This window comes from Heliobacterium chlorum (assembly GCF_014502795.1).
Lineage (GTDB): Bacteria > Bacillota > Desulfitobacteriia > Heliobacteriales > Heliobacteriaceae > Heliobacterium > Heliobacterium chlorum.
Window position 1 is genome coordinate 1 of sequence record NZ_JACVHF010000001.1, and the last position, 115,343, is coordinate 115,343.

Genomic DNA, 115,343 nt, shown 5'->3' on the forward strand with positions numbered 1-115,343 from the left:
TGGGTAGCTATGTCGGGAGCGGATAAGCGCTGAAAGCATCTAAGCGCGAAACCGACCCAAAGATGAGACTTCCCACTACGCAAGTAGGTAAGACCCCAGGAAGATGACCTGGTCGATCGGCCCGAGATGTACACGCCGTGAGGCGTTCAGTCGACGGGTACGAATCGGTCGAGGACTTGACCTTATATTGACGATTTACTATCTGGAAGATTTGATTTGATGCAGCGGGACTGGGCGACCTCAGGCGTCGGCGCTTTAGCGCCGATAACGCTGTAGGAGCCGTCCGTAGCGGAACCAAATCGAATTTTCCTCTCTGTGTAGTTTTGGCGGAATATAAAAAAGCCTACTGTATGAAAAACGTACGGTAGGCTTTTTCGTTTACTTTTAAGGACAATATGAGTTATATCGATGAATTGAATTATCCGTAATGAATAAAACATTGCTCTATTTGGCAAGATTAATACAGCGGACCAGTAAATATATTGAGAGGAATCTTAAAAGAAAAGTAAATTTATCATGGAAAAGAAACAATTCGAGCGGTATGACGTTTGTTATGTGAATTTTCCCCAAGATTCTAGCACAGCGGTTACAATCTTTGGCGTACATAGAGCTGTCATATTATCCGGTGGAAAATACTTATATAGCGTCGTACCTGTTACCTCGTTATTTGATAAGACAAATAACCGAAAGCAGTTATTGGATTTCGATATTGTATTGTTAAAAGAACAATACCAAGATATTACCGTCGTAAAGGACAGCATAATTCGCCTTAGCCAAATAAAGACCGTCGATAAGGAGTTTGTCATCGGTAAAGTTGGTCGGTTAAAAGAAGAAGACCAGATTGCAGTGGAATTAAACTTAGTCGAAATGTTTGGCCTAAGCGGTGTGTTGAACGCCTTAATGGATCTAAATTGGAAATTTGAGAGGGTATCGTAGAAAATGGTTTTTGTTTACCGAACCGAGTCGTAAAACATGAGGTTTAATTTACACGGGGAAAAGCGGAATATATTTGAATATATGAGGGAAGGGAGGTAGGTTGAATTAACATTGCAATTTAGGACTATATTAATGAATAAACTATGTTAAAATGATATTAATCACTAATGGGTTTGGGGGTCCGGTAAATGGACTATTCACTTTTGTCTAAGGATGAATTAGTTATACGACTCCAAAGAACCGAAGCGGAGTTATCCCGCTCCAAAGCTCTATTAGATATTTACTATCATATTATTGATAGAATAAACTGTGGCATTGTTGTCCATGATTTAGATTCAACGATAAGGTTTTGCAACCGTGCAGCCACTCATATCCTTGGTCTAAGAAAAGAAGAAATCCGTTCTAAAAGAGTATCCGAACTAGGCTGGAATTTTATCACAACAGATGGAGAAACAATGAATATAGCTGACTATCCGGTCAGCATTGTATTGGAACAGAAAAGAGCCACTGAAAATGTAGTTGCTGGATTCTATCGTAAAAGTAAGAATAATACAAAATGGCTATTGATAAATGCGTTCCCGATTTTACATAACCATGACCTGATTCATGTTATGGTGACCTTCGTAGATATAACCGAGCATCGGCGTTTATTGGAGGAAATACGTGAAAGTGAAAGCAAGCTTAGTAAAATAATCACTTCGACACCTGTTGGTATCTGCGTTACCAACGAACATGGGGTCTATGAAGAAGTAAACCCAGCGTACTGTTTGATTTACGGGTATAACAAAGAAGAATTGATTGGGAGAAGCGTTACTATTGTTTGCCCAGAGGATATTCGTGAAACAGTTATACTAGCTCATGATAAGATCATTTCGAGTAAAAGTGAACTAGCAAGTGAATGGGAAGTGGTAAGAAAAGACGGAAAGGTAATATCTATTTACTCCCACACCACTTCAATTTGTGGCACAGACGGAAGACCCAAAAACGTAACTTTTGTCATCGACATAACCGCTAGAAAGAAATTCGAGGAAGAGCTAAAACTAAAAAACCGTTTATTACAAAAACAAGCCATTACGGATAGTCTTACAGGATTTTTAAATCATGGTGCCATATTTAATGCTCTTGAAATAGAGATCATTCGAGCTCTCGACAGTCGAAAAAGTCTTTGCATATTGATGTTAAATATCGACAATCTGATGAAGATAAACGATGAATACGGTCATATTGCCGGGGATAGTATCTTAATGAGTGTTTCACAAGTTCTAAATTCAGTCATACGGAAAGATGACCTGATCGGTCGGTATGAAGGAAAACAGTTTTTAATCATTTTTCCGAACACCTGTTTAGAGGAAGCTGTAAGTTTTTCAGAAAGGATGCAGTTAAAAGTTCTAAAATTGGATATCGAATATGATACTAGCGTTTTAGTCAATGGGGGACTCGTTCAGTTGACTAACGAATCAGCCTTAGAACTGGTTAGAAAAGCAGAAGCTTTGTTACATAAAGCCAAAAAGGCAGGAAAAAGTCAAATCCTCTGTTCGACAGAAAAGGTTTTCAAATCGATTTCATAGCAAACAGCGTAAAGCAGCTCGGTCAAAAGGCCGGGCTGCCTTTGTTTAAACGAACCCTGCCTCGGAATACTCTCTGCTTCGTTGATTGTATTTTTCACCAGGAATCCATGGTATTTCAAAGGTTTACTTTCCATTTGCAACCTTTTGTAGATTTTTATAAAAGTATTCCAGAAAAAGAAGGGATTTCATTAATCCCAACGAAGTATTACGCGAGTTTCCTTCTCGATGCTTCTAGCCATCAAGTTAGGACGTCTATCATATTCAGTTAATCCATTTCTCATCTTTTTACGAGAATTATATCTCAATAAACCGAAGGAGTTGGTTAGGTGAAATTCCTGGGCACCCTGAAAATCGCATCCTTTGTGTTGGCCGCAAATCTTTGTTTTGTCCCGCTTTGTTTTGCCGATGAAAGTGTTAATACTCCACCGAAAAGTCAAGAAGCGGTGGAGCTTAAAAACTATAAAGTACCCCAAAATATTGAATCGAAAGCCGAAAAAGTAATTAATAGTGTACGAAAATTCATTCCAGAGATGAATCAGTTAAATCTGTCCTATAAAGGTGTCATCGCATTACCCGAGGATTATAAGACCCATCAAGAGAGTACTGTCCTCGCTTACGTGTTTACAAACAAAAAATCGGCAACTTTTTCTGAAATAAATGAGTTGGGAACGGAACTCGGTATCGGTTTGACATTCGATGTAAATACTGGTGATTTACTTAACATTCGGGTATTGAATCCTAGTTGGATTTCAAAAAAAGTTCCCTCTGAAACAGTAGCAAAGAGTAGGGGCTCCGATTTCTTAAAAGCGATAATGGGTGACTGGACAAAAGATTATCGCATGAATAATGACTGTAGCTACATTGATAATACCATTTCTGTTTCTTTTAACGCACTTTATAAAGGGGTTCCCGTTCAAATATATGGAATACAAATAAGTATGGACGCCGAAGGTCATGTATACGATTACACAAATTCAGCTATGCCAAACACTGTTGCTTTTCCCGAACCAACGAAAGCAATTTCACCAAAACAAGCCGAAGACATCTATAAAAAATCACAATCGATGAGACTTGTTTATAATACGATTATTACTTACCATCCTAATGAATCTCCAACGGAGTCCCAACCGAAATTACTCTACGTGCCTCAATATGATGGAACAATCGACGCCTTAACTGGATTGCCGTTTAATCTAGACGGCAATGAGCCTATCAAGAATCCAAACGTTACGATTACCGATAAAGGTGCTCCTGTAATTGTAAGAAATAAAGAAGATGCCGCACAACAGCTAGAAAAATGGGGTATAGACTTATTGGGCCTAGAAATAAGAAAGTCAGCTATTCCTCGTCAGCAAAATAATCAAGAAATAATAAGTTACACTGGGGTGCCTGTTACCGAAAATGAAGTCACTTCCGGGCGTTGGGTAAACCTTGAAGTCGTAGCAAGTTCAGGGCGTGTAATCGGATTCGGAATTCAGAATGACAAGCAACGGAATCATCCCTTTGTAATTCCTGAGGAAGAGGCAAGAAAAAAAGCGATACAATTTTTTACTGATTTAAAACCTGAAAAAGGGGAGTTTCAAGTAACGGGATATATCGATTCTCAACAACCCGACTGGGTAGATAGCAAAAAACTTGATACGATGATGGAACCGAAGTACCGTTACGATTTTACGCTATTAAAAGACGGGGTACCTGTTGTCTTCCATTCCTATTTCGTTGAAATCGATGGAATAACCGGTAAAGTTTGCGGTTTTTCTAATCCGGTTTCGTCCCCGGCGGCATTACCCAACCGAACAGGAATTATTACGCCGGAAAAAGCGAAGGCAGAGTTCATCAAACATACTTCACTAAAGTTAACGTATTTTTGGCCCCGATACTATAATTTATTTGCACCGAATCCCAAATTAGTATATATGCTGGAACGGAAAGAGGGCCTCGTTGGCATAGATGCCAAAACCGGAGAAACAGTAAAATAACAATAGTAAAGAACAGCCCCGCGACGTTATAGCCGGGGCTGTTCTTTACTATGAATCATCGAATTAAGTATTAATTTATTACTAACGGCAAGGTTAAATTATGTTATAATAAAAAATAAGAAAAATGTAAAATTATGCATAACAAAATCAACGGAGGTGTATATTTTAGTGGACATGAACCTAAAAAGTCGTGAGCAGTTAATCGAAGAATTAGGGCACTTACAAAAAGAACACAACGATTTATTGTTTAAATATCAGACTAACACACTAATCATAGAAAACAAGAGAAACGCTTTGAATACGCTTCTAGACATAATACCGGATCTCATTTTTCTTAAAGATACGAATGGAGTCTACGTAAACTGCAATCAATCATTTTGTGATTTTATAGGACTTGACAAATCAAATATAATCGGAAAAACAGATTATGATATTTTACCGAATAAGCTCGCTGAATTTTTTAGACAAAAAGATAATTTGGTATTAAGCACAAAAACTTCGAAGAAGAATGAAGAGTGTCTCATCTATCCAAATGGAAAAGAAATACTCGTCGAAACCATTAAGACACCTTATTTCGGCGATGACGGCAACATGATAGGACTTATTGGCGTTTCTCGAGATATTACAGAATATAGACGTAATTTGGATGCGTTAGAACAAGACATCAAAGAAAAGGAACGAATGACCGAAGAACTGCGAAAATCGGAAGAAAGATTCATGAAAGCATTTCAGCATAGCCCGACGATGATAACCATAAATTCGTTACAGGATGGGAGATTTATTGATGTCAATTTAAAATGGATTGAAGTTATGGGTTATTGTTCTCACGATGTCATCGGTCGTTTACCGATTGAGTTGGATTTTCATATAACCACAGAGAATTATGTAAGTATGGTAGATAAAGTTAAAAAAATCGGACGGTTTACCAATGAAAGACTTAACCTAAGAAGCAAAGACAGGAGAGACGTCATCTGTTTAGTTTCTGGGGAACCGATTGAGATAAAAGGTGAGCAATGCCTGTTGTTAAATTTAATAGACATGACGGAATATTATAACCTTGAAAGCGAGTTAATACGACTGGAACGACTGAACTTAATCGGTCAATTAGCGGCAGGTTTAGGCCACGAGATACGAAACCCATTGCAAACGGTAAGAGGTTTTTTACAACTTCTACAAAATAAATATAAAAACGAAAAAGAGTATTATGACTTAATGATATCTGAGTTGGATAGGACAAATTACATTATAACTGAATTTTTGTCGCTATCCAAAAATAGACCGGATAACCCCAAGCTACTCAACATAAACAACCTTTTAAACATGATATTCCCCTTGATACAATCTAAAGCATTTCTCGAGGATAAAGATGTTCGTTTGGAATTACAGGCAGCTAAAGATATTTATGGAGACGAAAAAGAACTAAAGCAACTGATTCTCAACTTGGCTCAAAATGGTATTGAAGCCATGAAGCCTACGAAAGTTCTGACAATAAATACTTTTGAAGATGAATCCAACCTAATCCTCGCCGTAAAGGATCAAGGTAGGGGGATTGAACCTGAGATATTTAGTAAACTGGGCACCCCTTTTGTCACTAGCAGGGCAAATGGAACAGGTTTAGGACTGGCTGTCTGCTACAGCATCGCAGAACGACATAATGCCAGAATCGAAGTTGAGACAAGCTCTGCAGGCACAACGTTCTATGTAAAATTTCCGATAAAATTCGATACGGGGAAAACACAGTGAATGATCGCGGTGAGAAAACTTTTTTATGAAACAACATGCTGTATAATCTTTGTTTAATAAGTAAATTTAATTAACGGTTGACACATTATTGCAATTGTAATTACAATAATTTACGTAGGATGATACCGGGGGGCTGGTCGATGAATATAACCGATATTCAAATTACGCAGATGCAGTTGGATCGAATTCGGGCTATCGTATCGATCACATTAGATGATGCGTTAGTGATAAACGGGATCAGGATTATCGAGGGTTCGCAGGGACTGGATGTAGAGATGCCCCGCCGAAAGCCTTCGGGAGATGGAATCCGTTATGTCGCCCATCCCATAACGAATAAAGCATGGGACGAATTGACAAAGAGTATTATCCATGAGTTTGAAAAGACTTCAAGAGGTGAGTTCTTTGAAGGTCACAGATGTAACGATTAGAAAGTCTTTTGAGGATAGCGATCTGGAAGCCTTAGTTTCTGTTACTTTTAACGATTACTTTGTTGTCCATGATATAAAAATTATAAAAGAAAAAAACAATTATTATATTGAGATGCCGAAGCACAAGCGATCCGATGGGCAGTTGGTGAATATTGCATCGCCGGCGAATCCAATGGTAATGCAAGAAATTACAAAAGGGATAATCCAGGCGTACAAAGAAAGTGCTCTAAACGAAGATAGCATGGCAAAACAAGATTAGCAGGAAAATGAAATATTGTGAGTCACTGTCACCGTGGTAAAATAAGGGCGTACAAACGATCGGAATTCAGAACCGTCTGAAGAGAGGAATACCTATGCGAAAAGGAGCCGCAACTTTTGAAGGCACCCGTCGCTACGCCCACTGCCATCCATCCCTGACCTACCGGATTCTGGGAGCGACGGGCCTATCGGTGAGTGAAGCTGGTTTCGGTGCTTATCGTATCGACGATTCGGATGAAGAACATCAGAAGGCTCTCTATAAAGCTTTGCTGTCAGGGATAAATCTGATCGATACGAGCAGCAACTACGGTGATGGACGTTCGGAAGAGATCATCGGGGAAGTGTTGAACCGTTTAGAGATGGAAAATCGCTTGCGCCGCGATGAAGTCCTCATTGTCACTAAGGCGGGCTACGTACAGGGGAAGAATTTACGCCATAGCCGCCTACGACAAGCGCAAGGCCGCCCTTTTGCCGAATTAGTTCCCTTTGATCCTGACTTAGCTCACTGTATCCATCCCGAATTTCTCGAGGAACAATTGACCGGCAGCTTGAACCGCCTTCAGGTCACAACAGTCGATCTGTTCTTGTTGCACAACCCTGAATACTATCTTAAATGGGTAAGACATGAGGGAATTCCGTTTGATGAGGCCCGCCAGGAATATCTACGGCGAATTGAAACCGCTTTTCGGTACCTAGAGGATGAAGTCAAGCGTGGCCGTATTGGTGCGTACGGAATTAGTTCCAATTCATTTCCGCTGCCAGCGTCCGACTATGAGCATACACCCTTAGAGGCCCTATGGCATAGGGCTTGCGCGATCGCCTCGGACCATCACTTTCGGGCCGTTCAATTCCCCCTCAACCTGATTGAGCAGCGTGGTGTAACCGAGAAAAACCAGCCCGGGAAGAGCAGCGTCCTTCGCTTCGCTCAAGATACGGGGATGGCTGTGCTGACGAACCGTCCGCTCAACGCTTTTATCGGCAACCAACTGCTACGTCTAGCCGAGGTGGATATTGAAGAGGAAAAAACTGCTGAAGCCGTGAAGCGCTGCCTGGTTGACCTGAGCCGGCTCGAGGAGCACCTGGCCCTTCAGATATTACCAGTACATAAAATGGCCATTGGGAAAGCCAACGATATTCAAGCCAAACTGTCTGCCAGCGAGATGCTCGATGAACAGTGGCTTCGATTTACGAATCCTATCCAATGGGAAGAGGCATTGGCACGCTACATCGTCCCGACGATCCAGGACGGTATGGATCTGCTTTTAACCCATAAATGGCACCGCCGCCCGCCGGAAATTGTGGAGTGGGCTAATGAATACGCCGAAGCGCTCAACAAGGCTTTTGAGACGATTACCGCCGTCCTCCAAGCTAGAGCCAAAGAAAAAACAACGATGATCAAAAAACACCTCGAGGCGGTCGAGCCTGATTGGACAGGAACAGATACCATCAGCCAGACAGCCTTGCGGGTTCTTCGGTCTACGGCAGGCGTCACAACGGTGCTCGTAGGTATGCGTCAACGGCAGTATGTTGACGACGTACTTGTAGAACTGAATCGTTCCGTAATTGTGAAGGACCGAGAGGCTACTTGGGAACAGCTTGCCTCGTTAGCCGAAGGGCTCTAATACGCTCTAAGGCAGAAAGAAAAGAAGAATTCATGGTGAATCATGTCTCCATGAATTCTTCTTTATTTTAAGGGACCCATTACCGAATAGAGCCATCGCTCGCTTCCCGAGTGATGGTTTCTTTGATCTGTTAGATAATCTCTACAGTATTTACAAAGACTTTGGGCAGACATTGGCTTTCTCTATGGAGAGGAGGCAGGGATTCAACTATGTATAGTAGTTTTTGACAGTCTGACCTTTTAAGATTCAATGCGCTACCGGTTTCATTGAAGTAATGACCTACGGCTGCTGCGGCCGGCCCAGGGAAGCGAGTCGAGAAGAAAAAGTGTTCATTGTATATCCAAGTTCCCAGTTCCATCGTAAAGGCATGATCGGAAGAGGATTCGATATGAAAGGTGACATGGGCCAAGTATCCGTTTGGGAAGCGAAGAAAGATAGCCTCATAGCAGGGATAGACGTGGTTTTGCTCGATATAGCCATAATACCTTTCCAGCAACATGTCCCGAAGAACAGAAGGTTTCTCGCGGCATAAGCGTTTCCAAAACTCGACCATGCATATCCCTCCTTGTGAGAATGTTCATATTTAGTGTACCTTTTGATGAGGGAAAATACAATAAGTGATAGTCCTCAAATACACATTTTTTTGAAAACTGTGCTGCTTCGGAGTCGGGGAATGTGATTGATGTTATTTACAGAGTTTTTGTTTGCGCTGGCAATGCTGAAATTCGATAGGGAGGATGCCGTGGTATAATAGGGGAAATGTCCTCGATAAAGATCAGACGATATGACAAGAAAGACCGATTCCGTAGTAGCAGAGGAACCAAAACTGGAAAAATTTGTTGATAAGTCTGTGGGTATTGTGGATAAGTAGCGGGGGGATGGCATGAAAGTCGGACTATTGCAGTTTAATGTCCTGGCCGGAAACCGAAAGTCGAACGAAGAGACCGTATCACGTTATATGGTAGATGCGATAGAGCAAAAACCGGATGTGTTGTTGTTGCCGGAGATGTGGACCGGTGGCTACGATCTGCCGAATCTAGCCGCTTTCGCTGATGACGGGCAAGGAGAACCAACAGGGGCTTTCTTGCGGCACTGGGCTCGGCAAACCGGCGCTGCCATCGTCGGCGGTTCGACACCTGTTGCCAATGGGGAGCGTTTTACCAACGCCATGTTCGCCTATAGCGCCGATGGTGAACGCTTGTTGACCTACGAAAAAGTACATCTCTTCGGGTTGATGGGGGAAGATCGCTACATGGCTGCCGGGCAGCAAGCTGGGAATTTTCAGCTTCACAACGTCCCTTGTGCTGCCATCATCTGCTATGATTTGCGTTTTCCCGAATGGATTCGCAAGACGGTCCTCCACGGATGTCACATGCTCTTTGTACCTGCCCAGTGGCCCATGTCCCGCCTCGATCATTGGAGAGTCCTCTTACAAGCCCGGGCCATCGAAAATCAGTGCTACGTCATCGCTTGCAACCGGACGGGCAGGGATGAAAAAGGTGTCCTTTTTGCGGGACACTCCATGGTTATCGATCCCTGGGGCAAGATCCTCGCCGATGCTGAAGAACCGGAAGGTTGGCTCTGGGTTGAGATCGATCTAGCTCAAGTGGAAAAAGTGCGGAACAAGATCCCCGTTTTTAGGGACAGAAGACCGAATTTATACTAAAATTTCCGTTGCCCGTCCTGTCCGCGCACCGTATAATCTAAAATGGATGGATCATGCGTAGAATTTGCGGGGGGGACCTCATTGAAGTTTGTGAAGATGCTTGCCCTCTTTATCGGAGTCAATCTGATGGTGGGTATTTTTTTTGGACCGTTGATGATTTTTTACGGTCCCATTCCTTCGTTGCGACAGATGGCGCTGGGCTCACTGATGGTATCGCGCCATGACTTTATCGCCCAGTGGTTTCTATCGCCTGAGAAAATCCAGGAAATACTAGGCCAACCCTTAGAGGATCTCCGTTCTAACCCCAATATGGGGGTCCAATTGGCTTTTGCCAATGGTAAGGGATCCGACCGGATTGAGGTTGAGGACATTCAAGGGAAACGATTCACGGGCAAGGTCATGATCATCCACGATCCGAAACGAGTGAAGGTAGCCCTCTCATCGAAGATGGGAGAAGCCGGGGAGACGGTCCCTGAAATCGCCACTCATGAAGGGGCAGTGGCCGCGATCAACGGCGGCGGCTTTATCGATCCGAACGGTCAAGGCAACGGTGCCTATCCGGACGGTGTGACTGTCAGCAAAGGACAGTTTATTTCCGTGATTCAAGAAGATCAAAAGGAAAACATCGTAGGCTTAACGAAGAAAGGCATCCTTATCGTGGGACGTTATTCGGCCCGGGAACTGCGCAACATGGACGTGTCTGACGTGGTAACCTTCGGACCGGCCTTAGTCATCAATGGTAAACCGACGATCACCCAGGGCGATGGAGGATATGGGATTGCACCTCGTACCGCTATCGGACAAAAGGCGGACGGGTCGATCATTTTCATGACAATCGACGGGCGGCAAGTCGGTTCTATTGGTGCTACGTTACGGGAAGTGCAGGATTTGATGATCCAGTATGGCGCTGTCACGTCAGGAAACTTAGACGGTGGGGCGTCGACGACAATGGTCTACAACGGCAAGGTCATCAACCAGCCATCGAGTGTCTTTGGGATTCGCTACATTCCCACGGCCTTTGTGGTCATGCCCAGTAAACGGATCTAGGGAGGAACGTGGGGATGAAAAAAACCGTCGGCATAATGGTTCTGTCAGCTCTCTTGCTTCAAGGCGGCATTCTTTTTGGTCTTGAATACTGGACTGCTTCCGCCTATAACACGGCCGATCATGTTTCGACGCCGGCGAAAAGCCAATGGCGTAAGCTTCACATCGATACGTCCTTGAATGATGCCAAGCAGTTTAGCCTGTCCTACCAAGGGGAATATCTCGCTTGGAATTCGGAAGACAGTTTTACCGTCTGGGATATTCATCAAGAGAGACCGATATACCAAGAAAAAATGCCTCCTGGGCAAAAAATTGACTATATTCAATGGCTGACCGATCGTAATCGCCTCTTGCTAGTGACAGAACAATCGGCGGCCCCCGTAAATCTTCCATCGGCAACACCGACAAAGGGAAAGTCAGCCAATCAAGTCCTGGCTGACGCGATGGATACGGTAGATAAGCGACCCCTTCCGAAGGCTCCCTCGGTGAAACAGTTGGAGATTTCCTTTCTAAACTGCGACGGTACCCAACGCATGATCTCGACACGCATCCGTGGACTGACCATGGGCGAAGAGGTCAAAGAAGCTACCGTCTCGAGTCAGTCCAATCTGCTTTACCTCACGCTAGGAAACGACCGCATGACGACGGGGCTTTATCGGGTCGATATTCAACATGACGCCATGAAGGTCAACCAGCGACAATATACAAACATCGAGCGGTTGACCGTAAACCCTGCGCTGGGCCATATTTTCGCTGAGTTTTGGAATGATACGACCAATAAACCTCTGGTTCAGGGGATCAAGGGGATGCAGTTGATCAACCCGGCCCAACAGCCCTTAAACTATCTGCTGGTCGGTGTCGACCGCAAGAATAACCTCTATCTCGGCGAAGGAATCGGTCATCAGGTAGAAAACATTTGGATTTGGAACGGCAAAAAACTGGAGAAAGAACGGCAATTGCCCGAAACAGTACACCGTGACAGGATTGTCATCGGGCCCGACGGGCAATTGGCAATCATTGATGAGCCGGCTTCGGTGCTAAAAGTTTACCCGAACGGTTCCGACTCACCTTCGACCTATTCCTTTGAAGCCGGTGCCAAGCTGATTCAGAGCGATAAACACTATGTGGGCTTACTCAAAACGGGCACCAATGGCGGGGACTTGTGGTTGCTTAGCTTTTAAGGAGTTCGGACGGTTTCGTTCGTACAAGATCCGCAAACCTTCTAAGGTGAGAGCGGGATGAATATGATCGACATGAGCGCAGCCGCGGCCGATTAATTCGCCGAAGCCGCCTGTGGCGACGACTTGAACTGGGGGATCTGTATCCCCCAGTTCTTCTTTAAATCGTTGAACCAATCCGTCCACCATCCCTACATACCCATAAAAGATACCCGACTGCATCCCTTCGACAGTGTTTTTCCCGATGGCTTGATTCGGTTGGGTGATTTCAACGCGAGGGAGCTTGGCTGCCTGAGCCACCAGCGCTTCCACTGATATACCGATGCCTGGACAGATGACACCACCGAGAAAATCGCCCTTTTCGTTGACGGCGCAGACTGTTGTCGCCGTCCCTAGGTCCACGATAATCACGGGCCCCCCGTAGATGTGATAGGCACCGACGGCGTTGACGATGCGGTCTGGTCCTAGGCTGCGAGGATCGTCGATCTTGATGTTTAGCCCAGTCTTAATACCTGGCTGAACAAGCAAAGGATGGATGCCCCAGTGCTTTCGGAACATATTGACGAGGATTGGATTGACTGGAGGCACAACAGAGGAGATGGCCACATGAGAAATGGAGTTAGGCGAGATTTCTCTCGCTTCCATCGCTTCGACCATGAGGATACGGTACTCATCGACCGTTTTACGGCGGTCGGTCGTCAGGCGCCATGTGTCTGTACGTTGCTCACCGTTATAGATGGCGGCCACAATGTTTGTATTTCCAATATCTAAAACAAGCAGCAAAGAAAATCCTCCTAGTGAAAATATCGATCATGGATTTGTCCAAGGACTAGTCTACAGGGATTTTTTTTTAATAGCAATGCTTCTCTAACCGGGGCAGGAGCCTGCAGAAGTTTTCGCGAAAATGGGAAGACTACCCTTACTGTGTGAAAGGAGTCTCAAAACATGTTTCGGATCACCTTTTTCGGTACGGGCAATGGGTTAAGTTATCCTAATCGGGAAAACACCTTTTTTCTGGTGCAACATTTACCTGGCGGGACGAGTTATCTGATCGACTGTGGCGGATCTCCTTGGGCTAAACTCGTCAAAACGGGGGTACGCCCGGAAGAATTAGGTGCCCTCTTGATCACCCATGCTCACCCCGACCATATCTACGGGTTACCCGCCTTGATTCAAAGTCTCTGGTTGGCCGGCAGAACGAAACCGCTGCCCATCTACTGTCCAGCTGGTGCGAAAAAAACAGTCCTTGGATTGCTCGATCTTTTTGATCTTCCGCAAAAGCCCAACATGTTTGACATTCAAATCACTGAACAGCCTCTCGAAGGAGAAGTGCAAGCCTTTTCCCAGGGTACGCTAACCGTAAAAACCTTTCCCGCCCTGCACGGTATCCCGACCATGGGGATCGCCTTTTATGAGGCTACAAACAAGGGACAAGTGAAGGTCATCTATTCGGCAGACACCGTCTACAACCCCCTATTGGAAAACCTTGCGAAAGACGCCACTTGCCTCATTCATGAATGTAACGGTGCTGACCAGGCCCAAGGGAAACATTCTTCCCTTCATGATGTGATCCGTTTGAAGGAAAAAGCTCAACCCCATCAGGTAGTGCTTGTCCACCTGACCGAGGGCGAGAACTATGAACAACTGATGCGGCAATATGAACTCAAGCAACCTTACTTTATGCTGGCCGAGGACGGCATGAGTATCCGCGTTTCTCTATAAATAAATCATTTTTGAGTATGGAGACGGCTCTGGAGATAGTTTGTTGGAATCAAGAAAAAGATACATGATAGGATACAGTTCATTGTATCGAACATGACCGGATTTTTAATAGTCCGGTTTTTTTTATCGGGCATTTGGAATTTAATGGAATAATATCCCTTGAAAATGTGTATTAATAAAATGAGAATAGATAGCATTGAGATTTTAAGATAGTACTTCTGGAGGCTTCACATGAGAAGAGCGATTGCACGATATACTTTGGGATTAGCTGCTATGGCGTTGTTATGTACATTAGCCCTTTCTGCAAGTGAGGCACGATATTCCACATTTCTCGATAAAAAGACCTCCATTTATGAGCCGACGATCGTCTTAAATGGACTGCCGATGATTTTTGAGCCGGCCGTACAGTTGGAACGGGGTTATATCCTCGCGCCGCTGCGACCTTTGGCTGAGGCATTAGGTGCAGAAGTGACTTATGATAAGGAAAAACGCCGAGCCATCGTTCGACGGGAGAACCTATGCCTAGAAGTTCAAGCGAACTCGCTCGAAGAAAAATGGCGGCCCTGGGAAAAAGGGTTGCGTGTCTCCGGGACTATCGTCGATGATCATATGCTTGTTCCGGTACAATGGTTAGCGAGCCACCTGGCCGATGGGTGGTTCTATGACGAGAAGAACCAAAGGGCTCTCTTGCGGGGCGGAACCCCTTGGCGTGACGACGATTACATCGCCTTTGCACGTTGGGCCGAGATTCTTCGCCTGAGGGTGAGAGCCGCCGATGAGCGAGCTTCCCTGTCCCAACGGGGTCTAGAACCATCGCCACCGATAAAAAAGGAGAAAGACCTGGAACGTTTTCTCGGTGCCTACTGGTCTTCTGAACAGATCAAAATAATGTGGGAGAATAGCCGCGAAACGCCTTCTATGGTGTCAGACGAGAAGATAAATCCCGACTTCGATCCCACAACCGTACTGCGTTGGCGCGTTCTCAGTCGTTCTCCCGAAGAAGTGCAAGTAGAGACGGTCTTCCCGGTGCAAGGAGGATTTATGTCGAGGGAGCAAAAAGTGCTCTACATCATACAGCCTGATGAAAAGGGCGCCTTAAAGATCAAAGAGCGTCGGTTGAGCGGAGCTGTCGATTCGCTCTAATGCTGTTCTCAAGCAGGGTTGATCAAAATTAATAGAGGGAAAGTAGCGTCCAACGAAAGTGTAGCTGGGACGCTTCTTTCTTTTAAAAAGCATTTTAATGAGCAATTAACTAGAGAACGACAGGTGATCAATAAATCCACAAGCGATCACTAAATTCCCAATGAAATAGGCAAGATACTTTTCGACAAAAGAAGAGTAGGGAGATATCGAGATTTTGGAACGAAACGTTTTTGCTTGGACCCCTTTTTGGGCAATCCTGCGCAAGGAATTTGTCCATCTTCGACGGGACCGTATGAGTTTAGCCATGGCTGTAGGTATTCCCTTGTTCATGCTGTTTCTCTTCGGCTACGGTATCAACACGGATATTCGCCATCTCCCGACGATTGTTTGGGATCAATCTTTCAGCGAAGAAAGCCAAAATGTGATACAATGTTTTATAAACTCCTCTTATTTCTCTATACAAGGCCATGCCCAGAGCTACGATGACGTGCGGAAAGCGTTGGCAACAGGTCGAAGTCGCTTAGCTATCGTCATCCCGCCCGATTATTCCCTTAGACTGCAAAATGGACAAAGAGCCTCAATCGAGGTTTTTATTGACGGATCAGAACCACAATCGACTCAGCAAGCTATGCATGTGGCCCGAGAGGTGGTTCATTCCCAGGGTGCTTCACTGCTGGGCCGGAAGTTGGGGAAAGAAGTCTCTCTCGATGAAGTGTTACCCTTGGAAGCTGAGGTAGGTGTTTGGTATAATCCGGAATTGAAAACTCATCTTTTTACCATCCCCGCACTGATTGGATTGATCATGCAAAATGTGACCATGACATTGACTGCCTTTGCCCTTGTCAGAGAAAAAGAGCGAGGCACGATGGAACAATTGATCTGCACCCCGGTACGCCCGGCCGAACTGATTTTGGGTAAGCTCATCCCATATGTAGTTGTCGGAATGATTACCTTCGCTCTCGTACTTGCCGCCGGCACCTTTTGTTTTGCCGTCCCGGTTAGGGGAAGCCTTTCCTTGCTTGTTTCCCTGGCCTTTTTATTTATTCTTACTTCCATGAGCATCGGAATGCTCATGTCTACCTTCAGTGAAAATCAATTACAAGCGATGCAACTCGCTTTTGCTTTTATCCTTCCTAGTATCTTGTTGTCCGGTTTCGTTTTTCCCCGGGAGACAATGCCTTTATTTATTCGAATTTTGGGAAACTTTATTCCCTTAACCGATTTTTTGGTTATCTTACGGGGGATTTTCTTAAAAGAAGTTGGCATCGATTATCTCTACGAAGAAGTGCTGACCTTGGCAGGGTTCACAGCACTCCTCTTTGCCTTAGCCCTTTTACGATTTCAGAAACGGGCGTGCTAGGATAGTTCCTTTCAAAAACAAGCAATCTTCATGTCGATAAACCATAGCAGAATTGGGAGGTGTACTCACTGATGGCAAGAGCAATATTTCAAGAGGACCGCTGCAAAGGCTGTGGACTATGTACGGCGGCCTGTCCGACGGGGATTGTCGTCCTCGATGCATCGCGGTTGAATTCAAAGGGATTCCAACCGGCTATCGTTACGGACAAGGAAAAATGCAATGGCTGTGCCTTATGCGCTCGCATGTGTCCCGATCTGGTCATCCAAGTCGAGAGATAACCGGCAACATTCGTAAAGAAAGGTGAACAAGATGACTCAAAAAGTGTTGATGAAGGGGAATGAGGCCATCGCCGAAGCGGCCATCCGCGCTGGTTGCCGATTCTTCTTCGGATATCCCATTACGCCGCAGAACGAACTGTTAGAATACATGGCTCGCAATTTGCCGAAAGTGGACGGCGTCTTCCTGCAATCGGAAAGTGAGATTGGTGCCATCAATATGGTCATGGGTGCCGCTTGCACCGGTGCTCGCGTGATGACATCCTCTTCCGGACCGGGCATCAGCCTTAAACAAGAAGGGATCTCTTACATAGCTGGTTCTGAACTTCCCGCCGTTATCGTCAATATCATGCGCACAGGCCCTGGACTCGGTGGAATTGCGCCGACACAAAGCGATTACTACCAAGCGGCCAAAGGAGGCGGCCACGGCGACTATCGGCTTATGGTACTCGCACCTTCTTCCGTACAGGAGATGGCCGACCTCATGTTCCTCGCCTTTGACAAGGCTGATGAATACAGGAACCCCGTCATGGTTCTCGGCGACGGCGTTCTCGGCCAAATGATGGAGCCTGTCATCTTGCCTGAGCCCAAAGAAGGCAAGGGAGTAGAAAAACCGTGGGCCACCACCGGAAAGGGAAACAACCCTAAGTCAAAACTAATTACTTCATTATATATTAAGCCGGAAGAGGCGGAAAAGTTCTGCGAACACCTGGCTGCGAAGTACCTCACCATGGCCGAAAGGGACACCCGTTGGGAGTCCTACCGGACAGAAGACGCGGAGATCATCGTCGTTGCTTACGGTACGGCAGCCCGCCTTTGCATGGCAGCAGTCGATATGGCCCGTGATAAAGGGATTCGTGCCGGTTTAATTCGACCGATCACCTTGTTCCCGTTCCCTTCAGCTCCGATTTATGCAGCAGCTGAAAAAGGAGCCCGTTTCTTAACGGTGGAACTAAGCACAGGCCAGATGGTGGACGATGTTCGACTGGCCGTCAGCGGTAAATCGACAGTGAGCTTTTACGGTCGTTCCGGTGGAATGGTTCCCGATCCCCGCGACATCCTTTCTCAGATTGAGCAAATCGAAAGCGAAAAGAACGGTTCCACGGCCGCGACTGAGGGAGGAGCAGCGTAAATGGCTAAAATCGTCTTTACCCGACCGAAGAGCATGAAAGATGTGGTCACTCACTATTGTCCCGGCTGCCATCATGGCATCATTCACCGGCTCGTCGGGGAAGCCCTCGATGAACTGGAATTAGCGCCGAAAACGATTGGAGTGGCACCGGTAGGATGCTCTGTCTTTATCTATGATTATATCGATACCGATTTCATTCAAGCATCCCATGGACGGGCTCCGGCCGTAGCGACCGGTGTCAAACGAGCTTTACCGGACAAATTCGTTTTTACCTACCAGGGAGACGGCGATCTGGCGGCTATTGGGACGGCTGAAATCATCCACGCGGCTGCACGGGGAGAGAACATTACCGTCATCTTCGTCAATAACGCCATTTATGGCATGACGGGAGGGCAGTCGGCACCGACGACCCTCGTCGGACAATCATCGACGACGACCCCCAAAGGACGGACTTCTCAAAATGATGGCTTTCCGATTCAAGTCTGCGAGATGTTAAACACCCTGCAAGGACCTTCCATGATTAGTCGTGTCGCCGTCCATACGCCGGCTCAGGTGATTCGGGCCAAAAAAGCGATTCGCCGAGCTTTCCAGTGCCAAGTGGAAGGGCGAGGATTCTCTTTTGTCGAGGTTCTCTCTGCTTGTCCCACTAACTGGGGGATGACACCGCTCGATGCGGGCAAATGGCTGGAAAACGAGATGATTCCCTATTATCCGGTAAAAGATTTCCGGATCCCTGAGGGGGTGCAGTGATATGGAACATCGCATGATATTCGCTGGTTTCGGCGGTCAAGGGGTCATGCTCATGGGTCAGTTGGTGGCCTATGCCGGGATGTTGGAAGGAAAGCATGTCGCCTGGATTCCCTCATACGGACCAGAAATGCGCGGCGGTACTGCCAACTGTGCTGTCACCGTATCGGACAAACCGATCGCTTCTCCTATCGTCTATGAACCGACGGCAGCTATTGTCCTGAATCAGCCGTCACTGGAAAAGTTCGCCCCTCAACTGACTCCCGGCGGGCAATTGTTGATTAACTCATCTCTGATCAGCGGTATCAGCTCCCGTGCCGATATCAACCAGGTTTGCCTGAAAGCGAACGATCTGGCCAACCAATTGGGTAACTTAAAAGTGGCTAATATGTTCCTGTTAGGGGCCCTTATCGGATTGACCGAGTTTATCCATATAGAATCTGTCATCGAAGCCCTGAAAAAAGTGTTGCCTCCTCACCGGCATAACCTCCTCGAGGTAAACCGTCAGGCCTTGCAAAAAGGTTTGGAATATGTAACTTCTAGTTCCCTAGGGGCGTAATTTTACCAGTAAAAGATCATAACTACGAGTAAAAGATTATACATCAGAGAAGAACACGCTACTCCCTGTTGGGTAGCGTGTTCTTTTTGTAGAATACTAATCAATTATTTCTAAATGAACCAACTAAGTTATCGCCTTTCTAAAAATATTGAAGTATAACAAAGGAGGATCTAAAGAAATCCCGTCGAAACTATATCCGTGGACAAGTGGTCTGACAACCAAGCCGATCACTGAGTAATCGTAAAAGGGGGGATTAGGAAAAAGGATTGACCATTTTTGTTACTTGGCGATTCCATGAACCGTTGGGCCTTTTCTCCTGAGATTTGAACCAATTGATTCTTCCGTTTCTAGATTTTTTGCGTCCCTAAAGAGAAAAAAGACAGATAAGTATCAAGAAATTAGAGAAAGATACCACTATATTTAATGTTTTGCACACTATTGATTTATGCACACTATTTGATTAGGACGCGGAGGTAAATAGAAAATGGCATGGACACAAAATTTTAACCCCATGGGAAACCTGGGGCTATCAGCTCTTGTTGCCCTGATCCCCATTATTTTCTACGCCTGGGCGTTGGCTGTAAAACGGATGAAAGGGCACATGGCAGGCCTTTTCACCGTAGCCATCGCTGTCGCCGTAGCGGTTCTAGGATTTGGCATGCCCCTACAGACGACCATCCTGACCACCCTTTTCGGCGCTCTCTACGGTCTTTTTCCTATCGGCTTTATTGTCGTCGCTGCAGTCTTTATGTACAACTTGATCGTTAAGTCCGGTCAGTTCGAAGTGATCAAGGCTTCCATCGCATCGATCACCGATGATCGCCGTCTGCAAGTTCTCTTGATTGCCTTTTGTTTTGGTGCCTTTTTAGAAGGCGCAGCCGGCTTTGGTACACCTGTGGCCATCGCCGGGGCTATGTTGGTCGGTCTTGGCTTTAGTCCCTTAATGGCTGCTGGCTTGTCGCTCGTAGCCAATACAGCTCCTGTTGCTTACGGCGGTATCGGCATCCCCGTAATCGCCGGCGCCGGTGTAGCTGGTCTCGATCCCCTGCCGGTCAGCCAAATGATCGCGCTGCAACTGCCCGTCCTTTCGATTTTCGTTCCTTTCCTTCTTGTCTGGATATTGTCCGGATGGAAGGGCATGATCGAGGTATGGCCTGCCATCACCGTCGTTAGTGTCACCTTTACCCTCGGGCAGTGGTCGGCGGCGACCTTTACCGGTCCCATGCTGGCCGATATCGTTGCTTCCATGCTTTCCCTCGTATCGCTCATCGTCTTTCTGCGCGTATGGAAACCGAAAAACGTCTGGCGTTTTCCTGGGGAAAAAGCAGCTGGCCGCGCTGTTCGTAAGCTTAGCGCCGGCTCTATCATCGCTGCTTGGTCGCCCTTTGTCATCCTTACCGCTCTCATCGGCGACTGGGGCGTAAACAGCGTCAAAGCAGTCCTGGAAACGGCTACGGTAAAATTTAATTTTCCTGGTCTAACTGGCGCAATCATCGACCCGACGACCCAGAAAGCCATGGATGTTTTGTTTAAATTCAACTGGCTTTCCTCCGCTGGTACGGCAATCATGATCGCCGCCTTTCTCACCCTAATCGTCTTACGAATGAAATTGAGCGACGGAGTGGCGGTCTTCAAAGATACGTTATACAGCCTTCGATTCTCCCTCTTATCGGTAGCCTCTGTCCTAGGATTCGCCTATATCGCTAACTACTCCGGACTTTCCACTACCTTAGGTTTAGCTCTCACGGTAACAGGTCAATACTTCCCGATCTTTTCACCCATGTTGGGCTGGATCGGCGTCTTTATCACTGGTTCAGATACCTCAGCTAATGCTCTCTTTTGCAAACTGCAAGAGGTCACAGCGATGGGCATCAACATCAACCCCATTTTGACCGTAGCGGCCAACACATCAGGTGGCGGTACGGCGAAAATGATCTCACCGCAGTCGATCGCGGTAGCCTGCGGCTCCGTCGGTATGATCGGCCGCGAATCGGAACTGTTCCGCTTCACCCTCAAGTATAGTCTCATCTTCGTAGCCGCTATGGGTGTACTGACCTATACGCAAGCGTACTTCGTTCCCGCTATGATCCCCGATGTTGTTCGTGCCGGTGCCGCCGTTACTGCGACGGCTTCTGCCGCTGTGCTTCAGCAAGGAATTATCGTACTCGCCGTAACGGCAGTTGTTCTCTTTGCTCTCGGCGCTTATGTATTAGGGCAAACAGCCAAAAAGACAGTCGTCGAAGAAGTAAATCCTACCCATCGGTAAAAAAGGCGGTGTAATTGAATATGGATGTCCGGTCGGTACAACCCCGAAGAATCCAGCATGAGGTCGTTGATCATATCAAAGACCTGATTGAAGAGCGTGCGCTTCAACCTGGCGACAAGTTACCTTCGGAACGAGAACTGGCCGAGATGTTCAAAGTAAGCCGAACGGCTGTTCGTGAGGCCTCCAGTGCGCTGCAGGTACTGGGAATTCTTGAAGTTCGACGCGGTGAAGGAACTTTTGTTTCCAAGCCTCGGGATTTTGGAAAAGCGGAAGCATTGGCCCGCATTTTAGCTGCTGACCATGGTACGGAAAGAGATCTGCAGGAAATGCGCATCATTGTCGAAGTAGCAGCAGCCGCTCTTGCTGCGAAGCGATGTGGAACGACCGAATTGGATTTAATTAACCATTCCATTCGCGAACTACGCCGGGCTGTCTGGCGCAATCAATCCGGTGTCGAAGCGGATTTTCAGTTCCATTTCACCGTCATCATGGCGGCACAGAACCCCTACTTGTTTCGCTTTATGGATTATTTCTCAGATATCATCCGTGCGAGCATTGAGAATCACTGGAAAAACAATATCACTACACGGGACGATTGCGAAGCTGTCCTGAATGCCCATCAGGCCATTTGCGATGCAATTCTACAGGGCGATTCCGTAAAAGCCCGTCAACTGATGCATGATCATCTCAAAAGCCCGCTAGAATAAGCATCTTTAAGCAATGACAAGGGGAAGACCGATTCCGGTCTTCCCCGGTTTACTTTTTAATGTGGTTTTCTTTTACAGAAATCAATTTTACGATTATTCCACGGAGACTCACGATGTTCTTTGTTTATACTTTTTTATCTACTGCGGCAGGTCTTTCACAGGGCTATTTGCGGGTACAGAGACCTTGGAGTTTGGTGTCAATTGAACAGTCTTCATGTTTTCCTTGGGTTGCACATTGCTATGACTTTCCGCTTGCACCGTCTTCGTTGCATGAGGATCTCCTTGAATTCCTTTCATCTTCAACACCTCCATCCTTAGTTTCTCCTTTGTCTTCGGAATCATGAGTTACTTCTTGACGTTGACGATCATCGGGACGAAAAGCCGGAGCGAGACGAGGTTGAACGATGTTGGCTTCATTAGCCTCTAACCTTCGGGGATCGGGAAGCCTCGATGCCATCAGCACTGCTAAAATTTCTATAGCGGCTATCGCCCAGAAAATCCAGGTCATCGGGATGAGCTTGAGAAAAGCACCCGCTGCGATCGGGAGCAATCCTACAGGAGCGGCAAAGAGGTTTGACAAACTGACATAGATCGGCCGCTTCGCCGCTGGCGTCGTCTCCATCAAGTAATTGACAAAACCGAGCCAACCGCCTAAAACCATGCCCACACCGAGAAAACCGAAACCCGTCCCGATAAAAGCAGCCATTCCAGCTAATCGCTGCGAAAAGAGAATCACCAGGGGGACGAGAAGATTGATGACGGTGGTCACGATGATCGTCTTACGGTTACCGACCCGATCACTGAGATACCCCAGCAGCAATCCGCCGCTGACTTGGCCGAGCACTTGGATCGTCAGCAAGATAGCAGCGGCCCCTCTAGGTAATACCCCTGCCTGCTGGACAAAAAGAATATAAAAAGGGAAGCCTAACACGTTAAATCCAGTCAATACCTGAACGATCAGCATGCGAGTGAAGAGCCGGTGCTCTTGTAGGTATTGCGGGATATGGCTGATCACATGGCCGACAGACAAATCCCGGTCCTTGCGGTTCTGTTTCACCGGATCCTTGGTGAAGCGGATGGCGAAAGCAGAAGCAACCAAAAAAGTGACGGCCAATGAGAAGAGCAATGAAAAATCGGTAGGGAATTCCCACCGCGGAGAACCCAAGATGCGTTGCACCAACAGGGTTCCGCCGAAAGCGCCGAGCCCTCCGAGGGACTGCATGATCCCCATCATCTTCCCGCGATGGGACTCGTCGATGGTTCGGCCGAATATATCCATCCAGGGCACTTGGCCGACCCCTTCGCCAAAGGCGAAGATAGTGAAAGAGACGAGAAATAGGGTAGCTGTCACCGATGCGGGCCAACCGAACCAGATGGACAGGACCGGTAGCAGTAACTGAGTCCGAGTGAAGAGGTGCGTTCGAAAAATAAACCGGTTTAGATGTTCCGCTCCGGTGACCCACCCGGCCAGGAGTATCTGGGGGAGAAAAAAGCCGATGGAGCGAACCGTTGCGGCTAATCCCACGAGCAGGGGAGAATGGGTAAGGTTGTTCAAAAACAGAGGCACGATGATGGTGGTATCAATAAAGGCCAGTGCTGTAAAATAAAGCGCCCCGTTGGCGGTCATAAAATAAAAGTTTCGCCGGTCAACTGCATCCCGCCATTCCAACGCGAATCGTACCCCTCTCTGATTAAAACTCCCTCTTATCATGAATCAATCACTGCCTCTTTCATTCTCCTAACGTTTAAGTAAAAAGGGGGATTCGAAGAGACATTTTCCTTTTGAGAAAAGCAGGATTCCTGATGGGCTCGTCGAATGTCTACCTATTAGAACGCTGGTCTGGCCATCTGAACTCTTATTTGTACTTTTTTTAACAAGTGTGGATACTTTGTAGCGGTCTGACCACCTGTCCACTATGAACATGGCAGTAAAAGGAGTTGGCAACATTGTCCACGGAAAAGCTTTTTTCCGTTTTCCAGGCTAAAGCGGAAAGCATGAGTGCACAAGTCCACCGTGTAGGCACTTACGCTGCAGCCGGGGAACTTATCGCCGCAAAAGTGAAAGAACTGAAGGCAGAAAAAGTGCATCTCTTTCCAAGCCCGCAGTTGGAGAAAACCAACTGCCGAGCAACCTTAGCAGGAACCGGAGTAAAAATCTCCGAGAAACTCGACCGGGCCGAACTGGACGTTACCGATGTCGGTATCAATTTCGTACCATATGCGGTTGCGGAAACAGGATCAATCTTTCATCCTGAAGAAAATCCCCTGGGTCGAATGGTGACCATGCTGCCCCCAACCCATATTGCCATCGTTCCAACCTCAAAAATTCTCCCGACGGTAGCCGATGCACTGGTGACCGTTGTTGCAGATTATGGGAAAGTTCCCGGATACATGTCTTTCATTTCCGGTCCTAGCCGTACTGCCGATATTGAACGGGTCTTGACGATAGGCGTTCATGGGCCCAGCCGACTGATTGTCATTCTGGTCGACGAAGGGATGGAAAAGTAAGATGTCCAACCAGGAAAAAAATCAAGACTTTAAAGCATCCATTCAGAAGGCTTTACAAGACCAGGTCATGCGGGGCGCCTTAAGCCGCTTTGCCGACGCCTATCCCACGGCCAGGAAGAACGCCTACCAAGGGGTGGACATCGAAGCACTGCGCGGCGAGATCGCCTGTTCGAAGGCAAAAAACGGCGATGACCTGGATCAATTGATTAAAATGTTCACCGAAAACGCTACCAAACGGGGAGCTAAGGTCTATTTTGCCAAAACAGCTGACGATGCCAATCGCTACATCGCCAACCTGGCTGTAGACCGAGGCGTCAAACGAATCGTAAAATCCAAGTCCATGGCCTCCGAAGAGATTCATTTGAACGATCACCTGAAAAAAGCCGGCATGATCGTCAATGAAACAGATTTAGGTGAATGGATCATCCAGTTGGCCGGCCAAAAGCCAAGCCACATGGTGATGCCCGCAATTCACCTTTCTAAAGAGCAGGTAGCCGGCTATTTCAGCAAAGAGATGAAATCGGATATTCCTCCCGATATTCCCTTGATGGTGCAAAAAGCCCGTGTCGAGTTGCGGACTAAATTCATCGAAGCCGATATGGGTATCTCCGGCGCAAACATGGCCGTTGCAGAGACAGGCTCTATCGCCACAGTGACGAATGAAGGGAACGCCCGTCTGACGACGACGCTGCCTCGAATTCACGTCGCACTTGTCGGTATTGAGAAAATCATCCGCAACATGCAAGAAGCGGCCAATATCATCAAAGCGCTGCCCAAAAGCGCTACCGGTCAGCTCATCACCAGTTACGTCACTTTCGTCACCGGTGTCACCCCTACGGAAGTAGACGGTCAGGTGCAAGATAAAGAACTGCACATCGTCCTCATGGACAATGGCCGCAGTGATATGCTCAAAGATCCCGAATTCAAACAAGCCTGGCAGTGTATCCGCTGCGCCTCTTGCTTAAACGTATGTCCGGCCTACCAGATGGTTGGCGGTCACGTCTACGGTCACATCTATGCCGGCGGCATCGGTGCCATCTTAACCTTCTTCTTCAATGATCCAGAAGACGCCGAGAAACCGCAAAACCTCTGCTTGGGCTGTGGTCGCTGTACGGAAGTCTGCCCCGGTAAAATCCCTATCCCCGATCTGATCCTGAAGATGCGCCGCCGCATGGCCGAAAAGAACGGCCTGAAGATGATCCCGAAAGCTATCTTCAGTGTCGTTGCCAACCGGAAACTAATGCACAGCCTACTTCGGGTCGCTTCCATCGGCCAGTTTCCCCTGACTGGCGGCAAGCCCTATATCCGCCACTTACCTTTCTTTTTTTCAGAATTGACGAAAGAGCGCAGCTTGCCGGCCGTGGCTCCGCAGCCATTCCGTGATTTCGCCAAAGAACATGAGAAAAAGAACACTGGCAAGAAAAAGCGGGTGAACTTCTACGGCGGATGTCTCATCGACTTCTGCTACCCCCATATCGGCAAAGCCGTTTATGAAGTGTTGGAACACGCCGGATGTGAAGTTTACTTCCCCTGGGAGCAAGCCTGCTGCGGCGCCCCGGCTAAATATATGGGCGATGGAGAGACCCAAATCCGCCTGGCGAAACAAAACGTCGCCGCCATGGAAGAAGGAAACCCCGATTATATCGTTTCTGCCTGCCCCACATGTACCGTCGCACTGCTCGAAGACATCGTCGATGTACTCAAAGAGGAACCTCAGTGGCATGAACGGGCAAAAAAGGTAGCTGCCAAGGTTCGCGACTTCTCCGACCTCGTCGCTGAGCTCGGTGTCAAGACAGGTAAGAAGTCCAAGCCCTTGGCCCGGAAAAAATTCACCTATCACGACTCCTGTCACTACCGCCGCCATCTCCATCTCTCCGACATCCCCCGTAAGCTGCTGACGGAAGTGGCCGGCATGGACCTCATCGAGATGAAAGACTGTGATCAATGCTGCGGCATGGCCGGCTCCTATCTGGTGAAATTCCCTGAGATCTCGGCGCCGATTCTCCAGAAAAAGCTGGATAACATCACGGCGACCGGCGCTGAAATGGTATGTGTCGACTGCCCCGGATGCGTCATGCAAATTGCCGGTGGTCTTGATAAAAAACGCAGCTCCGTCCAGGTAAAGCATACCGCCGAAATCTTGGCTGAGTCCCTGCGCAAAGGATAATTAAGGAGGCAGTATTATATGTCCGTTCAACAAGCGATCCGTGAGATGGAAACTCTTTTAGGCAAAGAACGGGTTCTGACCACGATTGAGGATTTGGCCTGCTACGCTTTTGATGCCACAGCAGATATGCCCTCTCATCGACCCGATGCGATCGTTCTCCCCCAAACGACGGAAGAAGTTCAAGCGATCATGCGCATCGCCAGCAAGCACAAAACGCCGATCTATCCTCGGGGAGCCGGCACCAACCTCTCCGGTGGTACGATCCCCCTCAAAGGCGGCGTCGTCGTCACCTTCCAACGGATGAACAAGATTCTCGAAATCGACGCGGAGAACCTAACGGCTACGGTCCAGCCGGGCGTGGTTATTCAATCGCTAAACACAGCCGTAGCCCCTTATGGCCTCATCTACCCTCCTGATCCGGGAACGGTTTCTACGGCAACGATGGCCGGCTCTACGGCGGAGTGCTCCGGCGGCTTGCGGGGCTTAAAATACGGCGTGACCAAGCACTATATCATGGGCCTGGAAGTTGTCCTGGCCAACGGTGAAAAATTCCGCTGCGGCGGTAAGACTGTCAAGAATGTCACCGCCTATGATCTGGTCAAGCTCTTCACCGGCTCCGAAGGTACCCTGGGCATCATCACCGAACTTATCGTCAAATTGATTCCTGCTCCGGAGTCCCGTAAGTCCATGTTGGCCATTTTTAGCGATCTTGATGACGCGGGCAAGGCCATCGCTGGGATCATTTCGGCTAAAGTCATCCCCGCCACATTGGAGATCATGGATAAAACGACGATTCAGACGGTAGAATCCTTCTCCCATGCCGGTTTGCCGACCGATGCAGAAGCCGTACTGCTCATCGAAGTGGACGGAATCCCGGAAGTCGTCGCCAAAGAAGCCGAGTCTGTGGAAGAAGTCTGCAAACAATTTAAGGGCAATGTTCGCGTCGCCGAGACTGATAAAGAGCGCGATCAGCTATGGGCCGCCCGCCGCGCCGCTCTGCCGGCGTTGGCTCAAAAATCGCCGACGACCGTTCTGGAAGATGCCACTGTGCCTCGATCCCGCATCCCTGAAATGCTGCGAGCCATCCGCCAAATCGCGAAGAAATATGACCTGCTCATTGGCACCTTCGGTCACGCCGGCGACGGTAACCTGCATCCCACCATCCTCTGTGACGAGCGCAATGAAGAACAGATGAAGCGGGTCCATAAAGCCGTCGACGAGATCTTCCGCGTTGCTGTCGACTTGGGTGGTACCCTTTCCGGTGAACACGGCATCGGTATGGCCAAAATGAAGTACCTCGAATGGGAACTGGGTGCAACTGGGGTGGACGTTCTGCGTCGCATCAAGGAAGCCCTCGATCCGGAATATCTCTTGAACCCCGGAAAAATGGTAGCGGGGAGGAACTAAGATGGCTGACTACAAAACCCTGAAAAAAGCAGGGGAATTGATGCAGCAGTGTATGAAGTGCGGCAACTGCCAAGCTGTCTGCCCACTGTATATGGAAACGATGCATGAAGGCGCTGTAGCTCGGGGGAAAATTCGCCTCGCTGTCGATGTGCTCGAAGGTAGATTGCAGCCGACCCATGGCCTCTTGGATAAGTTTGCTCTTTGTCTGACCTGTAAAGCTTGTGAGGCAAACTGTCCCTGTGGCGTACACTGCGTAGACATCATCCTTGCCGCCCGGGCTCAAATGGCCGAAACAGTCGGCTTGCCGATGATCAAACAATCCATTTTCAAAGGTCTCAAACTGCGCCGGATGTTAAACTTCGGCTTAAAAACGGGCGCTTTGTTCCAAGGTGTTGCCCTGAAGCGTCGCAGTGAAGGTAAAGGACGGACTATGCGTGTTTCCGTCATGGGTATGGATGTCCGCCGGGTTATCCCCGACTTGGCGACCACACCGGCTCGGGACATGTTTGAAGAATATAATCCGGCCCACAGCGGTAAAGGGAAAATGCGGGCAGCCTTTTTCACAGGTTGTGTAAACAACTTTATCTATACGGATACCTGCAAAGCGATTGTGGAAGTGCTCCGGGCGAATGACGTTGATGTCATCATCCCGAAGGCGCAGCACTGTTGCGGAGCTCCCGTCTTCATCAACGGTGACCGTAATATTGGCCGTGAAATGGCTCGTCACAACATCGATGTGTTCACTGCAGCCGATCAAAAGTATAATCTCGATCATATCTTCATGGCTTGCGGGACCTGTGTTTGCTCTTTTGCAGAGCACTACCCCCATCTGTTAGAGAATGATCCTGAATACCAGCGCAAGGCTGAAGTGCTTGCCAAGAAGACGATTGACGCTAACCCCTTAGTCATCAAAGCAGGCGGCCTTGAGAAGCCTATGGGCACTATCGAAAGATCCGTCACTTATCACGACTCCTGCCACTTGGCCAGGGGTATGAAGGTGACCGCGGAGCCGCGCCAGATTCTACGATCCATTCCTGGTGTCAAGTTCTATGAGATGACCAACCCGGCCCGCTGCTGCGGCGGAGCTGGTTCCTTCAGCCTGACCCATTACGACCTGTCTAAACAGGTCACCGCGAAAAAAGCTGCTGACATCAGCCAGACGGGAGCTCAAACGGCTACCACCGGATGTCCCGGTTGCCGTATGACCATCGAGGACGGTTTGGCCCAAGCCCACTTAGCCGTCGATACGGTGCACCCGATCAAGCTGTTATACGAATCCTATAAGCTCAGTGGCGTGATCCGGGATTAAATCAAAACCGGCAATATACCATAGGATGATCTAAAAAAGATGGACTGCCAAGTAAAAGCAGTCCATCTTTTTATTTTAAGCATTTTGAGGTTTCACGTAGACGTGAGCGATGTTGGTCGAAGGGTATTGAGAGTAAGCGTTTGGAGACAGAAGATGACCCAGAAAAATGCCTTTATTTTAAAAGAGCATTTAACTGTTGCGCGAAATTTTCCTTTTCCTTGGCGCCGATAAAGACCTCTCGGATAATCCCGTCTTTATCGATGAAAAATGTGGTTGGTTTAAAGTAAATTCGGTATGCTTTCGAAACGGATTGATTCGGGTCGCTATCGAGCAGCATGGGGAATTTAAGCTTTGCCTTCTCGAAGTATTTAACGCCGTCGTCAGCCTTTCGTTCCTCTTGGGTAAGGTTAACCCCTATGACGACAGCTTTGTCCTTGTATTCTGCCGCTAGAACGTCGATATCGGGCATTTCCTGACGACAGGGGGGGCACCAACTGGCCCAGAAATTAAGCATGACCGGTTTTCCCTTAAAGTCGGCTAAGGAGACTTCCTTGCCGTCGGCTGTCTTCAGCGTAAAGGCTGGAGCAGGCTTGCCGACCATGCCCATCGCAGCGTAGGGAGAGAGGGTAGAGGTGTCTTCCTCGGCGGTTTTCGAGGTAACTTCTGTCGGAGCACTCTTTTTTGAATTCTCTGAATCGGTCAGTGACGTAGCTACTGATCCTTCTTTAGAATTGCAGGCGCTCAGAAGCAGAGTGGAAGAGCTTAACGCGGCAAGTAGAATCCATGTCGATATTTTTTTATGCATATCGATTCAATACCTCCTGGGAAATTGGGATATTTACCGTTGTTTAACTAGCTATTCGATTGATTACCCCTACGGGTATGATATAAGGATATAGTACTGTCTTTTTGATAACCAAGCAAGACTAAAGAACCAACTTCACGTTCTCTGCCTAAACCTATACAGAAGCAAAAAAATGCCCGCACCGTTTCCGGTGCGGGCACACACTATATTGATTTAGACGCGGGCGATACGATGAGGCTTGTCCCGCGACGGGGACCGTTCGTTAGCGCTTCGAATAAGCGCGATTGTCTTCGGTGCGGCCCATGACGGAGAAGCCGAGAATCGCAACGATGACAGCAGTGATACCGAGGAGCATCCAACCATCGGACATATTAACCGCGGCTGCAGCAACGGCGGCAGCACCTTTTTGGTACACGGGAATCATCCAATAGAGGACGGTCGACTGTAAGAATGTAATCACACACACTACCGCAAGGAAGAAGAGAGAGTGCTTTACGGTGAAACGGAAGAGATCCGATTCCTTGCCGACGAGTCCCGTAGCAGCACAAGCGACGGCGATGGACTGAGGAGAAATCATCTTACCGGTAACCCCGCCAGAGGAGTTAGCTGCGACTGTCAAGACTGGGTCGACACCGATCTTATCAGCGGTGATGCCTTGCAGCTTGCCGAAGACAGCGTTAGCGGAAGTGTCAGAGCCGGTGATGAAGACACCCAACCAGCCGAGAATCGGTGAGAAGAAGGGGAAGAGAGCGCCGGTAGTGGCCAGAGCCATCCCCATGGTGTAAGTCATACCGGAAGAGTTACCGATGTAGGCATAACCGAGAACGGAAGCGATGGTGACCATGGGGAACTTGAGTGACTTGACCGTATCCCAGAAGATACCCATCGTTTGACCGAGAGGCATCCGGACAATGAGCATGGTGATGAAGCAGGAAATCAAGATGGCCGTACCGGCGGCAGATAGCCAGTTTAACTTGAATATGGCAGCGATAGGCTGGTTGTTCGCAGGATTGATAACAGCGTTATGGATAATCGGGAAAGCGAATTTAATAGAGACAGTTTCCAAAACAGCGTTGACCGATTTCATTCCCCAGTCACCGACCATGATGGTCAGAATGATGAAGGGGCTCCAAGCTTTCAGCACTTTTTTGAAGGTTAGGTTGCTGGTGGCTTTATAGGTGGCAGATGGTTCGTCAGCAAAACGCCAGATGTTTTTAGGCTTCCAGGATTTTAGGAAGATGACGAGAGCGATGATGGAACACAGAGAAGAGATGATGTCGGGAAGCATGGCGCCTAAGTAGTTTGAAGACCACCATTGTCCGATAGCAAAAGCACCACCGGCGACAAGGGCTGCCGGCCAAACTTCTTTGATGCCTTTCCATCCGGACATGATGTAGACAAGCCAGAAGGGAACGAAGACAGACAGGAAGGGAAGCTGGCGGCCGACCATCTGGGAAATGGTAAAGTCGTCAATACCAGAGACCTGTCCGGCGACGATGATGGGAATCCCGATACCGCCGAAGGCGACAGGAGCTGTGTTAGCGATCAAGCAGAGGCCGGCAGCATAGAGAGGGTTAAAGCCGAGGCCGACAAGCATACCGGCGGAGATAGCGACGGGAGTACCGAAACCAGCTGCACCTTCCAGGAAGGCTCCGAAGGAGAAGGCGATGAGCAGCGCTTGCAGGCGGCGGTCATCGGTGATGGAGGCGATGGAGTCTTTGATGACTTCAAACTGCCCCGACTTAACGGTTAGGTTATATAGAAATACGGCAGTGATGACGATCCAGCAAATGGGGAAGAGACCGTATAAAGCACCTTGAAGGGTGGAGGCAATAGCCACTTGGGCCGGCATGCCATAGACCAGGATAGCGATGAAAACTGCGATGGTGGTGGTAGTCAGACCGGCGATATAGCCTTTCATCTTTTGAATTGCCAACGCCCAGAAGAGATAGAGGATGGGGATTACAGCGATGGCAGCCGAGAGAAAGATGTTACCCATGGGATCATAAACTTGAGTCCACATGAGGAGGCCCCCTTTCAATTTTGCGAAAGTGATTGCAACAATTATCACAATCATGAGTGCACTGAAACCGGATGATAATTAATTGTGATGGCTAGATATCTTTCCGGGCCAGAGGGGTTAGGTTTGCTTATCACCTCCATCTTTCTTTCGGCTGCTGATTTTTCTACTAAGGTATTGATTTTCTAACCAGCAAACCGTAAGGTGGTCAGACCGCTTACGTTATTACTTATTCTCTGACACTTCCCAAAATCCTGCTGCACATAAGCGAAAAATTTAATTTTGTCGAAAAAAATCGAAAAAACAGCCTCTCCTCTCGTGGGATCAGCTGTTCCTCATGGTATGACCAGCAAGGATTACTCGAAAATTACGTAAATCCATTTTATATTATAATAGGAAGGGAAAAAGAGATGATTCACAAATATTCAGAGTTGACCTTTTTGTTTGACTAATAAGAGAATATAATCACAACCCTTTTGCTGGTGTGTGCTGCTGCTCATCGAGAAAACTGACGGCACTTAAGGCAGCGATCGCCCCTTGACCAACCGCCTTGGCCAACTGATAGGGTTTACCGGTGCAATCACCGCCAGCAAAGACGCCGGGCATGTTTGTTCTCATGTGGGCATCGACGATAATGGCCCCATCTCGCGTTTCTAGACCGGGCAGAAGATTTTCTGCTTTCATCGTTTCCCGTAAAATAAAGACGCCGTCGATAGGGATCTCCTGATCGTCGGTCTGCAGCGATGCAATACTTTCAGTCCCTTTGAGTGCCAGGACCTTTCCTTGGGGGAATTCCATGTTTTTAGGATTCGTCGAAGGGGTAAAGGCCTTTGCTCCGTTCTGACTGGTTGCAGAGAGATAATACACCTTTGCTGCCAGTTCACTGAGGAACAGGGCTTCATCCCAAGCCTCCCCCTGAGTATAGTCGATCAGTGCCACCTTTTTGCCTTTATATAAGGGGCCGTCACAAGTAGCACAATAGGATACACCACGACCAAGCAACTCGTTTTCGCCGGGCAAGAGACGTTCAACGTGCACCCCCGTTGCCACAATGACTGTCCTTGACTGATAAGAGTCCCGTCCAGCCATCAATGAAAAAGTACCTTCTCCCCCGTAGATAGCACTTACCCGCGCATCCATCTGTTCAATACCCTGCTGGTGGATATGATCGAAAAAGCGATCCCTCAGTTCGCTTCCGCTGATGGCCGGAAAGCCTAAATAATTATCGACCCGTTCCGCCTTAGCTAACCACTGGCTACAGTCTTTCGTCCCCAGTATGATAAAAGACTTGTTGCGGATCTTAAGATTTAAAGCGGCGGAGAGACCGGCAGGGCCACAACCGACGATGATGCAGTCATATACCTGTGCCACGAGAAGACCTCCTTGTCAAAAGACTTATCGTTATTCTCTCCGGCAGAAGGATTCTCTTTACCTGATTTTTTGGAAATAATTCAAGCAGGGCTGAATAGGATGACGTTAAGGAAAAAGAACATTTTCTACATTGTCCCCTGCCGTTGACCAGCACCCAATGCTTCGTTATAATATTCATAAAATTTAGTCTATTGCGAGGTGAGCCCTATTGCTTCCAAGGGAAGAGACGGTTCTCCAACAGGAACTGCTCATGATGCCCATAGAAGATCTCAAAGCTGAAGCTGCACGCTTGCGAGAGGAATATGCGGCCACCAAGGATATGGAGACTCAAGTTCGCCTTTCCGTAGCGATGGCAGCTCTTTATTACCGCGATCGCCAGAGTGAATACGAAAAAGAGCGAAAACTAGCAGAAACTTTTGCCAAGGTAAAGGGTACGTCAGGAAAGACATGGTTCGTTCCTCCGAAAAGTGAAACCCACCGAACTCGTGTCTACTATATCGGACGAAGCGGTAAAGTGAACTCTACGTCTATCGATGAAATGCGCAACGATTTAGGTGGAACCTGGATGTCCCCCTAAAAAGGAGGCCCTCATCGAAGTTATGATGGGGGTCTTTCCTGTGAGATTTACCCGAACGTATATATTTTTTGTACCGTGTGCAGAAGTGTTTACACTTTGAAGAAATAATGTTCAATCGTTTATACATTTAATGAGCTTAGAAAAAGGGAGATAAATGCACAGAGATTAAGAAAAATGGGGGTAATTCGGTATAAATGGGCTTGTACATACGGTTGACGCAAATTGTTTACAATGCTAAACTACGCAATGAGAACAGGGACAGCCCAATTCATAACTATTTACGGGTTGGAAGGAGGAAGATTGAGAAAAAAAGTGCAAACGGTTGGTGAGAGCCTGGATGCCTTTGTGTGACCCAAGCAGAGGCGGAACCGCGGGATTTTTTTTTGGGTAGAATTTAGAATTTTGTGAATTGGGCGAAAAGGTAGAAGAAAAGAGATAATTTGTTCTTAAATACCCACGGGGGCGGAAAGGAGCAGCGGAATGTCAAACAGTAATCATTTTTTGATCCGTAAAGTTCACTCCCTGCTTGGCATCATTCCGATCGGATTGTTTTTTGCCGAGCACACAGCGATGAACTCTATGGCTATCGTCGATGGCGGCATTTGGTCGGCATGGACGAGCTTTCTCCATCACATGCCGTTTAAGATCTTCTTGGAACTGGGCTTTATCTTCTTACCCATTGCGTTCCACGCGATCTACGGCGCCTATATTGTCTATGTTGCGAAGAACAACACCCTCCAGTACAACTACTTCCGTAACTGGATGTTCTACATTCAACGGATAACAGCCATTATTACCGTACTCTTCGTCGTATGGCACGTTTGGTCACTGAAGACGATGAACTTCTGGAGCACTGGGAGTTATATCAACTCTTTTGGCGCATACCTCTCAAGTCATCCGATCGCCTTTGTGGCTTACGTCATCGGTTTTCTCGCTGCTGCTTTTCACTTCTGCAACGGTATCTGGAGCTTCCTCGTTGCATGGGGTATCACGATTGGTCCGAAGGCTCAAAATGTGGCCTTTATCATCTGCATGGGTCTCATGGGTGTACTCTCCATCGGCGGTCTCGGAGCCCTTTACTCCTTGATGCTGCACTAATGACATTAGAGGTGGGATGAAATGGAAACGCGTATCATCGTAGTTGGTGGCGGTTTGGCGGGTCTGATGGCCGCTATCAAAATCTGCGAAGCTGGAGGGAAAGTTGACCTCTTTTCCCTTGTATCGGTGAAGCGGTCCCACTCGGTCTGCGCGCAAGGCGGGATCAACGGGGCTGTCAACACTAAAGGTGAAGGCGACTCTACCTGGGAACACACGGATGACACCATTTATGGCGGTGACTTCCTGGCGAACCAGCCTCCTGTAAAAGCCATGTGTGACGCAGCCCCCGGGATCATCTACATGATGGACCGCATGGGCGTTATGTTTAACCGTACTCCGGAAGGTCTGCTCGACTTCCGCCGCTTCGGTGGCACCAAGCACCACCGTACGGCCTTCGCAGGCGCTACCACCGGTCAGCAATTACTCTATGCGCTGGACGAACAAGTCCGGAAGTGGGAAGCTGCCGGCCGAGTGACCAAATATGAAAACTGGGACTACCTTTCCTCGGTTGTCGATGACGAAGGCATCTGCCGTGGTATCGTAGCTCAGAACATGGCTACCATGGAGATCAAAGCTTTCCGCGGTGAGGCTACCATCCTGGCCACCGGCGGTATCGGCATGATCTTCGGCCGCTCCACAAACTCGACAATTAACACCGGTTCCCCTCAAGCCTCGGCTTATCAGCAAGGCGCTTTCTATGCTAACGGTGAAATGATTCAGGTTCACCCCACTGCCATCCCTGGTGAAGATAAACTGCGCCTTATGTCTGAGTCGGCCCGCGGTGAAGGCGGACGGGTATGGACGTATAAAGACGGCAAACCTTGGTACTTCCTCGAAGAATGGTATCCGGCCTACGGTAACCTCGTTCCCCGGGACGTAGCGACCCGTGCCATTCACAAAGTAGTCTATGAACTGGGCCTCGGCGTTGACGGCAAAGCTCAGGTCTATCTGGACCTGTCCCACATCGACGCGAAAACGCTGGACCGCAAGCTCGGCGGCATTCTCGAAATCTACGAGAAGTTCGTCGGCGACGATCCGCGCAAAGTGCCCATGAAGATTTTCCCCGGTATGCACTACACCATGGGCGGTCTCTGGACCAACTATGACGGCATGACCAACATCCCTGGCCTCTTCGCATCCGGTGAAGCCGAGTATCAATATCACGGTGCCAACCGGTTAGGGGCTAACTCGCTGCTCTCGGCCATCTTCGGTGGTATGGTCTCTGGACCTGCAACGATAAAATATGCCAAAGGTCTGAAAAAGTCCTCTGCCGATATCGCCCAATCCATCTTCGACCGCGAGCTCAAAAAGCAACAGGCCAAGATGGACGAAATCTATCGTCTCAGCGGTACCGAAAATCCCTACGTCATCCAAGCCGAATTGGGCGATATGATGCTCCAACACGTGACCATTGTCCGGATCAACAAAGACCTCAAAGAAACGGACAACAAGATCCAAGAGCTCATGGCTCGCTGGAAGAAGATCGGTCTGCCCGATACCGGCAAGTACGCCAACCAATCGGCCATCTTCACCCGCCACGTCTGGAATATGCTTGAACTGGCCCGTGTCATCACCATCGGTGCGCTGAACCGGAACGAAAGCCGCGGTGCTCACTTCAAGCCTGAATTCCCCGATCGTGACGATGCCAACTGGCTGAAGACGACCAAGGCCAAATGGACGGCTCAAGGTCCCGCCTTCGAATACGAAGACGTAGATACCTCGATCATCAAACCGCGGCCTCGCCGCTATGATGTCGACAAGGGGGCGAATTAATCATGGCGGAAATGATTCGTCTGCGTGTAAAAAGACAAGACGGGCCGAACGCCGCTTCCCGTTGGGAAGAGTTTAACATTCCCTATACCAAAAACCTCAACGTCATCGCGATGTTGATGCATATTCAGAAAAACCCGGTCATGGCCAACGGTCAAAAGACTACTCCAGTCGTGTTCGAATGCAACTGCCTGGAAGAAGTCTGCGGCGCTTGCAGCATGGTCGTCAACGGCAAACCTCGCCAAGCCTGCTCGTCGCTCGTCGATCAACTGAGCCAGCCGATCACCTTGGAGCCCCTTTCCAAGTTCACCCTTATCCGCGACCTACAAGTGGATCGGACGAAAATGTTTGAAAACCTGAAAAAGGTAAAAGCATGGATCGACATCGACGGCACCTATGATCTAGGCGCTGGCCCCCGCATGGCAGCTCGGGATCAAGAGTGGGCTTATCCTCTCTCTCGGTGCATGACTTGTGGCTGTTGTGCCGAATCTTGCCCGAACTTTAACCAGAAGTCGGCCTTCATTGGTCCGGCAGCCATCTCCCAGGTTCGCCTGTTCAACGCCCATCCTACCGGAGAAATGCAGTCTCATGATCGCCTCGATGCCATCATGGGAGAGGGCGGCATCACTGACTGCGGCAACGCACAAAACTGCGTCCGCGTCTGCCCAAAAGAAATCCCCTTGACCACGTCGATCGCCGATATGGGCCGTCAGACCGTCAAGCGCTGGATTGATCGTGCGCTCCGTTCCTAATCAACTTCTCCAAATACTGGCCTAGTTGGGGCAATTGCCCCAGCTAGGTTTTCCCTACGCCTACGCCAAGTTTAATCTTACATATATTTCCACCATTTATTCGATTCATGCTTGCCTACAAAGTCCGTACATAAAGATACAGTCAGAAATGTTTTGTCATCGCATAGACGCAGCTCTGATCACATCCTAGACTTAGCACATAATGCGGCAAGCTCCAAATGTCCACTGTTGTCCTTAAGGGAATGCCCTACATGAAGGGTGTATCCTTTTGGTTAATATATCAACAGCGAACTAAGGAGGGCTTATTTAACCGTGAAGTGTTTTGAGTTCATGGGAAAAGAGATCTTTGCCCAATTCGGCATCCCGGTGCCGCAAGGCCGTATGGTCACGACAGCGGAAGAAGCCGAAGGAGTGGCTGCAGAGATCGGCAAACCGGTGGTCATCAAATCCCAAGTTCTTTCTGGAAAACGAGGGAAAGCGGGAGGCATCAAATTTGCCGATACACCGGCAGAAGCCAAAGCGGCTGCGGCTGACCTTTTGGCGATGACCGTTCAAGGACATCCAGTTCAACGGATTTTGTTGGAAGAGAAGCTGAAAATCGAATCGGAAATCTATGTGGCTATCACCATCGACGGCGCCGCGAAAGCCCCGGTCATCATTACCTCGGCGAAAGGCGGCATGGATATCGAAGAACAAGCAGAGGAAGACATCGTAAAAGTTTATTTGGATGTATTTCTTGGGCTGCAGCCTTTTCTTGCCAAAGATTTAGCTCGCCGAATCGGACTTACAGGTAATTTGGCAAAAAGCTATGCCGATATCCTAGAAAAAATGTATAATATTATGGTGAAAAAAGATGCCGAATTGGTCGAAATTAACCCGCTCGTCATCTCGGGAGATCAAGTGATCGCTGCTGACGCCAAAGTGACCATCGATGACAGCGCCTTGTACCGGCAAAAGGATGTACCTTTTGTGGATGAAGACATGACAGAAGTGGAGAAGATGGCCAAAGCCGCTGGGGTTGGATCTTTCGTGGAGTTGGGCGGAAATATCGCTATCATGGCCAACGGCGCTGGTATCACCATGGGTACCTTAGATATGGTTCAACTCTTCGGCGGTCAGCCGGCCAACTTTATGGACGCCGGCGGCGGCACCGGGGTAGAAGGGACCGCTAAGGCCATCCAAATCCTGCTGGCTCAAAATCCTAAAGTGATCTTTATCAACATATTCGGCGGCATCACCCGCTGTGACGATGTGGCCAATGCTCTCGCCTACGTAAAGAAAAACATCGGCATTCCTGTACCGGTCGTCGTCCGTATGGTCGGCACCAACCAGGAAGAAGGCGTTCGGATTCTCCGGGAAGTCGGCATCGAGGCGTACCGGGAAATGAAAGAGGCCGCACAAAAAGCCGTTGAACTTTCCAAAGCAGGGGAGGAGGTCTAATCATGGCGATACTGGTGGATGCAAGTTCCAAAGTGTTGATTCAAGGGATTACGGGCAAACAGGGGACCTTTCACTTAAAGCAAATGCTTCCCTTTGGCACGGATGTGGTCGCTGGAGTAGCTCCCGGCAAAGGCGGCGGTGTACACGAAGGTGTACCGCTCTACAACACGGTGTACGAAGCGTGTGAACACCATGCCATAGATGCGACGGTACTCTTTATTCCGGCCGCTTATTGCAAAGACGCAGCCTTGGAAGCCATTGAAGCAGGCATCAAAGTCATCGTCATCATCACCGAACATATTCCCGTTCAGGATGAGTTAATCATAGTCAACCGGGCCAAACTGAAGGATGCGGTGATTATAGGACCGAATACCTTTGGGATGGCGTCCTGGAAATGTAAATTGGGGATTCTCCCCAACATCGCCTTCTCTCCTGGGCCGGTTGGCGTTGTGGCCCGTTCGGGCACCTTGACCTACGAAATCGTCGGCTCGCTGACGAATATCGGTATCGGTCAAACGAGTGTCGTCGGCCTCGGCGGAGACCGTGTTCCGGGTTCAACATTTGTGGATATGCTCAAGCGTTTTGAAGCTGATGAAGCGACCCAAGTGGTCGTTCTCGTCGGGGAAATCGGCGGCAACGCAGAAGAAGAAGCAGCCGAGTACATCAAAACGATGAGCAAGCCTGTCGTCGCATACCTGGCCGGGAAGAGCGCACCTCCGGGTAAGCGCATGGGTCATGCAGGGGCGATCATTGAGCGGGGCAAGGGCACTTACGAAGGTAAAGTACAGGCTTTGACCGCCGCCGGAGCGCAAGTGGCCACCTTCCCCTACGAAGTCGTAGAAAAGGTTCAGCAGTTGATCCGACGGTCCTAGAAAAATCGCGCAGTCACAGCGGGTTATCCGTTGTGACTGCGCAGAAAAAAGAAGACTGGTCTCGGACAACAGGGGCGATCCACGGGCGAGAAGGAACCAAGTTGTTTCCTCACATCGAAAGGAGGGTTTTCGGTTCGTGTTTGATTCGGAAAAAATCGCACAAATCGGCGAAGCCAAAGCAAAATGGCAAGAAAACACCCTGGCGAAAGTGGTAAAGAAAAACCCGGAACGCCAGCCCGAGTTTAAGACTGACTCCGGCATTACGATGAACACATTATACACTCCGGAAGACGTAGCCGACCTCGACTACGCCAATGACTTAGGATTCCCTGGGGAATACCCCTTTACCCGTGGTGTACAGCCGAACATGTACCGTGGCCGTCACTGGACCATGCGCCAGTATGCTGGATTCGGCACTGCCGAGCAGACGAACGAGCGCTTCCGTTACCTCTTAGACCAAGGGCAAACCGGTCTGTCCTGCGCTTTTGACCTGCCGACTCAAATCGGCTACGACTCTGACGACGACCTTTCCCAAGGGGAAATCGGTAAAGTCGGCGTTGCCATCGATACCATGGCAGACATGGAAATCCTCTTCAACAGCATCCCTCTGGATAAAGTCTCTACGTCCATGACCATCAACGCACCTGCAGCTGTGTTGCTGGCCATGTACATCGCTGTTGCTGAAAAGCAGGGCGTTTCATCCGATAAAATCTCCGGTACCATCCAGAACGATATCTTGAAAGAGTATATCGCTCGTGGTACCTATATTTTCCCTCCCGCACCTTCCATGCGCCTGATTACGGACATCTTTGCGTACTGTGCCGAGAAAGTTCCTAACTGGAACACCATCTCCATCTCGGGCTATCACATTCGTGAAGCCGGTTCCAGCGCGGCCCAAGAAATCGCCTTCACCTTGGCTGACGGCGTCGCTTACGTCCAAGCAGCTATCAACGCTGGTTTGGATGTAGACAAGTTTGCCCCCCGTCTCTCCTTCTTCTTTAACTCCCACATGAACTTCTTCGAAGAAATCGCTAAATTCCGCGCCGCTCGCCGCATCTGGGCCAAGATCATGAAGGAGCGTTTTGGAGCTAAGAACCCTCGTTCCTGGGCGCTTCGCTTCCACACCCAGACCGCCGGCAGTACCTTGACGGCACAACAACCGAACGTAAACATCATGCGCGTCGCTTTCCAAGCCTTGGCGGCAGCACTTGGCGGTACCCAATCCCTGCACACCAACTCCAAAGACGAAGCCCTGGCTCTCCCCAACGAAGAGTCTGTGCTCATCGCCTTGCGGACGCAGCAGGTCGTTGGTTACGAGATCAACGCAGCCGATGTAGTTGATCCGCTCGGTGGTTCCTACTATGTAGAATCGCTGACGAATCAACTGGAAGCCAAAGCGATGGAATATATTCAAAAAATCGACGACCTGGGCGGGGCTCCCAACGCGATCGAATACATGCAGCGTGAGATCCAAGCCAGCGCGTACCGCTACCAGAAATCGGTTGAAAACGGCGAAACTATCGTCATCGGCGTCAACAAGTTCCAGATGAAAGAAGAGCCGCCCAAAGGCCTGCTGAAAGTTGATCCGGCTCTCGGCGAGTCTCAAAAGGCGAAGCTGAAAAAGGTCAAGGAATCTCGGGACAACGCCGCTGTCGAAGCTGCTTTGGCTCGCGTGAAAGCAGCCGCCGAAGGTAACGAAAACCTCATGCCGCCCATTATTGAAGCCGTGAAAGCGTATGCTTCCCTCGGCGAAATCTGTGGTGTGCTGCGGAACGTATTCGGCGAATATCGTCAACAAATCATTTTCTAGTAGAGGAGGGTCGCTGAAACATGGAAAAGAAACCGATTCGCGTAGTTGTGGCTAAACCGGGACTTGACGGTCATGACCGTGGCGCCAAAGTGGTCGCCCAAGCTCTGCGGGACGCAGGGATGGAAGTCATCTATACAGGACTTCGTCAGACACCAGCTCAAATCGTGGAAGTGGCCATCCAGGAAGACGCTCAAGTAGTCGCGCTCAGCTCACTTTCCGGCGCTCATATGGCCCTGTTCCCACAGGTGGTCAAGGGTCTGCAGGCCGAAGGGCTCAATGACGTCCTCGTCCTTGGCGGCGGCGTGATCCCTGACGATGACATCCCCGGCCTGAAAGAAGCCGGTGTAGCTGAGATCTTCACGCCTGGTACCGACACTCGGGATATCGTGAAGTACATCGAAGCTCACTTCAACGGGGGAAAATAAGATGGCTGAAATTCTGCACATTGATCATATCGGCATCGCTGTGAAGGATCTGAAGGCGGCTATCGCCTTTTACGAGAATGTGATCGGCATCAAGTGTACCTCCGTCGAAGAGGTGCCGGAACAAAAAGTGCGCGTCGCTTTCCTTCCTTCCGGTGATGCAGAAGTGGAACTGCTCGAATCGACCGATCCGGAAGGTCCTATCGCCAAATTCATCGAGAAAAACGGTGAAGGTATCCAACACGTGGCATATCGCGTCGACGACTTGGAAGCCAAGCTGGCTGAACTGAAAGCAGCCGGTGTGCGTCTCATCGACGAGAAACCCCGTCGTGGTGCCGGCGGTGCGGACATTGCTTTCCTCCATCCGAAAGGCACCTTCGGTCACTTGGTGGAACTTTGCCAGCGTCCCGGAAAATTAAAATAGGATCCTCATCGGACCACATAAATCAACCAAAACAGGCGTATTGAAGATTTGGGAGGGATCAATCCCTTGAGCATGCAAGAGCGTTTGGCGCAATTGGAAAAATATCGTGAGAAGATCAAACAGGGCGGCGGTAAAAAACGGATTGAAAAGCAACATGAATCCGGTAAGTTAACCGCCCGGGAACGGATCGAAGCATTTTTAGACCCCGGATCCTTTACCGAAATCGGTGTCTTTGTCGGCGAAAGTAACTTTGACAAGCTGGAAAACCCTGGTGAAGGCGTCGTCGTCGGTCACGGTACCGTAGATGGTCGCTTAGTATATGTATACGCCCAAGACTTCACCGTTTCTGGGGGCTCCTTGTCGAAAGCCCACGCTGACAAGATCTGCAAAGTGATGGACCTGGCCCTGAAAAACGGTGCTCCTTGCATCGGCATGAATGATTCCGGTGGCGCTCGGATTCAACAAGGTGTGGACGCTTTGGAAGGATACGGCAACATCTTCTACCGCAACACTATTTCCTCCGGCGTCGTGCCTCAACTTTCTGCCATCCTCGGCCCCTGTGCCGGCGGTGCCGTCTATTCGCCTGCCCTGACCGACTTCATCTTCATGGTCGATGGCATCTCCCGCATGTTTATTACCGGACCGCAAGTCATTAAGGCGGTTACCGGTGAAGACGTATCACCGGAAGAACTGGGCGGCGCTCTGACCCACAACCAAAAGTCCGGTGTGGCCCACTTCATGGCTGAAAGCGAACTGGAATGCTTTGAGCAAATGAGAACTCTCCTGTCTTACCTGCCCTCGAACAACATGGAAGAGCCGCCCATGGCAGATCCCGTCGGTCCGGAAGGCGAACCGGAAGAAATCATGACCATCGTCCCCGATAACCCGAACCAAGGGTATGACATTCGGGAAGTGCTGGTGCGCATCGTTGACGCCGGTTCCTTCTTTGAAGTTCAACCGCTCTTCGCACCGAACGGCATCACCGCTTTTGCTCGCCTGAACGGTCGTCCCGTCGGTATCCTGGCTAACCAGCCGAGAGTACTCGCCGGTTGCCTGGACATCGATGTCTCCGACAAACTGGCTCGTTTTGTCCGCTTCTGCAATGCCTTCAATATCCCTCTGCTGACCTTTGAAGACGTACCGGGCTTCCTGCCTGGCACCAATCAGGAATACGGCGGCATCATCCGCCACGGCGCTAAGATGCTCTATGCCTATTCGGAAGCTTCCGTTCCGAAGATTACCATCATCCTGCGCAAAGCCTATGGCGGCGCCTATTTGGCCATGTGTGCCAAACCCCTTGGCGCCGATATGGTCTTTGCCTGGCCGACAGCGGAAATCGCCGTTATGGGTCCTGATGGCGCTGCGAACATCATCTACCGCAAAGAGATCGAAGCGGCGGAAGATCCCATCGCCAAACGCAAAGAGATGGCTGATCGCTACCGTGATGAAGTCTCCAATCCTTTTATCGCCTGTGCTCGTGGCTATGTGGAAGACATCCTCGATCCGCGGGAAACTCGCAGTCGCTTGATCGCCGCCTTGGACGCCCTGGCAACCAAACGCGAGAGCCGGCCGCGTAAGAAAAACGGAAACATCCCGGTCTAAGCTCCTGGAGGTGGAATCACCTCCCTTTGGGAAAGGGGTTGGGTAACGAAAACATGCTGAATCGTGATCGTACACGTCGACGTCAAGCAGCTGTCGCCGCCGTCATGTCCGCCATCGGATACCAGATGTCCAGCATGCGCAGGCGCGGAAGAATTGTCGGCAGTCAAGGAACACCTCGCTCCGCTTGGACTGGCCGAACTGACTGGAAGATTACCGGTCTTGCAGAAGCCTTGGGGCAACGAGACAATGAAACTCCGGTAGAGGAGATTGCCAGGCAGATCGCAGCTCGAATGCCTGACAGCGGGAGGGAAATATTTGTGAAAAGATTCAAGGTTCGCGTTGACAACCAAATGTTCTATGTAGAAGTCGAAGAAATTCCCGGTGAAGGTGCCATGGCTGCTCCGGCTGTTGCAACTGCTCCGGTTGCCCGAGTCGCTGCTCCGGCTCCGAAAGCCGCTCCAGCGCCGAAGGCGGCTGCGGCTCCCAAAGCCCCGAAAGCGGCTCCGGCTGGCGGCGGCGGAATGACCGCTCCCATGCCCGGCACCATCTTAGATGTACGGAAGAACGTCGGCGATGTTGTTAAGGCCGGCGAAACCGTATTGATCCTCGAAGCCATGAAAATGGAAAACGAAATCCAGGCTGATCGTGCAGGTACTATTGCCGAGATCCGTGTGAAAAAAGGTCAGGCAGTAAGCGCCGGCGAGGTCCTGGTCGTCATTGAGTAACCGGAAAAGAGGAACATCGACCCAGCCGAAGGGCAGGAAGGAGTCGAACATGGATAAGAAACGGGTAATCAAATTCACCGATACAACACTGCGCGATAGCCACCAGTCTTTGCTCGCGACCCGGATGAAAATCGAAGATATGCTTCCAATCATCGACAAAATCGATGCCATCGGATACCACTCCCTCGAATGCTGGGGTGGCGCCACCTTCGATACGACCATGCGCTTCCTGAACGAGGATCCCTGGGAACGCCTCTGGACCATTAAGCAACGCTGCAAGACTCCCTTGCAGATGCTGCTGCGGGGTCAGAACATCTTAGGCTACAAACACTATGCCGACGATGTTCTCGAGGCCTTCTGCAAGTACGCCTGTGAAGGCGGTATGGATATCTTCCGGATTTTTGACGCCCTGAACGACGCCCGCAACATGGAAAAAGCCATGGAGTACGTGAAAAAGTACGGCGGTCATGTGCAAGGGGTGCTCTGCTACACCATCAGTGAATTCCATACCGTCAAGTACTACGTTGAACTCGCTAAGAAATTGGCGGAGCGGGGTGCCGACTCGATCTGTATCAAAGATATGGCCGGCATCCTCGCCCCCGGCCCCGCTTACGAGATCGTCAAAGAGGTCAAAGAAGCGGTCGGCCTGCCCATCCAGGTCCATACCCACTACACCTCCGGGATGGGCGCTATGATGTATGTCAAAGCGATTGAGGCTGGTGCCGACGTCGTCGATACAGCCATCTCCTCCATGTCTCTGTCCACTTCGCAACCGGCTTGCGAAACCATGGTGGCCGCTCTGGAAAGCCTTGGTTACGAAACCAACCTGGATCTGCTCAAATTGAAGGAGATCTCCGACTTCTATAAAGATGTTCGGAAGAAATACGCCAAATTCGACCTGACTGATTACACCCCAGACACGAACGTACTCGTCTATCAGGTTCCTGGCGGCATGATCTCCAACTTCCTCTCCCAGCTGGCCCAGCAAAACGCGCTGGATAAGCTGCCTGACGTGTTGGCCGAAGTGCCTCGTGTTCGGGAAGACTTTGGCTTCCCTCCGCTCGTCACTCCTTCCAGCCAGATCGTTGGCGCCCAAGCAGCCCTCAACGTATTGCTCGGAGAGCGCTACAAGATGGCGACCAACGAAGTCAAGCAGTACATGCGCGGCTTCTACGGTCAACCGCCTGCACCGGTGAAGGAAGAAGTACGGAAGAAAATCGTCGGTAACGACGAAGTCATCCATTGCCGTCCGGCCGATCTTATTCCTCCCGAAATGGAAGATGCGCGGAAGGCCGTTGCCGGTGTCATGCAAAAAGAGCAGGATGTTGTGTCCTATGCCATTTTCCCGAACGTGGCGATGCCCTTCTTGGAAGAGCGTCTGGCTAAACAGGCGAAAGTCGATTTTAAGATCGCCAAAGAAGGCACTGACGAAAACGGAAATGTCGTAACTTATCCTGCCTAAATATGTGGTAATAATTACGATTTCCAAGATTAAGCAAAGATTATAAATGTCCCTTGTGGTACACGATGTGGCTGCCGGATAAATTCCGGCAGTTTTTTTATCTTTCAGATCCCTGTCATCCTTCGCAGGTACACTGTAATGGACAGAAAATAAATTCAATGTAGTGAGATATGAATTTTAAGAAAAAAAGGTTACATACGAATTTTAAAGTAATAAGGTTACTACCTGTTATTTACTAATGAAAAAGCATGCTCCCTATGATAGACTTGTGCAATGGCACTGAAATAACACCGTATAAATGGTGCAAATCCAATCGGAAAGGGGAGCCATGAATTGAAGCGAAAACATCTTTATTCGTTTGTGCTTTCTGGACTATTACTGCTTGGCGGATTCACTTTTCTGTCGTCACGGGCCGATGCGGCGGCAGCAAACCCCAGTCTTTATACCGTTCAAAAAGGGGACAGCCTATACCGAGTGGCTATCCGTTTCGGTATTTCCGTGGATGTTCTCAAAGGTGCCAATGGCCTATACAGCGATATGATCTACACAGGACAAACACTTCACGTTCCTGCAGTGTCCGGTGGCCCCAATATTTATCTGGTTCAAAAGGGCGATTCCCTTTATTTTATCGCTCTCAAATATGGCATTTCTATTGACAGCCTGAAACAAAACAACAATCTATCTTCCAATCTAATCACTCCCGGTCAGGTGCTGGTCATTCCGCAGAAATCACTGGGAGAAATCGTACAAGCGAAAGCTGTTGCTCCCTCCACATTGACTATTTTTGTAGATAAATCTGACCATACCCTTACTGTATTATCGGATGGCATACCATTGAAAACGTACCATAACGAGTTGGGTGATGGGGGTCTTGACGATAAGGCTGTCGCCGGAGATCATAAGACACCAGAAGGCAACCTATACATTACAGAGAAACTGGTTCTCGATCCTGCTGACGAGTACTTGGGTACCCGCTGGATGCGACTCAGCTATCCGAACATTGAAGATGCCGATCGGGGATTGACACAGGGACTGATCGATCAACAGATACGTAACGAAATTATCAACGCTATCAATAATAAAACAACGCCGCCTCAGCGGACCGCTTTGGGCGGTGGAGTCGGTATTCATGGCGGAACGAGGTTAGATTTGGGTAAAGACTGGACCTATGGCTGTGTCGGTTTGACGAATCAAGATGTAGAAGAGATCTATCCCCTGGTTTCGGTGGGAACACCCGTGAAAATTCAAAAATAATTGGAACAGTAAAAGAGACTCTCTTTATTGGAGAGCCTCTTTTTTATATATAAATGAAAATGAGATCTAATCCGATTTACTACCGATCATGTGCTATACTAAGTTTTAGTTATCATTCTCAAATGATGCCCTTTACAAAATGAGTGTGGGAAGCATACAGATTAAATAAATCGCTACGTTAATCATTATCGAGGAGGTGAAAAAATTCATCAATTGTAGCGTTACTTAAATTTTAAAGGAATTATTATTCATTTCTTAAGGTTGGCAAAAGTGGAAAGGAATGAAATCGGTTGAATAAGCTCAGATATTATATATTTGGGATCTGTGGATTAGTGGCGCTTCTAACCGTCGTCCTTGTCGGTAAAACAATGCATAAGGAAGAAAGGGTTTCTACTACGGCCTTTCCAGACCATGACTATATGCAACGTTTTGAACCGCTGGGACCAATCCCAGTCCCTCCCGATAACCCGATGACAGAAGCGAAAATCCAGTTGGGGAAAACCTTATTTTATGATTCCCGCTTATCTGGGGATAACCAATTAAGCTGCCTTAGTTGTCACAGCCCCGAACTAGGCTTTTCTGATAACTTAACGACTTTTGTCGGATTTAACAAAGGAATCGGTCGTCGAAACAGCCAGACGATCATAAATGCAGGCTATTATCAAGAGAACTTTTGGGACGGCCGTGCCAAAAGCCTAGAAGAACAAGCATTAGGTCCGATTCAGTCGCCGGCAGAAATGAATCAGAACATAGATGAACTGGTACGGGAACTGAAGGCAGTGCCTTGGTATGTAGACCAATTCCAAAAGGTTTTTGGAGAAGAGGTTACCGCCTCAAATATTGCCAAAGCTATCGCAGCGTTTGAACGAACGATTGTCGTCAACAACTCCGACTTCGACCGCTACATAGCTGGTGATGATAACGCCCTTACTCCTCAGGCGAAAAAAGGTATGGAACTTTTCATCAATAAAGCAGGTTGTTATTCCTGTCATCATGGGCCCAACTTGACGGACAATAACTACTATAATGTAGGAACGAAATCAGAAGATCTCGGTAGATACAACGTCACCCATAATGAAGCCGACCGTGGAAAATTCCGTACGCCCGGTCTTCGAGGACTTAACTTCACGGGACCCTACTTACATAATGGTTCGGAAGTTACGCTGGAAGATGTAGTACACCTGTATAATGTGGGTGGAAATGCACACCCGAACAAAGATCCCCGGATCAAGCCTCTCGGATTAACAGAAGACGAGGAATTGGCTTTAGTGGCTTTTTTAAGCTCAATGAGCGGAACACCACCCAAGGTATCCCAACCGACAATTCCTTAATAACCGAAAGTAAGATGGAGGAACTGTCTTGATTCTCTTCAACTTCATTAAAAGCATGTATCGATGGTTTTGTAACCTGAGTATCCGCTATAAGATGATCGCCCAGATGTTGTGGGGTGTCTTCTTTTTACTCGTGGTGGGAGTAACCGGTTATGTGAACATGGAAAATATGGGCGATACGTCTGAAGAAATGTATAATGAACGACTATTGCCGATCCAGTGGTTTGACAAAGTGGCTGTAGACCTGCACCAAATGGAAGCGGATATGGTACGTTTGATTCTCACTGATGACCGCCAGGAGAAGGACCGGATCATGGTCGATGTCCGTGATAAAAAACTGGAAATTGACAAACTTTTGTACGATTACCGTACGAAAAATACTGATCCGGAAATTAAAGAGAAACTACAAACATTCCAATCTCAGCTTATCGCTTATCACCGGGAACGGCAGAAAATTATCGACAAGGCAGTAGGCAGACAAAAAGAAGATGCTTTTCAGTATTACAAAGCTACGGAAAATCAACTTGTTCAGATCAACAAAACCATTGACGAATTGTCTCTCTATAATCAAACGATCGCAGAGCGTCTCAATAAAGAGAACGAAGCAAAACGAAAAAATGCTCATATCTTGATCACCGTCGCTATCATTCTTGCCATCATAACGAACACGTCTATCGGGATCAGCATCAGCCAAATGATCATTAAACCGTTGCGGCTATTGCAAAAAGATATGGAACAAGTGGGCCAAGGAAATTTAAGTATACATATTGAGACGGTCCACGAAGATGAAGTCGGTGAATTGAGTAAAACTCTTGAAAATACGGTGGCGAAGTTACGCCAGTTAATCCGTCAAGTCGGGGAAACATCTCAGCATGTATACGGACTTTCGCAAAGGTTATCCCAAGAGGTGAAGCATACGGGAGCATCGGCAGAACAAATCAGTATCACCGTCAGTGAAGTGGCATCAGGAACGATGACCCAAGCGGAACAGGCCAATGTCATCTTATCGATGATGAAAGAGTCGGTAGAACAGGTACAAGAGGGAAATCGGCAAGCAGAGAATACGCTGGCTAAAGCAGCTCAATCGACCCGAGTCGCTCACAAAGGTCAGGAAGCGATAAATGAGGCCGTTGAACATTTAAGGGTCGTCGATGCCAGCGTGACCGAAGCGACTCGTTCTATTCAGTATCTTGGGCGAAAGTCAGATGAAATCGGAAGCATAAGCAATTTGATCACAGAAATCGCTGACCAAACAAACCTGCTAGCCCTAAACGCTGCCATCGAAGCGGCAAGAGCGGGAGAACAGGGCAGGGGATTTGCCGTCGTGGCTGACGAAGTCCGCAAGCTCGCCGAACAAAGCCGGGATGCAGCTCATCAAATTACTCAACTGATTCGAGATGTACAACAAAATACGGCTAAAACAGTCACCGCCATGGAAGAGAATTTAGCGGCCTTTGACCGGCAAGTATCGTTAATCCAAAATGGCGGGGAAGCTTTAAAACAAATCGTCGCCAACGTCGAATCGACCGAATCCGATGCTCACCAAATTCGAGAAGTGTTCGATGGTTTAAAATCGAACTCAACGCAAGTATTGAGATCGATCGAAGAAATTTCAGCGATCATTGAGCAATCGGCTGCCTCTACTCAAGAAGTGTCCGCCTCTGCCGATGAGCAATCGAAGACAGTAGAAGAAATGGCTGAACAGGCAAAAAAATTGGACCAATTGGCAGCGCAACTTCAAGGTGAGGTCGAACAATTTACCCTTTGATCAAGAGCCTATGGATCGGGAATCTCCAGTCCCGCTCCATAGGCTTTATTAATTTATCAGGCAAACAAGTAATTTCGGAGATATCAAGAGGAAAAACGAAAAAAGGACTACGTTTCTTCGCTAAATGGTAATATAATAGAGTCAAAGGAAAACATCAATTCCAAAAATACACTTAACACCTTTGGCGAAGATGGTGAAATTCCTTTTGAATGCCGGTGTAAATCTGCCAATAAAATCATATTAAGCTCTAAATTCTCCTAGCCAGGCAAAGAAGCCTATCAATCCAATTGATATGGTTTCTTTTTTTTTCAATTATAGGAGGTGCATCATGTTTCAAAGTCGGATCGAGGACAACTGTTACAATGAAATGTTTTCAAAGGGCGATTGTATCCGGCCGCTCTATGAGAACGTCTTCCACTATTTTGAGCGATTGTCCCCACAGACGGTTGGAGAGTATTACTGGAAGGCACAACACATGTTACATAATATGGGGGTAACCTTTACGGTTTATCAAGAGTCCTCCAGTTTAGAACGGACACTCCCTTTTGACATATTGCCTCGATTGATTTCTTCCGATGATTGGAACGTCATTGAGCAAGGCTGTCTTCAGCGGGTACGGGCACTGAACGCTTTTTTATACGACATCTATCATAACCAAGAAATCTTGCATGAGCGCATCGTACCTCGAGAACTGGTGGTGACCCATCAAGATTTCTGCTGGTCTTTGAAAGGGCTCAATATCCCTGGCAATCAATATGTGACCCTGGCGGGGATCGATATCATCCGAGATCCCTCTGGCAAATACGTCGTGCTGGAAGACAATCTCCGAGTTCCTTCGGGGATCAGCTATATTTTCGAGAACCGTCGTCTTATGGAGCGTCTATTTCCCGATCTATGCCGGACATATCCGATTCGACCGATTTTGCCCTCCTTAAGTTTTTTCGGTCGGTATTTGCACTCCCTGTCGCCACGGCAACGAGCCCACCCAACGGTGGTGCTGCTCACACCAGGTAAATACAACTCCGCTTATTATGACCATGTCTTTTTAGCTCAGCAAATGGGTATCCCGCTCGTCGAAGGGAACGATCTTCTGACGATGGATAACCAGGTTTTCATGCGGACCGTCCATGGGCTGCAGAAAGTCGATGTTATCTACCGGCGAATTGATGATGATTTTTTAGATCCTCTCGTCTTCCGCCCTGACTCTGTGCTGGGTGTAGCCGGATTAATGAGCGCCTACCGCGCCGGGAATGTAGCATTGGCGAATGCACCCGGAGCTGGAGTTGCCGATGATAAAGCGATTTACACCTATGTTCCGCAGATGATCCGCTACTACTTAAATGAAAAGCCAATTCTGGATAACGTCACTACATATCGTCTGGACGATCCTGATGAATGTGCTTTTGTGCTGAAAAACATCAATCAAATGGTCGTAAAAAAGACAAATGGTGCCGGTGGTTATGGTATGCTTATCGGCCCTAGAGCGACAGAAGAGGAGATTCATGCTTTTTCCACTGCAATGATGGAAAGACCGAAGGACTACATCGCTCAACCGACCATCAACTTTTCCCAACATCCCTCTTTCGTCGACGGGGATTTTGAAGGACGCCATATTGACTTGCGACCTTTCGTCATCGGTGGAGAAGTGGTCATTCCCGGTGGTCTTACTCGGGTCGCCTTGCCCAAAGGGTCCCTTGTGGTGAACTCATCGCAAGGAGGCGGAAGCAAGGACACTTGGGTAGTGTAAACAATAGGCGAATAGAAATAAGAAAAAATCGAGAGGGTCGATTGTTTTGATCAACAGCCGACATGCAGATAATTTGATCTGGATGAGCCGCTTCATTGAACGAGCGGAAAACAATGCGCGAATATTAGATGTAAATATCATCCGACCCTTTGCCGGAGAGGGAGTTCTATGGGAACCGCTGGTGGCCGTCGCGGGAAATGTAGACGATTTTTACCGCCACTATTCTCTTGCCGATGCAGCCACAGTATTTCAATATTTCACCTTTAGTCAAATGAACCTGAACTCCATCTACATGTGTCTTCGTCAAGCCAGGGAGAACGCCTCGGCTGTACGGGAACGATTGCCGAGAGAATTTTATGAGGAAATTAACAGTTTCTATTTGGTAGTGCGTGCCTGCATCAATAAGGTCAATGAAAAATCGGCCTATGTCTTTCTCAACCTGATCAAACGACGATCCTTTATGTTGCAAGGGATGATAGAGGCAATTATATCTCATGGCGAAGACGGAGCTTTTCTGCGACTAGGCCGTTATCTGGAACGAGCCGACAAGACTGCCCGTATCCTTGACGTGGTGAACCTGCAGCCCCGATCAGACCAAGAGGATGTTTGGCTGCAAGTGCTGGAATCAGTAAGCGCCTACGAGCCATACAGGAGTATCTGGGGTGGTCAGATCACCCAGCGGGAAGTGACGAGTTACCTCATCCAACAAGCGGAATTTCCGCGTTCTCTCATCTTCTGTGTTCGTCAGGCTTTGGCGGCGGCTCGATGTGCTTTGCCCAATCGAAAAGGCGTTCCAGAACCGATTTGCCTGATGGAACGACTTGAAATGCGATTGCGTCACATTACAGTTGAAGAGATGGAGAACCGAGGAATCCATCAGTTTCTTTTGGACTTTATCGTAGAGAACAATGGAGTGGGAAATGCGATAAACCGGTTCCTCTTCGCCGAGGAGGAAGATCTTTGACTCGTCTGCGCATCCTCCATACTACCCACTATCGATACTCCCAGCCAGTAAAAGATGGCGTCAGCAAAGCTCGCCTCATGCCTTGCGAGGATGGACGCCAGCATCTGCTGAACTTCGAACTGAATACGTATCCCTTAGCCGCCCTTTGGGAGGATCGCGACGCTTTTGGCAACGCCTTTCATACCATGTGGTTTCCCAATCCCCATGCTGAATTGATCGTTGAGGCCAAATCTCTGGTGGAGACGAACGACCATGCATCGTCTGAAAGGATCCCGGAGGTCTTGGAAAGGACCTCACCAGTGGATGTAGCACAGAGCCATGCCGAATGGCTGATGGAGACCGCTTATTGTCGTTTCTTGCCAGATGTGCGTCAGATGGCTGAGCACTTTGACTTCAAAAAAGGCGGATGGGAAGAGATCTTACGTTTGTCCGATAGACTCTACCGGAATTTTGATTATGAGGAGAATGTGACTGCTGTACACTCATCCGTTCAAGAGATTTTAACCGTCGGAAGCGGCGTCTGCCAGGATTTCGCCCATTTAATGGCGGCTATCCTCCGGGTTTCGGGCGTCCCTGCACGCTATGTGAGCGGATATATCCCCTGCGACGGCTCATTACGGGGAAGCGGCGCTTCTCATGCCTGGGTAGAGACTTGGTTGCCGGGACAAGGCTGGAAGGGGATCGACCCGACAAACAACACAGCCATCACCCCTTGCTATGTAAAAATCGCCCACGGTCGCGATTATCGAGACATCATCCCCTTCAAGGGTGTCTATCGGGGTTCCGCCTCACAGGAACTGCAAGTCACGGTCGATGTTCAAGTCGTTCCATAAAGGAGGACTTAGGAATGGAACAGAAAATCCTGACGATCCATATGCCTGCCCATGATCAGTTTAGCATCCGAAAAAACGTGCTCCGCCCTGCCAAAAGCAGTCCCACGGCCCGAGCGGCGATCGTGAGCGGAATTCACGGCGACGAGTTAGAAGGACTGTATACGTGCTATCTCATGAACCGATTTTTGCAAGAATTGCGCGAAAAATACCCAGAACGGTTTCGGGGGCAAGTCGATATCTATCCATCGGTGAACTCTCTGGGCTTAGGCAGTTTGACTCGTTCTTGGCCTTTTTTCAATGTAGACTTAAACCGCCAATTTCCCGGAAACCGGGAAGGCCATGTGCCTCTACAAGCGGCTCATGCACTGCTTGAAGATTTAAAAGGTGCCGACTTGGTAGTGGACATCCATGCTAGCAACAGCTTTCTGCTGGAGATGCCCCAGATTCGTATGCAGGAGAGCTATGCCCCTTGTCTGCTGCCGCTGGCGGAAAAGGCCAATGTCGATATCATCTGGCTCCATGGGACTTCTACGGTGCTAGAGACGACATTAGCCACTAATTTAAATGAGTGCAATATTCCCACGTTGGTTGTGGAAATGGGCATCGGACAGCGACTCAAGCCGATTTATTCAGAGCGACTCATGAAGGGGCTGATTCGCTTGCTGCAGGATTTAGACATCTTGCGCTTGCCGGAAGAGGAACTACCCTTCGTCTGTCAGCCTCGACGGATGTATGACAATGAGGTTTGGTACTTCAATGCGGAAGCATCGGGTTTGTTTGTCGCTGAACCAAGTATATTTGGCGAGTGGGTCAATGAAGGAGATGTGATCGGCCGGATCGTCGATCCCCTAAAAGGGAACGACTTACAAGTCATCACCAGCCCACGTCAAGGGTTGCTCTTTACTTTAAGAGAGCATCCAGTCGTCTATGAAGGCTCCCTGGTGGCCCGCTTGATATTGCCGCCGAAACCGATGCCTATGTCGATAGAGTCTGCTGGAGAGGACGGTGGCTGTCATGCTTGAGCCCATTTTGGAACTGAATATCCCTTTTCGGGAACCGATGGTTCTATATAAAAATGAATTTCGAGGCAGCGGGGATGGCCCGATCATCTCCTTAGTTGCGGGGATGCACGGTGATGAAATCAGCGCTACATACTTATTGACCCGGCTCGCTGCTTTTTTAGAGCGCGTCGTTCGGGGCATGGAACCTCATTTTAACCTGCGGGGGACGGTCCGATTGATCCCCATCGTCAATGTACCAGGCATTAACTTTGCCAACCGCAACTGGCCCTTCGATGGGACCGACATCAACCGCATGTTTCCAGGCTACAATCTCGGTGAGACGACGCAGCGTATCGCCGACGGTGTTTTCCAAGGGACCCGTGATTCTCACTACGCCTTCGATGTACATGGTTCCAATGAGCAGTTTTATGAGATTCCTCATGTCAGGGTTTTTTCCCAAAACGAAAAAGATATGGAATTGGCCTCTTATCTGCGCTGCCGATATGTGCTGAAAAGGGAACTGACACCGCTGTACAAAACGCAGCTCTCATACCATTGGAAGGAATCCGGCATTTCAACGAGCATTCTCATGCTTGGCGTAGCTCGTCAAATCGATGATGTGATCGTGAACCATATGTACGAGGGGCTCATCGATTACATGTTGGCGACGGAAATCTTGGAAGGACCGCCGCCTGCTCCGCCTCTCGAAATCCCCACCTTCGGACGGAAGAACACTCACCTGGTTCTGTCCCAGGCGGCAGGTATCTTTCGCCCCTTCGTCCAAGCCGGATCGATGCTACGTAAAGGAGAACCGATGGGACAAATCTTGAACATCTTAACCGGTCAGTTGGAAGAGGAGGTCCGGGCTCCCGCATCGGGATTACTGGCCAGTTTGCGGATGTATCCACTAGTCTACGAAAAGGAACTCCTGGCTCGAATCTTCACGACCATGGAAAACCCCTTGTCTACATCGGATGTCTGGTACCAGGAACAATAAAGGGGCTAGCCCTCGGGCGGCCTCTTTTCCTATTTCAGCACATCCTAAAGAGGTAAAATCCACTCCTTCGATTTTTGCTGGATAAACTTGTGTTATACTACAGTCATATGATGGAATGCAGGTGAATGATTTGGCACGAATTGAACTCATCGCGACGACCGCCTTTGGGTTAGAGGCGGTCGTCGCCCGTGAACTGCGCAACTTGGGCTACGAAGAATTGACCGTCGAGGATGGAAAAATCACCTTCACTGCCGATGAATCGGCCATCTGCCGGTGCAATCTCTGGCTGCGCTCGGCAGACCGGGTGCTGATCAAGGTTGGCGCATTCCCAGCGACGACCTTTGAAGAACTATTTCAAGGAGTAAAAGCTCTGCCTTGGCCCGATTGGCTCCCGGAGGACGCCAACTTTCCTGTGGAAGGCAAGTCGGTCCGTTCCAAGCTGTTCAGCGTCTCCGACTGCCAAGCGATCACCAAAAAAGCGATCGTGGAGAAGATGAAACAAGCTTATCACCGCTCTTGGTTTGACGAAAAGGGTCCACGGTACACGATCGAAGTGGCCTTGCTGAAAGATATGGCTACGTTGACCATCGACACGAGCGGCTCCGGTCTCCATAAACGAGGGTACCGCCAGTTGGTGGGACAAGCCCCGTTAAAAGAGACCTTGGCGGCGGCCATGATCCAATTGAGCCCCTGGCGTCATGACCGGGTGCTCGTCGACCCCTTCTGCGGGTCTGGCACCATTCCGATTGAAGCTGCCCTGATTGGACTGAACCTGGCGCCGGGGTTACAGCGTGAATTCGCTGCGGAAAAATGGGGGAACGTCCCGGAGAAGCGCTGGAAGGAAGCCCGCGATGAAGCCCAGAGCTTGGCCCAGCGGGACCGGGAGCTGCGTATCACTGGTACCGATATCGACGAAAAGGTGCTCAGCTTAGCCCGCTACCACGCCCGTCAAGCCGGTGTAGAAGGGAAAATTCATCTACAGCGCCAGCCGATGGCTGAGCTCCGCTCCCGCTACAAATACGGCTTTATCATCTGCAATCCTCCCTATGGGGAGCGACTCGGCGAAGAAGATGAGGTGAAAAAGCTGTACCGGGAAATGGGTCAAGTCTTTGGCGCTTTAGATACATGGTCTTATCTGGTACTGACGGCCTATCCCCAGTTTGAACGCTTTTTTGGCCGCCGAGCCGATAAAAAGCGCAAGCTCTACAACGGGCGCATCCAGTGCAACTACTATCAGTTTTATGGACCTCGCCCGCCGAAGCGCGAAGAAGGGACCGAAAACGGGATAGATGAATAACAGAAATTATCGCCCGATGTTCTTGTAAAAAAGAAAAAAGAGTGGATCTGTTTTAGCGCAGGTCCACTCTTTTTTCTATGCCTTTTTAATAAATCAGGCCGACCATTTCCCAGTATGGAACAGATAGACTGACAGATAGCAAACAGACGATGCAATAGAGGAAAGCCAGATTACGTGTTTGACGGTGTTCAAACAGTTTTTTTCCGGTTCCCGTTTCATCTAACATCGTCAAGTACATGATGTTTTGATGAGGTAAGAACCAAAGATTGCTGGACAATAGCAAAACAAGACCTACGACAAAAGGACTTACGTGCATGGCATTACAAAGGGGCATGATGGTCAACATACCGACCAGCAGTGCAGGCGTGATCGGGAGGATGAAGCGCAGCAGCATGATGTAAATGACTAGGGACAGCAAAAAGGTTAATTGGTTGCCCATGAACATTTCCAAAAGCGGTTGTAGGTAATGGGATAAGGCCTCCGTCAACCCACTATCTTTCATGGCGTTGCCAAATCCGAGCATGGAACCGAAGGTGATGAGAAAACCCCAATCAATATCAGAGCGAATCGTCTTGTCAGTAAGCACGGAACAGCTATAAAGAATGAGGAAACTCGCTAAAGCAACCCAGGCACCATCGACATGATGCCATGATTGGGTTAGAAATCCGAGAAGAGACAGGCTGATCGCCAGAAAAGAGACTTTTTCTTCCCGAGTCATAGGTCCTAACACTTTCAGTTGAGCCGCAACAATATCGGGTTTGAACTGAAGATTCTCCTTGTGCGGATATAGAAAAAGAATAGATAGGAAAGATAAAATGAGAAAGGAGATCCCCATCGGTGCAGCATCGAAAAACCAGGTCCCGTATGAAATAGACTGAGCCACTTCTCGAGGAAGAAGACCAAGGATCAGGTAGCAGACAGCGGCTCCGTTCATAAACAAAAATGACATGTGACCAAAGCCGAGGAGACAACTCATCGTCAACCCAGTGGAGCCATTGCTGCAGTTGGGGAGACGCAACGTCTCTGTCAGTGAAGCGACCATCGGTGCGATGAGGGATGTTCGTCCATTGGAAGAAGGGATTACCGGTGTGAGCAATGTGCCGGCTATGGCCCACGCCAAGGTCTGCCCCACATAGTTCGGAGGGAAGCGTAAAACCACGTGCAATGCCAATCGGTATAGCAGTCCCGTTCGGAAAACTCCTGCTGTCAAAGCCGATACACCGAGGATGAGGAACCAGGACGTATTGGAAAAGCCGGCAAAAGCCACGGCAGGTGTCGTCGCCTTTAAAAGTACCGCCGCTAAGGGCAGAGCGAGGGCGATCGCATGGGGCGAGAAAAGGTTAAAAGACCAGAAGACCGTCGACGCCCAAATGATCTCTAACAGGGCGATATGGGACGATCTCATCCCGATGGAGTTTAACCAAAAAAATAGAAGGCTCCCTAGAATAAGGGTGAACAAGACTATGAGCAGGGGTTTTTTGTTATTGATAAGTTCGAACCAAATGGAACCACCGGCATCTAGAGGATAATCAGGAACCGCCGATAGGTGCCTTAGATGCGGCGGATGGTTCTCCTCCGCATCATCTGCTGGAGGGTTATCATGACCGGAGCGAATCGCCAGTCGCTGTGATAACAGTTTAGCCAGAGCGATGGAGAGGCTCTGATGTTTTTTTAGCAGCTCGTCAAAACGTTCTTTCGACAAACGGGCGAGACGGCATGGAGTCAATGATTTCGCCGTCGCTGTTCGGTAAACCTCGGAGAGCAAAGACTGTTCTCCAAAACAATCTCTAGGTCCATACTGGGCTAGAATCAACGGGTTTTCACCCTTTACCCGTTCACGATAGACGGATACCCAACCTTCCTTGATTATGTACAAGGCATCCCCCGGATCACCTTCATAGAAAATCACCTGTCCTGCGGGGATATGAACTTCTTCAAACTCAGGGAGTAACTTGGCTCGATTAACGCGATCTAAGTCCGAAAAGATGGAGATATCTAACAAGCGCAAATCGTCGTCCAAACAGAGGGTCACCTCCGGTGCGATTCAACAGGTTCTGAGCACAATATATTTTTCCATAATCACCTTATAACTCTTAGGTCTGAATGTCAATATATAACATTTATTCCAATGGAGAACCCTAGGAGTGATATTTAAAAAGCAGCAGCCCCGGCAGGTGCCGAGGCTGTATCGCGATACTTGGATGATTTATTCTTCTGTGTTGTCGGCGTGGGGAACGAAGGCTTTACTGCGTTTTTTCGGTGCCTTCACGCCAGGAGCCACCTCACCGGGTTTACCGAGGCGGTCCCACAGCTCTTTCAATTCCTCAGGAGACAAAACATAGGAACGCACTTCTGTACCGTTCATCCCTGTACCGCCTTTCATGAGTCAAATTCGATAGATAAGCCATTTTAACGCGAAATAGGTTAGAAGTAAACAGGGAATTAGAGGGAGACACTTTTTGAGAGGATTTCAGCAGGCCCTTGGGATGATATAATAACAAAGATCAGGTACTATAACTGAACGTTTTAAAGAGAAAGGAAAACACCGATGAGTGAGAACAGCAACGACAAAAATATGGATCTGATGCGCAAGATCATAGAGCAGAAAAAAGCAAAAAGCGCCAACCAGGGACATAAAAAAGGAGCTAAAGATGGACAAAGCGGACCCGTTTTTGCCCGTCCCGGCGTAAAGACCCGCAAACAGGGCGGCCTCTTTGATAAATAGGGGTGCCAGGGCGACCCTTGAGGGTATGCCGACCCCCAAGGTATTCAGCGATAAAGGAGAGGTACCTTGTTTTCTGAGATTATTGCCAAGGAACTGGGATTAAAGCAGTCTAACACGGCCAAAGCGATTGAATTGCTCGATGAGGGAAATACGATTCCCTTCATCGCCCGATACCGCAAAGAAGCCACCGGAGAAATGGATGAAAACCAGCTTCGTGAACTGGCTGACCGGCTTACGTACTTAAGAAACTTAACCCAGCGTAAGGAAGAAGTACAACGAACCATCGAAGAGCAAGGCAAGTGGTCTGCTGAATTAGCTTCTGCCCTGAATAAGGCGAAGACGCTAGCTGAGGTAGAAGATATCTATCTGCCCTACCGGCCTAAGCGTAAAACTCGCGCCAGCCAAGCTAGGGAGCGGGGGCTCGAGCCGCTGGCTCGGATCATCCGCGCTCAGGAGATCCGCCAGGGTACACCCGAAGAAGTCGCCGCGCCTTACGTCAACCCAGAAAAAGAAGTGCCCGACGCAAAGGCGGCCTTGCAAGGTGCCTTGGACATCATCGCCGAAGAGGTAGCTGAAGAGGCCGACATCCGGCGCTGGATCCGGGAATTCACCTTCCGAAAAGGCGTACTGCAATCGAAAGCCGTCGATAGTTCTGTATCAACAGCCTATGATATGTATTACGATTACCAGGAGCCCGTCGCCAAAATTCCGCCGCACCGTGTCCTGGCGATCAACCGAGGTGAGCGGGAAAAAGTCTTGAAGGTGAAAATCGAGGTGGAAGGGGAGGCGGTGAGCCGCTTTCTGGAAAACCGGATCCTCAGCCGACCATCGATCTTCTCGGATCTCCTCAAGGATACGCTGCAGGACAGCTATAAGCGCCTCTTAGCCCCAGCGATGGAGAGGGAATTGCGCAACGAAATGACGGAAAAAGCGGAAGAGCAGGCCATGAAGGTCTTTCAGGCCAACCTAAAGAACCTGCTCATGCAGCCGCCCATTGGTCGTCGCCGGGTTCTCAGCCTTGACCCGGGCTTTCGAACGGGGTGCAAATGGGCTGCTCTCTCGGAGACAGGCAGCCTAGCGGAAGTCGGCGTCATCTATCCCCATGAACCGCAAAAAAAGTGGGACGATGCCAAGCGGAGCATCCGGGACGTGGTGAAAAAATACGGCATCGAACTCATCGCCATCGGCAATGGTACGGCTAGCCGGGAGACGGAAGCGCTGGTAGCGGAGACGATTCGGGACATGGAGCTGCCGGTCCAGTTTATCATCGTCAGCGAAGCCGGAGCATCGGTATACTCGGCCTCTCCCTTAGCGGGTGAAGAGTTTCCCCAGTTTGACCTCTCCTTGCGCAGTGCCGTCTCCATCGGCCGTCGATTGCAAGATCCCCTGGCGGAACTGGTAAAGATCGAGCCGAAAGCGCTCGGCGTCGGCCAGTATCAACACGATATGAACCAAAAGCGCCTGGAAGAAACTTTGGGAGCAGTCGTTGAGTCCTGTGTCAATACAGTTGGCGTGGACCTGAATACAGCTTCACCATCGCTCCTGCGCTATGTGGCCGGCGTCTCACCTCAAGTGGCCAAGAACATCGTCGCCTACCGGGAGGAAAAGGGGCCTTTCCGCAAACGAGCGGAATTGAAGAAAGTCAGCCGCCTAGGGCCGCAAGCCTTCCAGCAGTGCGCTGGTTTCGTCCGTATCCCTGACGGGGACAATCCTTTGGAAAACACACCGGTTCACCCTGAGTCCTATGATGGTGCAGCCACACTGCTGAAAGCCTTAGGCTTTGTCCCAGCTGACATCAAAGGGCCACGCCACAGTGAGCTAAAGGCTGCCTTGAGCAAAGTCGATGCGGTAACGATGTCCCAAATAACGGGGCTTGGAGTACCTACGTTGAAGGATATCATTGAGGCTCTGATGAAACCGGGCCGCGACCCTCGAGAAGACCTGCCCAAACCGCGTTTTTCTTCGGACATCTTGTCTATTGAAAACTTAAAAGAAGGGATGATCCTCCAGGGGACGGTACGCAACGTCGTCGACTTTGGCGCCTTTGTCGATATCGGCGTCAAGCATGACGGCCTCGTGCACATCTCCCAGTTGGCCGACAAGTTCATTCGCCATCCCATGGAAGTGGTCGCTGTCGGTGATATTGTCACAGTCGCCGTCTTGTCTGTGGACCGTCAGCGGGAGCGGGTGGGGCTGACCATGAAGGGCGTACCCCAGCAGGCATAACTCGAGTCGCCCAGCAGGTAGGCCGAATCGTTACTGTAACAACCTGTCCTTAGATTAAAGGAGTAGAAGGGTCTAAACGAAATGTACCCGTTTGATAAGTAAAAGAGAAACTCCTTGGTAGGAAGTCCCCTATGCAAGGAGTTTCTCTTTTTCGATCTACCATTTCAGCGATGAGTCGGGATTCGGTGACTTCGGAATCCAATTAATACAACTGCAATCCTTGTGTGGGAAAAATTTCTTTGTAGTGTGATGGGAAACACCTACTATCGATAGTCCGGCTCTATATGCTAAACTAAACAAGAAAGAACAGTAAGTTAAAATCAAAAGATGTTGAATTTGAAGGTGATATTCATGAAAACCGTCGCGCTTATCGCCCACGACAAGAAAAAGCAAGAAATGCTTGCCTTTGTCGAAGCCCACCTTTCTGTTTTAGCCCAATACAAGTTGATCGCGACCTCTACGACAGGTCGGTTGATTCGGGAGCATATGGGTCTTGACGTTGAAACGATGTTATCGGGTCCATTGGGAGGTGACCAGCAGATCGGAGCAAAAATCGCTACCGGGGACGTGGATATGGTGATCTTTTTGCGGGATCCCCTGACAGCTCAGCCTCACGAACCGGATATTACAGCCTTGTTACGAGTCTGCGATGTACATAACGTACCGGTCGCCACCAATGAACAGACAGCCCGCCTTTTATTTCTCAACTCGAACTAGATATAAAAAAATCCGGAAGACCAAAAGGAACAGGTCTTCCGGATTTTACGCATAAAGGCATATCAAAAAGAAACGTTCTATTCGACAACGGATTCAGAAGGAAGAAGGATTATACACAATTTTGACTAATTATGTATCATAAAGCTGACTTATGAACTGAAAAATGAAAGAAGGAGTTTTTATGTCGCATTTAGACAGCCTGATTATGCATGCCGAGTTATTTCAGAAATTAACTCCCTTGGACTGTTGTGTGATGGTTGCCGACAGCGAGGGGCGAATTGTCCGCTTTGTTCAGGCACGGTCATTCTCTATGGACATTTACGAGGGGGCGATAGCTTCTTCGAAAGGATCTGTTATAGAGTGCCTGCAAACAGGGCGAGAAATCCAAAAGACTATCCCAAAAGAAGTTTACGGTATGACAGTGAAGGCGATCAGCGTTCCTATCGTAGATGAAAACCGAATCATCGGGGTCATTGCAACGGCCACCAGCTTGGTTGCGCAAGAAACGCTTCAAGCGGCTGCCCAAAATATCGCCGCTACGTCGGAGCAGATCACGGCGACCACGCAGGAAGTGGCTTCCGCCGCCAGCATGCTGGCCACAAACTTGGAAAATCTGCGCAAGTCCGGTGAAAGCGTTATAAAAGAGGTTGGAAAGACCGACGCTATCCTCAACTTTGTCAGCGAAGTGGCCGCAAATTCAAACTTGCTCGGACTCAACGCAGCCATTGAGGCTGCACGGGCCGGGGAGCAGGGACGCGGTTTTGCCGTTGTAGCCGAAGAAATTCGTAAGATGGCAGACAATAGTTCCAAATCGGTCAAGGATATCAGCGCCATCTTAAAAACGATTCAAGGAGAAGTCACCGGTATTGTCCGGACCCTTGGAGATACATCCCAGTTAGGAGAACGGCAGGCGGCTGCCACTCAAGAGATTTCGGCATCGATGCAACAACTGGCTGCTTCTGCGGAACATATTGAGAAGATCGCAGAAATCGTATAAGTTAAGTAATGGACGAAAAGAGCACGCTTTGACTGTGCTCTTTTTTTGTTTTTGGGGATAAGCCAACATTTATTTGAGTTCTTGTAAACGTTCCTCTACCCGGCCCATACGAAACTTCTGCACTACTCCCATAAAAGTCCGGTCGTGGACTGGTGATGTTTCAAATCGAAACAGGTGGCTTGAACAGCTGCAGTCGGAACAACCAAAGCCATTGACTTCACCGGCGGCCACTTCTCGAAGAGCTTTCGCCAACTCATGTTCTAAGTCTTCCGTAGTTCGAAGGGCCAGAGCCTTACACTGGGCAGCTTTATCGCGAAGATAGTCGATGTGCCAATGAAAGTTTTTTCGTTTTCGTAAATGTCGTTCCACTCGCTGGCTCAAATTCTTGCGGGCGCTGCCCACGTAGACGTAATACCCCGGGTCCAAGGTGATTTCTCCCAACTTGCCTACCGTTACACATAGCTCTTCAGTTAGGGTTAAGATGAGAAGATAACAGCCGCCGTCCTGGATTTCTCTGGCGAGAAAATCCCAGGGGATCTTGACGGGGCATGTCTCGTCGCCGAGGCGTAAACCTTGCTCCCAGTTTACAGAGACAGCCTGTATCCATAACCGGTCTTTGACACTGAGAAAGGTTTGGGAGAAAGCGTAATCGGTATGGTAGTCCGGCAAAAACCAGCGGGCTCGGGGCCACTGTACGGCAAAGAGGACACCACAGTCAATCCCTTCCGTTTCCGCCAGCCGGGCCAGTTCTTCCATGTGATGGCGGCCCCGCTCGGTGACAGCGTCAGGAAACATGGACAAAGACCCTTCAAAGAGGGTACAGGACTTGACCTCCAGGTAAAAAGGCCGTCCCTGCCTCTGTAGAAGAAAGTCAAAACGATGTTTTCCCGCTTTGACTTCAGGACGTACGACCTGGGCATCTTCCAGGCCAGGAATGCGTCGGTCCCTCAGGAGCAGGTGAACCATTTCGTTCGTTTTATGGGTGTGCAGCATGATCGGTTGACCGTCACGTTCAACGCCGACGATGGTATAAGGCGTTTTTTGACCCTCGATATTTTCCGTCAGATATAAGAGGACGCCGGGAAAGAATAGTTCCCATAGTCGTCCGGGATTGGGCAAGTAAGCCCGGATCTCTTCTCCGTTAAGGAGACATTCTACGATAAAACGATTGGGTCGCCGGAGAAATTGGGCTGTAAGGACAGAATCGAAAAAAGGTATAGACAACTCGGACTTCCTCCAATCAGTGTTCGGTATATTTAAAAAAGTACTTGCTTAAGTACAAAAGTCGGTCAAAGGCTGTTATTGACTTGTATGTGGAGGAGAAGATAGTTCCAATTATAGTGTGTTATGAATAGAAGCTCCGGTTCCCCCATGGGAAGACCGGAGCTTCTAGATTATTTCAGACCCTCTTGTTTTTTCGTCGTCAGTTTGCCGTCCTTAAAAGTGGCTTCGGCAGAAGTATTGTCTGAGTTTTTCCAGAGGCATTTCACTTCGGAGGAGTTCTCCTCACGAGTTTCCTGTCCCGGTTTGCCCATGATTTTGACCGCCTCTTCGTAGGTCATACCTTTATCCAGCTTGTTGTATTTCTCTAAGGTGATGTTGCTCTTTTTTCCTAATGTAACCACTGTCTCCGTCGGAGTGACTTTCTTTTCGACAGTCGTATTTTGAGCAGTGTCTTTTGACTCTTGCGCAGTCTGAGGCGCTTTGTCAGCGGTTGCATTTGTCTTATTCGTAGTACCTGCACCGCCGCATCCAGCCAAAAGGGTGGCTAAAATAAGCACGGAAGCAGAATAGATAATCTTTTTGTTCATCTGTGAGCATCTCCTTTGTAGAAATATATTGCTAATTCCCATGTCTAGTTTATGAAATTGAAGAGACAATTAAAAGAATAAGGGAACAACAAATCTTATTGTACCTCTGAACAAAGATTGATGCAACGTCAAACCCTTGGTTGTTTCATAGTTACTTTCCCAGCTTTACCGGTTTAGTACAATGGCACCTGCCACAAGCAGAGCGACGCCGAATAAGGTATTCCAGCTGGGGTACTGATGCAGCAGGAAAGCGCTGAAGATGACCAAACAGGTCATGTAGATACCGACTTGTGTACCGACGACGACGGCTAGGGAACCGAAACTTCCTTGTCCTTTCGTGAAGGATACGTTCAAAAGGGTGTTGGCTATATAAATAATCGGCAAGATCATTAAGTTGTACCTTAGGGCAGGCCAAAGGGATGGTTCGATAAATTTGGCTTGGACGGTGACTGTTAGCGCGATGAGAAGACTCCCGGCAAGCAAACCGAGTAAAACTTGAATCATGAGAATAGCCTCCATCTAGCTGATAGGTGATCATACGCCTTGTTTTTCTGCCAAAAGCTGTTGCCAAAGTAAAGAGACAAAATCCTCTTCAAAACGTACAGTATCAGAATAGGACATTATGTCTAAATATATTCCAAAATTCTCTCGCTATAGTCCGACAGAAGGGCAAAATAAGAACGACGAAAACCTAAGGGGTTTCGTCGCATCTTTTGATCATTTGTTCATGGCTTCCTTCTCTTTTACGGGGGCTGCCGTATCCATGATCACTTTTTCGATGATAACATCGACAGCTAACACGGAGATCCCCATGGAATCTTCCAGGATGTCATAAATCAACCGCTGCACTTTCTGACCGAGAAGATGTAAAGGCTGCCGGTAGTATCCATTGAGCGGGATGCGAACGATGACTCCTCCATCACCGGAAGAAACGGAGACAGTGCCCACACCGGCGACTCCTTGAACAGCCATAACCTGATGATTAATACCGGAGATGAGGGCAGGTCCGGATATAGATAGGTTACCTAGGGAGGTGAAGGTGGGACGGACGACAGACTGCTCAGCCCAGGTTTTACGTTCAGTCCCCTTTTTCTGAAAAAAGACTTTCAGCGGATTCACCAGAGCATCCTTCCAGGTCTTGGAGACTTCTAGAGCGGGTGCCGGGACCACATGACGACCATGCTGGGAGCGGTTAAAGCGAGCTTTGCGAATTTCCTGGCTCGAAGCGATCTCATGAATGTAAATGATTTTTTCGATCGGAGGCAATTCGAGACGGGAGGCGATCCGCTCTACCATACTATCGGAGGTGCCGAGGATCAAAACGCCCTTTGGGGAGCGAAGGCGCAAAGCCTCTTGCGCTTCGGCTTTATGGTCGGACTCTTGAAAGAGAGCCGTTTTGATGGCGCCCAGTCGGGTTGGCGACCGTTTCGCCGTCGTTCCGGCGAGGATTCGGTTGGCCTCGATAATCAGTCCGTCATCGATAATAACTTGGCATTGCAGTTCATCTGCCAGCCAGATGGCCCGGTGACTTTTGCCGGTGCCGCTCGGTCCGACAAGAGCAAATATATGCATGACTTATACCTCAAACCTAAGAAAATGTTTATACACTTATTTTACCATGACGATCTTTATTTGCGCAGTGATTCTTCAGGCAAAATTAATATTTTCCAAAAGCAGGAAATTAATTCCAGGCGTCGAATACCATGGTAGATCCAAAGAGAAGGGAGGCGGTTCCGTTGGGCGAGTAAGCTTGGTGACTGCCCGCCGCGACCGTACCCTAATTGATCCACGGTTCCGTTGCAACCTGGAAATGACATAATGTAACGACGGAACGATGCCACATGGGTATTTTCCGAGTGAAGAGGGCATTGGCTAAGGAGTACGTCCTTAACCCGGGCATGGGGGTCTCCACTGCAAAAGAGTGCTCTTGTCTTGGAAACACGGCGTGAAAGGCAGCACCCCGGAGAGTTGGCTCCTGAAAAGAGAACCGGTCGGTTTCCAGATATTCGTCTCCCAGTGCCCATTTCGGTCCACTCCGGAACGGAATCCCGCCTGGCGGTGGGAAGGGAGTTGACGGGAATGAGAATCCGTAGGCCATGGAGGGCAAATAGGTAACTTGGGGAGAAAAGTACGGTTCTGGGAAAATAGGCTGGCATGGAAGAGGTGAAATAAGGCTATTTCTTTTGGGGTGACCTATTTCCTACCCCCATGATCGTCAACCAAACCCGGCAAGTCACGTTCCAGGAGAAGGAACACGCCCGAAGGGGAAATGCCGGTATCGGACAACTGAATCCACGCGGTCGGCAGCCAGCGTGAACATCCTATAGGTGGAAAGGTCGGGACCGGAAGCAGGACATCTGCTCCGGTCTTTATCATGTTTAAAAAGTCCCTATAAAGACAAAGCCCGTGCCGTCTACACGGTACGGGCTTCACATTTACAAAATGGTGGAGGGGGTAGGATTCGAACCTACGAAGTCGTCAGACGGCAGATTTACAGTCTGCTCCCTTTGGCCGCTCGGGAACCCCTCCATGGTCGGAGCGACACGACTTGAACGTGCGGCCTCTACCACCCCAAGGTAGCGCTCTACCAAACTGAGCTACGCCCCGAAGACAAAGGTTAGTATAACCGATATATTTATCCCCCGTCAATAGAAAGTAATCATGTAATATCAGGAAGTGGGTCGCATATATTCCACTAGGCGGGAAAAGTAGGCGGAAGGCTCAGCTAAGGGGGCGATGGTCATGAGCGGGTTTGTGATGGAATCAATTTTAGTCGACAGGGAAATGCAAGAAGAAGTGAGCTTCTTACAACGACGAGTGGTAGAATTGGAGACTCGTGTAGGCACCTTAGAAAGCCAATTGGAGATCTTAGCCCAGCACATGGCCCAGATCATTGACGAACAGTGCAATAACAATCAAACTGACCCCACCGTCACCTGAGGTGGCCAGTGCCTGTTTTCGTACTTTTTGTGAGCCTTATCCTCTCCGCCACTGTTCTGATTATGCTATGGGCACCCGTATTTATATATAAACAGTCGTTAGAGGAGTCCTCTCTATTCGTTATCCATAAGGTATTCAACCTTTTGAGAGTGTCTTTTTCAGCGCCGGTAGACACAGGATGGAACCCATGGTTTATCAGTGCTATCGCTTTATTCACCTTTACAGGCAGCGCTGTTGAGATAGTAAGGGTGGCCTTTCACAGATGGAAACAAAAAATAGGAGCATCCACAGAGGACACTCCATTCATACCCGAAGAAGTTTACCTGGAAGTTCAAGATATTGAGGCCGATTCTGCTAAGGAAAGTATTCCTTCTATAGAAGCCGATGATGATTTCCATGCTCCCATGGACGACTTGCATCGAACATTGCTCCATCGGATGACGGTGATTCGCTGTATCACCCAGATGATGGACGAAGAATTTGGGTTTCGATCCGATATGGCCCTGTACACCCGGATGATACGGGAACAAATCGATCAGCAGCAACAATTATTGCGGGAGACGTCCTGGCGTGGTCGGGGGACTCCCGCATTGCCATTTACAGATGCTGGTGAAAGAACGGAGACGCCTATGGAGGAGTGGGAGACTCATGAAGGGCAACTTGATGGTGATCACGCCGGAAGATCATATGCGTTGGGTGCTGTCGCGTGGATTGAGCCGCCTCGGTTATTCCGTTCTCCCAGCGGAGGGGGAAGAGGAAGCGGAGAGACAGTTGACTCAACATGAAGTCGCCTTGGCCGTCGTCGATGTCGACGGACCTGGAGCGGAAGGGTTGCCTTTGATCCGAAATCTGCAACAAATGAAACCGCATCTGCCGCTCCTCGTGTTGACGGGAGACAGTTCTCCCCAGACAGCATTGGCGGCCCTGCGTATGGGCGCTGTCGATTACCTACAAAAACCTTTTGATTTGGACGAACTGCGCATCGCTGTGGAAAAAGCGTTAGAATATGAGAGAGTCAACCGGGAAGTCGAATTCCTTCGGCTAGAGACGGCTCTTCGGCAGGGAGATTTCCATCTCATCGGCTCAAGTCCAGCTATGCGCTCTGTACGGGAGATCGTCGCTCAAGTGGCTGACTCTAAGGCGACTGTTCTCGTGCAAGGGGAATCGGGGGTCGGTAAGGAGGTTGTTGCTCGGGCACTGCACCATTTTAGCCGTCGTCGTGAAAGTCCTTTTCTGCTTTTTCCCTGTGCTTCAATTCCTGAAACGATGATAGAAACGGAGTTGTTTGGCTGGGAAAAAGGCTCCGAAGAAGAGGGAGCGAGAGTGGGCCGTCTTGAGCTGGCTCATGAAGGGACGATCTGTTTTCAGGATGTGACCCATTTATCACTACAACTACAAAGGCGCTTATTGCAAGTGCTTGATGAGGGAGCTTTTTTACGAGTAGGCGGAACGAAACCGGTTGCCGTTGACGTGCGTGTCATCGTTTCGACCAGCCAAGATCTTTGGCAAGCGGTTCAGGCTGGAGGGTTTCGGGAAGATCTCTATTACCGACTTAAAGTCATCCCTATCAATCTTCCCCCTCTACGTCAGAGAAAAGAAGATATCCTGCCATTGGCTCGTCACTTTTTGTCACGTTACGATCCTCGCGGACGGTTTCAAGGATTCACCGCCGATGCACTCGCTTGCCTCGAGGCCCATCTCTGGCCGGGCAACGTACGAGAGCTGGCCAATCTTATCGAACGGGCAGTCATTTTGTGCCAGTGCGATTGGATATCTGTAAAAGAACTTGCCCTACCGTCAGAGATCATCCTTCAAGAAAAACAGAAGCCCGACAAGGTGGAAGAGCGACCGCTGAGGCTCCCCGTGGAGAACCGGAGGAGAGCAGATACAAAAAAACAAATGAGAATGGAGGAGACGGAGAAAACATTCAACGGTACTAGTCGGGTTCGAAGGCCAGAACGCAGTGTAAGGACAAATCAAGAAAAAGGAGAAGGACAGGCACAAAGTTCGCCGAGGGGATTCTTAGATAGAGCGGAGACCCCTGTCTCGCTCGGGGAGAAAAGATCTGTCAAAGACGGGAGCATCCGCCCCGAAGTGTTTACGATCAATGGCGAAGGTTTTACCATAACGATTCGAGGTCAAGTCTATCTGGATAGCTTAGAAAAAAGCGTCCTCGAAGAGGTAATGGAAGCTGTTGAAGGTGACCAGAATGAAGCAGCCCGCTTTCTTGGCTTAACCCGATCGTCCTTGGTTGCTCGCTTACAGAAGCATCACATTACAACCGCGACGAAAAAAAGGGAAAGACCTAATCGCCTTCCCCGGCGGGAATAAGCCGGGGCACATCATTCATGGCGATAGCATAGTCGGTCCCATCGGTTAAGGATTTTTCTTCCGTTTGTATCCGTATCCGCAACAATAAGAGGTTGACGAGAGAGACGGTCACTGCAGTTCCATAAGCACCGAAGATTAAGGGAATGGCAAGCAACTCGGTGATGACTACCAGGTAGTTGGGGTGCCTCAGAAAACGATAGGGCCCTCGGGTCACCACAGGAGCATTAGGAAGGATGATGATACGGGTATTCCAAAAGCGGCCCAAGCTGGAAATAGACCAGTACCGCAGGATCTGTGCCAACATAAAAGCAGCGGCCGGGAAAAACCACCAGCTCGGCGGGGTACTTCGGGACCCTTCCGCGATCAAGCTGATAAAAAAGAATCCGTGAAGGAAGACGATATACTTGTAATGCTCCCGGCCTCGTTCATAACCGCCTTGTTGGAACATCCAGGCGGCGTTTTTTTGGGCAATGATCAGTTCTACCCATCGCTGTACTAAAAGGGTACCGGCAAACCATAGCAACATGGCGCCGCCTCCTCTGGGGATAGCTTAAATCCTGCACAGGTCGAAAGCAATCTCTTAGAATGCTTCGGTGACAGTTCTTCCCGTGGCTTATCTATGAACGATAATACTTACATATAGAAACTATCACCACTGCAGTAGAACTAATTCAGAGGAAAAACCGGGGCCTAAGGCTGTCATCAAACCATACTCCCCTTCGCCAACTTTGTCGGCAATTGTTTTCTCTAACACAAAAAGAACGGTTGCCGATGACATATTGCCGTAGTTGCGAAGAACCTCCCGGGCATGATAGGTCAGTTCGCTTTTAATACGTAAGGATTCTTCATAAGCCTGGATGACTTTCATCCCGCCGGGATGAGGGATGATGCGCGTGATGTCATTTCGCGTCAGTTGTTGAGCGGCTAAAAAGCTATCGACGGCATCGGGGATCCATTTCTGAACAAAAGAGGGGATATCTCGAGAAAAGATAACTTTCAGCCCAGCATCGGTCAGTTCCCAGCCCATGATATCAACTGTGTCCGGCCATAGGGTGCTTTGCGAAGCGATCAGGCGGGGTAAGCCATTACTCGTTCCCTGAGGAGGACTCAATGGATCATTTGGTTCGGTAGTAAGCAAAAGGGCTGCTGCGCCATCGCCAAAGAGGGATGTGGCGATGAGGTTGCTTTTCGATAAGTCGCCCCCTAAAAAGGTGAGACCGCATAATTCTACCGAAACGACCAAGACAAGACTGCCTGGATAGGCGCGGGCGAGTTCGGCTCCTCTGGCCAAACCGGCGGTGCCACCGGCGCAGCCTAAACCCCATAAAGGAAGGCGGCGAATGGACGGCTTCATTTCCAATATATTCGCGATGTGGGCATCAATAGAGGGAGTGGAAAGGCCCGTTGTCGACACAAAGAGAATACAGTCGATGTCCTGAGGCACGACCTTCGCTTTTTGCAGGCACTTCTTGATGGCTTCTACGGAAAGAGAGATAGCGTTCTCCACATAGAGACGGTTTTTCTCAGCGAAGCTGTGGTCAGCTCCATACCAATCCATGGGAACACAGAAATATCGAGTATCGATGCTGGCATGTTCGAAAACCGGCAGGAGTCGATCGATATCACGAAAGGCCGATGCAAATCGCTTGCGAACAACCTGACGGACCTCATCCTGCCGAAAGACGTACTGGGGAACGGCGGTACCCACGGAAAGAATACGCGCCATGATGACCTCCTAAGCGTCTAAACGTTTCTCTATGTAGTTTGCGGGCTATCCTTCTCGGCTATGGCTGGAAAAATAATAAAAGACCGGAGGTAAACACCTCTGGTCTTTTATACAAAAAAGAGTATGGCTGTAATCGAGATTCTGTCCCCGGCTGTCGCCGATGGATAGTCATTTGTCTAAGGGAGTTGCGCCGTACGGCCTGGCTTCCTTCTCGCCGGAGCGAGTGCCCCTACCCGCGGCTCAAGGCCGCCTATTTGGGTTGCACGCTAGTGGAGTTTACCCTTGCACTTCTCCGTCGCCGGAGAACATTGTTTCTGTGGCACTTTAGGGCTACTGGCATCTTCCGGGGAAGACACGTTTGCCGTCGTCAGGTCGCCCTGCCCTGGCTTGCACCAGGCACCGTACTCCAGTGCCGCTAAAGCGGCCCTGGGCGTGTCTCGAATTTCCTCGACCCCTGCTGCGCAGAGACCGCGACTATCCACCATACTCTTTTTCTGTTCTATTGTAGCCGCTGACAAATCAGCGCTCAATAAGTATAGGTGATTGAGAGAAAAAAGACAAGCGGTGTATATTGGGAAGATCGGAAACCATCATCGCAAACGATCAAGCGCTTCGCAGCACAAAGGTAACAATTTCTGAAGGACAACCAAGCCGAAAGGGCATCCAATGGCCTAAGCCGCTGTTGACGAAAAGTTTATGCTCGTCGTCACCGTACCAACCGCGCATGTACTCCATCGCCCAGGGAAAGAGAGAACGGTCACCGATTCCCACCTGTCCGCCGTGAGTATGGCCCGATAAAGTCAGCGCCACACCCGCCTTTTTGGCTTCGTTAAATCCGTCCGGGTGGTGTGAAAGCAATATTTTTGGTACATCTTGCGAAGCCTGAGCCAAAGCTTGGCTTAAGAGGCGCTCCCGAGTGGCCGAGCGGGATTCACCCGCTTTAGCGAAGGGATAATCGACACCGAGAAGGTACAAATCCCCGTTGTTGATCGCTGCCGATTGGTTATAGAGATGGCGAATGGTACTCTTCTGAAAGGCCGCAATGACCTGATCGAGATCCCGGAAATGTTCATGATTGCCGAGACAGTAGAAGCTGCCCAGGGAGGTAGATAAGCGTTCCGTTTTTTCAATAGCGGGTCCTAGCAGTTCCAAATTATCAACAAAGTCACCAGTTATCGTGAGGATATCGGGCTGCTGCTTTTGGATCATGTCTAGGGCGTCGTCCAATCGGTCTAAGGGGAAAAAGGTACCTAAATGGATGTCAGAGACTTGAGTGATGCGAAGTCCTTCCAAATTTTTCGATAGTCCCGGAATAGTCACGGGATACAGGCGGGTCACGATCCGCCGATCACCGAGGAAGACACCGTCCAGGGATGTCGTTAAGGCAATGAAAGGAACGGCGGTAATGGTCGCTTGCAGCAATTCACGGCGAGTGACTTTTTCCGGTTTATGCACTTGTGAAGCAGAAGGCAGCGGAGAAGGTTCTCGCTCACCTTTGGTAGAGAGGGGATGATCAAAAGAAGCTTCTTGGGCGGGAGAAGCTTTCTTTTGTAGCTCTTCCTGTTCCAGGCTGCGTTGGATTCGACTGAGCAAAAAGACCAAGGGAACGGCAAGCAGAAAGATGATTTGTGCCATAATCCAAGCAAATGCTGGATAGTACAGCCAACGGAGCCAGGCCTCTTGTGTCTGAAAACCGGTAGCTACGCTGTAAAGGGGCGGAAAGAGCGAAGAGAAAGCGACTATCCAGAAAAGAGTACGGCGCCGACCGGGGCGAAAAAAGGGCAGCCAACGTACCAAAGCCATATAAGAAAGATAATTGACGGCGAGAAAAACGACGATGGGCAGCAACCGCATCATGGAGAACAAGGGTGTATGGGGCAAAACGAAGTTCCTCCTCCCGCCGGACGTCCATTCATGGTATTTATCTAAATCATATCGTGAACATGTTGGGAATTCAACTAAACCGACTTACAGATGATGTTGATCCAGTATCCGCCGAAGCTCACCTAAAGTGTTTACGGGACGAAGCTCCTGCAGTCGCTGTAGCAGTGCTACAAACAGGTGTGCTGTCATGCGAGCATCACCGTAGGCGGTATGGCGGGGAAGCGGGGGAATCCGGTAGGCTGGAATCAGTTGATCGAGGCTGTGCTCAGACCGAAAGGGTTCGATCACCTGAGAAAGGGTAATTGTATCCACCGTCGGTTGGTAGATTTTCGTGCGAGCTTTTTTTAAGTACTTGTTCAAAAACCCGACGTCAAAACCGACGCGATGAGCCACCAGGACCGAGCCGTCGATAAAGTCGAGAAAATCATCGAGAACTGGATAGATGGTAGGTTGATCGTAAAGCATCTCCTCCCGGATGCCGGTCAATTCCTGGGCGATCATGGGAACGGCCCGGCAGGGATTGACGAGCCGGTCAAAGACAGGGAGGTCCCGTACGATTCCGTTTTCCACGACGACGGCTGCGATGGCGATCACATCATCATCAGGCACGCTCAGACCTGTCGTTTCTGTATCGAAGACGACAAAAGGGATATTGCGAAGAAGTTCAAAGGGACTAATCCGTCCCTTGTTTTGTCTACACTTCTCTGTGAGAGAGCAGGCGATAGTTGGCTCCACATCTTGTTCGTCGGCGGATCTCCATCCCAAAAGGTTGCGAAATGTCCGAATGACCACGGTACACCTCCGACCTATCGAATTATTCCATTCTACAAGTAACCGTCCACACGAAAGGATGAGCCCGTAAGACTCTGGATGCGAATAACCCCCTGGATGGCTTCTTTCAAGCTGGACTGGTCACGCTTCGATAGCCGGTAGGGATGGATATAGTTATCAGGAACCTGCTGTTGTCGAACTTTGCGCAAGTTTTCCTGAATGCGCATATCTAGCAGCGTTGTAAAACTAAAACGGATCAGTTCCACATCGTCAGCGTTAAAAATTCCCCGCTCCTCTAATCTGCGCAATCGTGCGAGTGTGTTCGTCTCTTGGATGTTTTCACGGAGGGCGAAGACACGGATGCAATCGATCAGATGGACCATGAGACTGCGCTTGAGATCTATTTCATCCTTATGTTCACCGGATTTTTCCGTGACGAAAGGTTTAAAGAAGCCGAGGCTCACGTGATGACGCAAGTCGTCCTTGGCTAAGTGATGCAGCCCTACAGGCAGGCGCCGGTATGTGGAAAAGACGGCCTCACGAAGCTTTCCGGCGAGACCTTCGTCTCCAAAAACACAGCGAAAATCTAAAAAGATGGTCAATTGACGTACATGGTCCGGTACCGATTCTTCGATCCAGGAACCAATTTGATGGTTCCATTCCTTGAAAGAACGGCACCACTTGGAATTAAGGGCCATCACATTGCCGGGGCAGCGGGCGAAACCGCAGGCTTCCAACCCTTGCGTCACCAGTTTGCCTAGAGACATGAAAAAACCACGGGTCTTTTCCAACTGATCCGATGGCACATCGGCAAAGACGATGGCATGATCCTGGTCTGTGCGCAAGGTTTGCTCTTTTCGGCCGCCAGAGCCCATCGTGAGCCAACAGTAGCTAACCGGCGGGGTCATTCCTTGTTTGGCTAATTGTTCTAGGGAGAGTTCAATGATGCGAAGGGTTAGACGATCATAAAGCTCGCTGACGACTTCGGTGATTTCGGTGGACTGGGCCCGCTCGGCTACCATCGCCGTCAGCAGCTTGTCGATGACAGTCGTCGAACGGACGAGGTCTGCGATGGAACGACCATGCTCGATCCCGTCGACAATAGATAAGGCTCCTGTGTCACGGTTGCGGATTAAATCGGTTAGCGCCACGATCCCAATGAGTTTACCTTCTTCCAGGATACCTACATAGCGTTCCTTTTCCCGGATCATGGTCAAGAGAACCTGATAATAATAGGATTCGGGTGGCAATGTGACGAGTTGGCGGTTGACGGCTTCGCGCAGGGTCGGATAATTTTCAGGATCCGCCAAGGTTTTATAGACTAAGTCTCGCTCCGTAATGATGCCTACCGGTTCTTCCTTTTCGATGACGACGAGTGAACCGACCCGCTTCTCAGCCATGGCACGGGCAACTGCGGTGACAGGAGCGTCGATGGAGATGGTATGTACAGGGGCATTCATAAGATCGACTGCTCGTTTGCGAAAAGGACGGGAATCCATGCCATAAGCTTCCCCAGCCTGCTCAGCTACGATTTCATTGATCATGGCTCGAAAACGAGCGGCAAAGAGCCGAGAGAAGTAGGCCGAGAAGGCGGCATGCTTTTCCCAGAGATGATGGAGCACATCAAAGGGAATTGTCAGGCAAGTCATATCTTCCACCACTTTTACGGTGGCAGGGTAGGTTTTTTCCACAAGGCACGTTTCTCCAAAGATCTCGCGACCTCGTCGCAGTCCGATGACCGATTCCTCGCCGGCGTCGTTTTGGACGATGATCTCGGCAAGCCCATCGAGAGCCAAAAAGAGATGGGGAAAAGCTTTTTGTCCTTGGTGAAAGATCACCTGCCCGCGGTGGAATTGAACAAGCTGGGTCGCAGCGCTCAGTGTTTGCCACGCCTCGTCAGGCAAAAGGGTAAAGGGGGGGATCATGCGCATTTCCTGCAGGTGGGTCATGCTGTCATTCCTCCCAAAAACAGTATGTTTCGAACCCATTATAGCGAACGAGGAAGGTCAATCACAATGATATTTTTTGAAAATTCAATAAACATTGCGTCTATAAAAGGCTGCCGAAAACCGGCAGCCTAAAACGATTATTCTTGCTCCAGCAGCGGTACGGCGCCAGGTTCGCGCTCCGGTGCCACTGTCCGTTTGCGTGGAGCTTTTACACCGGGAGCGATCTCACCGGGACGTCCGTATTTCTGGTATAGCTGCTCGAGAGACTCTCGATCCAAACGATATGTGTGTAATCCTTTCGGTTTATCGGCCATGATCAGTCCTCCTCTTCAGGCTTATTTTCTCCTGTGATGGAGGTGATCATTCTTCCACTATTACAAGTTTATGGTTCGACAGGGGCTGATGTCACGGAGCGGATCGCCCAAAAAGACTTTCCGCCTGTACCGGTCGGCTGAAACAACTCGACAAGGAAATCGAGCTTACCGTGGCGAACTTTTACTTTAGCGACACCCTGGTTGGCCGCAGAATCGTTCCGGCTGATGAGCCCAAAGCTATCCTTATCCGGCAGAAAGCCGAGAGCGATTCCATCTAACCGTGTTACTTCGACAGGATCTAGGCGCCAGGTTTGAAGTCCCCGATCCACTTCCCGTTGAATCTGACCGACATTGGCCGGAGTTGGGATGGGTCCTTCGCGAACGGTCAATTCGTCAAAATAGTTCAAAGGTCCGGAGACGTCCACGTGACCGGCCAGCGTTTCCACACTTTTCCCGTCAACGGTGAGTTTAACACTTGTATAGCCCATGGAACAAAAACTGTTGACGATAGAGCCGACCAACATGGCTTCTCCCGTGGAACCTGTATTCAATTGAGTGATTTCTTTCGATAAATCCAGTTCCAAAGTGCGATTATGGATTGTTGCTTTGTTCAACTTCAGGGCAGCGGGCACGATGCGGCTTAACTGATCGTTTTTGGGGCCTTCTACCAGCATGGAAAAGAGTTGCTTGATTTTTTCTTCCTCGCTGCCGTTTAGGGCTCGTTCCACAGGTACCAGCCGATAATACTCTTTATCAGGGAAAAACACTTGTACCGTCTGCTCGGTGGCAGCACTGGCTTTATTGACGCCGAGGTTCGAATCGATCGGGGCGGACTCACCAGGGGTGGGGGGCGATGGTTGGGACAGACTGCATCCGTGCAGCATCAGGGACAGGGCGATGATCACGATGCCCCAGTGATGACGGTAGCCGTTACATATTTTATCCAATAGCCTTGCCTCCTTCCGAATGGTGCGACTTGTTCGATCAATTCGATAAACGAGTGAAATATTCCTGCATGGTTAATTAATGGGAGAACTTTTGAAAGGGGACAGCCCTTCCGATGACGAATACAATCATGGCGAGTCTATGGCAGACTTGTACAACTTTTATGGAAGCACAGCCCTTAACCTACCGCCAACCCATTCTCGGCGCAGTCCCCCTAGACAACCCTCGGGTAAAACGCTGGCTTGAGGCTCATTCGGAACAGGTGAAACCGGACGAATGCCTGCCGGGGGCCCGCAGCATCGTAGCCTTCTTTGTTCCTTTTTCCAAGGAAATGGCCTTCGCAAACCGGACGGCTTCCTATCCGACAGAAGCATGGGCCGAAGACTATGTAAGGACGAACAAACTGCTGGCTGAGACGACCACGGCGATGATCGATCAATTGGCCCACATGGGCGTTCGGGCGATGACAGCAAAGCCAACCCATAACTTTGACGAAAAGACGCTCCTTTCTTTTTGGTCTCATAAGCATATGGCCTGGGCATGTGGATTAGGTGAATTTGGCCGCCATCATATGGTGATCACACCGGCTGGTGTGGCAGGGCGGTTTGCCTCCCTCATCGTCGATTGTGTGCTAAACGACGGCCCCGGTATTTGGGATCCTCAAAAGGAAGCCTTCGGTCCACCGGCCCCTAAACTTTGCCGGGAAGATGCCGGTTGTCGTGCCTGTGAACGATCTTGTCCTACCGGTGCCTTGACCACTCGTCCCTTTGATCGACATAAATGTTATGATTTTTTGCTGGAAGTGGACCGTACCTATCATCACTTGCCTTTGTCCGATGTCTGCGGCTTTTGTGCCTGTGCCGGACCTTGTGCGGTAATCGAAAATCGGTAACAAACGACCTTCCATGGGCATGGAAGCTCATGTATAATTACAGTAGTTGACTGGAGATAGGGAGGAAAAGCAATGTTTTTCGGTAAAAATTCCTCAGCACCGCCTGTACAAGTCTCATCCAATATGTCTATCCATGTATCTGGCGAAGAAACCAGGTTAGCGCAAAAATTATTAAACCTCAGTACTCGCGACTTGGCATTGCTCGCGGAGCTGCGGCCGGTCCTTGAGCCGCGCTTGGACGAGATAGCGAACAATTTTTATAAACAGATTCTGGCCAACCCCCAGTTGAAAACGTTTATTGAACAACATTCTACGGTAGACAAACTGCGCGGTACTTTTAAGGGATATTTAAAAAGCCTGTTGACATCGACTGTTGATGACAAGTATATCGATGGTCGTGTCCATATCGGCCAAGTACATAACCGGATTAAGCTGCCGCCATACTGGTATATGGCTGCCTATCAGGCCTTGTTCAACGCGATCCTCCCCATTCTGGAAGAAGTCAAGGATAAAAGCCGTGCCCTCGAAATCAATACGGCTCTACAGCGCTTGACCAACTTGGATCAGCAGACGGTCATGTCTGCCTATATCAACGATTATATGCAGGAAATCGATAAGAAAGCGGAACTGGAAGGCGCTTTGAATGATATCCAGCAGCTCCAGGACCGTGTCAACGACTCAAGTCAAACCTTGGCTGCGACGGCTGAGCAGACGGCCGCATCGGCTGCCGAAATGGCTTCAGCAGCCCAGCGTATTGCTCATAACGCGGTACAGGCTACCCAATTCGCCAGTCAGGTAAACACGTTAGCCGACAGCGGTGAGAAGAAGATTCAACAGACCGGTCGTGCCATTGAGAATCTCGGCGATTTGATTCAAGGGATGCAGGACAAGATCAAAGCCCTTGATGAGAGCTCCGAAAAAATCGAGTCCATCGCCGGTGTCATTCAGGGGATCGCTACCCAGACAAACCTCCTCTCGCTGAATGCGGCCATTGAGGCGGCTCGAGCCGGAGAATCTGGCCGCGGTTTCACTGTTGTGGCCAACGAAGTGAAAAAACTAGCTGGTTTCTCCGAGCAGTCGGTCCAGGAAATCGCCGAGATGATTCAGCTTTCCCGCCAGCATACGCTGGAAGTTTCCCAAGCGATGGTTCAGACGAGCAAGGCGATGGAATCGGCTTCTCAACAGGCACAGGAAGTCGTACGTAGCTTTGGTGACATCATCAAAGCGATCGATAATAACCAAGAGAAAATCAAATCGATCGCCACAGAGATCGAGAGCCTAACCACCACATCCAAACAGATCGAAGAAGCATCGGACGAAGTGGCCCGGTCCGCCGAGGCACTCTCCGTCATGGCCATCAATCAGTAAACGAAGAAGTACTGTTATCTACGAAAAAGCCACGGACTTTGCTCACAGGCAAAGGCGTGGCTTTTTCTTGCTTATCCAGAGGGGGGCATAGGTGTGAGAAAAATTAAGATGTTTGTCTCTTTGCTGGTACTACCCCTGTTCCTTACTGGTTGCAACCCCTACAATCTCACCACACCGCAGGCGATTGAAGCTGTAAGCCGAGCGGGAAACAGCGAGACAGACGCTTCCAAAGTTGAAAAAGGACATGCGATAGAGCCACCTCGAACGGCGGAGATCCTCCTCGCCGCAACGGGCGACGTTCTCATCCATGATTCGATGATCCTAGCCGGTCAGGAAGACCGAGGGTACAGCTATGAACACTTTTTCACACAGGTCAAACCCTACATTGAAAAAGCCGATATCGCTATCGCCGATTTTGAGGGAACCATGGCCGGCCCGGACAAAGGATTCTCAGGATATCCTCTTTTTAACTGCCCTGCTGAGATGGCACAAGCCTTAGCCGATACCGGCTTTGATCTCATCACCATCGCGGGAAATCATATTCTCGACAAAGGGACTGATGGACTGAACAGGACGGTCAGCAATATCGAGCAAGCGGGCATGACCCCTGTCGGCGCCTATCGGAATGCAGAAGAACGAAAGAAAGTGACTGTAAAAGAGAACAAAGGTGTGAAAATCGCCTTTTTGGCCTATACATACGGCACGAACGGTATACCCGTTCCCAAAGACAAGCCTTATCTGGTCAACTTGCTTGACGAAGCGGCCATGGTCAAAGATGTGACGGAAGCGAAAGCCCTAGGTGCCGATTTTGTCATTGCCTCTTTGCACATGGGCGAAGAATATCAGCGGGAACCGGAGGACGGACAAAAAAGATGGGTCCAAAAAGCGTTTGCATCAGGTGTCGATGTGGTCTTGGCAAGCCATCCCCATGTGCTGCAGCCTTTCGAAAAACATGTCGTCAACGGAAAAGAGCGCTTTGTCATCTACTCGCTGGGAAACTTCATCTCCGCGCAGAAAGGCCGCTATCGAGATGCCGGTGCCATCGTCTACGTTCCTTTGAAAAAACGGGTCGACGGTGGAAACAGCCGCAGCGAAATCGGCGATGTCCGTTATGTACCGCTTTGGACAGATCGGTATTCACGTCGGGGCCGGCAAGATTACCGCGTTTTACCGATCGGCGATGCCCTGAAAAAGGGACGGGAGAATGAAGATCCGCTGCTGACTGCCGACGATATTTCCAAACTACAAGAAGCTTGGAGCGATACGACTTCTCACCTGGGTCAGGGCTATGTTAAATCGGTCGCTGAAGTGCCTTAAAGACGAAGATCGACCTGCCGGACGGTGGTGATCAACGCCGCAATTCGGGTGAAGAACAGGATCAAGATGATGGCTTGTTGGAGAAAGAGGGCTGTAAAAATCCCCTTTATTCCCGCAGCGGGATAGCGATCCAGTACTTCCGTGATGACGAAAAGCAACGCCATGCTGAAGCCGTATAAGATGATTCGAGGTACGAGCAACGGCGCCAGTTGGCGAATCATCTGCGGAACCGTTTGCATCAGCAGGGTTATGGTGGGTTTTCCCTGTTCAGAAGGATGAAATATCATCTGCCAACGGGTTAAATCTCCGATCAAGGAGATCAGCGAAGCCAGAAAAAGAACGACGAGGATAAAATCAACGGCGATGATCGTAGCTTGCACCGGTCCCCAAGACTTTTCGTCGAAAAGATTCGACGTGTATGAATAAAGCTGCCATAAACCGAGCCAGAGCGGTGTGAGCCAAAGGGCAATGCGGAAGCTCGCCGGGCCGTACTGGCCGATGCCGCGAAAGAAGGCTGACCACAAGCGTACCGAGCGACCCGTCGAGGTCAAGCGGGAGCGAAGGGTATTCCAGAGGCCAGCTTGCCAGAAAGGTTGGAGCGCTATATAGAGGATCAAGGGAAGCGAGATCAGTGAGCGGCGCAGGGAACCAGCAGCAGTCGTGGTGAACGGAAGCATCAGATCGTGAAAGAGGGAGATGCTCATCGCCTCCCAGTCTTGAGGACGGCTGCCCCCGAGAAGGGATGGGTCGGTCGTCACTGAAAGGGCATAGGGATCGGGGAGCGTGTTGTAGAGATAGAGGAACAGCGGGAGTAACAAGGGAATCAGGACTAAGGTATTGAGCAGCCAGAGGATCAAAACGACCGGCCAAAAAGAGAAAGACTGCCGGGCGCCGGTCCAAGCCCGAGACCAAAAAGAGACCAGGACAATCACCTCCTGGTCTCATCCTATGGCTGGGCTGCCTGTTAGATTCCCGCCGACAGCAATGCCTGATAGGCTGCCGCCACAAAGAGGGTCCAGCGAAGAGCAGGCCAGATGCTCTTTTCACGGGTCCAGAGATTGTTCAACCGGTTCGTATCGAGCAGGTGACGCTCATGGGGGTCGACCTGCACCGTCATCACGGGGCTGTCTCCAGGTACGGTCAGTTCAGTATATCGTTCTGTTCCCTCGCAGTGAAATTCATGACTTTGTCCATTGCTGTCGGTCGCGATAACCTCGACAGGAGCTGTCAGTTCACCGCGGCACTCCAGGCGGATTTGCCAAGCCGGACCGGTCGGGGTCTCCACCGGTCGTACATCGCCGACGGCATAATCCATCGAAGCGGGGCGTGATATCCATTCACGGAAATGATTCATGGTGGGCTCTCCGGCTTTTTCCTGTATGACCTGCAAGAAATCTCTGGTTCCGGGGTGCCGGAAGGCCCAGCGTTTGAAATAGGTGGAGAGGATGTCCTGCATTTTTTCTTCCCCAACGGTGCGCTCCAAGGTATAGAGTGAAAGAGCCGTCCGGTAGTAGACCGATGCAGCGTAGGAACGTTCCGAGGCAAACTCCCAGGCCGGTAGATTGATGGGATCCAGTACGGTAGAGCCTAAAACGGTGCGGTAATCACCGGGTGCGTCATCCTGAAGGGGCGTAGAAAAGAGAGGAAAGCCTAAGAATTTGAAGGGGATGCGGGTATCGGGATAGAGCTCGGCAAGGATCTTTCCTTCCGAATAGGTTGTTAAGCCTTCATCCAGCCAGGGTTCCTCAAACTCATTCGTTGCGACGAGGCCGTACCAGTATTGATGGGCTGTCTCGTGTACTAAAACTCGTTCCGGATCGGATGAACGCTCACCGGGAAAATTGGGGGTCCCGCCCGTGATTAACGTGGGGTATTCCATGCCGCCGGCTCCTGGTGCGTCAGCCGGCGGATCGATCACCGTCAGGGTTCGGTAGGGGTAAGGCCCATTTGAGGTGCATAATTGCTCTAATGCACCGGCGACGGCCTTCAACTGACGCTCTGCCAAAGGCAGGTGTTCCGGTTGACTGAAAAGCCGAATTTCCACAGGTGCCGTGTCTTTCGGTTCGATGGTGCAGGTTTGCGTGACAAAGCGAGGATCGGCAGCCCAGGCGAAGTCATGGACCCAGGACTGGACAAAGTGCAGCCGCTTGTGCTCACCTTCCACCACAGGCGGATCCACTTCACAGCCGGTGGCCCCGACCACATAGGCCTTCGGGAGAGTGATCTTCACGTCATAATTGGCGAAATCGGCATAAAACTCGCTGTTGGCGTGAAACTGGTGCAGGTTGAAACCTTCTTGTTCCCGCCCTCGCTGCCACTGGCGTTCATAGGCGGCTAGTTTCGGGTACCACTGCCCAGCCATGACAAAGGGATCGGCTACACCGGAGCGGGCAAAAACGTCAGGCAGTAAAGTTTGAAAGGTCACTTTCATATGCAATACTTCACCGAGGCGCAATGGACGAGGCAGATCGACCGTAGCCAGGGTACGGTCATGGGGATTCTTATCGTCAGGCTGAATGAAACGTAATGTAGCTGTCAGGTCCCGGCTGTTGGTGCCGGAAATGTAAGTGATTTGAGTCAGATCCATCTTCCCGGGTTTGTTGACATCCCCTTGCACCCCGCGGTGCTGACCCGATGACTCGTTAAAAAAGGTGGAGCCCGGTTGAAAAGCGTTTGGATATAGATGAAGGGCGATCTGCGACAGAGGCAGTGTACCGCCGTATTTCCAGGTAATCTCGACTTGACCGTCGATCGTCTGCGTAGTTGGCTCATAACGGCATTCAATCTGATAGTTTAAAGGCGGAGAAATGGCGGGGACAGAAAGAGGTTCTCCCTGGGCCATTGGCAGATTGACCGCATAAGCGAGGAAAACTGACAAAGCGAAAGTCATCCATCTGTAGCGCGACATCCTATCAACTCCTTGTCCCTCATAGGATGCCTGAAGGTTGGATAGAAAATCCCGAGGGACGAAGGAATCCCAGACCCTTGACCGATTCCCATGGTGCTAAGGCTGTCATTCTCCGCATAGGGTGTGGAAAGAGGGGGGTTATGTGAGGGGGAGACGACGGTGGGAAATCCGCTCGACGGCACCATTTTTGAATTTCTACGGGCTGGTTGGTGGTGTTTGCACATTCCCGTCATGATGATCACGTTTTATCTCGGCCATCGCTACTGGCCTAAAAAACCATGAGATGTCCATGTTTCATCTTTCTATCGATTGGACAGACTGATAGAGGATTCAGAGCCTGGTGGATCCACCCGCTCTTTTCTTAAATATGGCGAACTCGGCTCGATGCCGGGTGCTTTTTTTATTGCCTGAAAATATTTCCAAAAACTGTAACCCCAAGCCAATCTCTTTAATAAGATAATTTAGGCAACAGCCAATTTCTTATTATCGGGAGGCAGCGTGAGTATGGATTTGAACAACTTAAAAGAAGTTCTTAACCAATTCATGAATCAGGGGAATTTAAATCTCCCCATCGGTGCGGACCAGGAAAAACAGGTCAAGGGCTTCATGGATAAGATCAAGAAACGGCAAGGTCTTAGCGATGCTGATCGGTCCCAAGCAGTGCAACTGGTCGGGCAGTTTGCCAAACATTTAGGACCTGAGCAGAGCAAACAGATCAAGGGTATGTTGGATCAATTGATGAAGACGCAAAAAGTGTCCGATAAGGACAAAAAAGCACTCGATCAAATCAAGAAAATGCTCTAATTAGGCTCCCCTTGCATGGCAAGGGGTTTTATTCTTTTCTTATTCTTTCCTAAGCAGGAATTTGCATTCAAGCAACGAATATCACATTCACATAGGTTGCAGCATAGGGTGAATCCGATTCATCCGCAAGGATGGGAGGTGAACCCATTGATTGCTTTTATCCTGTCGAAGGGGCCTCTATGAAAGTTCTCTTATTGCTCACCCTGGTCTGTGTTGTTACGGATTTTTTGGTCGGCTTACTTGTATCCAACGAAGATGCATGAGGTGACAGCGTTGAAGGACATAAAGAAAAACACCTCTTTTACCGTTTTTAAGAGATGGTAGAAGAGGTGTTTTATTATTCTCGGGTATACTGACTGTTGCCCAGTACGGCGATGATGATGATCAAGAGCGCCAGGGAGATAAGCTGGTTCATGCGTGCCGAATAGCTATGTTTATATTTTTTTCTACCGCTTTTTCTCCTATCGATGGCTAAGATACCGGGAAGAAAGGCGGCTAGAACGACTAAGGTTAAAAGAAGTCCCGAGAGAGTGCGAAAGTCTCGGCTCATCGTCAATTCCATAGCATCACATCTTTCATCGATTCCGTTTCCTCTATATCAAGGTATGCTGTCTCTGCGTCGAAGGTGAGTTTGAGTTGTCGACATGTGCCAGAGTCAAAAACAGAAGTCAGTTCAGATGGTTACCTATCGTGATGATTGTGGCTGTGTTATTATCAACTTGCTTTGGTTACCATGAAGAGCGACGATGTAGCACCAAGTTCATGATATTTAATTTACGGCTTGTTATACAGAAAGGATGAGAACATTGGGAACTCTGAAAGAACAGGTATACCAGATCATTCAAGAGCAAAGAGAGACGACGATGGATCAAATCATCGTGCAAATGTTTGGCGGCAGCCTGATTTCGGCAGGACAAATGGCTCAACTGGACGAAGCGGTCAGCAAATTGATCGATGAGGGGAAGATCACCCGGACACTGCTGGGAATTCAGATTCAACAGTAAAACAACACTTAATCAATAGTAATGCTACCAAAAGAAAAAGCCCTTGTACGGACTTTAGAGCAGGTCCGACAAGGGCTTTTTTTGGCCCGTCACATCACATAGTACTGAGTTTTCGCTTTACTCCCCATGAGACGTCGCTTGCGAAACCGATAGTCCTTTTATCCCAATCACATCTGCCGAAAAGCCTCTACCGGATCGAGTTTCGATGCCCGGGAAGCAGGCCAGAGGCCGGAGACGAGAGCCAGCAACATAGCTGCTGTGACTCCGAAAAGGACAGATGACACCGGAAAAGATAGGGAAAGATCTTCACTACCAACCCAGGGCAATAAGAAAAAGGCCAGACCGAAACCAAGGAGAGCGCCAACTAAAGCCCCGATTCCAGCGAGGACCATACCTTCCCCTAAAATGATTCTTTTTACCGACCTCTGAGAAAAGCCGAGCACATGGTAAATCCCCATTTCGGACTTTCGTTCTGCCACAGAGTTGGCAGTGGTCACAAAGAGCAGCAGTGAGGAAATCGTCATCACCATCAAACCCACCAAAAAGGTAAAGCGGCGCAGGCTCCCGGCCAGCTCTAGACGAGACGACTGGGCGTCGGCAGCTTTGCTAACGGTAACGGTTGGTCCGAGCAACTCTTGAACCGTTTGTACGTTATTCGTCTCTGTTTGACCCGGTGGAACCTCGATGAAGGTGAGTACATCTTCTTTCCCGAGTACCTCTTGCAGCCGCCGCAAATCGATAAACAGCAGTTGATCTTCCGGCCCGCCGGTCTCCTGCAGCGTTGCTGAAACTGTGCCCGGAAGGATTGAACCGGAAGGAAGTTTTAGGGCAAGGCTTTTGCCAGGCTTTAGTCCGAGGATTTCTGCGGCCTTCGATCCAGCTAGGAAATCGCCCGGTTGGGGAAGAGCGCCCCTCAAGGTCCATGTCGCTTTATACTTCATTTCGTCGTCCAGGCGAGCGCCTGTTAAAAGCACTTTTTTCCCCGCCACCTGTCCGGTAGTCACCAGTTTAGGGAGGACCGCTCCTAATACTTGCATTTTTTCGACGATATCCGCCGGTAGATAGGTTTCCTTCACTGCAATATCAGGAGCGATCGTGACACCGGCAAAGGAGAAGGACACCTGCTCCCGCTTTGGAGTGATGAAAAGGGGCTGTCCCGAACGGGCGGCTATAGATGAGGCAGCTTCGGTCGCACTATCCGATAAGGTGACTAAAGAGAAAAAGGTGGTCCAGCAGAGAATAAACCCGAGCAGGATGGGGAGCGCTTTTCCGCCTCTTCGGACGATAGAGAGGAAAATCAGACGAATAATCGTCATGGGCTTATCTCCTCCACCTTCTGCAAGCGACCGTCTTTTAGATAGGCTGCCTGAGAAACGTAGCGCAAGTAATCGAGGTTATGAGTGACCATGATGATAGTCAGCCCATCTCGGTGTAGTTCTTGAAAAAGTTCCATGATTTGTTCGCCCATTTGACTATCCAAAGCCCCTGTCGGTTCGTCAGCGAGGATGAGCGGAGGTTTGTTTACGATAGCCCGGGCGATGGCCACCCGTTCCTGTTCACCGCCGGAAAGCTGATGGGGAAGACGATGCTCTTTTCCGGCGAGGCCGACTCGCTCCAACAATGCGATAGCCCTTCGCCGCTGTTCCTGAACCGCCATTTTCTTGACGGCCAGGGGAAGCATCACATTTTCCAAAGCGGTCAGGTAGGGCATGAGGTGAAACTGCTGAAAGACAAAGCCGATATATTCCCGGCGAAAATCGGCCATCTTTTCACCGGAAAGGCCATACACATCGATATCGTCGATCCACAGCGTACCTCTGTCCGGTCGATTTAGACCACCCAAAAGGGTCAATAAGGTAGTCTTGCCTGAGCCGGATGGTCCGACCAAGGCGAGAAAAGATCTCTCTGGGACGGACAAATTGATTTCCTGCAAGGCCGTCACCTTGTTTTCGCCAAGGCCGTAACCTTTACTGATTTGATCCGTTTTCACCAACACACTCACGGTAACTCCCCTCTCCCTTGACGAAAAGCCCTTACAACATTCGCATCGCCTCGACCGGATCTTTGCTTGCGCCGCGCCAAGCGGGCATGAGAGAAGCGATCAAGCCCAGGAGAACCGTGATGCCGACCGATAGGAGGGCTTCCTTGCCGTTCCAAGGGACCGTCACTTCCATCTGAACGATGATAGGCGCTGCCCAGCGAGACAAGGAGAGGCCAGCCAGATATCCTGCCGCTCCTGCCGGAATCGTAAGCAAAACGACCTCGCTTAAGAGCATTTGCATCAAATGACTTTTGCGAAAACCAATAGAACGAAGAATGCCTAACTCCTTTGTCCGTTCTCTCATCGTGGACGATACCAGCAAAAAGACAAGGAGCATACCGGCAATAGTCGTGACCGCGCCAACGACTAGGCTTAAAGTGGTAAAACGGTCTACGATCCCTTCCCGGGCCACCAGGGTTTCCTTTAAGGCGGTCACCTGGCTGCCAGGGAGAACCGTGCCGATCTGGGCCGTAATATCATCAATAGGACAGGTGCTGCAGAGGGCGCTCACTTCGATGAAGGACAGCTTCCCTTGCATCTGCAGCAAATCTTGGGCTTGCTTCCAATCCATAAACAACAGGTTGTCCTCGTCACTCCCTGTCGGTACCAACTGTCCGGAAATGCGAAACGTTTTACCGTTCAAATCGATGGACTGACCGGTGTGCCATCCCTTTTCTGCAGCCAATTTTTCACCGATGAGGATGTCGGCACCTCCACGGGGCTGATCTCCGGTGATTTTCCACCACTTCTTCATCTTGAGTTCATCGGCGAAAGAAACACCGACCACAGTCACCGGTTGACCGTCGGAGGTGATATGGCCCAAGACCTTGGGCGCTACCCGGGCGATACTTTCCGCATTCGCGATGGTTCGGATTTTTTGAAGGGCTTCATCCTGTAAGAGAGTATCCTTTTGGGATGGCGCCAGAGATATGCCGCCGTAGTTGAGGGATAATTCCTCTTGTGTCGGGATGATGCTGATGTTCGCTCCGATCTGATCGAAAGAGTCGGCCACTTCCTCACGCATCGCCTTGGACGCTGAAAAAAGGGCGACGGAAATAGATGTGGCCAAGAAAAGGCCGACCGTTAGAATGATTGCTTTTCTCCAACGTCGCTTTAAGCTGCTGCCGATGATATCCCATAAGGTCACTGCCAGACCTCCTCGTGCGAGTGGATATGAAAAAGGGCAGGTCATGCCTGCCTTGTTCCTCTACTAGATTCTTGGTTTCCAGTTTGATACGGTCTGGGCATCAAGGACTAGATTATTTCCTTCGACAGTATAAGAAAGCTGATCAGGCGGGTAAGTTTGACAACCGCCGGAAAGTCCTTTCAGCGTATCCGGATCCCAGCGGGTATCACAAGCGTTGCAGGCCAGTTGTTTCCCTTTGATCGTAAAAGTGGTGCTTTCACAAGGTTCACACATGCTGACGGCTGCGACGACCTGTCCGCTCGGTGCGACATAAGCCATGATAGGGATCGTCTTGTTGCCACTTTTGAACTCCGTCCGGATCATGCTTTTACTTTTCACTTCGTCGAGAGGCACCACGATTTTACCGTCATTGGCGCTGACCGGAGGCAGTTTCGCCATGGCGATCATCTTACCGGTGTAATCGACTTTAGATCCAACGTTATAGCTGGTCTTGCTGTCGTGATTGCTGGAACTGGTAGAGGTATTCCAGAAACCGTAGGCAGCCACAGCGATGGCGACGATACCGATCACAGCGCCAACGATGAACTTGCCAGATGAAGATTTTTGTTGAAACTGTGCTTTCTTTTCCTCGCGAGTAGTCATGAGACGCCCCCTATACCTGTTGGTAATCAATTCTTATTCTCCGCCGGTATTTAGACACCGGCAGGATTGCGATGGTCTAATTTTACCGGACAGATTTGAAGAAGTTATGAAGATAGGGGAAGGGAAAAGACAACCGTCGTTCCTCGCGATGATGTGTCTGATATGGAGACATCTCCACCATGGGCGATAGCGATCGCTTTAACCAGGGCCAATCCGATACCGGATCCCCCTTTTAAGCGGGTTCTAGACTTGTCCCCCCGGTAAAACCGTTCAAATACAAAGGGAATATCGGCCGGAGCGATGCCGGTACCTGTATCCGAGACAGAGAGACGGGCCGACCCAAGCCCTTCTGCAGGCTCTTCCCGGCTCAAGGACACTTGAATACTTCCCTGTGGCCGGTTATATTTAATGGCATTTTCGAGCAAGTTTACGACCAGTTGGGTTAGCCGCCGCTCATCACCGTTTACCATTAAACCGTCTGCACTTTCTACGGTAAATAGCAAGCCCTTCTCGGCTATCTTCGGACGCAGACTTTCACAAATTCCCTTGACGAGGCGGCCAAAGTCGAGGGGCTGAAAATCGTAGGTCAAACCTACCTCAGCCGTGGCCAGCGATTCCAGATCGCTGACGAGATTTTTCAATCGCAGTGTCTCCCGGTAACAGGCGTCTAACAAATCGGGCGTAGGCGACCAGACTCCGTCACGGAACGCTTCTAAGTATCCCTGCAGCGTCGATATGGGGGTGCGAAGCTCATGGGCCACGTCCGCTGTTAAAGTCTTCCGCAGAGATTCCTGGTGCCGAAGGGACTCGGCGAGGTGGTTCATCGCCAGGCCCAAATCGCCGATCTCGTCTTTGCGATCGATAGTGACTTGGGACGAAAGATCTCCTGAGCGCAGTTGCAGGGCGACCTGGCGCATTTGAATCAAGGGAACAACCAGGTAGCGTCCGACGATCATACTGATGAAAAAGGCGAGAAGACCTGTCGCCGACGTAGCCAGCCAGAAGGTCTCATTGAGTTGGCCCATAAAGGTCATTTCCTGATCGGTCAGCGTGAGTTCCGCCTCCGGATAGAGCAAGTAAAGCGTCCCGAGGTAGTCGTTACCTGCATAAAGAGACGTGGAGTGATAATTCCAGGTCGTCTTTTCTGTGGATGGACCATGGGACATGGGAACAGGGCTTTCCCACAACAGCTCGCCTGCGGGAGACTCCAGCCGGAGTTGATAACCTTCCATCATCACTTGGTGGCCGTAGAAGGTTAAGGAACCTTTGGAGATAGCTCCTGTTTGTGTATATTCGGCGATCAGATTATTCGCAATCTGCTGGTAGTAGGCATAATGGCGTTGGTGTACATAATGTTCAAAGTTCCGCTGGACCGACCAGTTGGAAATGAGAACGGCCACGATGATGGCGGCGACAGCCACCCCGGTAAAGGCAAGTCCTAGTTTGGTCTGCAGTCTCATTTTTCTACACCGAACTTGTATCCCGTTCCGAAGACAGTCAAAATATAGCGAGGCTGTTTTGGCTGGTCTTCGATTTTTTGCCGTAAATTCTTGATGTGGGCATCAATGGTGCGGTCGTAACCATCAAAATCGTGCCCAAGAGCCTGCTCAATCAATTGAGCCCGAGTGTAGGTGACACCGGGATGTTTCGCTAAGGTGACAAGCAGGCGGAATTCGATGGCTGTCAGGGGAATCATAGCCTTGTCCTTCAGCACTTCCTGTTTCGTCACCTTGATCACCAAACGATCGGCCTCGAAGCCCATCTCCTCCATCAGCGGCGCCCCATGAGTTTGGCTTCTTCGCAGCAGAGCTCGAACCCGGGCGACGACCTCTTTTGGACTGAAGGGCTTTGTCACATAATCATCGGCACCTAAGGAAAGGCCTTCGATGACATGCTGCTCTCCCGCCTTGGCAGTGAGCATGAGGATAGGGATATTGCTTTCCCGCCGGACCTGCCGGCAGATCTCCTCGCCGCTCATATCGGGCAGCATCCGGTCTAAGATGATTAAATCGGGCTTCCACTGATAAAATTCCTGTAGACCCACCATGCCGTTTGCTGCTTCTTTGACGTGATACCCTTCTTGTTGAAGATAAGCATGAATCAATTTCAACAAGTTTAGTTCGTCATCGACGACGAGAATGCGTATGTTTTCATTTGTTAACATAGGCGCCACTCCTGTAAGGAAAAATTTTGTCGTCTGTTTATCACCAGGAACGTGGTAAAATAAACTATATGCGTTTAGAAAGCTAGAGCGGAGGAGGTAGGCCATGAGAATCACTAAAGATAGATATAAAATGTATCTCTTTGGCTTGGCTCTCCTGATCGCCTTCGTCTTCATGGTCGGCGTGCCTATCTGGGGCGGTGAAGTGGCGACTCTTTCCCGAGCGGACCAAGCCGTTACCGTTGCACCATCATCGCATTGGCTCTTCGGTCATGGATCAGAGTTGCCTGCCGACTTATTTACTATCGCTCCTGACTTACGCTTTTACGAGCATGATTTGCTTAATTTTATATCCATACTAGTTCTATGCTTATTCCTGAAGCAATCGACGATACACCGAATTATCCTATGGTACATCCGCAAAAGCTTGTTAAGACCCAAAATACTACAAGCAGATACAAAAAGTAAAGTAACCACTTGGCGGTATTTGAATGTTCGAAAGGTGGTTACATCGAATGGTTATGGTTTTTCATGTTGTCAAAGTTGCCCGGCAAGGGCTTGTTGAAAACCGGAAGAAATTAAAAAATTCCTCTCTAAAAAAGAAACCGAGTGATGCGTTTCAGAGAGGAGGAATAAAGCATGACACCGGCACAGCACAAAAAACAGTCTCTGACGAAAATAATTAAGCGTTCCCTCTTCCTTGCTCTCGGTGCCTTGCTGGTATCGGTAGCCTTAGAGATTTTCTTAGTCCCGAACGAGATTATCGACGGAGGCGTCATCGGCGTCTCGATTATCTTGTCGGCCATTTTCAAGATCCCCTTGGGCCTGTTTATCTTCGCTCTCAATCTGCCCTTTTTAATCATCGCCTATAAACAGATCGGCAAAACCTTCACCTTATCGACGCTATACAGCGTTGCCTGTCTAGCCCTCTTTGTTCATATAATCCATGGCACTCCGCTGTTGACGAAAGATTTGCTCCTCGCATCCGTCTTTGGAGGAATTATTCTTGGCATCGGTGTGGGTATCATCCTTCGCTACAGCGGTTCCCTCGACGGCACAGAGATTCTGGCCATTATTTTGACGAGGCGGATCGCTTTCTCCGTCGGGGAGATCATCATGTTTTTCAACCTGTTCATCCTCGGCAGCGCCGGTTTCGTCTTTGGCTGGGAACAGGCTATGTATTCGTTGATCGCTTATTTCGTCGCCTTTAAGACGATCGATATCGTCTTAGAAGGGTTTAACGAGTCAAAGTCAGTGACGATCATCTCGAACAACCCCACGGAAATCGCGGAAACGATCATGGCTCGACTGGGACGGGGCGTCACCTACCTCTTTGGCAAAGGTGGTTTCACAGGGGAAGAAAAGGAGATTCTCTACTGTGTCGTCACCCGTTTGGAAATCGCTAAGCTTCGTGAAATTGTCCTGGAAATCGATCCTGATGCCTTCGTCGCCGTGGAACACGTAGCCGAAGTCATGGGCGGCCGCTTTGCCAAGAAAGCCATTCACCCATAAAGAGATCCAAAGCCTCTGTCGTGACGGCAGGGGCTTTTTTATGCCCCATTCAATAAAAGATAGACTTCGCCTTGCACCGTAATTTTCCGTCAGTCATAGATTGTACGGAAAATAGTGAACCTTTCGTTCTTTTTGGAGGTGAAGTGATGGTACAGAAACGAGGCGTGCGGCGCCGAAAAAATAAACAAAAAGTTCGAGTGGGTAACCAAAAAAGCGGGACTTCCCACCAGGTCCGGCACAGGGATAATAGGGAAGTCAGAAAGAAAAGAAATACGAAGGGTCGAAAAAAGACATCAAAGTCAGTAAAGTCGTTAAAGGCAAAAAATAAGCCTCCTGTGACCCCCCCTTGGCCAATGGAGGAGAACGATGACTCCGTAACCGAGTCGGTTGAGACAAAAGCAGAGGGAGGAACAGGTCTCAATTCTCTCTTTTCCCTCTTTGGCCTTGGAAATAAGGGACAAGAAGAGGAAACGGAAACGAACGACAGAGAACCAGGCGATTCCGAAAATCACGCTGGTTCGGAGCATTCTAATGGATCCGATAGTTCCAGTGGCGACAAGGACAATGAGAATCCCGGTCCCAAGCGTCAAAGATCTGTCCGAACGAAGAAATCGGCTTCAGCGACGAAAAATGGCGGCTCCCAAAACTCAGAAGATGATCCGATTGCAGCGACACTTCCTGTACTCGCCAATTTGTTTAACGGATTAAAGGGATCAGAGGGGAGTTCGGATCCTTCCGGTGACAGCGATACCTTATCCTTAATTAAAAATATGATGGCAAAAGGCCTCGATTTAGACGCGGTTGGCGGTGAGATTCAAAAGCTCAGAGGCAATGTGGAGAAAATGGAGACCGTTATGAAGGAAGCTGACGGTGCTATCGACTCCGTTGTACGAACGATGGGCTATTTTGGCGTAAAACCGAAGCGGGGCGGATGGGCCTGGAAGCGCATGCAAAAGTTGCGTCAGCAAGAGGCACAAGCAGCCAAAGCCAACGCCGCCGGAACGGGTTCAGGAGGACTCGATCTGGGAGCTATGATGAACCTAGCGTCCATGTTTTTGCCCGGCGTCGGTGGCGGAGGAGGGTCAGGTGGTTCTTCCGGAATCATGGGCCTGGCCAGCAGCCTCTTAAAGATGCCGGCGGCCCAAAACCTGCTCATTGATGGGGTCGCTAAGTTCTTGAAAAAGTAATCAACTAGCGATGCGAAAGGTCGGCCCATAGGGCAAGGCAAAACGATACTGTTCGTTATATGAAGCGGAAATAACTAAACCCGAAGATAAGACAGAGACAGCGAGACTGTCTCTTTTTACATTAATTTTTCATATCTTAATAACGAATAGCTTTACAGGTATCTACGCTAGTAATTATACTAACTATATATTATTTTACATTTGTACAAACGTCTGTATTAAAAAGGGAGGCCTTTAGATGATCCAGGGCTCGAAGTGGTCTTTAAGTCGTAAGATGGTGCTGTTGATTTTATTGGTACTCGTCTTACCTATCGCAACTATTGGCCTCTATCTTTATGCCAACGTAACCAATGAGATGCTTGGCATTGAAAAAGAACGAACCACCAATTCAACACGAGCAGCCAAAAGCCTGATCGATAAAATGGGCAGCCGGCTCATGGATGCAATGAAACCGAATGCCTACTGGGCGGATAATCACAAGGCCGTCGGCGACAAGGATATCGCCTGGATCGAAGAAAATATCAACGTCATGACCGATGTGGTCTCCAATCTTCACATCATCTGTACGACTGATCTCGAAGGGAACGTGTTAAGCCAGGTCGGTGACGTCAAAGAATTTTCCGGCAAGATGGCTGTTCCGGCCATCGCTGAGAGATTGAAAAAAGAGTCTAGTTTTTCCGGTCTAGTTCTGACCTCCAAAGGCTTGGCGATGGTGGCCGTCTCGAAAATCACCGACGAGCAGGGACAGGCGCCGCCGACAGGCGTCCTGATTTTCGGACGGATCCTCGATAACAAAGCCTTGGAAGACATCAAAGCCACCTTGCAGGAAGAGGTGGTTCTCCTGACAGGATCCGATCTATGTTTAACGACGATGCAAGAAGTTGCACCAGAGAAGTTAAAAGGGTATATGCCCGCCCTCATGGCTCCTAGTGCCGCAGATGTTTTCGAATCGACAGTCAAAAATAATGTGCTGACGTCACAAGTACTCTCCCACTTTACCGATATCGGCGGTCACCCATTAGGGGTCATCTATATCGGTCATGTGGCCGAAGCGAACAGCCAAGTGGCCAACCAACTGAAAACAACGAGTCTGATGGCGGGTGCGGTGATCGCTCTCTTGCTTTTCGTTGTCATCATGCTTCTTCGCCGGCAGATCGTCAAACCGATAGACATGATGGCTGTAAATGCCAAAGAAATAGCAGATGGGACTTTACGTCAACCTGTCGAAGCTCAACTGGTCCGGCGGAACGATGAAATAGGCCAATTGGCTCAGGCTTTTGAGGCAATGCGGGCCAACTTACGGGAACTCATCGAAGGTGTATCCAACGTATCATCTTCCGTGGCCGGGCTATCGAAGGAACTGTCCCTGTCTGCCCAGGACACAGGCAAGGCCTCAAACCAAGTGGCGCAAGCGATCAAAGAGGTGGCCGACGGTGCGGCCTATCAGTCGGAACATGTAGCTTCGATCTTGAAAATGATGAAGAATACGGAAGAACAGGTGGAGACGGGACAACAAGAAGCGCTGAAGACGGCCGAGAATGCCTTAGCATCTACCGAGGCGGCTCATCAAGGCCAGATGGTGATGGCCACGGCTATTTCAGGGTTAGGCCGGGTAAAAGAGACCGTCGAGGCTGCTACCCAATCGATCCAAAGACTGATGGTCCGTTCGGGGGAAATCAGCGATATCGTCACTATCATCGGAGACATCTCCAATCAGACGAACCTGCTCGCCTTAAACGCGGCGATCGAGGCAGCCCGAGCTGGAGAGCAAGGCCGGGGATTTGCTGTCGTCGCAGAGGAAGTTCGTAAATTAGCCGAAGAGTCCAAAGGATCGGCGGAAAAGATTACCCGGTTGATTCAAGACATCCTTGCCGAAACGGCAGAGACGGTCCGGGCCATGGAGTCGAACCGTGAAGCCGTCGACGGGCAGGTCGGAGCAATCCATCAGAGCGAACGGGCTTTAGTCACCATGGTTGGCAAAGTCGAACAGACAGAAGCGGACTCCCAGAAAATACGCGAGATATTTGGCACGCTGAAGGGGAATGCCATCAGTGTTCTCGATTCCTTAAAAAGTGTGGCTGACATCACAGACGAATCCGCCGCGGCTTCCGAACACGTAGCTGCAGCCGCAGAAGAACAGTCGGCTACGGTGGAGACGATCGCAGAAAACTCGGTAAAGCTGGCCGCACTGGCGGAGCGCATGCGGCAAGACATAAGCAAGTTTGAACTTTAAAACCACAAGCCACCTCTTATGAGGTGGCTTGTGGTTTTCTGCGGAAGCGGATTTTACGGAAACGGAACCCCTGTGGCCGGCGTGAAAACTTGTCTAAACTCTTATCGCCCACGATCATTCCAAGGGCAACTCCGGTGAGCAATAACCCTAGTGAGCCAAAGAGACCCCGGAACATTCTACCCATGCTGCACACCTCCGAAGATAGTATGCAGAGGATCCGGAATTATATGAACTGCCGGGGAATTTCCAAACGCCGATCGCTGCCGCATTGAGGGCATACCAACAGGTGTACACAATCATGAGAACTGGCTTGTTGAAGATCTTCTCGGGTCATGTCCCCGTCAAGTTCATCGTCGATATCGTAAGGGCTGTAAGGTTGAGCGAAATCTTCCAACCGTCCTCGATCCTCCATGAGGGTGCTGCACCGGCGACAAGGGACAGAGATCCGAGCAATTCCGTTGCAAGCGGGGCACATCCATTCCATCACATTCATCCTATTCGTAGCGCAGAGCGCTGATGGGATCCAGTCGGGAAGCTTGCCGGGCTGGGTAGAGACCGAAGATTAAACCGATACCGGTTGCACAGAGAATACCCAATAGGAAGGCTTCCGTCGATATGTTGCTAAACCAACTGCCCGTTGTTTTCCAACCGGCCCAGAAGATGAGGCCGTTGATGACGAAGAGGGAGAACAAGGATCCGAGAATGCCGCCGATGGCCCCTAGAAAAAGTGCCTCCAGTAAGAATTGAGCCATCACTTGATTCGGAGTTGCACCTAGGGCCCGGCGAATGCCAATCTCTCGGGTTCGCTCTCGAACGGAGACCAGCATGATGTTCATGATACCGATCCCTCCGACGGCGAGAGAGACCGAAGCGATACAGGTGAGAAAGGTCGTCAAAGTTCCCAGGATTTTTTCGCTGACCTTTAAAGCGTCATTTTGTGAAAAGACTTGAATGTCCTTTTGAGGGTGAGTTTTCGCAAGGACTGATAAAATGCGCTCGCGGACCAGAGAAACTTTCTCTGGTTCATCGGCACGCACGAAAATGACACCAATATTGCGAAATCCGGAGATATCCTGAACGGCTGTAACCGGTGCCACGACGACTTGATCTCGGTCATGACCCAAGGTTCGTCCTTTCTCCTTCAACGTGCCAATCACTTGAAAGGTGGTTCCGTTAAGACGAATCGTATGTCCCTCGGCATCGCCGTTGCCAAAGAGTTGGGCTTTTGTCTTCGAACCTAGAAGAACGACACGGCGGTGGGCCATGACTTCGCCGGGCTGAAAAAACCGTCCTCCCGCCAATTCGTAGTTTTGCACCTGCAAGAAATCGGCTGTGTCGCCATAGAGAGTGACATTAAGATTATTGTGGTTTGTCTCTGCCCGGGCTGGGATGGTTAAATTCGCATTGACGGTTTCGACGCCGTTGATCGTCTTTAATCGTTCTGCATCTCGCAAAGTCAAGTTCATTTTGATAAACCCCGGTCCATGTCCGCCGTCGTCCCGACCGGGCATGACCATGAGCAACCCTGAGCCCAACTCAGATATTTGCCCCGATACTTGACGACGGACCGTATCTCCCAGAGACATGAGGGTGACTACGGCAAAAACTCCGATGACGATGCCAAGCACCGTTAGCGCTGAGCGCAGACGGTGAGCGATCAAGCCCTCGAAGGCCATCAGAATAAACTCACGCAGGTTCACACCAGTCTCCCGTCCTTTATAGTGATGATCCGGTCAGCCCAGCGGGCCACATCAGGGTCATGGGTCACCACAATGATCGTTTTCCCCTCTCGGTGCAGCGTGGAAAATAAGCGAAGAATATCTTTGCCTGTGCGTTGATCCAGGTTACCTGTTGGTTCATCGGCGAGAATCAAAGCCGGTTCAAGAGCCAATGCCCGGGCGATACCGACGCGCTGTCGCTCGCCGCCAGAAAGTTCATTGGGACGATGGTGAAGACGGTGGCCCAATCCGACGCGCTCTAAGAGATCTTTGGACCGTTCCCGGCGATCTTCGGTAGAGACACCGCCATAGAGCATGGGTATTTCTACATTGCGCCAAGCCGTCAAACGAGGCAGTAGATGGAAGGACTGAAAGACAAAGCCGATGGTTCGGTTGCGCACCTTGCACAAGTCCCGCTCAGCTAATTCGTCCACGTCTTGATCGGCCAACCGGTATCGTCCCCGGCTGGGTCGATCCATACAGCCGATGATGTTCATCAAGGTCGATTTGCCGCTTCCCGAAGGCCCCATAATGGATAGGGCCTCTCCCGGTCGGACCTGCAAGTCGATTCCTCGCAGCACCCGAAGGATCTGGGAACCATAGGGGAAATCTTTCCCTACCCCTTGTATGTCGATGAGCGGTTGCCCCGCGGCAGTCCTCCTATTTGAGGTGCTCAACTTAACTAGTTCAGGTGGTAGAAGGTTTCTCTGTACGCTCATGTTTTCGTCCTTGTTTTAGAACGAACGCTTTGACCGGATGTCAATTGCACACCATGGGGGATGATCACCCGGTCGCCTGGTTGCAGGCCTGATAAGACCTGGGCATAGTTATCATCGCGCAGTCCCACATCGACCTTGACGGCCGCAGCCCGTCCGCCCCGGAGCGCATAGACATAGGTATCGCCCCCTGTGTCCCAGAGCGAGTCTACGCTCACCCGTACGGCATCTTCTGTCTCCTCCAGGATGACCCGACCTTCCGCTGTCATTCCCACATACAATTTCACCTGTGGCGGTACACTGAGCAGGACTCGAAAACCTTTATTCCCCTCATGGTCCCGGCTCACCATTCGAGATATGTTGAGGACTTTTCCAGTGAAGGTCTCACCAGAATAACCGGTCAAGGACCACAGCACAGGTTGACCTTGACTCAGCTTCAATACATCGGTCTCGTCCACCATAGCTTGAATGACTAAGTCCGAAGGATCAGCCACCTCTGCCAAGGGCGTGCCGGGAGGGACCCAGCTTCCGTTAACCACTTTCTTTTCGATCAATTGGCCAGCAATGGAAGTCGTCAGGGACTGACCCCCCACCTGGGCAACCGCTTCGTTCGCCGATACTCGCTGTCCCTCCTCGACGAGCCACTCAATCGGTCCGGGGAGTGAAGAAAAGATGGTGATCTGTCGCTTCGTCTTCACCTCACCGCTGATCCAAAGATCTTTTTGCACCGGGCCTTGATCGACAGCGACTGTTTCCACTTCCGTCGGTCCGGGCAGCAAGTACCAGACGGTTAATAACAAAGCCAACAGGAGCAGCCCTCCGATCGAAGTCCGTGATGAGGGAAGTTGTTGAGGTTTGTATTTGAGCCAGATCTTGCTTACATTCACGAAAGCACCTCCTATGAAAAAGAAAATACCAAAGGACCTAAGAAAGGTACCTTTGGTATTTTTGCCTAATTTTTTCTATTCTATGAGCGCCTAACGCAATCGCAGCTGATGTAATCCCAGTAGCGAATCGGTATAAACCCCTTTGGACTGGATCAATACCTTAAAAATCTCCCCCATTCCGCCGGGCATGAGCAACTTTTTCAGGGCTTGGCGCTGCCGGAACTCTTGAACAGTCATCTCAGAGGTCGTGGCGAAGTCATCGGGGCGCAACAAACCGGACAAGAACCACATCTGATTCGTCAATCCGAGATTATGCCATCCCAACTCGGTGCCGACCTTTTGTAACGCTGAAAAATCCAGATGGGCGGTCATATCCTTTTCCCCGGCCTCGGAGAGGGGATCAGGGTCAGCCCGGTGCTGGTGATAACACATGAGGGTACCGTCCATGCGGACGTTGTCGTACAGTTCCGGTGCCTGGTGACCGTAATCGATCGTCAAGATGAATCCTTGCTGAAGCAGACCATCGACGGCAGAGAGCCAGTCGGTAGCCGCCATGTTTACATCCACCACCTGGCCTTCATCGAGGACGATATTCTCACCGCTGATATGTTGGTCTACCCAGGAAAGTAAACGAGGATCTGATAAAGGGCCTTTTTGCCATTGAAAAGGTTCGTCCCCATCAGAGGAGTTGGTTACATATAATTCAACAAAACGGCCTTCCGTCCATTGAAGCCGGTGTACCGGTAATGCGTCCAGAAACTCGTTTGTCAACACACAGCCGCAGACGCCTTTCGGCAGTTCTTCCGGAGTGGACCAACCGTAAGAGCCGGCCATCGCTCGAGATGGTGCTTCATAGATAGGGTAAGGGAGGGAGCTTAGACGATCCCGCTGTTGCTGGCGAAGGGCGGGGCTGATTTCTACCAGATGATACAGGAGGGACTCCTTTAAGGGCTGGCTGGAAAGTGCCTCTAAGATGGCATGAGCGAGGAAACCTCGGCCGGGACCGAATTCCACTATATGAAAGGGGGCGGGTCGCTCGAGCTTTTCCCACATCTCTTCTAATTGGCGGGCGATCAAGCGGCCGAAGAAGGGACTGATCTCAGGTGAGGTGATAAAGTCCCCGGCCGGGCCCATCGGCGGTTCCCCCGATGTGTAGTAGCCGTATTGGTGATGGTAGAGAGCCAGGTACATAAAGTCCCGAAAGGGAATGGCGCCCTCTTTTTCTATCGTCGAGAATATCTCCTGTTGAAGCGGTGTAAGCTGTGTCATGGTAAGCCTCCTCAGATTCATCATACCATAGGCTGGAAGACGTCTCTATATACGAACAGAGGGGAAATGCAGTTCAGGACGATGTAAACTGTTAAGAATTATAAAAAAACTTGTAAGATTAGTCGAGAGCCTTGGCAAAGATTCCATCTGTTTGTTATGATGATGCACAAGAAAGGAGTGATTTTCTGATGAAAAAATATGGTTGTCTCGTTTGCGGCTATGTCTATGATCCTGCCAAAGGCGATCCCGATCACGGCATCGCTCCTGGAACGGCCTTTGAGGATCTTCCGGCTGACTGGGTTTGCCCTCTCTGCGGGGTAGGTAAAGACGAGTTTGAACCCCTATAAGCGAATCCCTATCTGACCAACTGCCCCGCAAATCTCGGCGGGGCAGTTGGCTTTTTTATCGGTTCACGCATAGCTTATCTGTTTTCAGAGGATACTTAAAGCGAGTCACCGATAAGAAAAAAATTCTGAAATATGGTTGACAATCCCAATCTAAATAGTTATACTAAAAATGCACAAAATTAGTAATAGTTATTATTAATTGGAGGTATTTAAATATGGAACTCGTCAATGAAGTAAAACTAGGCGTCACGAAAGGCACTGTCGTAGAAGACGCCGTAAATGCGAACTTCCGCGGTGAGACACAAGAAACAGGTCTCTATCTGGCTATGGCTCGCCAAGCTCAACGGCAAGGTTATCCGGAAGTCGCAGAAGTACTGAAGCGGATCGCTTGGGAAGAAGCAGAACATGCGGCTCACTTCGCCGAACTGAATGGCATGATTTCCGAATCGACCAAAGAGAACATCGAAAAAATGCTGGCCGGAGAAATCGGCGCCAATAAAGGTAAAAAGATGGCCGCTACTGATGCGAAGAAAAACGATATCGACGCTGCCCACGATTTCTTCGATGAGTCTTCCAAAGACGAAGCTCGTCATGCTCAAATGCTCAAAGGCTTGCTCGACCGCTATTTCAAATAATCTAAAAAAGTAAAATGTCTTGGAAAGAAAACAGAGCTCACCGAGGGCTCTGTTTTTTCATTCAAGTTTATATTTTATTCCTTCCGTGAAGAGGTTTTATCGTTCCGATTAGCAAAATCATTAGATGTCAAGGATTACTAGCAGAACCCCTAACGCTTATAGAAAGGCTTATTTCCGTCAGAACCGTTGCACGTTGAGTTAAAATCTGGGGTGTAATGACGGAGCGAGCGATTTGGGTGGAACGGTGTCGTGACACCCTGATTTAGTACAAATGTATAATAAGCGTTGAAGATATTTATCGTTTTGAGAATCTACGAGGAAGGGGCATCTCTGTGAAAAGAATCGACCTACACACGCATTCGACGGCTTCCGACGGTACCCTCACACCGCGGGAACTTGTCCACAGGGCTCAGCGGGAAGGTGTCACCTTGATGGCACTCACCGACCATGACACAACGGACGGGGTGGAGGAAGCGAAAGCAGCTGGAAAAGAATCGGGAGTTCAAATCATCGCCGGTGTGGAATTGAGCGTCAATCATAATGAACGAGAGATGCACATTTTAGGATATAATCTGGAAATCGACCATCCTGAATTGCGAGCAGGATTGAAAGAGCTTGTCGAACAGCGGAGCGAACGAAACCCAAAAATCATTCAACGCTTGCGGCAGTTGGGAATTCAGATTACTATGGAAGAAGTGATGCAAGAAGCGGGAAGCCAGGTTATTGGAAGACCCCATTTCGGTCGCCTTTTGGTCAAAAAAGGAGTCGTCTCATCTGTCGAAGAAGCTTTTGAGCGATTTCTCGCCAGCGGTAGACCGGCCTATGTCAAAAAGGAACGACTGCTTCCCGAAGATGGAATCGCCCTGATTCGTCGGGCTCAGGGGGTTCCGGTGCTCGCTCACCCTGTCTTTCTAGCAGAACGAACCTATGGAGAGCTAAAGGATCTCTTAACCAGGTTGAAAGCAGCCGGATTGGTGGGAGTTGAAGCCTATTATCCGGAACATTCCTTTGAAGACATCCAGATGTTCCTGCGACTTGCCCGAGAACTGGAGTTACAAGTCACCGGAGGCAGTGACTTTCATGGCACTAATCGGAACGCTCGTTTAGGCCGGATTTTACCGGATGGGGCACCGCTCCCGCCGGATCAGTGTAAAAAAATCGAGGAGTGGATCGCCCATGTATGAACTGATCGTTCAGACCCATTTCGATGCAGCCCACTTTTTAAAAGAATACCCTGGAAAATGTGCGCAAGTTCATGGACATACGTGGCAAGTGGAAGTGACGATTGTCGGCAGGGAACTGGATAAATTGGGGATGTTGATCGATTTCGTCGACGTAAAGCGTGCCCTGACAGCGATTTGTGAACAGTTGGATCACCGGATGATCAATGAACATCCCTGCTTCCAACAGACGAATCCGACAGCGGAGAACTTATCCCGGTTCTTTTGTGAAGAACTAGCATCATGGTTACAAGGAAATCACTCCCATCTCCGGGTCGGTGCCGTTCGGATTTGGGAATCGCCCCGGGCATCGGTTCGATACATTCCGGAAGAGGAATGTACCGCTTAAATCACACCAAGGAGACAGGGAATGTTAACATACGAGGAAGTCTGGGACGATCTGCTCAGTGCGCTCGATGAAGCTGGTTTGGAACCCTTCGATGTACAGAATTTTATTGAGACAGGCACATGCTTACGGGAGTTTCGCTGTTTTTGCCAAGTTCCCGGAGCTAGCACCGGTTCCGAAATCAAAACGGAGATCGCCTTTGTCTGGGACGCGGTAATGACGGCCCATTCAGTCTACGGGCTGGAGGCGGCCCCCCAAAGGGGTTTTTCGCGGTCCATGACGCCGGACTTTGCGAGACGTGACGGATTTGGCAATGCCTTGGAATTAGAGATCAAATATTATTTTCCGGCAAAAAATTTCGAGTCAGCAGGATTTTTAACCCGAACCGTACAAAACATCATCATGACAATTGTGGATCACCAAAACTTTCCCGAAGTCAATTTTGAGATCTCTGTTGCCCCTGATCATGTGGTCACCGTTCACCGGGCTTGTGCTTTCTACCGTTGGCCTGTTCCTCTCGATACGGAACGGCTAAAATTGACACCCCTATGTAAAGAAATTGCCCGGGTCTTACAGGCCCTTCATCATTCGGGCCATTTTGAGGAATCAGTATAATGCAAAAATTACAACTGGAACCGCGGCAGTTTCCCGACGGTTGGGGTTATGACATTGTAGCCTACCACGCCGACGCTACGATTGCTGATTATCTTCAGGCGGTGGAAAACTTTTTTGATCGTTCGAAATGGAGCGGTCTTCGCCGAAAGCAGGAGTTTACCGGCTGGTCGACCTGCGAGGGATGTCCCGGTTGCTGCAGCGAACGGATTCCCCTGACCATCGGCGATGCCGTCCATTTGTCGATGACCATTCCGGAACTGGCAGAAAAAGCGAAAAGGTCCGGTGGATTCAGCGGCGAAGATATTCTTCTGGCGCTGAGTGTGCATGGCGATATTCAAAAGGAAGGTCGAGTCATCGATGTGACCCTGCGCCGGATGGACCAGGGCCAGTGCGGTCTCTTCGACGATGACTCTCAGCGTTGCCGCTACCATCGGTACCGCCCTTTGGTCTGTCGAACCTATTTTTGCTGCCCCATCTCACACCGCGCCGAAAAGCTCCGGCTTCGTATCGTCAATGCCGGTGAAGATGAACTGGTGAGGCAAATTCTAGGTTCACCGGGGCGACCCTTACATTTGGAACGAGGAGTTCGGCCTACTGATTATCGAGAAAGCCCGTGGACTATCGCTGACAGCTTAATTCCGTGGGATCTGGAAGCACAGGTCCCATTGGAACCGTTTACACAAGGCCTTGGCCTTGTCAGAAAATAAATCTAATGGTATGCTAGAAAAAAGTGTAATAGTTTTAATGAATATCTCAGAATTTGCAAAAAGAAAAGGGGTTGGCGCGGGTGTTGGAGTTCGAAGCTCGTAAACTCGACTCGTGCAACATCATTGACCTAAAAGGTGAAATTGACGGGATGGGCCTGGAACGTTTTAAAAAAGCGTTAACAGGAGCCGTTTCCGAAGAGTGTGATGCTGTCGTATTGAATTTTTCTCATGTCGTATTCATCAGCAGTTCCGGTTTGGGAGCGCTCGTCTCCTTTTATAAACAATTGAAAGCGGAAGACAAGCAATTGGCTGTATACGGATTGCGGGATGTGATCCGTCAGGTTTTTGAAATCGTTCGGTTGAATAAGGTCATTTCGATTGCGGACTCCGAAGCAGATGCCCTTGCTCTGGTCAGTGCTACAAAGGAGTGAGAGCTTATCATGGATTTTCTGAGCCTTAGCCCGATGCAAATGGACGCCCTGCGGGAAGTGGGGAATGTCGGGGCGGGAAATGCGGCTACCGCGTTATCTCAGATGGTGCAAAAAGCGATTGATATGAAAGTGCCAGCCCTGGGAGTCGTGCCCTTTGATCAGGTGGCCGACCGTATGGGCGGGCCGGAATCGCTCGTTGCGGGTGTATACCTGCGGGTCGAAGGTAAGGCACCGGCGAATTTGCTCTTCGTACTGCCCATCGAATCGGCAAAAGCCCTTGTGGACATGCTGATGGGTTTGCCCGCAGGAACTACCGAGGAAATCGGCGAGATCCAAGAGTCAGCCCTCAAAGAGGTAGGTAACATCCTGGCAGGGACTTATTTAAACGCCTTGTCTATGTTCACGCAGATCACCTTTGAACAGTCTGTTCCAGCATTAGCAATGGACATGGCTGCCGCCATCATCAGTGTTGTCTTGGCGACTATCGCTGAAGTGGGAGATCATGCCCTCTTGTTGAGCACCGAATTCGTCGGAGAAAGTGAAGCGATTGAAGGCTCTCTGTTCTTAATCCCGGAAGAAGGTTCCTTAGAACTCATCCTCGGTTCACTGGGGCTCGCATAATTCTATTATTTAAATAAAAGAATTTTAAACTCACCCAAAAAGGTGAGTTTTTTATTAAGTTTTAGTTACTTATTTTTACAGAAGGTGCTAAATTTGGCTCCTATGAAGTACAATTATATTTAGGGCGGATTTAAAATCCAACCCTAGAGACCCCTGCTTTTCATGACTACGATGACCAGGAGGCGAAGAAAACGTGTTAACCGTGCAATACCGATCTGTCGGGGAGACAGACCTGTATTTCTTACAGGGGTCCTTCAATGCCGTCGAAGCAGCTAAGTTTCGAGAAGATGTGGTAAAACGAATGGAACAAGGGCGAATCGATCTGATCTTAAATCTCGGTGGTGTTGATTTTATCGATTCAGCGGGGCTCGGCTTTCTCGTGTCCATTTTGAAAACGACCGTAAAAATGGGCGGTCAATTACGGTTGAGCCATTTGACACCGATAATTCAGGAAATTTTTCGGATGACAAAGTTAGATCGGGTTTTTACAGTCGACGATACGGACGAACTGTCGGTTCGTTCCATTTGAGGTGACGTTGCGAATGAGAATAGGTATTCGATGGAAAGTTCTCGGCGGTTATTTAGCGATCGTAGCACTTATTGTTACCGTTGCAGCCGTCACCTACTTTAAAACAAGTGCCATTGATGCCTCCATCGATGACTTGGAGGATCACAGCATTCCGCTGCTGGTCTCCGCCGAAAAGCTGACGAGCAATACCCATCTGGAAGTGGCCTCCCTGATGGGGTACCTTGCTTTTGGAAAAACGGAAATGATCGAGCAATTTAAACAAGCTTCTGAAGAGAACCATAGACTGATCGAAGAGATGAACAAGATGGAGTCTACGGAAGAGGAGCGCAACCATATTCGCAATATTTCTGCCCGGTTGAGCGTTTACGAAAAAGTGGCGTCCGAAGAGATTATTCCAGCGTACCAGCGGGGGGATCGATCTGCCCTCAGTCAAGGATTGAACAAGTCTTACCCCATGATACCTGGTGTGATCGAGGCGGTAGACAGCCTGAAAGAATTAGGCGAGAAGCGGATGGGGACAGATATTGATCGTTCACAGGAACGGGCTCATCAAGCGATTCAATTGAGTTGGATCCTCGCACTGATCGCGGCTGGCCTCAGCATTGTCGCAGCGTTGCTGCTTTCGAACGGAATTACCCGACCTCTGCGCAAGCTGGCAGAAAGTGCCCGCCTTGTGGCCGAAGGGGATCTTACCCAAAAGGTAGAAGTACACTCCGGTGATGAAATCGAAGACTTGGGGCATTCTTTTAACCGGATGGTTGATGAATTGAGAACCTTGCTGGAAAAAGTCCAACACACTTCGAAGCAATTGGCCGCTATTTCCACGGAGATTGGTGCGTCGACGGAGGAAACGACGAAAACAGTAGAGCGGGTCGCCAGTGCGATGAACGCTGTTTCGGAGGGGACGACGGAACAAGTTCAATTGGTCGATAAAGCTTTTGATGATGTGGCCAAGATGTCGGCGGCGACCCACGAGATTACAGCTATCGTGTACAGGGCCGGTCAGGCGTCCCGTAAAACGATGGAACTGGCTCAAAGCGGAAGTGAAGCGGTTGATCACACGGTAGGCAAGATGCAGGAAATCCGCGATGCCGTCGGCCATACGGCTCAAGTCATCAAAGGGCTTGCCGATAAGTCCCAGGCGATCGGTCAAATCGTCGAAGCGATTACCGGTATCGCCGGTCAGACGAATCTCTTAGCCTTGAACGCAGCTATCGAGGCGGCTCGTGCCGGGGAACAGGGGCGAGGATTCGCTGTCGTCGCCGATGAGGTGAGAAAGCTGGCTGAGGAATCGGCGCAAAGCGCGGAACAGATCCGTCACTTGATCGGTGAGATCCGGGCTGAGATGGATCGGGCTGTTGAGGCGATGAGCAGGGGAACAGGAAAAGTGGCCGAAGGAACAACAGTGGCGACGAAGACCGGAGAAGCCTTTCAACAGATCACCCAGAGTCTGAGGGAAACGAACGAGTTGATCGAGGAAATCGGTGAAGCGGCGGAACAACAGGCGGTTGGGTCGTCGGAACAATTGATTGTCAGCGTAGTAGCAGCCGTCGAACAAATCAAAAAACTAGCCGATGTGAACGCCGGCAGCTCCCAAGAAGTGGCTGCAGCGACAGAAGAGCAAACAGCGGCCATGGAAGAGATCAATGGGACTGTTCAGCATGTAAGCCAGATCGCCGGACAGTTGGCCGCTGCATTGCAACAATTTAGAACTTGATGTATAATGCCCCCAGGGGGCTCTTCATCTGCCCTTTAAGGAGGTGGACTGAATGGTAATCACCGAAACTATGGGTATTGGGGAATGCGTAAGTAAATATCCTCAGACGGTACCTGTCTTCATGAGTTTTGGTATGGGTTGCCTCGGTTGTTCGGCGGCTCGCTTCGAAAACATCGGGCAGGGCGCTCGCGCTCACGGCATCGAAGTCGATAAACTCATCGCCGAACTGAACAAAGTGGCTGGCCAAGGCCAAAGCGAATGCGGTTGCGGCTGTGGATGTGAATAAGACATCGAATCTATGAAACCCTCGTTCATCGAGGGTTTTTCTTTTTTACCTGCGTCTGTCTGATAATTTAGACAGTTATAAATAGATCTTAGATATTGTCGGGATTGTTTGTCGGCGTTTATAATAAAGCCAGTCAAAATGCTGACAGCATCCTAGACACTATTGGTCTTGGGGAAGGAGGAAATTTTATCATGAAGTACAATATTCCGATTCAAGTGCCCGTCGGTGTGTCGAATCGCCACATCCACCTTTCCCAGGAAGATGTGGATACCCTTTTCGGAGCCGGATATCAGTTGACAGAGATGAAGCCGCTCTGTCAACCTGGCCAGTTTGCCTGTAAAGAAGTTTTGACGGTAGCTGGGGTAAAAGGTGTCCTTTCCAATGTACGGGTCCTCGGACCAGCACGAAAACAGACCCAAGTTGAGATTTCCCGGACTGATTCCTTTACTTTAGGTGTTCAACCGCCTGTTCGCGATTCCGGTGACTTAAAAGGCACACCGGGCTGTGTGCTCATTGGGCCTAAAGGGTCGGTTATCTTAAAAGAAGGTGTCATCCTGGCTTGCCGACATCTCCATATGCACACCAAAGATGCGGAAGCCCTAGCCGTTAAAGACAAAGAGCGTATCACCGTCTCCTTCGGCGGTGAACGGGGCGTGATCTTCCAAAACGTTCTCGCTCGTGTCGGCGATGCGATGGCTTTAGAATTCCACCTCGATACGGACGAAGCCAACGCCTGCATGATAAAAAGCGGTGATGTAGCCTACCTCATTGGAAAAGAGGAAGCTGGCATCGATGTGAAGCCAATCTTGGAAGTTGAAAATCCTGTCAAAGTAGGTAAAACTGAATAGGATTAACATACTTTATCGGTAAAAAGCGGTTTTTGCATATAGCGAAAACCGCTTTTATTTTTATATAGTAATAGAGGATGCCGGACAGGAACGGCGAATTTTTATAGCATCAGGGAGGCGAGTACTGTGCGGCAGATGGGGATTGATTATGTAAAAATCGGAGATAAGCTGGCCCGTTCCATCTTGACCTCAGACGGTCAGATCTTACTGGGAAAAGGTGTTTTATTGACCGCTGGTTATCTCTCGAAACTGCGAGGACTCGGCATTACAGCGGTCTATATTGAAGATGAACAGTTTCAGGATTTGCAAATCATCGATCCGATCAGCGACGAGACCCGCCGAGAAGCCTTGCATAACGTCAAAGAGGCGACCGATGCGATTCGAAGCGGCCGAAGTATTGATGGGACAAAAGTGAAAAAAACAGTAAACTCGATCGTCGAGGAATGCATCGCCAATCAGGGTGTGCTCATGAACCTGATGGATATGCGTTCCACCGAAAACTGGCTGATCCCCCATAGTGTATCGGTCTGCATCATGGCAACTGTGCTGGGGATCGCTCGTTGTCTCGACCGTAACCGTCTGATAGAACTGGCCGTAGGCGGCCTGATGCATGACGTCGGTTTGACGAAGGTGCCGAAAGAAATTCTAGAAAAAGGGGAAGATCGGCTCAGCGACGAAGAACGGGCTCTTTATGAAAAACATACCGAAGAAGGCTTTGCCCTTCTGCGACGGATTCAAGAACTGAGTGTCGTTACTGCACATGTGGCCTACCAGCATCACGAGCGGGTCGACGGCACCGGTTATCCCCGGCAGTTGACCGGTGATGATATCCACCTGTACGGACGGATCGTAGCCGTAGTGGACCTCTATGATAAATTAGTCAACGGTACACTCGGTGCCAAGCCTGTCTTACCTCACCAGGCTTGTGAGATGTTGATGGGACTTTCTGGTCGCTATCTTGATATGGAACTGGTGCAGCTCTTCTTAAAAAATGTAGCCACCTACCCGACGGGGATTTCGGTGCGCCTGTCTACAGGGGAAGTGGGTGTTGTCGTCGATCAGAATAAATCGATCCCGATGCGTCCCGTCGTACGGGTGCTGCAAGAGCGCTACCGTTTTGTCGAAACGAAGGAATACAACCTGATTAAAGATACTACCGTATTCATTAAAGACGTATTGCGTTGAATCCGTTTTAGAAGGCGGACGAGAGGGCAATCTATACGAGTAAGTTTCGTCTCAGATAGGATGGAAGGGAATTGAAAAGACGAATCGGTCTTTGGTTGAAAGATGCCCTGGGAATCGCTGTCGGTGCAAGCATTTTCGCTTTTGGACTGAATTATTTCATCATCGCCAACCGGCTGGCCGAAGGCGGGTTGACTGGCGTGGCATTGATGTTCTATTATCTCTTCGGTTGGCCGGTGGGACAATCATACCTGATCATGAACATCCCCTTGTTCATCATCGGGTGGCGCCTTCTGGGCCATGAATTTGCCCTAAAAACGCTATGGGGAACGGCGGTGGCCTCCCTGGCGATCGATTTGACGGCGAAGTACCAATCGCCCATGCCCAACGATATTTTGCTTGCAGCTCTGTACGGCGGATTTTTTCTAGGCGTCGGTCTGGGCGTGATCTTCCTCTTTGGCGGTTCCACCGGCGGAGGCGATATCGTCGCTCGACTGGTCAACCACCGCTGGGGATGGCCTTTAGGAAGAGTTCTGCTCATGTTTGACGTCATCGTGATCACGTCGATCGCCTTTATCTTTGGCAAAGCAGTCGCTATGTACACCCTGTTAGCGGTGTTTGTCGCCAGCAGGGTGATTGATTTTGTCCAAGAAGGGGCCTACACAGCCCGGGCAGCCATGATCATCTCCGAGAAGTCCGAAGAAATCGCCCGGCGCGTCGTCAGCGAACTGGAACGGGGAGCCACCGTGTTTAGCGGGCGGGGAGCCTATACTGCAGAAGAAAAGAACATTCTCTATTGTGTCGTCAGCCGTTCCGAGTTGGTCCGGTTGAAGGGAGTCGTCTATGATACAGATCCGAAAGCCTTTATGATCATCAATGAAGTTCACGAGGTTTTAGGAGAGGGATTCCGCACCTGGAATTCATAGCAGAAAAAGCGGCGGTGATACAGGTTGAAAAGAGGACGGAACCTCTAGTGGAGGTTTCGTCTTTGCTTTTTCCTGATTAATCTTTGCTTGAATATCGAGTAAGTATTCCAAGGCGTGTGTTTCCAGGTTTTCACTAGACTTTTGACCGTAGATTATACGCTCGATGAAGCCGACCGTTTGGGTGAACATCTTAATTTTCTCATGTAGCAGGTCTAACATGTGCTCTTCGATCGTCCCCCGGGTGCTCAGGTTATAGACGTGAACATCATGCTCCTGCCCCAACCGGTGAACCCGGCCGATCCGTTGTTCTAACCGCATCGGATTCCAAGGGAGGTCATAATTGATCACTTGGTGGCAAAACTGCAAGTTGATGCCTTCACCGCCCGATTCCGTGGAGATGAGAACGGGAATCTCGCTGTTCTGGAATTCATGCTGGGTCATGGCTCGGGTCCAACGTCCCAATCCGCCATGATAGACGAGCACAGGTATTCCTATGGCCTGCAGGTGCATAGCCAAATAATCTAGGGTTTGAAAGTATTCCGTAAAAATGATAACCTTTTCTTTGCTGTGCTGAAGAAAGTCGGTGACCACCTGGGCTTTGGCGTTCTGACGAATTTGCTGGGCTAGGGGAATCAGTTCTTCCAAGCCCATCGACTCGATAGTGCCTAAAGCAGCAAAAGAGCTGGAACATACTTCGCGGAGAAGTGTGAGTAAGCCTAAGGTGCTTTTTTTCATCTCTTTGCGGCGGCGAAACTCATTGCGCAGGAAGTGGACGACGGCATCATAAAGCTCTTGTTCGGGCTCGGTCAAATCGAGGGGAAGCAGGTGGACATGCCGGTTTGGCAGTTTGATCGCGCATTCGCTGCGGTGATGGCGGATGAGGACGCCTGCGAGGACTTCCTGCAGTTCTTTCGGGTTTTTCGGTTCTCGTTTGCTGGCGAGGAAGGCTGATTGAAAATCGGCAAAAGTGCCAAAATAACCGGGCCGCAGCAAGTCTACCAGGTGAAAAAGTTCCTTCAAATCATTTTGTACCGGCGTGGCCGTCAACAAAAGCAAGTTTTTCGTTTTTATGGACGATACAAATGCATAATTGCTGGAACGGGGGTTTTTCAGGCGGTGCGCTTCATCGACGATGACCACATCATACTCGATGGCGCCGATGATATCGGCATGGGGAGAGCGCTTCGCTAAGTCGATCGAAGTAACGACGAAGGGATGCCAGTTCCAACCGTATTCCCGTTTGTTAACCCAACAAGGAAAACCGAACTTGGTCCTCATCTCATGGGCCCACTGGCCAGTCAGGTTTTTCGGCGCCAAGATCAGGACTTTATTCAGTTGACCTCGGGATTGCAGTTCTTTCAAGACGATGCCGGCTTCAATGGTTTTACCCAGCCCGACTTCGTCCGCTAAGATAGCTCGTCCACCCATGGGATAGAGCACTTTCCAGGCCGTATCGATCTGGTGGGGCAGCGGTTCGAAGTCTAACTGTTTGAGACAGCTAATCCGGCCCAAAAGGAAACCACCTTCCAAAAGGGAGAGAATTTTTCCTCTTTAGTTATTGTGCAGGAATATTGGTTTCTTATGTCTGGAAATTTTCTAGGCTAGGGTGTATATAATATATACAGTGACGTTTTTAGGAGGGATGTGTGGTTGGGCTACAAGTTCGAATTCACCTGGGTCCTTCGACTACCGGTGGACGAGCTTCCCCAGGAACCGCCTCAGAGT

At 49.7% G+C, this 115,343-nt stretch carries 111 protein-coding genes, 2 tRNA genes, 1 rRNA gene and 1 other RNA gene (1 of these 115 running past the window's edge); 77 read left to right on the forward strand and 38 right to left on the reverse strand.

What is annotated here, in order from left to right:
- From H1S01_RS00005 to H1S01_RS00040, 8 genes are all read left to right on the forward strand, one after another.
- Positions 1-184, forward strand: a 23S ribosomal RNA gene (locus H1S01_RS00005); the annotation flags it as partial.
- A 332-nt stretch (positions 185-516) separates the two neighbouring features.
- Positions 517-936: a type II toxin-antitoxin system PemK/MazF family toxin gene (locus H1S01_RS00010; RefSeq protein ID WP_188038094.1), complete on the forward strand. Its 420-nt coding sequence runs from the start codon at positions 517-519 to the stop codon at positions 934-936.
- Positions 937-1,124: 188 nt separating this feature from the next.
- On the forward strand, positions 1,125-2,504 hold the full coding sequence (locus H1S01_RS00015; protein ID WP_188038095.1) for a sensor domain-containing diguanylate cyclase: 1,380 nt from the start codon (positions 1,125-1,127) through the stop codon (positions 2,502-2,504).
- A gap of 326 nt (positions 2,505-2,830) precedes the next feature.
- The gene (locus H1S01_RS00020; protein WP_188038096.1) at positions 2,831-4,483 is read left to right on the forward strand and encodes a YcdB/YcdC domain-containing protein; all 1,653 of its coding nucleotides are present in this window, start codon (positions 2,831-2,833) and stop codon (positions 4,481-4,483) included.
- 174 nt (positions 4,484-4,657) lie between these two features.
- Positions 4,658-6,226, forward strand: a complete 1,569-nt coding sequence (locus H1S01_RS00025) for a PAS domain S-box protein (protein ID WP_243236885.1) — start codon at positions 4,658-4,660, stop codon at positions 6,224-6,226.
- Positions 6,227-6,366: 140 nt separating this feature from the next.
- Positions 6,367-6,654 carry a SpoVG family protein gene (locus tag H1S01_RS00030; RefSeq protein WP_188038098.1) on the forward strand — a complete coding sequence of 96 codons (288 nt, stop codon included), beginning with the start codon at positions 6,367-6,369 and terminating at the stop codon, positions 6,652-6,654.
- Entirely contained in the window at positions 6,629-6,913 is a 285-nt protein-coding gene (locus H1S01_RS00035; protein ID WP_188038099.1) for a SpoVG family protein, read from the forward strand. The genes H1S01_RS00030 and H1S01_RS00035 overlap by 26 nt, the downstream gene beginning before the upstream one ends.
- 94 nt (positions 6,914-7,007) lie before the next feature.
- Complete coding sequence (locus tag H1S01_RS00040; protein ID WP_188038100.1) at positions 7,008-8,534, forward strand: aldo/keto reductase; 1,527 nt, start codon at positions 7,008-7,010, stop codon at positions 8,532-8,534.
- Positions 8,535-8,664: 130 nt separating this feature from the next.
- Here H1S01_RS00040 and H1S01_RS00045 read toward each other — a convergent pair whose 3' ends face one another.
- Positions 8,665-9,087: a hypothetical protein gene (locus tag H1S01_RS00045; RefSeq protein WP_188038101.1), complete on the reverse strand. Its 423-nt coding sequence runs from the start codon at positions 9,085-9,087 to the stop codon at positions 8,665-8,667.
- Between the two features lie 330 nt (positions 9,088-9,417).
- Between H1S01_RS00045 and H1S01_RS00050 the strand changes: the two genes are divergently transcribed.
- The 3 genes from H1S01_RS00050 (at position 9,418) to H1S01_RS00060 (ending at position 12,425) form a co-directional block, all read left to right on the forward strand.
- On the forward strand, positions 9,418-10,200 hold the full coding sequence (locus H1S01_RS00050; protein WP_188038102.1) for a carbon-nitrogen family hydrolase: 783 nt from the start codon (positions 9,418-9,420) through the stop codon (positions 10,198-10,200).
- Positions 10,201-10,290: 90 nt separating this feature from the next.
- Positions 10,291-11,247, forward strand: a complete 957-nt coding sequence (locus tag H1S01_RS00055; RefSeq protein WP_341479015.1) for a phosphodiester glycosidase family protein — start codon at positions 10,291-10,293, stop codon at positions 11,245-11,247.
- Between the two features lie 14 nt (positions 11,248-11,261).
- Positions 11,262-12,425, forward strand: a complete 1,164-nt coding sequence (locus tag H1S01_RS00060) for a hypothetical protein (protein WP_188038104.1) — start codon at positions 11,262-11,264, stop codon at positions 12,423-12,425.
- On the opposite strand, the gene H1S01_RS00065 is transcribed toward H1S01_RS00060, so the two are convergent.
- On the reverse strand, positions 12,375-13,205 hold the full coding sequence (locus H1S01_RS00065) for a type III pantothenate kinase (RefSeq protein WP_188038105.1): 831 nt from the start codon (positions 13,203-13,205) through the stop codon (positions 12,375-12,377). The genes H1S01_RS00060 and H1S01_RS00065 overlap by 51 nt on opposite strands.
- A 162-nt stretch (positions 13,206-13,367) precedes the next feature.
- Between H1S01_RS00065 and H1S01_RS00070 the strand changes: the two genes are divergently transcribed.
- From H1S01_RS00070 to H1S01_RS00110, 9 genes are all read left to right on the forward strand, one after another.
- Positions 13,368-14,144: an MBL fold metallo-hydrolase gene (locus tag H1S01_RS00070; protein ID WP_188038106.1), complete on the forward strand. Its 777-nt coding sequence runs from the start codon at positions 13,368-13,370 to the stop codon at positions 14,142-14,144.
- 231 nt (positions 14,145-14,375) lie between these two features.
- Entirely contained in the window at positions 14,376-15,287 is a 912-nt protein-coding gene (locus H1S01_RS00075; protein ID WP_188038107.1) for a copper amine oxidase N-terminal domain-containing protein, read from the forward strand.
- Positions 15,288-15,501: 214 nt separating this feature from the next.
- A complete protein-coding gene (locus tag H1S01_RS00080; RefSeq protein ID WP_243236865.1) occupies positions 15,502-16,647 on the forward strand; it encodes an ABC transporter permease in 1,146 nt (381 codons plus the stop codon).
- Positions 16,648-16,718: 71 nt separating this feature from the next.
- Positions 16,719-16,925: a 4Fe-4S binding protein gene (locus tag H1S01_RS00085; protein ID WP_155475672.1), complete on the forward strand. Its 207-nt coding sequence runs from the start codon at positions 16,719-16,721 to the stop codon at positions 16,923-16,925.
- 31 nt (positions 16,926-16,956) lie between these two features.
- On the forward strand, positions 16,957-18,054 hold the full coding sequence (locus tag H1S01_RS00090) for a 3-methyl-2-oxobutanoate dehydrogenase subunit VorB (protein WP_188038108.1): 1,098 nt from the start codon (positions 16,957-16,959) through the stop codon (positions 18,052-18,054).
- A complete protein-coding gene (locus H1S01_RS00095) occupies positions 18,055-18,804 on the forward strand; it encodes a thiamine pyrophosphate-dependent enzyme (RefSeq protein ID WP_188038109.1) in 750 nt (249 codons plus the stop codon).
- A gap of 1 nt (position 18,805) precedes the next feature.
- Entirely contained in the window at positions 18,806-19,360 is a 555-nt protein-coding gene (locus H1S01_RS00100; protein WP_188038110.1) for a 2-oxoacid:acceptor oxidoreductase family protein, read from the forward strand.
- Between the two features lie 484 nt (positions 19,361-19,844).
- On the forward strand, positions 19,845-21,626 hold the full coding sequence (locus H1S01_RS00105) for an L-lactate permease (protein WP_188038111.1): 1,782 nt from the start codon (positions 19,845-19,847) through the stop codon (positions 21,624-21,626).
- A 20-nt stretch (positions 21,627-21,646) separates the two neighbouring features.
- Positions 21,647-22,333 (forward strand): FadR/GntR family transcriptional regulator, encoded by a 687-nt coding sequence (locus H1S01_RS00110; protein WP_188038112.1) that lies wholly within the window; start codon positions 21,647-21,649, stop codon positions 22,331-22,333.
- 238 nt (positions 22,334-22,571) lie between these two features.
- On the opposite strand, the gene H1S01_RS00115 is transcribed toward H1S01_RS00110, so the two are convergent.
- Positions 22,572-24,002, reverse strand: coding sequence for an MFS transporter (locus tag H1S01_RS00115; protein ID WP_188038113.1), 1,431 nt, complete (start codon positions 24,000-24,002; stop codon positions 22,572-22,574).
- A gap of 278 nt (positions 24,003-24,280) precedes the next feature.
- Here H1S01_RS00115 and H1S01_RS00120 point away from each other — a divergent pair, with 278 nt between their 5' ends.
- The 4 genes from H1S01_RS00120 to H1S01_RS00135 are packed head-to-tail and all read left to right on the forward strand — an operon-like array spanning position 24,281 to position 29,724.
- A complete protein-coding gene (locus H1S01_RS00120; protein ID WP_188038114.1) occupies positions 24,281-24,841 on the forward strand; it encodes a LutC/YkgG family protein in 561 nt (186 codons plus the stop codon).
- 1 nt (position 24,842) lies between these two features.
- A complete protein-coding gene (gene ldhH / locus H1S01_RS00125) occupies positions 24,843-27,008 on the forward strand; it encodes an L-lactate dehydrogenase (quinone) large subunit LdhH (RefSeq protein ID WP_188038115.1) in 2,166 nt (721 codons plus the stop codon).
- Between the two features lie 18 nt (positions 27,009-27,026).
- Positions 27,027-28,415: an FAD-binding oxidoreductase gene (locus H1S01_RS00130; protein WP_188038116.1), complete on the forward strand. Its 1,389-nt coding sequence runs from the start codon at positions 27,027-27,029 to the stop codon at positions 28,413-28,415.
- 1 nt (position 28,416) lies between these two features.
- The gene (locus H1S01_RS00135; protein WP_188038117.1) at positions 28,417-29,724 is read left to right on the forward strand and encodes a (Fe-S)-binding protein; all 1,308 of its coding nucleotides are present in this window, start codon (positions 28,417-28,419) and stop codon (positions 29,722-29,724) included.
- A 172-nt stretch (positions 29,725-29,896) separates the two neighbouring features.
- Here the strand turns inward: H1S01_RS00135 and H1S01_RS00140 are convergent, their stop codons facing one another.
- From H1S01_RS00140 to H1S01_RS00150, 3 genes are all read right to left on the reverse strand, one after another.
- Complete coding sequence (locus H1S01_RS00140; RefSeq protein ID WP_188038118.1) at positions 29,897-30,529, reverse strand: peroxiredoxin family protein; 633 nt, start codon at positions 30,527-30,529, stop codon at positions 29,897-29,899.
- 262 nt (positions 30,530-30,791) lie between these two features.
- Positions 30,792-32,552 (reverse strand): L-lactate permease, encoded by a 1,761-nt coding sequence (locus tag H1S01_RS00145; RefSeq protein ID WP_188038119.1) that lies wholly within the window; start codon positions 32,550-32,552, stop codon positions 30,792-30,794.
- Positions 32,553-33,014: 462 nt separating this feature from the next.
- On the reverse strand, positions 33,015-33,920 hold the full coding sequence (locus H1S01_RS00150; protein ID WP_188038120.1) for an FAD-dependent oxidoreductase: 906 nt from the start codon (positions 33,918-33,920) through the stop codon (positions 33,015-33,017).
- Between the two features lie 208 nt (positions 33,921-34,128).
- On the opposite strand from H1S01_RS00150, the gene H1S01_RS00155 reads away from it, so the two are divergent.
- From H1S01_RS00155 to H1S01_RS00255, 21 genes are all read left to right on the forward strand, one after another.
- Complete coding sequence (locus tag H1S01_RS00155) at positions 34,129-34,497, forward strand: hypothetical protein (RefSeq protein ID WP_188038121.1); 369 nt, start codon at positions 34,129-34,131, stop codon at positions 34,495-34,497.
- Between the two features lie 480 nt (positions 34,498-34,977).
- On the forward strand, positions 34,978-35,595 hold the full coding sequence (locus tag H1S01_RS00160; protein WP_155475687.1) for a succinate dehydrogenase/fumarate reductase transmembrane subunit: 618 nt from the start codon (positions 34,978-34,980) through the stop codon (positions 35,593-35,595).
- A 21-nt stretch (positions 35,596-35,616) separates the two neighbouring features.
- Entirely contained in the window at positions 35,617-37,368 is a 1,752-nt protein-coding gene (gene sdhA / locus H1S01_RS00165; RefSeq protein ID WP_188038122.1) for a succinate dehydrogenase flavoprotein subunit, read from the forward strand.
- Between the two features lie 2 nt (positions 37,369-37,370).
- Entirely contained in the window at positions 37,371-38,117 is a 747-nt protein-coding gene (gene sdhB / locus H1S01_RS00170; RefSeq protein ID WP_188038123.1) for a succinate dehydrogenase iron-sulfur subunit, read from the forward strand.
- Positions 38,118-38,429: 312 nt separating this feature from the next.
- Positions 38,430-39,557 carry an ADP-forming succinate--CoA ligase subunit beta gene (gene sucC, locus H1S01_RS00175; protein WP_188038124.1) on the forward strand — a complete coding sequence of 376 codons (1,128 nt, stop codon included), beginning with the start codon at positions 38,430-38,432 and terminating at the stop codon, positions 39,555-39,557.
- 2 nt (positions 39,558-39,559) lie between these two features.
- Positions 39,560-40,429 (forward strand): succinate--CoA ligase subunit alpha, encoded by an 870-nt coding sequence (sucD, locus tag H1S01_RS00180; protein WP_188038125.1) that lies wholly within the window; start codon positions 39,560-39,562, stop codon positions 40,427-40,429.
- Between the two features lie 136 nt (positions 40,430-40,565).
- On the forward strand, positions 40,566-42,239 hold the full coding sequence (locus H1S01_RS00185) for a methylmalonyl-CoA mutase family protein (protein ID WP_188038126.1): 1,674 nt from the start codon (positions 40,566-40,568) through the stop codon (positions 42,237-42,239).
- A gap of 20 nt (positions 42,240-42,259) precedes the next feature.
- The gene (locus tag H1S01_RS00190; protein WP_155475692.1) at positions 42,260-42,664 is read left to right on the forward strand and encodes a cobalamin B12-binding domain-containing protein; all 405 of its coding nucleotides are present in this window, start codon (positions 42,260-42,262) and stop codon (positions 42,662-42,664) included.
- Position 42,665: 1 nt separating this feature from the next.
- Positions 42,666-43,085: a methylmalonyl-CoA epimerase gene (gene mce, locus H1S01_RS00195; protein WP_188038127.1), complete on the forward strand. Its 420-nt coding sequence runs from the start codon at positions 42,666-42,668 to the stop codon at positions 43,083-43,085.
- Positions 43,086-43,151: 66 nt separating this feature from the next.
- Positions 43,152-44,687 carry an acyl-CoA carboxylase subunit beta gene (locus tag H1S01_RS00200; protein ID WP_188038128.1) on the forward strand — a complete coding sequence of 512 codons (1,536 nt, stop codon included), beginning with the start codon at positions 43,152-43,154 and terminating at the stop codon, positions 44,685-44,687.
- A gap of 26 nt (positions 44,688-44,713) precedes the next feature.
- The gene (locus tag H1S01_RS22225) at positions 44,714-45,412 is read left to right on the forward strand and encodes a biotin/lipoyl-containing protein (RefSeq protein WP_341478997.1); all 699 of its coding nucleotides are present in this window, start codon (positions 44,714-44,716) and stop codon (positions 45,410-45,412) included.
- A 49-nt stretch (positions 45,413-45,461) separates the two neighbouring features.
- Positions 45,462-46,874 (forward strand): pyruvate carboxylase subunit B, encoded by a 1,413-nt coding sequence (locus tag H1S01_RS00210; RefSeq protein ID WP_155475695.1) that lies wholly within the window; start codon positions 45,462-45,464, stop codon positions 46,872-46,874.
- A 333-nt stretch (positions 46,875-47,207) separates the two neighbouring features.
- The gene (locus tag H1S01_RS00215) at positions 47,208-48,128 is read left to right on the forward strand and encodes a L,D-transpeptidase family protein (protein WP_188038129.1); all 921 of its coding nucleotides are present in this window, start codon (positions 47,208-47,210) and stop codon (positions 48,126-48,128) included.
- A 290-nt stretch (positions 48,129-48,418) separates the two neighbouring features.
- Positions 48,419-49,459 carry a cytochrome-c peroxidase gene (locus H1S01_RS00220; RefSeq protein WP_207732115.1) on the forward strand — a complete coding sequence of 347 codons (1,041 nt, stop codon included), beginning with the start codon at positions 48,419-48,421 and terminating at the stop codon, positions 49,457-49,459.
- Positions 49,460-49,487: 28 nt separating this feature from the next.
- Complete coding sequence (locus H1S01_RS00225) at positions 49,488-51,227, forward strand: methyl-accepting chemotaxis protein (protein WP_188038130.1); 1,740 nt, start codon at positions 49,488-49,490, stop codon at positions 51,225-51,227.
- A gap of 328 nt (positions 51,228-51,555) precedes the next feature.
- Positions 51,556-52,974, forward strand: coding sequence for a circularly permuted type 2 ATP-grasp protein (locus tag H1S01_RS00230; RefSeq protein ID WP_188038131.1), 1,419 nt, complete (start codon positions 51,556-51,558; stop codon positions 52,972-52,974).
- Positions 52,975-53,020: 46 nt separating this feature from the next.
- Positions 53,021-53,938 (forward strand): alpha-E domain-containing protein, encoded by a 918-nt coding sequence (locus tag H1S01_RS00235; protein WP_188038132.1) that lies wholly within the window; start codon positions 53,021-53,023, stop codon positions 53,936-53,938.
- Positions 53,935-54,771: a transglutaminase family protein gene (locus H1S01_RS00240; RefSeq protein ID WP_188038133.1), complete on the forward strand. Its 837-nt coding sequence runs from the start codon at positions 53,935-53,937 to the stop codon at positions 54,769-54,771. The genes H1S01_RS00235 and H1S01_RS00240 overlap by 4 nt, the downstream gene beginning before the upstream one ends.
- Positions 54,772-54,785: 14 nt before the next feature.
- Positions 54,786-55,793 (forward strand): M14 family metallopeptidase, encoded by a 1,008-nt coding sequence (locus tag H1S01_RS00245; RefSeq protein ID WP_188038134.1) that lies wholly within the window; start codon positions 54,786-54,788, stop codon positions 55,791-55,793.
- A complete protein-coding gene (locus tag H1S01_RS00250) occupies positions 55,786-56,769 on the forward strand; it encodes a M14 family metallopeptidase (protein ID WP_188038135.1) in 984 nt (327 codons plus the stop codon). Before H1S01_RS00245 ends, H1S01_RS00250 begins: the two co-directional genes overlap by 8 nt.
- Before the next feature lie 130 nt (positions 56,770-56,899).
- Positions 56,900-58,066 carry a THUMP domain-containing class I SAM-dependent RNA methyltransferase gene (locus H1S01_RS00255; RefSeq protein WP_188038136.1) on the forward strand — a complete coding sequence of 389 codons (1,167 nt, stop codon included), beginning with the start codon at positions 56,900-56,902 and terminating at the stop codon, positions 58,064-58,066.
- Between the two features lie 85 nt (positions 58,067-58,151).
- On the opposite strand, the gene H1S01_RS00260 is transcribed toward H1S01_RS00255, so the two are convergent.
- Entirely contained in the window at positions 58,152-60,086 is a 1,935-nt protein-coding gene (locus H1S01_RS00260) for an SLC13 family permease (protein ID WP_188038137.1), read from the reverse strand.
- A 186-nt stretch (positions 60,087-60,272) separates the two neighbouring features.
- Positions 60,273-60,431 (reverse strand): hypothetical protein, encoded by a 159-nt coding sequence (locus H1S01_RS00265; protein WP_170291732.1) that lies wholly within the window; start codon positions 60,429-60,431, stop codon positions 60,273-60,275.
- Positions 60,432-60,614: 183 nt separating this feature from the next.
- Here H1S01_RS00265 and H1S01_RS00270 point away from each other — a divergent pair, with 183 nt between their 5' ends.
- The 4 genes from H1S01_RS00270 (at position 60,615) to H1S01_RS00285 (ending at position 64,731) form a co-directional block, all read left to right on the forward strand.
- Positions 60,615-60,791: a hypothetical protein gene (locus H1S01_RS00270; protein ID WP_188038138.1), complete on the forward strand. Its 177-nt coding sequence runs from the start codon at positions 60,615-60,617 to the stop codon at positions 60,789-60,791.
- 66 nt (positions 60,792-60,857) lie between these two features.
- Positions 60,858-63,017 carry a Tex family protein gene (locus H1S01_RS00275; protein ID WP_188038139.1) on the forward strand — a complete coding sequence of 720 codons (2,160 nt, stop codon included), beginning with the start codon at positions 60,858-60,860 and terminating at the stop codon, positions 63,015-63,017.
- A 351-nt stretch (positions 63,018-63,368) separates the two neighbouring features.
- Positions 63,369-63,734 carry a methylglyoxal synthase gene (locus tag H1S01_RS00280; RefSeq protein WP_188038140.1) on the forward strand — a complete coding sequence of 122 codons (366 nt, stop codon included), beginning with the start codon at positions 63,369-63,371 and terminating at the stop codon, positions 63,732-63,734.
- A 181-nt stretch (positions 63,735-63,915) separates the two neighbouring features.
- Positions 63,916-64,731: a methyl-accepting chemotaxis protein gene (locus H1S01_RS00285; protein WP_188038141.1), complete on the forward strand. Its 816-nt coding sequence runs from the start codon at positions 63,916-63,918 to the stop codon at positions 64,729-64,731.
- A gap of 69 nt (positions 64,732-64,800) precedes the next feature.
- Here the strand turns inward: H1S01_RS00285 and sfsA are convergent, their stop codons facing one another.
- From sfsA to H1S01_RS00315, 6 genes are all read right to left on the reverse strand, one after another.
- Positions 64,801-65,955, reverse strand: coding sequence for a DNA/RNA nuclease SfsA (gene sfsA, locus H1S01_RS00290; protein ID WP_188038142.1), 1,155 nt, complete (start codon positions 65,953-65,955; stop codon positions 64,801-64,803).
- Between the two features lie 170 nt (positions 65,956-66,125).
- Positions 66,126-66,542: a DUF3862 domain-containing protein gene (locus H1S01_RS00295; protein WP_188038143.1), complete on the reverse strand. Its 417-nt coding sequence runs from the start codon at positions 66,540-66,542 to the stop codon at positions 66,126-66,128.
- A gap of 165 nt (positions 66,543-66,707) precedes the next feature.
- Positions 66,708-67,046: a hypothetical protein gene (locus H1S01_RS00300; RefSeq protein WP_188038144.1), complete on the reverse strand. Its 339-nt coding sequence runs from the start codon at positions 67,044-67,046 to the stop codon at positions 66,708-66,710.
- 213 nt (positions 67,047-67,259) lie between these two features.
- The gene (locus H1S01_RS00305) at positions 67,260-68,114 is read right to left on the reverse strand and encodes an ATP-binding protein (protein WP_188038145.1); all 855 of its coding nucleotides are present in this window, start codon (positions 68,112-68,114) and stop codon (positions 67,260-67,262) included.
- An 871-nt stretch (positions 68,115-68,985) separates the two neighbouring features.
- A tRNA-Tyr gene (locus H1S01_RS00310) sits at positions 68,986-69,071 on the reverse strand.
- Between the two features lies 1 nt (position 69,072).
- A tRNA-Pro gene (locus H1S01_RS00315) sits at positions 69,073-69,149 on the reverse strand.
- A 135-nt stretch (positions 69,150-69,284) separates the two neighbouring features.
- Between H1S01_RS00315 and H1S01_RS00320 the strand changes: the two genes are divergently transcribed.
- From H1S01_RS00320 to H1S01_RS00325, 3 genes are all read left to right on the forward strand, one after another.
- Complete coding sequence (locus tag H1S01_RS00320) at positions 69,285-69,482, forward strand: hypothetical protein (RefSeq protein ID WP_188038146.1); 198 nt, start codon at positions 69,285-69,287, stop codon at positions 69,480-69,482.
- A 143-nt stretch (positions 69,483-69,625) separates the two neighbouring features.
- A complete protein-coding gene (locus H1S01_RS21300) occupies positions 69,626-70,267 on the forward strand; it encodes a hypothetical protein (RefSeq protein ID WP_243236866.1) in 642 nt (213 codons plus the stop codon).
- Positions 70,170-71,813 (forward strand): sigma-54-dependent transcriptional regulator, encoded by a 1,644-nt coding sequence (locus H1S01_RS00325; protein ID WP_243236888.1) that lies wholly within the window; start codon positions 70,170-70,172, stop codon positions 71,811-71,813. The genes H1S01_RS21300 and H1S01_RS00325 overlap by 98 nt, the downstream gene beginning before the upstream one ends.
- Here H1S01_RS00325 and H1S01_RS00330 read toward each other — a convergent pair.
- From H1S01_RS00330 to H1S01_RS00365, 8 genes are all read right to left on the reverse strand, one after another.
- Positions 71,788-72,339: an isoprenylcysteine carboxyl methyltransferase family protein gene (locus tag H1S01_RS00330; RefSeq protein ID WP_188038148.1), complete on the reverse strand. Its 552-nt coding sequence runs from the start codon at positions 72,337-72,339 to the stop codon at positions 71,788-71,790. The two genes, H1S01_RS00325 and H1S01_RS00330, sit on opposite strands and share 26 nt — an antisense overlap.
- A gap of 123 nt (positions 72,340-72,462) precedes the next feature.
- A complete protein-coding gene (locus H1S01_RS00335) occupies positions 72,463-73,539 on the reverse strand; it encodes a type III polyketide synthase (protein WP_188038149.1) in 1,077 nt (358 codons plus the stop codon).
- Positions 73,540-73,664: 125 nt separating this feature from the next.
- An RNA gene (rnpB, locus tag H1S01_RS00340) (RNase P RNA component class B) lies at positions 73,665-74,025 on the reverse strand.
- A 117-nt stretch (positions 74,026-74,142) separates the two neighbouring features.
- Entirely contained in the window at positions 74,143-75,420 is a 1,278-nt protein-coding gene (locus tag H1S01_RS00345) for a metallophosphoesterase (protein WP_188038150.1), read from the reverse strand.
- A gap of 87 nt (positions 75,421-75,507) precedes the next feature.
- Entirely contained in the window at positions 75,508-76,215 is a 708-nt protein-coding gene (locus tag H1S01_RS00350) for an exonuclease domain-containing protein (RefSeq protein WP_188038151.1), read from the reverse strand.
- A gap of 32 nt (positions 76,216-76,247) precedes the next feature.
- Positions 76,248-78,143, reverse strand: a complete 1,896-nt coding sequence (locus H1S01_RS00355; RefSeq protein ID WP_188038152.1) for a DUF294 nucleotidyltransferase-like domain-containing protein — start codon at positions 78,141-78,143, stop codon at positions 76,248-76,250.
- 137 nt (positions 78,144-78,280) lie between these two features.
- Positions 78,281-78,457, reverse strand: a complete 177-nt coding sequence (locus H1S01_RS00360) for a hypothetical protein (RefSeq protein ID WP_188038153.1) — start codon at positions 78,455-78,457, stop codon at positions 78,281-78,283.
- 68 nt (positions 78,458-78,525) lie between these two features.
- Positions 78,526-79,404 (reverse strand): GerMN domain-containing protein, encoded by an 879-nt coding sequence (locus H1S01_RS00365; protein WP_188038154.1) that lies wholly within the window; start codon positions 79,402-79,404, stop codon positions 78,526-78,528.
- A 113-nt stretch (positions 79,405-79,517) separates the two neighbouring features.
- On the opposite strand from H1S01_RS00365, the gene H1S01_RS00370 reads away from it, so the two are divergent.
- The 3 genes from H1S01_RS00370 to H1S01_RS00380 all read left to right on the forward strand — a co-directional run bounded on the left by H1S01_RS00370 (position 79,518) and on the right by H1S01_RS00380 (position 82,979).
- Complete coding sequence (locus H1S01_RS00370) at positions 79,518-80,294, forward strand: epoxyqueuosine reductase (RefSeq protein WP_188038155.1); 777 nt, start codon at positions 79,518-79,520, stop codon at positions 80,292-80,294.
- 72 nt (positions 80,295-80,366) lie between these two features.
- Entirely contained in the window at positions 80,367-81,662 is a 1,296-nt protein-coding gene (locus H1S01_RS00375) for a globin-coupled sensor protein (RefSeq protein ID WP_188038156.1), read from the forward strand.
- A gap of 93 nt (positions 81,663-81,755) precedes the next feature.
- The gene (locus tag H1S01_RS00380) at positions 81,756-82,979 is read left to right on the forward strand and encodes a CapA family protein (RefSeq protein ID WP_188038157.1); all 1,224 of its coding nucleotides are present in this window, start codon (positions 81,756-81,758) and stop codon (positions 82,977-82,979) included.
- On the opposite strand, the gene H1S01_RS00385 is transcribed toward H1S01_RS00380, so the two are convergent.
- Both H1S01_RS00385 and H1S01_RS00390 read right to left on the reverse strand, forming a co-directional pair.
- The gene (locus H1S01_RS00385) at positions 82,976-83,911 is read right to left on the reverse strand and encodes a hypothetical protein (protein WP_188038158.1); all 936 of its coding nucleotides are present in this window, start codon (positions 83,909-83,911) and stop codon (positions 82,976-82,978) included. The genes H1S01_RS00380 and H1S01_RS00385 overlap by 4 nt on opposite strands.
- 32 nt (positions 83,912-83,943) lie before the next feature.
- Positions 83,944-85,887, reverse strand: a complete 1,944-nt coding sequence (locus H1S01_RS00390) for a M1 family metallopeptidase (protein WP_188038159.1) — start codon at positions 85,885-85,887, stop codon at positions 83,944-83,946.
- A 159-nt stretch (positions 85,888-86,046) separates the two neighbouring features.
- Here H1S01_RS00390 and H1S01_RS21795 point away from each other — a divergent pair, with 159 nt between their 5' ends.
- Positions 86,047-86,169, forward strand: a complete 123-nt coding sequence (locus H1S01_RS21795; protein WP_268892036.1) for a hypothetical protein — start codon at positions 86,047-86,049, stop codon at positions 86,167-86,169.
- Between the two features lie 222 nt (positions 86,170-86,391).
- A complete protein-coding gene (locus H1S01_RS00395; RefSeq protein WP_155475724.1) occupies positions 86,392-86,691 on the forward strand; it encodes a hypothetical protein in 300 nt (99 codons plus the stop codon).
- Between the two features lie 337 nt (positions 86,692-87,028).
- Here H1S01_RS00395 and H1S01_RS00400 read toward each other — a convergent pair whose 3' ends face one another.
- On the reverse strand, positions 87,029-87,253 hold the full coding sequence (locus tag H1S01_RS00400) for a hypothetical protein (protein WP_188038160.1): 225 nt from the start codon (positions 87,251-87,253) through the stop codon (positions 87,029-87,031).
- A 244-nt stretch (positions 87,254-87,497) separates the two neighbouring features.
- Between H1S01_RS00400 and H1S01_RS00405 the strand changes: the two genes are divergently transcribed.
- A complete protein-coding gene (locus tag H1S01_RS00405) occupies positions 87,498-87,695 on the forward strand; it encodes a hypothetical protein (protein WP_188038161.1) in 198 nt (65 codons plus the stop codon).
- A 167-nt stretch (positions 87,696-87,862) separates the two neighbouring features.
- On the opposite strand, the gene H1S01_RS00410 is transcribed toward H1S01_RS00405, so the two are convergent.
- The 6 genes from H1S01_RS00410 to H1S01_RS00435 all read right to left on the reverse strand — a co-directional run bounded on the left by H1S01_RS00410 (position 87,863) and on the right by H1S01_RS00435 (position 93,689).
- A complete protein-coding gene (locus H1S01_RS00410; RefSeq protein ID WP_188038162.1) occupies positions 87,863-89,011 on the reverse strand; it encodes an ABC transporter permease in 1,149 nt (382 codons plus the stop codon).
- Positions 89,008-89,697: an ABC transporter ATP-binding protein gene (locus H1S01_RS00415; RefSeq protein WP_341478998.1), complete on the reverse strand. Its 690-nt coding sequence runs from the start codon at positions 89,695-89,697 to the stop codon at positions 89,008-89,010. The genes H1S01_RS00410 and H1S01_RS00415 overlap by 4 nt, the downstream gene beginning before the upstream one ends.
- A gap of 31 nt (positions 89,698-89,728) precedes the next feature.
- A complete protein-coding gene (locus H1S01_RS00420; RefSeq protein ID WP_188038163.1) occupies positions 89,729-90,883 on the reverse strand; it encodes an FtsX-like permease family protein in 1,155 nt (384 codons plus the stop codon).
- Positions 90,884-90,946: 63 nt separating this feature from the next.
- Positions 90,947-91,525: a DUF2318 domain-containing protein gene (locus H1S01_RS00425; RefSeq protein WP_188038164.1), complete on the reverse strand. Its 579-nt coding sequence runs from the start codon at positions 91,523-91,525 to the stop codon at positions 90,947-90,949.
- A 104-nt stretch (positions 91,526-91,629) separates the two neighbouring features.
- Complete coding sequence (locus H1S01_RS00430) at positions 91,630-92,985, reverse strand: sensor histidine kinase (RefSeq protein ID WP_188038165.1); 1,356 nt, start codon at positions 92,983-92,985, stop codon at positions 91,630-91,632.
- On the reverse strand, positions 92,982-93,689 hold the full coding sequence (locus tag H1S01_RS00435) for a response regulator transcription factor (protein ID WP_188038166.1): 708 nt from the start codon (positions 93,687-93,689) through the stop codon (positions 92,982-92,984). Before H1S01_RS00435 ends, H1S01_RS00430 begins: the two co-directional genes overlap by 4 nt.
- Before the next feature lie 103 nt (positions 93,690-93,792).
- Between H1S01_RS00435 and H1S01_RS00440 the strand changes: the two genes are divergently transcribed.
- The 4 genes from H1S01_RS00440 (at position 93,793) to H1S01_RS00455 (ending at position 98,618) form a co-directional block, all read left to right on the forward strand.
- Positions 93,793-94,251: a hypothetical protein gene (locus H1S01_RS00440; RefSeq protein WP_188038167.1), complete on the forward strand. Its 459-nt coding sequence runs from the start codon at positions 93,793-93,795 to the stop codon at positions 94,249-94,251.
- A 74-nt stretch (positions 94,252-94,325) separates the two neighbouring features.
- Positions 94,326-95,198, forward strand: a complete 873-nt coding sequence (locus H1S01_RS00445) for a YitT family protein (RefSeq protein ID WP_188038168.1) — start codon at positions 94,326-94,328, stop codon at positions 95,196-95,198.
- A 146-nt stretch (positions 95,199-95,344) separates the two neighbouring features.
- Entirely contained in the window at positions 95,345-96,385 is a 1,041-nt protein-coding gene (locus H1S01_RS00450; protein ID WP_188038169.1) for a hypothetical protein, read from the forward strand.
- A gap of 238 nt (positions 96,386-96,623) precedes the next feature.
- Positions 96,624-98,618, forward strand: coding sequence for a methyl-accepting chemotaxis protein (locus H1S01_RS00455; RefSeq protein ID WP_188038170.1), 1,995 nt, complete (start codon positions 96,624-96,626; stop codon positions 98,616-98,618).
- A 16-nt stretch (positions 98,619-98,634) separates the two neighbouring features.
- On the opposite strand, the gene H1S01_RS00460 is transcribed toward H1S01_RS00455, so the two are convergent.
- The 6 genes from H1S01_RS00460 to H1S01_RS00485 all read right to left on the reverse strand — a co-directional run bounded on the left by H1S01_RS00460 (position 98,635) and on the right by H1S01_RS00485 (position 103,208).
- Positions 98,635-98,802: a hypothetical protein gene (locus H1S01_RS00460; RefSeq protein ID WP_188038171.1), complete on the reverse strand. Its 168-nt coding sequence runs from the start codon at positions 98,800-98,802 to the stop codon at positions 98,635-98,637.
- Between the two features lie 39 nt (positions 98,803-98,841).
- The gene (locus H1S01_RS00465; RefSeq protein ID WP_188038172.1) at positions 98,842-99,102 is read right to left on the reverse strand and encodes a hypothetical protein; all 261 of its coding nucleotides are present in this window, start codon (positions 99,100-99,102) and stop codon (positions 98,842-98,844) included.
- 10 nt (positions 99,103-99,112) lie between these two features.
- Positions 99,113-100,318 (reverse strand): ABC transporter permease, encoded by a 1,206-nt coding sequence (locus H1S01_RS00470; RefSeq protein ID WP_188038173.1) that lies wholly within the window; start codon positions 100,316-100,318, stop codon positions 99,113-99,115.
- On the reverse strand, positions 100,315-101,055 hold the full coding sequence (locus tag H1S01_RS00475; RefSeq protein WP_188038174.1) for an ABC transporter ATP-binding protein: 741 nt from the start codon (positions 101,053-101,055) through the stop codon (positions 100,315-100,317). The genes H1S01_RS00470 and H1S01_RS00475 overlap by 4 nt, the downstream gene beginning before the upstream one ends.
- Complete coding sequence (locus tag H1S01_RS00480) at positions 101,052-101,939, reverse strand: efflux RND transporter periplasmic adaptor subunit (protein WP_188038175.1); 888 nt, start codon at positions 101,937-101,939, stop codon at positions 101,052-101,054. The genes H1S01_RS00475 and H1S01_RS00480 overlap by 4 nt, the downstream gene beginning before the upstream one ends.
- A 90-nt stretch (positions 101,940-102,029) precedes the next feature.
- Positions 102,030-103,208: a class I SAM-dependent methyltransferase gene (locus H1S01_RS00485; protein WP_188038176.1), complete on the reverse strand. Its 1,179-nt coding sequence runs from the start codon at positions 103,206-103,208 to the stop codon at positions 102,030-102,032.
- 188 nt (positions 103,209-103,396) lie between these two features.
- On the opposite strand from H1S01_RS00485, the gene rd reads away from it, so the two are divergent.
- The 14 genes from rd to H1S01_RS00555 all read left to right on the forward strand — a co-directional run bounded on the left by rd (position 103,397) and on the right by H1S01_RS00555 (position 113,618).
- Positions 103,397-103,555 carry a rubredoxin gene (gene rd, locus H1S01_RS00490; protein ID WP_188038177.1) on the forward strand — a complete coding sequence of 53 codons (159 nt, stop codon included), beginning with the start codon at positions 103,397-103,399 and terminating at the stop codon, positions 103,553-103,555.
- A gap of 215 nt (positions 103,556-103,770) precedes the next feature.
- A complete protein-coding gene (locus H1S01_RS00495; protein WP_188038178.1) occupies positions 103,771-104,190 on the forward strand; it encodes a ferritin-like domain-containing protein in 420 nt (139 codons plus the stop codon).
- Positions 104,191-104,522: 332 nt separating this feature from the next.
- Positions 104,523-105,374, forward strand: coding sequence for a PHP domain-containing protein (locus H1S01_RS00500; protein ID WP_188038179.1), 852 nt, complete (start codon positions 104,523-104,525; stop codon positions 105,372-105,374).
- Positions 105,367-105,759 (forward strand): 6-carboxytetrahydropterin synthase QueD, encoded by a 393-nt coding sequence (gene queD / locus H1S01_RS00505; RefSeq protein ID WP_188038180.1) that lies wholly within the window; start codon positions 105,367-105,369, stop codon positions 105,757-105,759. The genes H1S01_RS00500 and queD overlap by 8 nt, the downstream gene beginning before the upstream one ends.
- Positions 105,760-105,780: 21 nt before the next feature.
- Positions 105,781-106,371, forward strand: coding sequence for a hypothetical protein (locus H1S01_RS00510; protein WP_188038181.1), 591 nt, complete (start codon positions 105,781-105,783; stop codon positions 106,369-106,371).
- The gene (locus tag H1S01_RS00515) at positions 106,371-107,078 is read left to right on the forward strand and encodes a YkgJ family cysteine cluster protein (RefSeq protein WP_188038182.1); all 708 of its coding nucleotides are present in this window, start codon (positions 106,371-106,373) and stop codon (positions 107,076-107,078) included. Before H1S01_RS00510 ends, H1S01_RS00515 begins: the two co-directional genes overlap by 1 nt.
- 80 nt (positions 107,079-107,158) lie before the next feature.
- Entirely contained in the window at positions 107,159-107,509 is a 351-nt protein-coding gene (locus H1S01_RS00520; protein WP_188038183.1) for an anti-sigma factor antagonist, read from the forward strand.
- 9 nt (positions 107,510-107,518) lie between these two features.
- Entirely contained in the window at positions 107,519-108,130 is a 612-nt protein-coding gene (locus H1S01_RS00525) for a chemotaxis protein CheC (protein ID WP_188038184.1), read from the forward strand.
- 193 nt (positions 108,131-108,323) lie between these two features.
- Positions 108,324-108,659 (forward strand): anti-sigma factor antagonist, encoded by a 336-nt coding sequence (locus H1S01_RS00530; RefSeq protein ID WP_188038185.1) that lies wholly within the window; start codon positions 108,324-108,326, stop codon positions 108,657-108,659.
- A 13-nt stretch (positions 108,660-108,672) separates the two neighbouring features.
- Positions 108,673-110,376 (forward strand): methyl-accepting chemotaxis protein, encoded by a 1,704-nt coding sequence (locus tag H1S01_RS00535; protein ID WP_188038186.1) that lies wholly within the window; start codon positions 108,673-108,675, stop codon positions 110,374-110,376.
- A gap of 52 nt (positions 110,377-110,428) precedes the next feature.
- A complete protein-coding gene (locus tag H1S01_RS00540; RefSeq protein ID WP_155475752.1) occupies positions 110,429-110,662 on the forward strand; it encodes a DUF1858 domain-containing protein in 234 nt (77 codons plus the stop codon).
- A gap of 191 nt (positions 110,663-110,853) precedes the next feature.
- A complete protein-coding gene (gene pduL / locus H1S01_RS00545; RefSeq protein WP_188038187.1) occupies positions 110,854-111,510 on the forward strand; it encodes a phosphate propanoyltransferase in 657 nt (218 codons plus the stop codon).
- Positions 111,511-111,645: 135 nt separating this feature from the next.
- Positions 111,646-112,695 carry an HD-GYP domain-containing protein gene (locus H1S01_RS00550; RefSeq protein ID WP_207732135.1) on the forward strand — a complete coding sequence of 350 codons (1,050 nt, stop codon included), beginning with the start codon at positions 111,646-111,648 and terminating at the stop codon, positions 112,693-112,695.
- A gap of 71 nt (positions 112,696-112,766) precedes the next feature.
- Positions 112,767-113,618, forward strand: coding sequence for a YitT family protein (locus H1S01_RS00555; protein WP_188038189.1), 852 nt, complete (start codon positions 112,767-112,769; stop codon positions 113,616-113,618).
- On the opposite strand, the gene H1S01_RS00560 is transcribed toward H1S01_RS00555, so the two are convergent.
- On the reverse strand, positions 113,613-115,130 hold the full coding sequence (locus H1S01_RS00560; protein WP_188038190.1) for a DEAD/DEAH box helicase: 1,518 nt from the start codon (positions 115,128-115,130) through the stop codon (positions 113,613-113,615). The two genes, H1S01_RS00555 and H1S01_RS00560, sit on opposite strands and share 6 nt — an antisense overlap.
- A gap of 132 nt (positions 115,131-115,262) precedes the next feature.
- Between H1S01_RS00560 and H1S01_RS00565 the strand changes: the two genes are divergently transcribed.
- A protein-coding gene (locus tag H1S01_RS00565) for a hypothetical protein (RefSeq protein ID WP_341478999.1) crosses the window boundary here: on the forward strand, positions 115,263-115,343 show its 5' portion. The gene runs 288 nt beyond the window's last position; only the first 81 of its 369 coding nucleotides appear in the window; it begins with the start codon at positions 115,263-115,265; the stop codon falls past the right edge of the window.

Excerpts from the sequence above, each read along its gene's own strand:
- H1S01_RS00265 (WP_170291732.1), bottom strand. The coding sequence starts at position 60,431 with ATGAACGGTACAGAAGTGCGTTCCTATGTTTTGTCTCCTGAGGAATTG.
- H1S01_RS00110 (WP_188038112.1), top strand. The coding sequence starts at position 21,647 with ATGGATGTCCGGTCGGTACAACCCCGAAGAATCCAGCATGAGGTCGTT.
- H1S01_RS00510 (WP_188038181.1), top strand. The coding sequence starts at position 105,781 with ATGTTAACATACGAGGAAGTCTGGGACGATCTGCTCAGTGCGCTCGAT.
- H1S01_RS00450 (WP_188038169.1), top strand. The coding sequence starts at position 95,345 with ATGGTACAGAAACGAGGCGTGCGGCGCCGAAAAAATAAACAAAAAGTT.
- H1S01_RS00550 (WP_207732135.1), top strand. The coding sequence starts at position 111,646 with ATGGGGATTGATTATGTAAAAATCGGAGATAAGCTGGCCCGTTCCATC.
- H1S01_RS00140 (WP_188038118.1), bottom strand. The coding sequence starts at position 30,529 with ATGCATAAAAAAATATCGACATGGATTCTACTTGCCGCGTTAAGCTCT.
- H1S01_RS00145 (WP_188038119.1), bottom strand. The coding sequence starts at position 32,552 with ATGTGGACTCAAGTTTATGATCCCATGGGTAACATCTTTCTCTCGGCT.
- H1S01_RS00410 (WP_188038162.1), bottom strand. The coding sequence starts at position 89,011 with ATGACGATTATTCGTCTGATTTTCCTCTCTATCGTCCGAAGAGGCGGA.
- H1S01_RS00330 (WP_188038148.1), bottom strand. The coding sequence starts at position 72,339 with ATGTTGCTATGGTTTGCCGGTACCCTTTTAGTACAGCGATGGGTAGAA.
- H1S01_RS00320 (WP_188038146.1), top strand. The coding sequence starts at position 69,285 with ATGAGCGGGTTTGTGATGGAATCAATTTTAGTCGACAGGGAAATGCAA.
- rd (WP_188038177.1), top strand. The coding sequence starts at position 103,397 with ATGAAAAAATATGGTTGTCTCGTTTGCGGCTATGTCTATGATCCTGCC.
- ldhH (WP_188038115.1), top strand. The coding sequence starts at position 24,843 with ATGTCCAACCAGGAAAAAAATCAAGACTTTAAAGCATCCATTCAGAAG.
- H1S01_RS00440 (WP_188038167.1), top strand. The coding sequence starts at position 93,793 with ATGAGAATCACTAAAGATAGATATAAAATGTATCTCTTTGGCTTGGCT.
- H1S01_RS00045 (WP_188038101.1), bottom strand. The coding sequence starts at position 9,087 with ATGGTCGAGTTTTGGAAACGCTTATGCCGCGAGAAACCTTCTGTTCTT.
- H1S01_RS00455 (WP_188038170.1), top strand. The coding sequence starts at position 96,624 with ATGATCCAGGGCTCGAAGTGGTCTTTAAGTCGTAAGATGGTGCTGTTG.
- H1S01_RS00015 (WP_188038095.1), top strand. The coding sequence starts at position 1,125 with ATGGACTATTCACTTTTGTCTAAGGATGAATTAGTTATACGACTCCAA.
- H1S01_RS00050 (WP_188038102.1), top strand. The coding sequence starts at position 9,418 with ATGAAAGTCGGACTATTGCAGTTTAATGTCCTGGCCGGAAACCGAAAG.
- H1S01_RS00375 (WP_188038156.1), top strand. The coding sequence starts at position 80,367 with ATGTTTTTCGGTAAAAATTCCTCAGCACCGCCTGTACAAGTCTCATCC.
- queD (WP_188038180.1), top strand. The coding sequence starts at position 105,367 with ATGTATGAACTGATCGTTCAGACCCATTTCGATGCAGCCCACTTTTTA.
- H1S01_RS00475 (WP_188038174.1), bottom strand. The coding sequence starts at position 101,055 with ATGAGCGTACAGAGAAACCTTCTACCACCTGAACTAGTTAAGTTGAGC.
- H1S01_RS00230 (WP_188038131.1), top strand. The coding sequence starts at position 51,556 with ATGTTTCAAAGTCGGATCGAGGACAACTGTTACAATGAAATGTTTTCA.
- H1S01_RS00435 (WP_188038166.1), bottom strand. The coding sequence starts at position 93,689 with ATGTTAACAAATGAAAACATACGCATTCTCGTCGTCGATGACGAACTA.
- H1S01_RS00245 (WP_188038134.1), top strand. The coding sequence starts at position 54,786 with ATGGAACAGAAAATCCTGACGATCCATATGCCTGCCCATGATCAGTTT.
- H1S01_RS00285 (WP_188038141.1), top strand. The coding sequence starts at position 63,916 with ATGTCGCATTTAGACAGCCTGATTATGCATGCCGAGTTATTTCAGAAA.
- H1S01_RS00430 (WP_188038165.1), bottom strand. The coding sequence starts at position 92,985 with ATGAGACTGCAGACCAAACTAGGACTTGCCTTTACCGGGGTGGCTGTC.
- H1S01_RS00515 (WP_188038182.1), top strand. The coding sequence starts at position 106,371 with ATGCAAAAATTACAACTGGAACCGCGGCAGTTTCCCGACGGTTGGGGT.
- H1S01_RS00495 (WP_188038178.1), top strand. The coding sequence starts at position 103,771 with ATGGAACTCGTCAATGAAGTAAAACTAGGCGTCACGAAAGGCACTGTC.
- H1S01_RS00130 (WP_188038116.1), top strand. The coding sequence starts at position 27,027 with ATGTCCGTTCAACAAGCGATCCGTGAGATGGAAACTCTTTTAGGCAAA.
- H1S01_RS00465 (WP_188038172.1), bottom strand. The coding sequence starts at position 99,102 with ATGGAATGGATGTGCCCCGCTTGCAACGGAATTGCTCGGATCTCTGTC.
- H1S01_RS00390 (WP_188038159.1), bottom strand. The coding sequence starts at position 85,887 with ATGTCGCGCTACAGATGGATGACTTTCGCTTTGTCAGTTTTCCTCGCT.
- H1S01_RS00270 (WP_188038138.1), top strand. The coding sequence starts at position 60,615 with ATGAGTGAGAACAGCAACGACAAAAATATGGATCTGATGCGCAAGATC.
- H1S01_RS00400 (WP_188038160.1), bottom strand. The coding sequence starts at position 87,253 with ATGGAATTGACGATGAGCCGAGACTTTCGCACTCTCTCGGGACTTCTT.
- H1S01_RS00250 (WP_188038135.1), top strand. The coding sequence starts at position 55,786 with ATGCTTGAGCCCATTTTGGAACTGAATATCCCTTTTCGGGAACCGATG.
- H1S01_RS00095 (WP_188038109.1), top strand. The coding sequence starts at position 18,055 with ATGGCTAAAATCGTCTTTACCCGACCGAAGAGCATGAAAGATGTGGTC.
- H1S01_RS00190 (WP_155475692.1), top strand. The coding sequence starts at position 42,260 with ATGGAAAAGAAACCGATTCGCGTAGTTGTGGCTAAACCGGGACTTGAC.
- H1S01_RS00525 (WP_188038184.1), top strand. The coding sequence starts at position 107,519 with ATGGATTTTCTGAGCCTTAGCCCGATGCAAATGGACGCCCTGCGGGAA.
- H1S01_RS00010 (WP_188038094.1), top strand. The coding sequence starts at position 517 with ATGGAAAAGAAACAATTCGAGCGGTATGACGTTTGTTATGTGAATTTT.
- H1S01_RS00485 (WP_188038176.1), bottom strand. The coding sequence starts at position 103,208 with ATGACACAGCTTACACCGCTTCAACAGGAGATATTCTCGACGATAGAA.
- H1S01_RS00395 (WP_155475724.1), top strand. The coding sequence starts at position 86,392 with ATGGATTTGAACAACTTAAAAGAAGTTCTTAACCAATTCATGAATCAG.
- H1S01_RS00280 (WP_188038140.1), top strand. The coding sequence starts at position 63,369 with ATGAAAACCGTCGCGCTTATCGCCCACGACAAGAAAAAGCAAGAAATG.
- H1S01_RS00160 (WP_155475687.1), top strand. The coding sequence starts at position 34,978 with ATGTCAAACAGTAATCATTTTTTGATCCGTAAAGTTCACTCCCTGCTT.
- H1S01_RS00355 (WP_188038152.1), bottom strand. The coding sequence starts at position 78,143 with ATGACCCACCTGCAGGAAATGCGCATGATCCCCCCCTTTACCCTTTTG.
- sdhB (WP_188038123.1), top strand. The coding sequence starts at position 37,371 with ATGGCGGAAATGATTCGTCTGCGTGTAAAAAGACAAGACGGGCCGAAC.
- H1S01_RS00325 (WP_243236888.1), top strand. The coding sequence starts at position 70,170 with ATGCGTTGGGTGCTGTCGCGTGGATTGAGCCGCCTCGGTTATTCCGTT.
- H1S01_RS00370 (WP_188038155.1), top strand. The coding sequence starts at position 79,518 with ATGACGAATACAATCATGGCGAGTCTATGGCAGACTTGTACAACTTTT.
- H1S01_RS00025 (WP_243236885.1), top strand. The coding sequence starts at position 4,658 with ATGAACCTAAAAAGTCGTGAGCAGTTAATCGAAGAATTAGGGCACTTA.
- H1S01_RS00425 (WP_188038164.1), bottom strand. The coding sequence starts at position 91,525 with ATGACTACTCGCGAGGAAAAGAAAGCACAGTTTCAACAAAAATCTTCA.
- sucD (WP_188038125.1), top strand. The coding sequence starts at position 39,560 with ATGGCGATACTGGTGGATGCAAGTTCCAAAGTGTTGATTCAAGGGATT.
- H1S01_RS00540 (WP_155475752.1), top strand. The coding sequence starts at position 110,429 with ATGGTAATCACCGAAACTATGGGTATTGGGGAATGCGTAAGTAAATAT.
- H1S01_RS00300 (WP_188038144.1), bottom strand. The coding sequence starts at position 67,046 with ATGATTCAAGTTTTACTCGGTTTGCTTGCCGGGAGTCTTCTCATCGCG.
- H1S01_RS00075 (WP_188038107.1), top strand. The coding sequence starts at position 14,376 with ATGAGAAGAGCGATTGCACGATATACTTTGGGATTAGCTGCTATGGCG.
- sdhA (WP_188038122.1), top strand. The coding sequence starts at position 35,617 with ATGGAAACGCGTATCATCGTAGTTGGTGGCGGTTTGGCGGGTCTGATG.
- H1S01_RS00360 (WP_188038153.1), bottom strand. The coding sequence starts at position 78,457 with ATGGCCGATAAACCGAAAGGATTACACACATATCGTTTGGATCGAGAG.
- H1S01_RS00040 (WP_188038100.1), top strand. The coding sequence starts at position 7,008 with ATGCGAAAAGGAGCCGCAACTTTTGAAGGCACCCGTCGCTACGCCCAC.
- mce (WP_188038127.1), top strand. The coding sequence starts at position 42,666 with ATGGCTGAAATTCTGCACATTGATCATATCGGCATCGCTGTGAAGGAT.
- H1S01_RS00030 (WP_188038098.1), top strand. The coding sequence starts at position 6,367 with ATGAATATAACCGATATTCAAATTACGCAGATGCAGTTGGATCGAATT.
- H1S01_RS00070 (WP_188038106.1), top strand. The coding sequence starts at position 13,368 with ATGTTTCGGATCACCTTTTTCGGTACGGGCAATGGGTTAAGTTATCCT.
- H1S01_RS00090 (WP_188038108.1), top strand. The coding sequence starts at position 16,957 with ATGACTCAAAAAGTGTTGATGAAGGGGAATGAGGCCATCGCCGAAGCG.
- H1S01_RS00445 (WP_188038168.1), top strand. The coding sequence starts at position 94,326 with ATGACACCGGCACAGCACAAAAAACAGTCTCTGACGAAAATAATTAAG.
- H1S01_RS00210 (WP_155475695.1), top strand. The coding sequence starts at position 45,462 with ATGGATAAGAAACGGGTAATCAAATTCACCGATACAACACTGCGCGAT.
- H1S01_RS00100 (WP_188038110.1), top strand. The coding sequence starts at position 18,806 with ATGGAACATCGCATGATATTCGCTGGTTTCGGCGGTCAAGGGGTCATG.
- pduL (WP_188038187.1), top strand. The coding sequence starts at position 110,854 with ATGAAGTACAATATTCCGATTCAAGTGCCCGTCGGTGTGTCGAATCGC.
- H1S01_RS00305 (WP_188038145.1), bottom strand. The coding sequence starts at position 68,114 with ATGCATATATTTGCTCTTGTCGGACCGAGCGGCACCGGCAAAAGTCAC.
- H1S01_RS00295 (WP_188038143.1), bottom strand. The coding sequence starts at position 66,542 with ATGAACAAAAAGATTATCTATTCTGCTTCCGTGCTTATTTTAGCCACC.
- H1S01_RS00105 (WP_188038111.1), top strand. The coding sequence starts at position 19,845 with ATGGCATGGACACAAAATTTTAACCCCATGGGAAACCTGGGGCTATCA.
- H1S01_RS00060 (WP_188038104.1), top strand. The coding sequence starts at position 11,262 with ATGAAAAAAACCGTCGGCATAATGGTTCTGTCAGCTCTCTTGCTTCAA.
- H1S01_RS00535 (WP_188038186.1), top strand. The coding sequence starts at position 108,673 with ATGAGAATAGGTATTCGATGGAAAGTTCTCGGCGGTTATTTAGCGATC.
- H1S01_RS00335 (WP_188038149.1), bottom strand. The coding sequence starts at position 73,539 with ATGGCGCGTATTCTTTCCGTGGGTACCGCCGTTCCCCAGTACGTCTTT.
- H1S01_RS00135 (WP_188038117.1), top strand. The coding sequence starts at position 28,417 with ATGGCTGACTACAAAACCCTGAAAAAAGCAGGGGAATTGATGCAGCAG.
- H1S01_RS00085 (WP_155475672.1), top strand. The coding sequence starts at position 16,719 with ATGGCAAGAGCAATATTTCAAGAGGACCGCTGCAAAGGCTGTGGACTA.
- H1S01_RS00460 (WP_188038171.1), bottom strand. The coding sequence starts at position 98,802 with ATGGGTAGAATGTTCCGGGGTCTCTTTGGCTCACTAGGGTTATTGCTC.